The sequence below is a fragment of the Mucilaginibacter sp. OK268 genome (assembly GCF_900103125.1).
Classification (GTDB): domain Bacteria; phylum Bacteroidota; class Bacteroidia; order Sphingobacteriales; family Sphingobacteriaceae; genus Mucilaginibacter.
Genome location: NZ_FNJV01000012.1, coordinates 1 through 115343 on the forward strand (window position 1 = coordinate 1; position 115343 = coordinate 115343).

Genomic DNA, 115343 nt, shown 5'->3' on the forward strand with positions numbered 1-115343 from the left:
AAGGTGTCTGTATATGCCGATAAAGCGATTAAAAGCGTATTGCATCTGGCTGCTATGAGTGCAATACGCTTAAAAAATGATCTGGGAGAATACTTCCTGAGAAAAGTTGCCCAAGGAAAAAATAAGATGAGTGTTTTAAATGCTGTTAGAAACAAAATCATTCATCGAATCTTTGCCGTCATCAAAAACGAAAGGCCTTACCAAAACTATTTGACTTCTTCATAGAAATCGCAATGATGCGTTTTTATATTATTATAGAGAATGTCATCCTGAACTTGTTTCAGGAACCCTCAGGACAGTTATTCATCAGATTGTAAACCCTGCTGATGGGTTGCCGAAACGAGTTCGGCATGACTTCGAGTTCAAGTCTTCTTTGTTACCCTAAGCCGTCTACAACTCTTTCCGCATCACATAATCATTCATCCAATATGGGCCAATGGCTATATCTTCTTCAGAAGCAACGGCGAAGCCCATTTTTTCATAAAAGGTTTTGGCGTTGTTGTAGCGGTTTACATTCAATTCCAGCACTTTTTTGCCTGCATCTGTAGTTCTTTGAACCACCTCGTTGATCAGCACTTTACCATAGCCTTTGCCCTGAGTTTTGGGCAGACAGTATAGTTTATGCAGTTTATAAATATCGGCATTCTCTTCACGTGGCGAATAGGCGGCAAATGCAACCGGCTCTTCATCTTCCAATAACATGATAAAAGTTTGCGCACCGGTTTCAATCTGTTTCCTGATCTTATCTGCCGCATAGATCTCATTCAGCATAAATGTGATCTGTTCTTTTTCTAATAAAGGACCGTAAGTAACCCACCAGGTTTGGTCGGCTATCTCTCTGATAGTTTCTACATCATTTACGGTCGCTGTTCTTATAGTATACATATTCAATTTATTAGCTTCTTTCTTCCCATATTGTACACAGGTGCAATATGGTTTCTACGGCTTTTTGCATATCCTGTACCGAAACCCATTCCTGTTTACTGTGAAAAGCATGCTCACCGGCAAATATATTAGGGCAAGGCAAACCCATGAATGATAACCTGGATCCGTCGGTACCACCTCTGATACTGCAAAGCTTAGCGGTAAGGCCCGTACGATTAATGGCCTCCATGGCATACTCCACAATCTCCGGATGCTCGTCCAACACATTTTTCATATTGCGGTATTGCTCACTTACCGTTAAACTATAAGTTGATGCGGGATATTTTTTCAATACTCCATCTGCTGTTTTACGGATCACATCTGCATGATCGCTTAGCTTCTTCGCGTCAAAATCACGGATGATAAAATCAATACCCGCGGTTTCTACATGCCCTTCAATAGCTACGGGGTGTATAAACCCCTCCATCCCTTCGGTATGCTCAGGCGACAGGTCACCAGACAAAGCCGCGATGATCTCGCCGGCAATTTTAATGGCGCTTTCCATTTTCCCTTTTGCAAAACCAGGGTGGGAGCTTACTCCGTTGATAGTCAATCTTGCACCATCGGCAGAGAAAGTTTCGTTCTCCATGTTGCCCGCACTTTCACCATCCATCGTATAGCCGGCATAGGCGCCCAGTTTGGCAATATCCACATGGTCAACGCCATGACCTACCTCTTCGTCAGGGGTAAACAATATGCGGATATCCCCGTGTTTTATTTCGGGATGGTTTATCAATTGATAACAGGCATCCATGATCTCGGCAACACCGGCTTTATTATCTGCCCCTAATAAGGTGGTACCACTGGCGGTTATCACATCATTACCTAGCTGATTTTTCAGATCGGGATGCTCTGCCTGCTTTATAATTTGTAGGGCATCATCAGGTAATATAATATCCTGTCCCTGGTAATTTTGATGAACAATAGGCTTTACATTTTTTCCGCTGCAATCGGGCGCGGTATCCATATGCGAGCAAAAACAAATTACAGGTACCTGTTTGCTTGTATTTGAAGGTATAGTAGCGTATACATAGCCATATTCATCCATATGGGCATCGGCAACGCCTATGGCCAAAAGCTCATCAACCAGCAGCCGGGCCAGATCTTTTTGCTTTTCTGTTGACGGAAATGAAACAGAAGAGGGGTCTGATTGCGTATCAATGGTAACGTAACGTAAGAAGCGTTCGGTTACGGTGAAGTTTAGTAATGAATTAAAATTCATAAAGCTCTATATTAGTAAAGTTTTACCGGCAACCGATTCCGGCATGTTCCATTTGTAAATATTGATTAAAATTTAGCTTTGAAAAAATTTATTCTGTTTTTTGTTTTAGGCTTTGCCGGGTTTACCGCAAAGGCGCAGGACGGATACAACTATTACGAATGGGGTGTTGGGGGCGGTATTGGCTATGGCAGGGCTTATGCCGATACCAAAAAACAGGACTATCATCCTATTTACAACTTTAACATAGCCTATAATTTTAATCCCTACGTACCTATCGCGCTGGAGTACCAGTTTGGCACGCTTTCTGGCGGTGGCCGTACTCCTGATAAAGATGCTTCCGGCCGGATTTATAAAAACGCTTATAAAGCTTTAGTGATTCATGCCGATGTGCAGCTGGGTAGTTTTATCGACTACTCCAACAATGGCTTTTTAAATGTGATCAAGAACTTTTATGTGGGCACGGGTATTGGTGCTATCTCCAACAACATGAAAGATATACAGCGTACCAACTTACCCGCATATATTCAAAACGGCCCGGTGGGCAGTACCAATGGCTTCCAGGGGAAAGACAAAAGCACCAACGTGGTGTTGCCGCTGCGCTTTGGTTATGAGTTTAAGATTTATGATTCTTATGAACAGGTAGGTTATACCATTACTCTCGGCTACGAACATAGTTATGCTTTTGGCGAAGGATTGGATGGCTACAATGACCCGCCAGCACAGTTTAAAAACAACGCCCCCGACCAGTATGCCCACTTCACCATAGGTTTTCGGTACAATTTTGGTAACACAGTATCCTATAATAAACTGGTAAGAGATTTCGGATTTTGAATATAGAAGAACTACGTGATTATTGCCTGCAAAAGCCAGGAGTAACAGAAGGTTTTCCTTTTGGGGAAGACACCCTCGTTTTTAAAGTTAGCGGCAAATTGTTTTTACTGATCGGACTGGAAAGCGGCAACCGGTTTAATGTGAAGTGTGAGCCTGAGCTTGCCGTTGATCTGCGCGAACGCTATACCGAAGTACAACCCGGCTACCATATGAACAAAAAAATGTGGAACACCGTTTACATGGATGGTTCACTAACCCGTAAGCAACTTTGCGAAATGATAGATCATTCTTATGACCAGGTAATTCTTGGTTTACCCAAAAAAGTAAAGGCTGAACTACAAACAAGAGGTTAGATACAAGAGTCAAGACTAAATTATAAAAGTATTTGAGGCTTTCTTGGCTCTTGCATCTGATCTCTTGGCTCTCAAATATTATATTTGGGCAATAATACATCCTGATGAAGAGAATTCTATCCGCCTTGTTGATCTGTTTTGTTGCTATTACTACTGCACAAGCTCAGATAACTCCATTTGAGCAAAGCAAAGATCATAACTATACCGCTACTTATGCCGAAGTGATTGCTTATTATAAAAACCTGAATAAGCTGTACCCACAACAAATGAAGCTGATCAATTACGGCACTACCGACGTGGGCAAACCCCTTACGCTTGTTGTACTGTCGCGCGATAAGGTGTTTGATCCGGCATTGATCAAAAAACAAAACAAACGGGTATTGCTCATTAACAATGGCATACATCCTGGTGAGCCCGAAGGTATTGATGCCAGCATGATGCTGGTGCGCGATCTGTTAAAAAAGGACCAGCTACCCAAAGACGTGGTGATCTGCCTCATCGCTTTATATAATATTGATGGCAACCTGAACCGCGGTTTGAGCCGGGTGAGTCAGAACGGGCCGGTGGCTTATGGTTTTAGGGGGAATTATCGCAACCTGGATCTGAACCGCGATTTTATCAAAGCCGACAGCCGCAACGCCCTGGCATTTACGCAAATACTGACTGCCTGGAAACCGGAGATCTTCCTGGATAACCACACCAGCGATGGTGCCGACTACCAGTACGTAATGACCCTGATAGAGACTCAAAAGGATAAACAAAACCCTCTCCTGGCCAACTATACTACCAAAACGCTTACGCCTTATATGTATAATAGCATGAAAAGAGCTCGCTTTGAGATGATCCCATATGGAGCAGGCGAAGAAGGTTTACCCGACTCGGGTATTGTAAGCTTTTTGGAAACACCGCGTTTTGCGACAGGTTTTGCCGCTCAGCATAATATCATCAGCTATATAACTGAAACGCATATGCTGAAGGCTTTTGACAAACGGGTATATGCTACTTACTTGTTTATGCAATTTCTTATTCAGATCAATCAGCGCGATGCCAAACTGATAGGAGAACTCAAACAACAGGCTGATGAACAGGTGGCTCAACAAAAAACTTTCGCGCTCAACTGGACCGTCGACCGGCAAGCTATAGATACCATTACCTTTAAAGGCTATAAGGCAGATTATAAAACCAGCGAAGTAAGCGGATTAAACCGCCTGTATTATGACCGGAATAAACCCTACACTAAAACCATCAACTACTGGAACACCTATAAAGTTACAGCAACTGCTGATAAACCTTTGGCCTATGTAATACCACAAGCCTGGGGCAAGGTGATCGACCTGTTTAAACTGAACGGGGTTAAAATGCAGCAGCTGGCTCACGATACCACCCTGGGTTTACAGATGTATTATATTGAAGATTATAAAACTCCGCAAAAACCCTACGAAGGGCATTACCTGCATTCGGCCGTTAAATTAAACCCGGTGGATACGCGGGTTAAATTTTATGCCGGCGATTATGTGGTGTATACTAACCAGCCTATTAACCGTTATATTGTGGAAACATTGGAGCCGCAGGGTGTCGATTCGTTTTTTGCCTGGAACTTTTTTGATTCGATGCTGGGCGAAAAAGAATATTTTTCGGATTATGTATTTGAAGACATCGCTGCCAACTTATTGAAAAAAGACCCCGAACTAAAAAAGAAACTCGATGACGCGAAAAGTAAAGATCCTAAACTGGTCGGCAGCGCCCAGGCACAATTATTCTTTGTTTACCGCAATTCTCCCTATTTTGAAAAAACTTTTATGCGCTACCCCGTGGGCAGGCTGCTAACCGATACAAAACTCGATCTTAAATAAATGGAAAACTTGCTTACTGCTCCCGTTGCCTGCGTTATATTTGTTATTACCATCATCACTTCGTTGATGGCTTTCTCCAACGAAAACCTGTATGGCAAACTGATATTACATCCATATAACGTTTCGCGCGGCCGTTATGTTTATACCGTTATTACCAGCGGGCTTATCCATAAAGACTGGATGCACCTGTTTTTTAATATGCTGTCTTTCTACTTTTTTGCATTTCAACTGGAGCCTCTTTTGGGGCACTGGCAATTTGCAGTACTATACATAGCCAGTTTGATTTTAAGCGACATGCCATCGGTAATGAAGCACAGGGAAAATTATAATTATTACAGTCTTGGTGCGTCGGGGGCTGTGAGCGCGGTTGTTTTTAGCGCCATATTATACAATCCATTAGGCCAAATGATGATACTGCCGCTTCCCATACCCATACCTGCGGTAATATTTGGCATATTATACCTGGTTTATTGCAGCTATGCCTCCAAATACTCCCGCGACAATATTAACCACGATGCCCACTTATATGGTGCGCTTAGCGGACTGATGATCACCATTATTTTTCATCCCGGTATTTTGCCCGGCTTTTTTCAGCAAATTACCGAGCGAGTTCAATCGATGATGCACTAATGGTATTGCCATCGGCATCAAACAGAAAACTCATGGGTTCCTCCGGATTCTTGATGATCTCGAATAGCAGGAAGCCCCAGTTTTTCCAGAAGTTCTCCAACACCTGGCCGTAAACTTTGGGTACCCAGTCGTCAAACAAAGGTTTGGTGCTGGTGCCGCGCAGCGGCATGGCTTCTATGTAAATGATACCTTCAACGGGTAATATATTATACTCGGGCAAACGGTTAAACAGGTATGCCGAGTAGAAAAAACGCGCGTTAACCTCTTCAAATTGTATGGGATGCAGGGTTTGGCCTTTTATTTTGTCCAAAGCAGCTTGATGATAGCTGGCATTGGCACCATTGTCCTGCAAACAAATGATCAAGCCAAAATCTTTGATCCGCAGCGAAAATGTCAGCGTATTGATCTCATCGCGGTAGCCAAAAATATCCTCTGAGTTATCCACTTTAAACAGAACCAGGCTAAAAGGTTTAAAACCATCCAGCTCGATAGGCAGGTTGAGACTTTGCAGCATCAGGTGCAGGTGGCTGAATTTATGGATAATAGCCTGCGACATATTGAACTCTTCGCCTTGTGAATGCTGTAGCTTAATACCTGATTGTATCTCATTAAAGATAATACCATACAACAGTTTGCCGGCCCATTGAAATAGTTTCAGTTCGTCCAACTGCTTTACAGCCTCGTAACCCGAGTCAAAGGCGGCGGCTATTTCGGCTTCCAGGGGTTCCAGGAATTGTTCGTTGATGGCGGCGGTGCAGGGCAGTTTCAGGTCTTTATAAGTGGCCATGCTTTCGTCGAGCAGTTTAAAAGGTTTATCTTCCAGGCTATAGCGGCTCATGAGCCATTGCGGAAAAACCTGTATCTTTTCTTCTTCAGAATTTAAGGGTTGCCCGCTCAGGAAACACTTATTATTACTGAAATTAAAACGCTCGAACGGTGAATAAATTTGTGCCGACATGGGCGCAAAGATAAGGATGAAACAGATGTGCGGATGTGCAAATATGCAGATGTGCGGATTTTTTGACATAACTTGCACATCATTTTTCATCTGCATATCTAAAATTTGCACATCCGCACATCATTTTTCATCTGCACATCTGCATATTTGCACATCCGCACATCATTTTTTATCTGCACATCTAAAATTTGCACATCCGCACATCATTTTTTATCTGCACATCTGCATATTTGCACATCCGCACATCTAAAATACATGGAACTGACATATCAACCCTTTGAACTGCAATTAAAACACGCTTTTACTATAGCTAAGTTTTCGCGCACCTCTACCCCTGTTATGCTGGTGCAAATTAAGCATGAAGGCTATACCGGTTATGGCGAAGCATCTATGGTGCCCTACATGGGCGAAAGCCATGAAAGTGCTACCGCTTTTCTGAGCAAGGTTGATATCAGCCAGATCAACTACCCGATTGATTTTGATGCGGTGATCAATTACTTCGATAGCATTGCACCAGGCAATCCCGCCATCAAAGCAGCCATTGACATTGCCCTGCATGACCTGGATGGAAAGATTAAACAACAGCCCTGCTGGCAATTGCTGGGCAGCGATCCTGCAAAAATGCCCGTGACCAGTTTTACCATAGGTATTGATACCCCCGAAATGATCATCAAAAAGGTAAAAGAGGCCGAAGGTTTTAAGGTGATCAAAGTAAAGCTGGGCAAGGATAACGACAAAGAACTCATCACTACCATTCGTTCCGTTACCGATGTGCCCCTTTATGTAGATGCCAACCAGGGCTGGACCGACCTGCAACAAAGCCTCGACATGACCTACTGGCTGCAGGAACAAGGGGTACAACTCATAGAACAACCCATGCTCAAAACCGACCCAGACAGCAATGCCTGGCTCACCGAACGCAGCCCCATCCCTATTATTGGCGATGAAGCCGTACAGCGTTTTGAGGATGTGGATAAGGCCAAAGGCGTTTACACCGGCATCAATATCAAATTGATGAAATCGGCTGGCCTTTATGAAGCAAGCCGGATGATCAAAAGAGCCCGGGAACTTGACTTAAAGATCATGATAGGCTGTATGACCGAAACCAGCTGCGCCGCCCTGGCCGGTCTGGCCCTGGCCCCACAAACCGATTGGGTGGATTTGGACGGTCCTTTTTTGGTCAGCAATAACCCCTACCAGATGCCTGATTTTGCTGATGGTAAGTATATATTGAATAATGATGCGGGTTTAGGGATAAGGTTATAAGCACGATTTTTTTCTAATTATTGCGAATTTCACGAATGGCCTGTCCTCCTGAGCTTGTCGAACCATGACAGCCTACTTAAATAACCCAAACATTACCATCGTTCTTCCTCGTCAGCAGATAAGCTTCGGCCGAAAGCGGGCAGAACGATGGTGGCCTGTCCGGCTGTAGGGGCATTAGCAAACCTTACCTGAAGCGGGGATAATGAGCGAACGAAGTGGAGGCAAGGTTTAGCAGCCCGTGGTTCTGCCTGCTTTGCAGGGTAAAGGCCCTGAGCGTAAAGAAGCATTTCTGCTGCCTTGATTTATTCGTTGTTATTTGTTTTTATTGGTACTCATTATCTCGCTACGCTCGGTCTTGGTTACTTTGTATCAAGACAAAGTAACAGCCTTAGCGGCAATTGAGCGCTCTGCGATAGGCGTATTCGCTCTGTATAGCATAGAGATTGCTTTGTTCCTCGCAATGACGTGTGGGGGAGACCGAGATTGGTAATAGCTATTTTCAACAAAAAAGCCCGGATACCTTTACAGGCATCCGGACTTTTTAATTAATAATACTGCGGATTATTTTGTTGCAGCAGCATTATTTGCTGCATCGATAATTACTTTGGCAACGGCATCAGGGTGTGAGATGAATACCACGTGGCTTGCTTTTATTTCGGTTACTTTGGCGCCGGCACGTTTGTACATGTTACGTTCAATGTCGGGGTTAATGGCTTTGTCTTCGGTAGCTACTATACCATAGCTGGGTTTGGTTTTCCAGGCGGCCTCGGTTATAGGGGCTACAAAACCTTGTACAGCTATTGGGCCTTGTGAAGCATACATAAAGTCGGCTAATTCTTTGCTCAAGTCGGCAGCAAAACCGGCGTGGAATTTTTCTTTGCTAAAATAAACAAAGCCTTTTTCGTCCGGAGGCAATATGCCGTTTTCTGGAGCTGCAGGTAATGATTGAACCAGTTTTAAAGTAGTTTCGCCATTATCGGGTGCAAAAGCTGCTATATAAACCAATGCTTTTACTTTAGGGTTTGTACCTGCTTCGGTAATTACAGTACCACCCCATGAGTGGCCTACCAAAATCACCGGTCCGTCTTGTTTGTCGATAACGCGGTTGGTGGCATCCACGTCGTCTTTAAGAGATGTTAAAGGGTTTTGGACAACGGTTACATTGTAGCCTTTTTTAGTCAGGATATCGTAAACACCTTTATAGCCAGAACCATCGGCAAAGGCGCCATGCACCAGTACTATATTTTTTACCGGTGCCTGAGCTTGTGCTTTAGGAGCTGAACCAATAATAGTTGATAAAATAATAGCAGAGGCTGCTAAGCCTGTTTTGAATGTGTTTTTCAGAGTTTGAGTTTTCATTGTCGTGTATGTTGATGTTTGTTTGAATCAACGATACAAAGGTGCAGCAACTATTGCAGCTGCGGAATGCTGATACTTCCCGACAACTTGTAATTTTTTCCCTAGGCTACCATTTTCTTATTATTTCTAAACTCAGAGGGTGATAAAGCGGTATGTTTTTTAAAGAAATTGCTGAAGTAGGCCGCGTCATCAAAACCCAGCTCATAGGTAATTTGCTTGGCCGATTTATCAGTATAAAACAACAGGCGCTTGGCCTCTATCAGGATCCTTTCCTGGATGATTTGGATGGGTGTTTTATGATTATACAGCGCAAACAGGTTGGATAAGGTCTTGGGCGATTTATTTAACCTCCCCGCATAATAGCTTACACTGTGCTGCGAGCGGAAGTTCATCTCTACCAGTAAATTAAATTTACGCAGAATGTGGAAACGGTCATCGTTCAATTTTACATCAGGGAAAGTGCCGGCCCGCGCCAGCCGGGTGATCATAATAATGAGCCGTTTCAGCAACATGATGAGCAAATCGGTCTGGATATCATCCTTAGTATTCAATTCTTCAATAAATACATCCAGCAGCACTTTCAATTTTCGTTGCGTATCCGGATCCAGATCAATGAACACATTATCATTCATCCCAAACAAAAAACCAACGCAGCTTACTTCGGTATCGTGGTCAACAATACAATAAAATTCACGGTTAAATTGCCAGGCCACCACATCGCCTGGGTACTCAAAATAAAACGACTGGTTAAACATGAGTGGCAATACGGTATTCGGCATAAAATCATAGGCCGAGCCATCAATGGTTACGGTTTGTTTGTCACCCCGGTTCCAGGCAATGGTAAAATATTTATAGTCGTAATCACGCGTGTAAAACAAACGGTCGAGCTGCGGTTCGTTATGATGCAGCAACAGATCGCCGCCGGTGTTCTGGTCTGATACTGATAATTTCATGCCCGAAGATATTATAAAATCACAGCAATATACTGAGGAAAATAACATTGAACACTTTGCGCTGAACGGTTTACATGGTTTACACTTTTCATGGTTTACACTTTTACAATTGGCTATTAATCAGTTTATTATAATTAAAAATGATCAAATATCACGGTTACAGTGTAAACCATAAATTATGTACCATGTAAACCCAATTTGCACCAAAAATGTCCCGTCTGTTCGGGTATTACTTATCACTCAGCATAATAGGATTACCCTTACCGCCAATGATGATCACCTTGGCATTGGGCGACAAGGCAATCTCTTTCTGAGCTTTAATGGCTTCATATTGCAATTGCTTGTCTGAAAGACCGGTTGAGAGGATCTTTTGATAATCGGCTATACCCTGGGCTTCTACGCGTTTCCGTTCGGCTTCCTGGCGTTCCTTTTGCAGCACGAACTGCATTTTCTGGGCATCCTGCTCGGCATTGATCTTTGATTCGATACTGGCCCTTACCGAGGCGGGCAGGGTAATATTGCGCACCAGGATCTGTTGCAGCTCCAGTCCGCGTTTAGAAAAACTGGTAGTAATGGTACGGTTTATCTTATCCTGAAATTCCTGTCGTTTGGTGGAGTACAGATCAACAGCGGTATAATTAACGGCATTATCACGTATGGCAGTGCGTGCTACCGGACGAACGATCTTATCGATATACGTTTCGCCAATATTCTGCATAATGTATGGAGCTTTCTCCGGGTTCACTTTATACAGCACCGAAAGATCGATGGTAACCTCCAATCCGTCGCTTGATAGTACCCGGATAGCGTCATCACCTTCCTTCTGGCCCTCGTTATTCACGGCGCTCATGGTGTAAGTTTGGGTTTGTATATCAAAAGTGGTAATATCAACCAATGGGTTAATGATGTGCAAACCACTCTCGAGTACATTATCCTGTACCTTACCAAAAAGGGTTTGCACACCCACTTTACCAGGGTCAATTACTTTAAATATGGATAGCAACAGGCCAACGGCTACTATGACTAATCCAACAACGGTTGCCGTACCGCTGAAGCGGCCGGCAGGTTCAGGTGAGCGTTTGAGCACTATACCCACAACGAGCACAATAACTCCTAAAATTGCTATAAACATGCAATGAAGTTACAGCTTTTTTTGCGAGTTCCTTACGTCTTTTAACAGTCTTATTTTTAATACAATAACTACCCCGGCAACCAGTATGGCGGCACCCAAAAGGGTATAATTTTTTGCCGTATTGGCCTGGTACGCCACAAACAGGCATAATACAATACCTATAGTGTACAGTACGTTAAGCACTAACTTAAAACCCATAATTAATATACATTAAGTGAGGGGTCAATTTCTGCCGCCCAGGCCAAAATGCCACCCTGTAAATTGGTCAGGTTGCTATAGCCTAATTGCTGCAATTGCATAATGGCTGCGGCGCTGCGTTTGCCACTGCGGCACATTACCACTACGGGTTTGTCTTTACTTACTTTATCGGCTTCAATTAAAATGCCGCCAAGCGGTATTAATTGTCCGCCCAGGTTTGATGTTTCATATTCAAACTCTTCCCTTACGTCAATCAGTTGAAAATCTTCGCCTTTGTCCAGTTTTTCTTTTAGTTCCTGTACGGTTATCTCATTCATGTTAATAAAATTATAATCCAAAGGTAGCTTTTTTTCTATATCAAATAATTAAGCCCGATTTTTGTAACAATCAATGCTTAAGTGCGTTTTATGTATAATATTGCACAATATTTGTGTTTTGTTACGTTTACGTGCAATGAAAAAAAGGATGAACGCTGAAAAGGTTTACATTAACCCAACACGATCGTCCATAAAATGGATCATATAGATGAAAAAAGTTACACGCTTTTTCTGGTTTTGTTCAGGAGCGCATATTGATACCCTAAAAAAATATCCTATTGAACATAATAAATATGTGGGCATTGGTGCCACCATATTTTTTACCGCCTTATTCGCATCGCTATCGGGCGGGTATGCTATGTACTTTGTTTTTAACGGAGACGCCTTTGCAGTTGGCTTTGCCATTTTATTCGGGCTGATTTGGGGTACCGCCATTTTTAACATGGACAGGTACATTGTATCGAGCATTAATAAGGATGGCAGCACCAATCAACAGATATTACAGGCTTCGCCGCGTATTTTGCTGGCCATTATGATAGGTGTGGTTATTTCGCGCCCGCTGGAGCTTAAGATATTTGATAAGGAGATCCGTCAGAAGTTAAAAACCGCTTATCTGAAAGGTCAGCACCGCAAGATTGACACCCTCGAAAAAACCTATCAGCAAAAATACGCGATGGAAATGGGTAAAAACGGCGATCTTAAGAAGGAAAAGGATTCGCTGGAAAAGGATATTAACCGTTCCCGCTACCAGCTTAACCAGGAGGTTTTTGGCGACAAAACCAACCAAACATCGGGCATAACCGGTTATGGTACCTATGCCAAACAAAAACAGTCCGTACTGGAAGAAAAAGAGAGCCGCCTGAAGGAAGTAACCCAGAATTTAGGGCAGATGGATCAATACCTGGCTGCGCGAAAGGATTACGAAGGACTGAACAGTACCCGCCTTTTCTCTGAACACCAACTGGATAGCCTCACCAATATAGCCGGCTTTAGCGACCGCAACTGGGCCCTGGGCCAATTAACATATAACGAGAACGGCACCCGCGATCTGGATACTTATCTGGCCATATCTTTTATAGGCTACCTGTTTATCCTGTTTGAGTGTTTACCGGTGTTTGTAAAGCTGATGTCGCCAAAAGGGCCATATGACGTAGCCATAGCCAAAACGTCAGAGGCCAATATCCATTTCGCTGAACGGGATAAGGAGCGGGATATGACCGTGACCGACAATATTTACGATCACTCGGTAGGTACCGATATTGAACGGCGAAAGAAGATCATCACTTCACAATCCGATTATGATTTTGAGCGGCACAGCTATGAGTAACCTTGTATAAATATTCCCATACAGATTTTCTACAAAAAACCGTCAGTTTTTCTACAGCTTGATATTTTATACTTGTGTAAACAAAAATATCATGAAAAAGACACTATCACTGCTGATCGGTTTTGGTTTTATAGCCAATGCCACATTGGCTCAAAACCTGAAACCAAAGGATGTACCGGCTCCTGTTAAATCGGCATTAGCATCAAAGTATCCTTCGGCAAACAAAGTAAACTGGGAAAAAGAAAAAGGGAACTACGAAGCTAACTGGGGAGGCAAATCTGGCGAAGACAATTCGGCTGTTTTTACGCCAACAGGTGCTTTTGTTGAAATTGTAAATGCTATACCCCTTGCAAGTTTACCCAAAAGCGTAGCGCCTTATGTAAGTTCGCATTATAAAGGAGCAAAGATCAAAGAAGCCGGTAAAGTTACCGATGCAGCTGGAAAAACCTTCTACGAGGCCGAGATCAAAGGTGGCGATCTGATTTTTGACGAGAATGGTGTCTTCGTAAAAAAGGATTAAAAATTTACCCGATTGCCAATGAAGCGTTCACCAACCTTTAAGTTGCTTGAGATAAGCTGTTAGTTCATCCGCTATAAATTCATGCTCTTTCATATCTGGGTGTGCGCCGCAGCCCTGATAATACCGCCTGGAAAAGAAATATTTATATACTTTTTTATCGCCGCCGTTATTGACCTCGGCAGTAATAGTGGTAAGGTAATTTTGTAATGCGGCTGATAGCTTTTCGTCGGCCATGGGGCTGCTTAAGCATACAATATCAGCCGTTGGGTACTTTTGCCTTACCGTTTTAATAAACTTGGTATAGATATCACAGTAGCGGATAGAATCGCCAACGCCATCATTTTGACCCAGGCAAATGGTCACTACATCGGGCTGATAACGTTTAAAATTCCAGGCGATGGAATCATTGCGCAGAAAAACTTTATCAAACACCAGGGGCATAGTGATCTCCATATTACAGCAGCTGTGTACCATGCCAATGCCGGCAACCGAAGTAAGCTGCCATTGCGCGTTTAGGCTACGTGAGGTGCGCGGCCCATAACTCATATAAGCATTATGCTGATCGTACCATTCGCCTTTACCGCATGGAGTGGCCGACTGATCCATACCGGCCCCGCTGGTAATAGAATCGCCGATATATTCAATTTTACGTGTTGGCTGAGCGGGTGGCGATAAAAGTTTAGCGCACCTGACACCCACAAAATCAATATAGCCGATCTGCGATTCGGTGTCTTTGCAAATAACAACTGTATGCTCACCCTCCGTAAGCCCATCAGCCACGGTGATCACATTGGTTTTACCCGTAGTTTGTATGCGATAGGGTGTATTATTATCAACCGCTATTTCCAGGTAATTGTGGCTTTTGCCATACAGCACCTCATCATTGATCAGCAGTTCGCATTTTTTGCCTTCAAACCGAAGTTTGATATAAACCCCCGGCGACCACATCCTGGGTCTTAGCGGGTTTGCAAAATCAATACGCCCTACGTATTGTATGTTGGTATTATTGGCCTTGTATAGTTTCAAGACCTCTTTAGGGATAGCCGCATTAGTGTTATAGGATAGCTGCAGCAGTATGGTAAAAAATAAACCAGCTATATATTTTATCATATCAGGTTAATAGTGTAGCGTAAAATTAGCCATTCCGGATACCGGCCCAAATACTCCTATAACATTTTTACCGCGTCAGTGTTCCATGAATTTATAAAAAAAACGGGCTACCCCAATTAAGAGGTAGCCCATTATATGCTTTTTAAGGTAATTATATTCCTTATTGCTGATTCTGATCTGCAGGATCATCAGATGGTGTACCTACAATTTTATAAGCTTTATTGCCATTATTGTCGGTAGTTTCCTGGTAGTAATAACCATCGGGAGATACGTACAATTTTTCACCATTGATCTTTATCTTCCTGCTGTCTTGTGGCAACTGCCCAACTAAATCACCTATTTGGGGTGCTTGCTGAACATCACCATTACCACCACCCTGATCAGTATTCAATTCACCGTCTTTACCTGCAATTACATAAGTGGCGGTTCCGTCATCTTTAGTAATTGGTTGATAGTAAACACCGTTTGACTCATAATACTGTTCACCATTGATCATGATTGACTGAGCGTCTTTAGGGAGATTCTTGATCTCAGCACCCACAGGTGGCTCAACTACAGTATATTGATCATTAACCTGCTGATAGTACAAACCATCACTGTAATAGTATTGGTAATCGCCCCAGAAAAATGGATAGTAACCATAAGGTAAAAATCCTATGCTAAAGCCTAATCTTGGCAAATAGTATGAGTTGTAGTAGTTACGGTATGGATACCAGTAATGGTTGCCGAAGTAACCGCCACGACCGCCGTAACGATAGTTGGAATATACACGGCTTCCGTAGCCATTGCCACTGCTTCTGTAATAAGTACCACGACCACCACTATAAGCATTCCTGTTCACACTGGCATATCCGCGGGTTCCGTAACCATAATTACGTGTAGCTGTTCCAACACTACGTGTGCCACCAGGAGCTACAGCGATATTGCCATTAGTACGCGTTCCTGTACCATAAGTACGTTGCGGGGCTGCGGTAACATTAGTACGCGAAGCAAAACCGCTGCTTCCGTATGTACGCTGAGGTGCAGCTACTGCCGAACGTTGCGCACCACCATTACTGAACGACGGACGTGAAAAGCTGGCATTCCCTCCAGATGAACGGGAAACACTTCCTCCTCCACCGCCGCCACCACCGGATGATCTTGAGCCACCGCCGCCACCACCACCACCGCCAGTTCTGTGTTGTGCATTGGCGGTAAAAGCTAAAGGCAAACTCAACAGAGTTCCTAAAGCAAGTGTGAATAAATTTTTATATGTGCGTTTCATGATGAAAATTTTTTAACCAATCAGCCAGATATTCTTTGCTGATATAAGGGTATAGACTAATAAATGATTAAACGGTTTAACGCGTATTTAATTATATTTAACAAAAAGTACACCAATATAGTAATTTGCTGTAAAAACAGCCCAATTATACACTTTTCTGACTAATCCAGCCCTTCTGCAAGCCATAAAAAGGCTTGTTCAAAGCTCAGGGTAAAAAAACCATCATGCGTGGTTTTAAAACTGTCGGGGTCTGTTTGTTCCAGGCCCGTATAATTTAACCCTTTTGTACTGTTTAGTACCCGTATTTCATCTCCTGCCGGTTTCCATTTGCTAAAACCAGAACTTACGGCATAAATTTTTTGATGCCCCTGAAATATCACCAGGTCAATTTTACCAGTGTAGTTTAACAGATCATCAAATGCAGGTTCATCTGTTATTACGTTTACAGCCGGATAATGGTTGGCTATCAGGTAATTTAATGCCGTTGCTGCCCATGTATTATCGCCAGGAGGCATCAGTTTTACATCCGATTGTACGATGCCCTCTTCGCCCTTGCTAATCACCCAATCTACCTTGATACCCCGCATATTGAGCTTTTCGGCGGTATGCGGGGTGGTTATAACCGTTGGGCTCCATTCAAGCAACTGCCCCAGTAACTCTTCCGGGAAATGATCAAGCCCCAACACCAGTAATGCCGGTTCCTGTTTTTCCCTTACAATATGGTGAGAAGACATCGATTAAAAGTAGATAGAATAAATGAATATTTAATGAATGTGCTGAGCTGATCAGTGTAAAATTTACAACACATACCCACTCGTTGTACAAAAACTTTTTAACCCTTTAATTTTAACAAATTTCAGGTCGAAAACAGGTCAAAACTGTTCAAAAACTGCCCGAAAAACATCCATTTTAACACTTTTTAACAAATTTCAATCCGCTTTTGATGCATTCTGAAAGGTTTAAAAAGAATTAATTTATTTATAATCAAACAACTACATGCTAAACTATCGTTTTTTGGGGTCCTTTTATCCCTTAACAAAACAGCCCGGCTTTCTATAAAAAGAAGGCCGGGCCGTGGTTTATATAAAGATACGAAATATCGGGCATATTCTAGTCCGAAGTTTTAAGTAGGGTATTGCTTCAGTTCGAATTGAGAAAAAATTAGTAATAGCTAACGTTCTCGCATTATAAACCCTTTCTCATTATCAATCTAATGGCTGTCTTAATTAAATTTATAATGAGTTACTTCGATTTGATTTATATTTTGAGTTTCAGAAATCGAACAACAAACACTTAGTATATGATCAATAACATATGTCGTGGCAGTTTTTTGAGAATTATTAAGTTTATTCCTATTAAGCTCCTTTTCGTCGATATCTGTTAATGCTATTTCCGCGTGCCAGTAATTAAGATTTGTAGGGCAGTGCTTCAAAAATAATTGCCCATTGTCTTTGTATTTGTCACCTACCGTTGTTGGATCAATGTTCAAGGACACGTATAATCTTTTTGAATCCCTATTAATTTCACGAGTAAATGGAATATCTAATTTATGTAAATCTTCGCTTTGAAAATATATATTCGTAAAGGAATGTTCTATAATTTCATAATCCTTAATGTACTCGCATAGCCAAACATATTGGCTTGTCCAATATTCAGAACCTTTGGCTTTTGTCTTAAATTTATTATATTCTGGAATAAACTTACCACCCAGCATGTTTAGTGACATTCCAGGAACGTCACTGTTGTTAAACGTCGAAGATCTTAGCAAATCCATTTCCTGATCATAAATGTCATGAATTGGCTTATCAACTCGCCTGGTCAGAATAAAGTTATTCTCACGCACAAGAGTGTCTAAATTAATGGGGTTTATAAACTTGGGTTTAGGTATAATTGTATCTGGATATGATAGTTTACCCGTGAGGGTATAATACTTACACAGCAAGAAATTTTTGAAACCCTTCAACAAATGAATCAACTTCAAAGACATCCGATACTATTCTTTTTTTATTTTTAAATAGACTTATAACGATTTCATTTTCTTTTAAATCATCGACACTTTTAAGCGATTTTGTGACAAGTAGAAGCTGCTCGTTATTAAATTTCATCGATACTTTTACTGCATCATCAGGTAATAATTCTACCAGTGACTTTTTAAAATTGAGATCAGCCAGCTTGAATGCGAGTTCATAGAACCCGTTATATAACTGATCATAATTGACAGAAATGCTATTTTGAGTCTTACCTAAATCGTGATCAAATGAATCAATAAGGCTACTCAAATTACTCATATAAGTATCGTCATTATAATTACTATCAATCCCATGCAACCCTTTAACTGCACTTATCGTTGATTCCGTATCGGTATGGTTCGGCTTGGCATATTCAATTACATGCATTACGATTCGGCTTTCTTTTCTCCTAATAAATGCTGGCTCAAACAAAGTTGCGGTGGTCGCAGGTGTAAATGCGACTGCATAGGGTGAAGTAGTACTTGGGTTGGATAAAGACCCAATTGCAAATGCTACTGTTGTTAATGTATTTATTGCCGGGTTCATTTAATTATTGGTTAAATATGGTATAACCTGCGTTTTCATTTTACCAATTGATTTATCAATATAGGATTTTAATTGATCAATCGTAAAAATATTCTCACTTGGAGAAATACCATAATGATCATTACTCAATATATACAATTCATTTGTTCGCCCCGCTAAGGGCTGTATTTTAATTTGCATCAACTTGTCATTTCCAGGTTCTATCAATTGAATGTTGACCTCCTGAAATGCAGTATCAATAAATCCAAATGCTTCCAACGAGCTGTCATTATTACACAGAAATCTCTCTTTAAAGAATTTCTGAGTGCTTTCCCCATCAACAAGTTTTATAAAGTATTCGATATTTATGCCTATTTTCCCAGATAGCATGCTCATGTAAAATGCATTGTATTTGTTCTTCAGCTCGTTTACCAATCCCTCGTATGCAGAAAATAGCTTATTTACATCTAAATGAAAAAATGTCATCTGTTGATATCCAATTAATAGCGTAGGGGCTGGCCGTATTTGAAAAATTGTCTCATTTGGAGCATCTCCTTGATAGTGTAAAGTATTTGGTTGAGGCAAAACCACAGTGAGACCTTGCTGAGAAAATCCATACTCAAGTTCTTCGACCTGAAAAAGTCTTTTAAAAAAATCGGTACTTAATGGGGGAATAGTTGTCAATGGTTTCTTCCAAATAACAACGTAAGTGCAGCTTTGAATACTGTAATTATTATCTGGGACTGTTAAAATCATACGCAGAGGAAAAGATTTAGTGAAACAAATCTATAAAAATTATTTATTATCAATGTATAACAGGACTTTAATGTCGAATAGGGGTGTTAATTGTTGTTAATCCGGTTAAATATTGGCAACATTATTGACTTCTCGACCTATAGGATACTTATCCATTCTTGCTTCTGGAAATGGATAACAAAGATCCATAAAATCTTTAATAGGAACGTCATTTGACAGCCATATATTACGCTAATCAAAACTTAAGATAAATCAAACGTTAATCTGCTATCGTGCATCCAGTCCGCGGTAACCATGGCTTCGGCTTTCAGCTGAATTAAAGCTGTAAGCTTTAACTATGACACCACAAGACTTCGGGCTCAAGACTCTGAACTTAATAAACCTTCCTGTAAAACTCTTTTAGCGCCGCCCCGGGGTTGGGCGCGAGGTTGACGGCTCCGGACACGGCTATGCCATAAATACCTGTTTGCAGCAGGTGCTCTACGTCGTTTAGTTGTACACCGCCTACGGCTATCACCGGGATATCGATAGGTAATTTTTCTAATTGACGATAGCCATCAAAACCCAGCAGCGGGTAATCATTATGTTTGGTATGGGTATGCGCGAAGGGGCCATAGCCACAATAATCTGCAACGCCCAGGTTTTGTATTTTTAACAGAGCATCCGGGTTGCTGGCCGATGCGCCTAATGTTTTTTCTTCTGTTACTACCGCCCTTATGGCAGCCAGGTCGGCCAGGGGATCTTCGATGTGCACGCCCTGAGCATCTACCTTATCCAGCAAATGATAATGATTGGTGATAATGAGGGTTGCGCCCCAATCGTCGCAGATGCCAGCTATTTCGTTGAGTTCATCAATCAGCTCATCCTCGGCCTTGGTCATGCAGCGGTATTGTACCCAGTTGGCGCCCGCTTCGCAGGCTATTTGTACCTGCTGTACATGACTGCGGCCTGGCAGGTCTTGTGTGAGGTAATGAAATTTGGAGATGTATTTTTTCATGGTTTATTAGTCCGAAAATCGGTAAAGTCCGGAAGAATGTTGGTAAAGATACCTGTTCCAAACTTCCGGGCTTTCCGACTCATTACAATTTCTCCTGTGTCAGGGCCTCGCTGATGGTTTTGCCAATATTGCCGCTTGGCGCCTGTATGTGTAATAACGAAGCTACGGTAGGTGCAATATCCGTCATGTGTGTTTGGCGGGTAAGGCTGCCATGCTTAATACCCCAGCCCATAAATACCAGCGGAATGTGGGTATCATAAGGGTTCCAGGAACCGTGTGTGGTACCTGTACTACCGTGCCCTGTAAAATATCCAGGCTTCAGGATAATTTGTATCACACCGCTATGCTCCACATTGTACCCGTTGATGATGCGGCTGCGCAGATCCTCAGGAATGTTAGCTGTTTGCGCCCTTTGCATATCAACGGCAAATGCAATGGCCGGTTGTGTTTGCAGGTAATCGATACAGATTTGTTTCAGTGCGTCGATATTTAAACCTTCTTTTTTAATGATGCTATTGTTAAAAGTTACCTGGTAATTGGCCATACTGCGGATGAGGTTTTTCACCTTGAATTTATCTTCCATCAGCTTTTCCATATCTACAACGGCTTTTCCGTCATCCCAGAAACCGGCCGGTATATTATGATCGGTTAAAAAAGTAGGGTTATGCGCGGCGCCATGATCGGCAGTTAAAAAAACGGAGTAATTGCCTTTGCCCACCGTGGCATCCAGGTAGCTGAAAAAGGAAGCCAGATCTTTATCCAATCTTAAATAGGTATCCTCCGCTTCAACAGAGTTCGGCCCGAATTGGTGACCAACATAATCTGTAGAAGATAAACTTACCGCTAAAAAGTCGGTCACGATGTTTTTTCCTAATTGCTCACCCTCAACCGCGGCGCGGGCAAGGTCGAGCGTTAGGGTATTTCCAAACGGCGTTGAACGAATCAAACCCACTTTACCTTTATATAATTCGGATGTTTTAATGGGGAAGGTTGGTGTTTCTGCTCCGCCAAATTTGCCTTCATAACGGGGGCTGTTATCAGGCGCGCTTTGTAAGTAAGTGTTGACAGGGTACAGTGTGTTCCAATCCTGTTTCAGGTACTTTTCGGCTATTTTCTGATCATTGAATTTTTTAACCCAGGCAGGCAGGTCGGTCATATAATAGGTACTGCTTATCCAGCTGCCATTGGCATCATCAAACCAATAAGCGGCATTGGCGGTATGTCCGGCAGGCAGGATACCGCCCCTGTCTTTCAGCGCTATGCCGATAACTTTGGAGCGGAAGTTGGTAGCTAATCTTAATTCGTCGGTTACGGTGGTCACCAGTAAATTGCGGGGTGACATCTCACCGGCTTTTGAGGTACTGCCAACTGCCCGTACGGTGCTGTCATCTGTACAGTACATGGATTTACCGGTAGCCTGTATAATAAAATCATTGCCCGCTATGCCATGCAGGGCCGGTACCGAACCGGTGTAAATACAAGTATGACCAGCTGCGGTAACGGTTGGTATATAGTCGATGTTGGTATTTTCGCAAGTGAAACCTTCGTTGAGTAAACGCTTAAAACCTCCTGCCTGATAGCGGTCGTAATACCGGTACAGGTAATCCCAGCGCATCTGGTCAACCACCAAACCTACAACCAATTTTGGGCGGGGTAACGAGCTGGCAGCCGGGGTCGCGCTGATTTTCTTTTTTTGTGCTGATACCGAAATGGCAGCAATGCATAAAGGAACAAGGACTAGATGTTTAAGCTTCATTTTTCATTGTTTTGGAGAAGCCCAAATATCAACAATGCTTTTAAAATGCGCTATAGTTTTTTTATTAATTATAACTTTCTGTTATAAACTAACTAACCTGGCTACCTCACATGTCATCACGAGCGATAGCGTGGCAATCTCGTTGTAATACAGGGCGGTTTTGCATATCGCATACCCGCTCTTGGCCGCGGGAGGGCCAGTCACTTTTCCTTGATGAAAAGTAACCAAAAATCAAGTCACCAGAAATGCTTCTTTGCCACACTATGCCTTTACCCCGCAAATCAGGCAGAACCACGGGCTGCTAAACCTCACCGCCACTTCGTTCGCTCATTCCCTATGCTTCGGCGAGGTTTGCTAATGCCCCTGCAACCGCACAGGCCACTATGTTCTGCCCGCTTTCGCCTGAAGCTTATCTGCTGACAGGGAAGAATATTGGGTAGTGGTGCGGTGATAACACCGACCACAGGCTAAGAAAAACTGGGCAGTGATGTGCGCTTATTATTTTTAGTTCCCTCCCCACGGGAGGGGCGCGGTGGTTTGTGTTGTGGCTGGGAGGGGTTTATACGACGTGCGTCACGAATAAACCCCTCCCTCCCCCCTCCCGTTGGGAGGGAATCGCTCCGGGCCGGCGCTTTAAATTTTAATTGAGGATAGGCTATTGAATCACCCTTCAAAAACCAGCAACGAATGCTGACTGGCGGTATGCAGATCGCGCCATACCTGGTTGATCTCGATATCCGGGTTGGCAGCTTGCAGACCACAGTAGGGATATAGCTCGTCTACACATTCCCGGGCGGTACGGGCCAGTCTGCGGCTGCTTTTGCCAATTTGCTCCAGTTGGGTGGCTTTACCCATCAGCGCACCTTGCCATGAGGCATCAACAGCTCCGTAAAACTCCAGGCGTACCGCATTTAACCGGCTGGTAAGTTTTTCGTGCAGTTGTTTGATGACCGTCCGCCTGTTGGCAGTCAGATGTTTATTTTCGGGCCTTTCATCAAAAATAGTAGCGCACAGATCTATAAAATGAACCGCCATGCCCGATATATTGGCTGCCAACGTAGCCTCGGCCAGTTGTATAAAAGGGTATTGATATAAAGGTCCGTCAATTACTGCATTGTCAGGGTCAATTTTAAAGCAGCGGTTGCTTTCCACAAAAAGATCGCGCACTTCATAGGCATCGCTGCCGGTACCCATCATACCCATAAATTTCCAGGCTGATATCAGGGTGACATCTTTACGGTCGAAAATAAATGGCAATATCAGTGACGTGCCGTCATCGTTCAGCACGGTTTCTCCGTTTTGTTTGATCACACAATTGGCAGTTAAATGCGTGGCATGATGTACTCCGCTGGCATATTTCCAACGACCGTTGATCAGGTAACCGCCATCGGTTATGGTCGCCGTACCTGTTGCGGCACCACTACCAGCCAGGCATAATTGAGGATCTGCAAAGATCACAGGGGCCACATCCGGCGATAAAAATCCGCCAAACCAGCCAGCCCCGGCGCAAAGCGTAACTACCCAGCCCAGGCTACCATTGGCCCAGGCCAGACTCTCTTCCAGTCGCACCATATCGGGCAGCGGCAATTGTAAACCGCCATAAACCTGAGGCACCAAAAACTTAAACCAGCCCTGCTCATGTACCAGCTCCAATTGCGCGTGCTGCAGTACGCCTGCCTTTTCGGCCGCGGGTACTGCTTCTCTGATGATATTCACCCATTCGGGTTTGAGGTGGGTTGATGGATGACTCATTAGATATGAGATTTTAGATGTGAGATGTGAGACAAAAAAATAATAGTTTGATAATTAAAAGATGCGGCCTGGAAATCGATCGGCCGATCTCAAATCTCATGTCTCAAATCTCATATCTTTTTTCACTGCTTTCTTTCTCCAGTCAAAATAGCCAAAACAGGCCACTATAAATAAAAATATGGTGAGCACGGCAAACATGGGTAGTTTTTTATAAAATAACAACGGAACAGCAAACAGGTTGGATACATTTAAAAATATCCAGTTCTCTATTTTTCTTCGGGCCAGCAGCCACATGCCTGCCCAGGCGGTTGACGATACAAAGGCATCCCATAGCGGCACGTTTGACGGGGTAAAGTAACGGAGCAAAAAATACAGCACTGCCCAGCCACCTAATGATATAGATAAGCTGATGATCCACTCTGTTTTTGTGGAGTATGTGACCCTGACCGGCGGCTGATCGCGTTTTTTCACCCAGTATATCCAGCCGTAAACACTCATTACAATGTAATACACATTGAGCATCGATTCGGCGTACAGCTGCGCTTCCATCAATAATAGTATGGATAAGGCGGTGCCCAGTATCCCCGCGGGGTAAAGCCAGATGTTATTAACCCGCGCCAGCAGTACTTCGGCAACACCCAGGGCCACGGCAAGCCATTGCACCCAGGTGGTTTCTTTGATCTGCTCTACGAATAGATTAATGAGGCTATGCATTGTCAATTTTTCTTAATTCATCAAATCCCCTCTTGAACCCTTAACAAAAAGGGTGTCATGCTGAGCTCCGTCGAAGCATGGTGGGCGGGCCTCTGCGCTCTACCCTTCGACGGAGCTCAGGGTGACACCCTTATGCTTTTTTATTCGTGAAATTCGTGTCCATCAAAAACTCAAACTTACCGAGGCCATAAAATTACGCGGTGCCTGCGGAAAAAAGTAGTTATAATTCAGGATATTATTTCCTTTAACATCGGCATACGTGGCGCCATTGGCCTCATATTTTTCGCTGAAAATATTGTTCACCTGTAGACCCAATCCGATGCTTTTAATGCCCTTCACCTTAAAGTTATACCTTATTCTTACATCGTTCACAAAATAACTTTTCAGCAGGCGATTAGCCGCATAGGTATTATCCAGGTTTTCCGGCGCTATGGTATAGCCCTGCGGATTTTGGTTGGAGGTATTATCAATATACTGCTGACTTACATATTTGCTGATAAAAGCAATTTCGCCGCCTTTTACCGGGCTGTAGCTGATCACACTTGAACCCGTTAACGATGGAGAGAAAGCGATATCTGTTTTCTTAAAACTTTCGCCCACTAAAGGGCCGCCATCTTCATCGGCAAAAAACTGTTGATAATTTTTGATCTTGTTAGCGCTCCAGGTAGCGGTTAGTCCCCAATTGAGCTGATTGGTAATTTTCACTTTGCCATCAAATTCCAAACCGGCACGGTAGCTGTCCTTAACGTTGGTACGCACCGGGCTGCCTACATCATTCAGTGCCCCGGTTAATACCAGCTGATTTTTGTACAGCATATAAAAGCCGTTGATACCGCCTGTAAACACCGGGCCACTGATGCGGTAGCCGGCTTCAAAATCTTTCAGGTTCTCTGATTTAGGTCGGTTTTGCGGCGGTGAGTCGACATAATCATCGCGGTTGGGTTCATGGTTACCTACCGCGAACGAGGCGTATACGTTGCTATGCTCGCTGAACTGGTAAGTGATACCTGCCTTGGGATTAAAAAAGTTGAGTTCAGCGGTTTGCTGGGCGTTGTTCAGGTTTTTGTCGATCCCGTAAAAGGAGTAATAAATATGGCGGTACTGCATATCGGCATACAGCAATATTTTATCCAAATGCCACTCAGCACGGGCAAATATGTTAAAATCGTTCTTCTTGGCGTTGTCGCGATAGTACTCATAGTTGGATGGCAGACCGATAGGCGAAAAGACATCGATCACATCGCCGTAGTGTGCGCCCTTATACTGGTTATAAGCGCCGCCCAGGGTCATATTCAGATTGGTTTGGGGCTGATATTTGAGGGCATAGGTTACGCCATAAAAATCGTTATTAAGCCAAAGCCTGCGCACCAGATCGGTAGCGCTGATGGTATTAGGACCAACCACAACGGGAGCTATCCCATAATTTTTCAACGAATCGGCATTGCGGTACTCTTCATAATAGCCCTTGCCTTTGGTATAATGCAGGGCCCCGCTGAAGGATAACTTGTCTGATATTTTTTTATCGTACAGTAACTGGTAATGATTTTGGGTGTAATGGTCTACCTGGTTTTTGTAGAACGAGTTGGTCGCGTCTATATATCCCAGTTCGTTATAGGTACGATTATCAGAGCGGGTATTATCGCCGATCACATAATCGGCAATACCGTTCCAGGCCTGGTAAGTAGTTTCGTAACCCGAAAATACATTGGCCCTTAAAGTACTGTTTTTACCATACCAGGCACCGCTTACAAAAAACGATTTAAGGTTTGATGATGCTCTGTCGATATAACCATCGGAATGGATGCGCGATACACGGCCATCCAGGCTAAAATGCCCGCCCAACAAACCCGTACCGGCGCTAACCGTGGTTTTAATGGATCCATAAGAGCCCGCCGAGGCGTTGATATCGGCATAAGCGGTATCGCGGCGGGTGGTGGTTTGTATGTTGATACTGCCGCCAAAAGCACCCGCGCCGTTGGTTGAAGTACCCACCCCACGCTGGATCTGGATGTTATCGATAGATGAAGTAATATCCGGCAGATCGACAAAGTATGATCCCTGGCTTTCCGAATCGTTATACGGGATACCATTGATGGTAACATTGATACGGGTAGCATCCGACCCACGGATGCGGATACCCGTGTAACCAATACCAGCCCCGGCATCAGAGCTAACCACTACCGATGGGGTTTGGTTAAGCATATACGGCAAGTCTTGCCCGAAATTGTTTTTGGCCAGATCTCTTTTACTCAGGTTGGTATATGCTGTTGGCGAATTTTTACTGGCCCGGGTTGAGCTTACAGTCACCTCTTCGGCGGTAAGCGTGCCCTTGTTTAGGCTGATGTTGACAATTTCATTAGCCCCTAAAGCCACGTTTTTAGTAACCTGCAGATAACCGATGTAGCTTACTTTCAGGGTATAGTTACCCGGTTTCAGATCATTAAAATGATAGTTACCGGAAGCATTGGCAACGGTGCTCAATGCAGGATTGTTAATGGCGATGGTAGCGCCGGGCAAAACCTCGCCGGATGCATTGGTGACCTTCCCGCTGATGGAAAGCTGGGCCGATGCCAGGACAGGCAGCAGCAAAGCAGCGATAGCTGCAAACAAATTTTTCAAAATAACTAATAAACTAAAAATAGTTAAACCATCTGCCCATCAGGGTAAATACGCAGTACACTTAACTTGTTACCTATCCCTACGCCGGCATTATCCGGATCAGGTGCATGTTTCTTAAGTTTTCAGTTCTAAGTATTGAGTCTTAAGTCGCTTGACAGTTTTTGACTTTTTACTTTTGAATTTTGACTTCCAAAACAATGGGTTTGATCTCAGCCTGTCTTTCAGTTTGATTGCTCAAAGCAAGGCACCCCCTTGAGAAAATTATAAGGCAAAGATATCATTTTGATTTCGGATTTGGGATTTTCGATTTCGGATTTCCTGATTATCTCGGAACGAGTAGATCAATATAAAGTTAAAAGTGGAGAGATTCGAACCCTCGAACTCTTTTACAAGTATACCGCTTATTCAGCAATAGCCTTCTCCACTCAGCCACACCCTTAACCAATTTAAAGTTACTTCTAAAATTCAAATTCCGAAATCCAACATTCGAAATCCGAAATCAAAAACTTACTTTTGCAGACTTTTATAAAACTATTGCTATTATGCTTAGAACTCATACCTGCGGCGAATTAAATATCAGCAACTTAGGCCAATCGGTTACTTTATGCGGATGGGTACAAAAATCGCGCGACTTGGGCGGCACCACATTTATTGATGTGCGCGACCGTTATGGTTTAACCCAATTGGTATTCAATACCGATTCTGATGCTACCTTGCGTGAAAAAAGCCGGGAGCTGGGGAGGGAGTTTGTAATAAAAGTAACCGGCAAGGTGCTTGAGCGTTCTAATAAGAATACCAAAATACCTACAGGCGAAATTGAGATCACCGTTGAGGATATTGAAATACTGAACGCGGCCAAATTACCTCCGTTTTTAATTGAGGATGAAACCGACGGCGGCGAAGAGCTTCGTGCCAAATACCGTTACCTGGATCTGCGCCGTGCACCTATCCGTAATAACCTGGTTTTGCGCCACAAAATGGCACAGGAGATCCGCAAATATCTTGACAAGCTGGACTTTATCGAGGTGGAAACCCCGGTATTGATCAAATCAACCCCCGAAGGTGCGCGTGATTTTGTGGTGCCAAGTCGCATGAACCCGGGCGAGTTTTACGCCCTGCCGCAATCGCCGCAAACATTTAAGCAATTATTGATGGTGAGCGGTTTCGACCGTTATTTCCAGATCGTGAAATGTTTCCGTGATGAGGATCTGCGTGCCGACCGTCAGCCGGAATTTACACAGATTGATTGTGAGCTTTCGTTCATCACCCAGGAAGATATATTAAACATTTTTGAGGGATTAACCCGTCACTTGTTCACTACCGTAAAAGGTATTGACCTGGGCGACTTTCCGCGTATGCAATATGCTGATGCCATGCGTTTGTATGGATCAGACAAGCCCGATGTTCGTTTCGGGATGGAATTTGTGGAGTTGAATGATATTGTAAAGGGTAAAGGCTTTGGCATTTTTGATAATGCCGAACTGGTAGTAGGCATCAACGCCAAAGGTTGCGCCAGCTACACCCGTAAACAAATTGACGAGCTTACCGAATGGTTAAAACGCCCGCAAATTGGTGTTACCGGCATGATCTATTGCCGTTATAACGAAGATAGCACACTGAAATCATCGGTTGATAAATTTTACAGCGAAGACGAGCTCACCAACTGGGCGGCCGCTTTCAACGCCGAAAAAGGTGACTTGATGCTGGTACTGGCCGGCAATACCGATAAAGTACGCAAGCAACTGAACGAGCTTCGTTTAGAGATGGGCAGCCGTTTAGGTCTGCGCGATAAAAATAAATTCGCACCGCTATGGGTACTGGATTTCCCGCTATTGGAGTGGGACGAAGAAACCAGTCGTTACCATGCTATGCACCACCCCTTCACCTCACCAAAACCAGAGGATATTGCCCTGCTGGATACCGATCCCGGAGCGGTACGCGCCAACGCATATGACCTGGTGATCAACGGGACCGAAGTTGGTGGCGGTTCTATCCGGATCCACGACCGCGGTATGCAATCGCTGATGTTCAAACACCTTGGTTTTTCGCCGGAAGAAGCGCAAAAACAATTTGGCTTTTTGATGGACGCCTTTGAATATGGCGCGCCTCCGCATGGTGGCTTAGCGCTTGGGTTTGACCGTTTGGTATCTATATTTGCCGGTCTGGATTCTATCCGCGACGTGATCGCTTTCCCAAAAAACAACTCGGGCCGCGACGTGATGATCGACTCACCATCAACCATCGCCGATGCGCAGATGACCGAACTCAAGATCAAAACAACAGTTTAAATAAAAACAATAAAATACCCAAAGCTCTCTTCAAATTCTGCTCTTTAGCTGATATTTGGAGGGAGCTTTTTTGATTAAAGCCTCCCCGGCTAGTGTTCCGACTTTCCCTCAGTCCTCCGCTACGTTATGCTATAGCTTATAAATTCCGTGTTTTCACCTATTGCGACGATAAAATATTCACTACATATTAGGCTCATTAATCAAAATACAGGAATCGTTTTTCTATACCTAAACCTATGCTTAAAAAACTACTGGGATCAACCGACCCTTACTTTTTCAAGAAGCTTTTACCGGAGCTTTCGAAAATGAATTATTTTACCAGAGTAGAACTTTGTTAGCAAGCCTTTATGTCAACATTAATCGGTCAATTATGAAAGTTCTTTTCATCGTAGTCTTATTTTGCTGTGCAGTAAGTTTCAAAGCAGCTGCACAGGATACAACCATATCGGATAAAGAACTACCTGCTTATATTAACAGGAAGGTAACATTGCTTATGCCGGTACTTGATTTTGATGTGAGAAGGGACTATATCTATCTTTATATGGGTGGCTGGTACCCTGAGCAGAAATTCACAGTTATAGTTAAAAGGAATAATGGCAAACACCATATAAGGCTTGATAACGACATTATACTTGGCAGAGTTATACCATCCATAACCGGTTTTATCACAACTTACGATGACGAACCGGATACCACCAAAAACTACAATGACGCCGCTATAAAAAAAGAATTTGAAAAGGGTAGACCAATGGAAGTTTACGCGCTGCATCTACACGGAATGATGTATCGTAAGTATGAGCCCAGAACAACGCCTATTGATTTGAGGGGTAAATTAGTGATGCTTGTCACCCTGCAAAAACAAATAGGTACCACGACCTATGAAATACCACAGGAATCCCCTGCTGATTTTTCCCCAATGGTATTCGACAATTCAAATTAATTGCGCCAAGACTATATGGCTGCTATTAAATCAATAAAAACAATAAAATACCAGAAGCTCTCTTCAAATTCCGCTCTTTAGCTGATATTTGGAGGGAGCTTTTTTGATTAAAAACACTATGACCAAATACATTTTACTGTTAAGCGCTTTTGTGATCTTTCTGACCTCATGCGGTGGTTCCATGTCGGGCCAGATGGCGCAGCAGGCTAAAGTTGATGATTCCCTGATCCGGGTATACTTGAAAGCCAATCCGCAGATCAAAGCGGTGAAAGACCCATCGGGCATATATTACCAGATCATAAAACCGGGTACAGGTGTTGCCCCTACCGAGGGTTCAACCGTAACCGTTAATTATACCTGTTCCCTCATGGGTGGGCAGCTGTATGATAAAGGCAGCAATTTCTCGAGACCCTTATCGAGCCTGGTTAAGGCCTGGCAAATAGCGGTACCATACCTAAAACCCGGAGGCAACATCGTTATGTACGTGCCATCGCACCTGGCCTATGGCGCAGGCGGTGCCGGCCCCATCCCCGAAAACGCAGTACTGACATTTGATATCGATCTTATCAGTGTTCAATAAAAAATCGGGCCAAAATATCAAACACTCAATTGTATCGTTTAAGAGATCAATACGTATGGCTTTATACGTAAACAGAAATTTATATACATGAAAAAAATTCTCCTATTATTATTCGCTCCCCTTTTAATTTTATCGGCCTGTTCAAAGAAAGATGATGCCAATGTTGATCCGGCTAAACAAGCCGCGGCAGATGATGTAACCATCAAAGCCTATCTTACCGCCCACCCCGAAATTACAGCCACCAAAGACGCATCTGGTTTATACTACCAGATCATAACCCCTGGTACTGGTGCCAATCCAACAGCAACTTCAACTGTTACCGTGAATTATACCGGTAAATTACTTAACGGAACCACATTTGATACAGGCACCGCGTTTACAAGCTCATTAAGCAGTCTTATTACCGGCTGGAAAATTGGGATCCCCTTAGTTAAAGCAGGGGGTCGAATTTTATTGATCATACCATCGGGCTTAGCTTATGGCAGTCAGGCCACTGGTAGTATCCCTGCTAATTCGGTATTGTTGTTCACTATTGATTTAACCGGTTTCAGATAGTGTTGCCTATAAACTCGATTTTAAAGATTTATCTGTCAAAACCTCTTTTCAATAATTAGTCCCGATCCTGTTTCGAAATTGTATTTTATTCATTACTATTTCACTTTAATCAAGAGTTAAATTTATATTAGATGCACTCAAATCATTAGCGATTATGAACATGAAAAGATACTTTTTACTACTGAGCCTGGCGATCATCACCTTATCATCCTGCTTAAAAACAGAGCAACAGAAACCACCCGTTGTGGTTGACCCGGTGGTGCAGGCCGCCACGGATGATGCCGCTATAAAAACATACCTGGCCGGGCATACAGATATTGTTGCTACCAAAGATACTTCGGGTATATATTATCAGATCGTAACTCCAGGAACAGGCCCAAACCCAACACCGGCTTCCACCGTTACTGTTGCCTATACCGGCAAACTGCTTAATGACATCCCGTTTGATACCAGCGCCGGCTTTACCGCACAACTATCCACGCTTATACCAGGCTGGATAATTGGTGTGCCCTGGGTAAAAGCAGGTGGTCGTATTATACTGCTTATACCATCCAGGTATGGTTATGGCAGCCAGGATTACGGTCAGGTTCCGGCAAATTCTGTGTTGGTTTTCACCATCGACCTGAAGAGTTTTCAATGATCATCGTTACCAATAATTTTATCAACAGGCCCGGAAAATTCCGGGCCTGCTTTGTTTATCATCATCTTTCCCGTCGATAAAATAGCTTATCCCCCGGTGCCATTATCATTTTTAAAGTATTGTTCTTATATTAACTCGTTCAAAACTATTAGCGCACTCAACATCCCAGTATGAAAAAAGGTTACATTTTAATCTTCTCGTTATTCTCCTTTTCTGCATTCGCTCAAAATAACGACGCGGTAACTGCACAGGTAAGTACAAAAGCCGATGCTTTGCAAAGCAAGATAGTTGCCTGGCGAAGAGATTTTCATGAGCACCCGGAATTAGGAAACCATGAAGTACGTACATCGGGCATTATTGCTAAACACCTGCAGTCGTTAGGTATACAGGTGCAAACCGGTATTGCTACCACCGGTGTTGTAGGTATTATAAAAGGTGATAAACCAGGCCCGGTTGTGGCCTTACGGGCAGATATGGATGGATTGCCGGTAATTGAACGTACCCCAGTACCTTTTGCATCAAAAGTAAAAACCACTTATAACGGGCAGGAAGTTGGCGTAATGCATGCCTGTGGGCATGATTCGCACATGGCTATTTTGATGGCCGTGGCGCAAATACTATCAACCATGAAAAGCGAGCTCCATGGTACCGTAAAATTCATTTTTCAACCCGCGGAAGAAGGGGTTGAACCCGGTCAGAAAGGCGGCGCCGAAGAAATGGTGAAAGAAGGCGTACTGGAAAACCCAAAGGTCGACGCTATATTTGGCCTGCATATCAACTCACAAACTGAGGTGGGCAAGATCACCTATCGCCCGGGCGGAACCATGGCTGGGGTAAATGACATGCAGATCATCGTAAAAGGGCGATCTGCACACGGAGCCTATCCATGGTCGAGCATTGACCCGATCGTGGTTTCAGCCGAGATCATCAACAACCTGCAAACCATTGTAAGCCGCAATATCGATGTAACGCAAAACCCCGCGGTAGTTACCATTGGCGCTATCAAAGCGGGTAATCGCTCCAACATTATCCCCGAATCGGCGGAGATGCTGGGTACCTTGCGGTCCTTTACTCTTGCTGATGAGAAATTGCTGATAGAGCGGGTTAAACAAATAGCCACCAAAACCGCCGAGGCACAAGGCGCCACTGCCGAAGTGAAGATTCCATACAGCAACCATTACCCGGTTACTTTTAATGATGTTAAGCTAACCGAAAAAATGCTGCCGAGTTTGCAGCATACCGCCGGAACTGAAAATGTGTTGCTGCGCCCACCCGTTACCGGTGCCGAAGACTTTAGCTTTTACCAGGAAAAAGTACCCGGACTTTTCTTCTTTTTAGGCGGGATGCCCAAAGGCCAGGATCCGCTCAAAGCACCATCACACCACACACCTGATTTTTTTATTGACGAAAGCGGATTTACATTAGGAGTTAAAGCCCTTTGTAACTTAACTTTGGATTATATGAATAGCTATGGTAAATAGTACAGATCATATTAACGTCTTCTCAAAATGAAAAACATATTCACTATAGCATGTGCCACTTTGCTCTTAACCTTTTCGGTTACGTACAAAACATATGCTGCAGACATCAACGGTGTGGATACTGCAAAAATCATAAAAACAATAAAGCCCGAGGTTTTGGAAATTGTGAATACGGTTTTAAAAGCTTCTTATACTTTTAATATCGAAAAAGTATCTGAATTTTATACCCCTAATGCTGTAATAAGCGATGAGCAGCCGCCCTATTCCTGGGCCGGGCCACTGGCGGGTGTACAATGGATAAACTCGGTTCAGAAGGCGGTAAAAGATTTTAAAATAAAAGATTTTAAGGTTAATGTAAAACGGATTAAGGTTTTTCAGCAGACCGAAGAAATAGCTTACCTGGTAGTTCCCGTTGAATATACCGGTACCATCAGTGGTGATCCGTTTGACGAGGAGGGTGCCTTTTCATTTGTGCTCCGTCTTGTCAGCGACAAATGGCTCATCAAAAGCCAGGCCTGGGTACCCAAAAGCGGACTTTGATCTATAATTCCTTAGCTCCACCAATATGCAACCTGATCTTATTACCTTTCAAACCTTTAATGACCCGGCTTTAGCCAGTGAACTTACCGCGCTGCTGGAACAACATCATATTCCGCATGAAGTAGAAGAAAGTCAGCTCTCCTTTAATCCGGCATTTGTTAACAGTGAGCTATCCAAAGATTACGCAGTAAAAATACGGGCCGTGGATTTTGAACTGGTAAACCGCTTACTGAATGACAGCGAGCGTACCAATATTGATCAGGCAGCCCCGGATCATTATCTGTTTGGTTTCAGTAACGACGAACTCATAGATGTTTTGGCCAAAGCCGATGAATGGAGCCCTTTCGATTACCAGCTGGCCCGTAAGATACTCACCGAACGGGGAGTTGAAATCAATGATCAGGAATTGTCTGGCTTGCACAAAAGCCGGATAGAAGCCCTTAAAGAACCGGAACCACCACAAACTATCTGGATTGTTATAGGATATATATTTGCTCTTGCAGGTGGCTTATTGGGCCTTTTTATTGGCTGGCACCTATCGTCATTCAAAAAAACCCTACCCGATGGCGAGCGGGTATACGGCTATAATGAAAATGACCGAAAACAGGGCAAACGAATATTTTATTTCGGACTGGTGATGTTGGCGCTAGCCATTGGGTATAAGATTTTCCCGGCTTTTTCTTGAATTGATATAAAAATAACAGCCATTGTCTACCCTCCTTTTCATCTGTAGTAAAAATCAATGGCGAAGCCCAACAGCCGAGCTTTTATTTAAGAACCATCCGGTGCACCAGGCATACTCTGCTGGCACAAGTGATAAGGCGCGTATCCGCATCAGTCAGAAAATGATTGACCGAGCCGATGTTATTTTTGTGATGGAGCGTAAACATCAGCAATTGTTAAAGCAACGTTTTGATATCACCGATAAGCTGTTGATTGTATTGGATATTGAAGATAATTATCAATTTAATGATCCCGAGCTGGTAGAGATTTTAGAAGATGTTTTGAGGGAGTATTTGTAAAAGTAATCATTAAAACAACACACGCGTCATTGCTTCGTACCTCGCAATGACGCGTGTAGAGGGAAGATTATCCCAAAATCTCCCTGATATCATCCGCGGTAAGCGATTTGATAAAGCTTTCTTCGGTGGTGATAAGCGCGCGGCTCAGACTTAGTTTGCGTTGCTGCAGGGCCAGGATCTTTTCTTCCACCGTATCCTTGGTGATGAACTTGTAGATGAACACATTTTTGGTTTGGCCGATGCGGTGTGTGCGGTCAATGGCCTGTTGCTCCACCGCCGGGTTCCACCAGGGGTCGAGTATAAACACATAATCGGCCTCGGTAAGGTTTAGTCCAACCCCACCTGCTTTTATAGAGATCAGGAACACGCGTGTTTTCTGATCTTCCTGAAATTGTTTTACTACATCGCCGCGGTTTTGGGTACTGCCATCCAGGTACACATAAGGTATACCCTCGCGCTCAAAATGTTCGCGATAAATACTCAGTTGTTTTACAAACTGCGAAAATATGAGCACCTTATGCCCGCCATCCAATACATTGGTGAGGGTATGTACCACGTTTTCAAATTTACCACTGTCGCCTTCATAATCACTATCTATCATAACCGGGTGATTGGCTATCTGCCGCAGTTTGATAAGACCTTGCAATACCTGTATCTGGGTTTTGGCAAAGGTGCCGTCCTCCAGGCTCTTGAGCAGTTCGTTACGGTATTCTGATTTTACTTTTTCATATACCGATGCCTGTTCTTCGCTCATTTGGCAGTAGAAAAGGTTTTCGGTTTTTGGCGGCAGCTCGGTAGCTACCTGCTCCTTGGTACGCCGTAAAACAAAGGGTTTTATTAATGCCTGCAGCTTGCGGGCTTTGTCTTCGTCTTTCTTTTTCTCGATAGGTGTTACAAACTCGTTCTGGAAAAACTGCTGACCACCCAGCAGGCCCGGGTTAATGAAGGACATCTGCGTCCACAGGTCGTTCACCGAGTTTTCAACCGGCGTACCGCTCAATATCAACTTAAATCGCGATTTAAGCTGCTTAACCGCCTGGAATGATTTAGACGACGGGTTTTTTATATTCTGGCTTTCGTCCAGTATCACATAATCAAAAAAGTACTCTTTGAACATGCCGATATCAATCCGGCTGATGCCATAAGTGGTGATCACCACATCGTAATTGGCAAACACATCGGCCGATCGGTAACGCATGGTGCCGGTATGTACCATCAATTTAAGCTGCGGTGCAAACTTTTTAGCCTCGTTAAGCCAGTTATAAATGAGCGAGGTAGGCATGATCACCAGTGATGTAGCTTTGCTATCAGCCGCCTCGGTATCTTCTTTATGTTTTTGCAGCAGGGCCAGGGTCTGTATGGTTTTACCCAAACCCATATCATCAGCCAGGCAGCCGCCAAAATGATAGTTCTTTAAAAAGTGGAACCAGTTATACCCGGCTTTTTGATAGGGCCTTAAATTACCTGCAAAGTGTTGCGGCATCTCCACCTCTTCCAGCTCTTCAAAGTCGGTTAGTTTTTGCAGCTTACGGGTCATGGTCACATTGGCCATTTCGCCTTCGGCCAGGTCATTTACCAGGCCTATGTGATGGCGGCGCAGTTTCAGGTCATTACCCCCCTCAGAAAAATGAAGCAGATTACCGTATTGCGAAAACCATTTTTCGGGGATCACCGCTATCTCGCCCGATGGCAGTATAAATTCCTTTTTACGGTTAAGAATATGATTTTTAAGCTGGATGAAGGGTATGCTGTAAGGGCCAAACCATACAATGGCGTGAATATCAAACCAGTCGTTATTTTCTTTTACCTCCAGGTCAATTTTGCTGTTGCCAAACACATAGCGTTTCTGGCCCTCGGGCTGCTCCAGTTCAAAACCCTGTTCAATCAACTCGTCATGATGCTGGTTAAGCCATTCAAAAACCGAGAAAGAATGATCGGCATCCTCGTCATGATTATCCACTTCCAGGTTCTGGAACAAGCTCGACGCTGTTTTAAGTCCCATTTGCTCCAGCTGCTGCATCTTATTTTTTTCCCAGGTGATGGAACGTTTGATGCGGTGGAAGATATACTCGTCGCCATTTTTCTCCATCCGTACCGATACATGCCTGCCATCCCCGTAAGGGAAAATATAGCCGGCATATTTAAAATACAATTGCAACTGCGAGGTGCCGCCTTCTATATAAATAGGTTTCAACGCCGCCTGGGCATCGTACTTTTCGGTATTGATGACAAAACCTTCGGCGTAAACATTATGCTTTTCGATCAACGGAGCCACAAACTTTTCAAAGTAAGATTGCTCTGACGACCGCGGGATGGCGATATATCGTTTACTGAGGAATGGTTGCAGTTTTTTACCCTCTATCTCCTTATCAAAATAATACAGGGTATCGTCCAGCAGCATCCAGGCCGGGTGATTGCAAATGATCTCGGCGTTTTTGAACATGAACTCAATGCGCATGCCCTGGTATTTGATGGTCGGGAAATACCTGATCTCCTCCTCATTACGCCTGAAGTGGAACAGTACCGACGCAGCTTCGGTGGCTAACTGCAGCTTGCGCTCGGCAGGATAACCCTCTTTGCTCATTTGGTATACCTGTTTACTGCATAGCAAAGCCAATGCTTCGGCCATACGCTTTTCCATTTTGGGGCGGATGGTATCAAAAAGCTGCTCGTTAAATACCTTGGAGAAAAACTCAAAAGGGCGGATCGGCTTTTTATAATAACGTTTAATCACGTTACCCTGTTCCATTTCCTCCAATATCCTGATCAATTTGATATCGGTATCGTCCAGGCAATGGATAAATTCTTTGGCCGTATTGGAGAATAAACGCTGGTGGGTTAGTGAAAATTCGCCGTTGGGATTAAGCTGAACGATGTGTGGCTCAATAACGTACGACAAATACTCATGCCGGGCAATGGCATAAATGATCTGGCATGGTTTGGTACTGTCGACGCGTAACATTAACTTTTAATAAAAAATTAATAGAAGCTACATCAACAAAAAATTCAAACGTAATGAGAATTTACTTTATTTGAAAGTGTTTTCTGTTAAATAATTGTTAACACGGGTTTCTATTTGATTAAAAGTTGATTTTAGTTCCCCCTTTAGGGGGTAGGGGCTAAAATTCCAGTGCCAGCTGATCGCCCGGACCGGCTTCTTTTTCCTGTTTGGATTTAATCACTACGTCACCAAAGTTTGATAGAGATATACCCAACAGCCTCACTTTGGCATCCTCTGTATAATTAGCAGCCATGATCTGTTTAGCCGTTTGGCTGATGGTTTCCAGGTCATTAAATGCCTCCGGGAACGATTGGTTACGGGTGATCTGCTTAAAATCGCTGTATTTTACTTTGAGGGTGAGTGTACGGCCTTTCAGATCATATTTAAGCAGGCGGTTATAAACCGTGAGCGCTATCTTGTCGAGCTCGGCATCCATTTCTTCCAGCGTGGTGAGATCGTACGCGAAAGTATCCTCGGCACCTAATGATTTGGTTTCGCGATGGGGCTGCACCTCCCGGTTATCCACACCCCTTACTATCTGGTAGTAAAACCTGCCGGTTTTTCCAAAATGCCTCACCAACTCATCTTCTGTCAGCTTTTTCAGATCGGCACCGGTGTGCAGACCCATTTGTTTCATTTTTTGAGCCGTCACCTTACCCACACCAAAAAACTTTTCAACGGGTAATTGCTCCATAAAATCTTCGATGCTGGAAGGACCGATGAACTTTAAGCCATCGGGTTTATTGATATCCGATGCTATTTTGGCTACAAACTTATTGATGGATACACCTGCCGAAGCGGTGAGCTGCAATTCGTCTTTAATGGCCTGCTTGATCTGCTGGGCTATTTCAATGGCCGACCCTATGCCCAGTTTATCATGGGTAACATCCAGGTAAGCTTCATCTAACGACAGTGGCTCAATCAGGTCGGTGTATCGGCTAAATATTTCCCTGATCTTTTGTGATACTTCGCCATACTCCGCGAACCGTGGTCGTACAAATATAGCATCAGGGCAAAGTTGTATCGCCCTTTTTGATGACATAGCCGAGCGAACGCCGAATTTTCGTGCTTCATAACTGGCGGTGGCTACTACGCCACCCCTGCCTTGCGGCGAACCACCCACCACCAGCGCTTTGCCCCGGTACTCCGGAAAGTCGCGCTGTTCAACAGACGCGTAAAAAGCATCCATATCAATATGGATAATTTTACGAATGATCTGAGTGGGTTCGTTTGGCATTAGGACAAAGATACGGAGAGGCTTTGCTAAAATGAATAGCTAAAATGCAGCCTTTAATTAGCGTCAACTAAAAACGTGCGTCATTGCGAGGCACGAAGCAATCTCTACGGAGGCAGGTTAACCATTCAAGTTAATGACCTGGTTATTTGCTCTGTACAGCATAGAGATTGCTTCGTACCTCGCAATGACGCGTTGGTTGGGTTTATCGGCCATCCCTGCTTTCCACCGGCATAAACTGTAATTGTTTTTGAAAATACACATCCCAGCTATGCTGTTGCACGCGGTCGGTCATGTGCTGGGTGTCATCGTCATAGTCGGTATTCATCTGCTTGTATTTGTTATCGATACGATTAAACAGGTTCATGGCCTCGTATTGATAATTGCGACTGAAACGGGTTTTACCAATTTCGCGCAGTAATTCCTGTTGTTCGAGATAGGCAATGGTATAATGCCCTTGTTCGTGCTTTAATATTTCGGACAGCGCCTGGTTGGATGTTATCCGGCTCCTGTCGAGCCAGGATCTTTCGGTATTCAGTACCAGCTTTACAAACGCATTGAGCATAAAGCCGCCATTTACACGGTTGGCCTGATACTTAAAATCAATGGTGCAGTTGGTATACGCAACAACGCCACGTGCGTTTGCACGCGGCGCGCCGCCAAAATCGTTAATGGCTAGTTGATGGAATTGTTGTTGGGCCTGTGCCCCGGTTATCGTTATTAAAAACAGGGCTGTTATGAGCGCCTCTTTAAGCCATCTTACATTCATGAAATACGCAGGTTAAACTTTTACTTTTTGACTTTGTCATTCTGTAAAAGGTTTAAGCCCATCATTTCTTTTAAAGTATGCTGCATCTGATCGGTTGATCCATCCAGGAATATCACGTTGCCTTGCGAGTTTTCGGCGAAGTGCTTGATTGATTCTGTCCACATGGTAAACATGATCACCGAGGTGTCCATATTAGCCTCGGCCATTTCTTTAGCAGCTACAGTCATACCACGGGCCACTTCCTCACGGAACAGGGCAATACCCTGGCCACGTAGCTGAGCGGCCTCACGTTCGGCCTGTGCGGAGATCTTGATGGCGTTACCTTCAGCCTCAGCCGCTTTTGTTTTGGTGATCAGCAATGCCTGGCCTTCATTTTCGGCGGCTGCTTTCAGGTTGTTGGAAGCTACTACCTGGCTCATGGATTTCATGATCACATCGTCAAACGTAATATCGTTCAATTGCAGATCTTGTAAATGGTATCCCCAGCTCTCCAGTATCTGATCAAGCTGTTCTTTTACGTGCTCTACAATATCACGTCTTAATATCAGCACCTCGCTCTGGCGCTTGGTGGCTACAAAAGCGCGGATAGAGCCTTCAACCGTACGAATAAGCGCCTGCATCAGGTTACGCTCATCAACAAATTTAAAGGCCACATTTTTAATGGTTTCTTCCTGCTGATCAAGCACCGAGTACAGCAGCATGGCCTTAAAATAAACATTGGCCTGGTCAAACGTTACTGCCTGGAACTCCAGCTCAACCGAACGGTTCTGAATAGAGATCTTGGAGTATACGTTTTCGATAAATGGCAGTTTAAAATTTAGGCCCGGTGTAAGTATCCGCCGGTATTTTCCGAATATCGTAATTACCACTATAGTGCCCTGTTTTACAGACACAAACGAGGTTGATAAAATAATAAGAAGAATGAGTACAATTATTCCAAAAGTAATTTCGGCTGTCATGGTTGATAATATTTAGTAAATAAATGTAGTATTAATTATTGGTGTGTTATTTGTTTTTATAAAAATGCTTTATAAAACAGCAATAAAACCATGAACCTAAAACGAACTTTTGGAGCCATATTAACCGTACTCGGTATCATTGGCTTAATTTATACCGGGCTGGGTGTCATCAACCACAGCAGCCAGACCACAACATTGATTGTTGTAGGTATTATAACCCTGCTATTTTTCTTTACGGGGATCAGTTTGGTACGTAATACAAAAGACGAAGCTTGATGCTTCGTCTTTAAATTCTGCTTTTTTTAGTTTAGAAAAAACCGAGTGTCATTTCGAACGAGGTACGAGGAGAAATCTTCTGCTATACACAGGCGGGAGCATTGCAGATCGTAAAAGATTTCTCCTCGCTCCCCTCACTTGCCCCCTACGGGCTCGTTCGAAATGACAAGTTTTTTATAGAAGTTTAGCCTTCCAATTCACTTTATAGCCTTGAAAGATATTCGTCCAGTTTTTCAACGTTTTGTTTTAGTCCTTCATCCGCTTTGTGTACTTTAACTACGGTTTCACGTATTTCCGCGGTATCGAATACCATCGTCCAGTTCATTTCTGTTTCTTCGCCTTTGGATTCAAAAAGAACCGTGGTAAAAAAATGTGGATTGAAGTGTTCAAACACGATTTTCTTGAATGGGATAATTTCCTTGTAAATGCTTTTGTTTGGATAATCGGTACCATCGGGCCCGTGCAAAGTCAGATTCCATTCCCCCTCTTCTTTGAAGTCCATTTTATGGATGGTAGAAGTAAATCCGTTTGGTCCCCACCAGTTTATAATATGTTCAGGATCGGTCCATACTTCCCACAGCAGTTCAATGGGGGCCTTAAATGTTCTGGTTATCCGCATCTCGCGGTTCGCTGTTTTTTCCATGGTTTCTATCGTTTTTAATTTTTGTTACATATTGATCAAGGCTGTCAAAGCGGTCCTCCCAGATCAGGCGGATTTGATCCAGCCAAAGATCAATCTCCGTCATTTTATCCATCTTGATCTGGTAATAGATCTCCCGGCCCTTTTGGTTTGATTCTACAAGACCACATTCTGTTAGGATTTGAATATGCTTGGAAATGGTGGACCTGGCGCCATCAAAATTATCGGCTATCGCGCCGGCAGTAATGGTTTGTGAAGCCAAAAGTGCCAGGATGGCCCTTCTGGTAGGATCGGCTATTGCCTGAAAAATGTCTCGTCGTAATATCATCTTGTCGCCATTTGACGACAAATATATGTAACGCCAAATGACGACGCAAATTTTATTTCATTTTTTTTTTAGAAAGTCACTTTTTATTCCCTAACCACGGGAGGGATGTGTTGGGCAGGTGTAATGGCAGGGAGGGGTTTCTACGCGCGGGGATTAGCCCATTCCATAAACCCCTTCCTCCCCTTCCGGAGGGAAGGAATCGCACCGGGCCTTGGCTCTTTTGATGGGTGTCATGCTGAGCTCCGTCGAAGCATAGGAGGAAGGCCTCTGCGCTCAACCCTTCGACGGAGCTCAGGGTGACAGCCATATTTTGTAATATTATTAATACACTATGCCTAATCATGGATTATTACTCAACGTTTCTTGCGGAGGCCCTAAAACATGGTTTACAGTTTAAACCCATAAAATGACATAAGTAATTATTAATTACTTGATTATCAATTAAATATAAAAATACTAACCCCAAAAAGTGTAAACCATGTAAACCCACTTTTTAGATATAGCCAACAAAAAAGGCGGATCAATTGATCCGCCTTTTTTGTTAAGAAATAGGACTTAAATGGCTGTCATGCTGAGCTCGTCGAAGCATGGTGGAATGGGGCATCTACGCACGCCCCTTCGACAAGCTCAGGGTGACACCCTCCCCTTTGCTATCTTGGCCTCCTTACTGCGCACTATTACGCGGATCGGTCTTGCTTTTTAATATATATTCCTTTGGTGTTTCGGCACCTGCCAGGTTCTTTACAAAATAATCCCAGCGGCGGCGCATCATGTAGTATGAGTTTTGACCATAACCGTGAGCGTTGTTCGGGAATACCACCAGGTCATAATCTTTGTTGGCTTTTTCTAAAGCTTCAATTACCAGCAAGGTATTGTATGGAGGCACGTTATCGTCCATCAAACCATGGGCAAGCATGAGCTTACCTTTCAGGTTTTTAGCATAGTTTTGGTTGGCCTGGGCTTCGTAGTTGGATACACCATCAGCCTGTGGGATTAACAAACCAATATAACGTTCGCCCCAATCGTCCTCATAGTTACGGTTATCATGGTTGCCCGACTCGGATATACCCACCTTGAAAAAGTCAGGAAAACGGAACATGGCCGCGGCAGTCGCGAAACCACCACCCGAGTGTCCCCAGATACCTGCTTTATTGATATCGATATAAGGATATTTCTGTGCCAATTGCTGCATGGCGGTAACCTGATCGGGCAGGGTATTTTCAGACATGTGGCCATAGTTCATATCATGATAGCTTTTTGAACGCAGCGGGTTACTGGTGCCTTCTATCTGTACTACTACAAAGCCCAGCTCGGCCAGCGCCTGGCAATCGCCATGGGCCGACGCAAATGACCAGCTACCCACGCTACCACCTTGCGGACCTGGATAGATATTATTGATAATCGGATATTTCTTATTAGGATCAAGCTGTGTTGGCACATACATTAAACCGTAAATATCGGTTTGGCCGTCATGCGCCTTAAGTGTTACCGGGATCGGAGCTTTCCAACCCGAAGCCTGCAATCTGCTGATATCTGTTTTTTCCAGCGTGCTGATCAGCTTGCCGTTCAGATCACGCAGCACAGTTACCGGCGGCACATCGGCTTTTGAATAGCTATCTATAAAATAATTCTCTCCCGGCGACAGGGTAATTTGGTGGTTGCCTTCTCCCGGGCTTAACAAGGTAAGTCCCTTTCCATTAAAGCCTACTTTGTACAGATGGCTAAAATAGGGGTTGCCCGGCTCACGGCCATCGGCCAGGAAATAGATCAGACGGTTTTTCTCGTCTACTTTCAGCAGTTCGGTCACCGCCCAATCACCTTTGGTGATCTGGTTTTTAACCTTGCCTGTGAGGGCGTCATATAAATACAAATGTCCCCAGTTATCACGTTCCGAAAACCAGATGATCTCATTGGTTTTAGCCAGGTATCGCCAATTAATAGTCCCCTGGCCCGACTCATATTGCGTAGCTACGGTTTCTTCAAAAACCTCTTTTACGGTACCCGTAGCAGCATCGGCAATACGGAATTTCTCTTGTTTGTGATCGCGTGAGGTAGATACAAAAGCCAGTTTAGAGGCATCGGTAGTCCAGTCCACATCGTCAAAAGTACCGCTGCTGGCAATATCATCGCTCAGGGTAGCGCGGTGCGGATCGGGAGCGACCTGTATATTGATCACTTTGGGTTCATCTACATTAATGATCACCCGGGTTATCATTGCGATTTCCTTATCGCCCGGCAGCGGGTATTTCCAGGATTTTAGTGTAGGATGACCAACATTGGTACTCACCAAATACATATCACCTACATTACGCTGATCCTGCTTAAAGGTGGCTATCTTTTTAGAGTCGGGCGACCACCGTACGATAGGCCCGTCTGATGATTTCCAGCCAGCATTATCGGTAGCGTAACCGAAATCTTTTATCCCATCAGCTGTTAATTGGGTTTCCTTCCCGGTTTTAATATTACGCACCCAAAGATTGTAATCCTTGATGTAAGCCACCAGGCTGCCATCCGGCGAAGCCACTTCATCACCGCCGCCTCGTCTGCGGGAATGCGCGGCGCTTTGGCCAACCATAGCATTATCCGGTGTGCACTGATAGCTTTGCAGATCACATTTCCATGATTTCCCATCGGCGCTAATGGAGATCGATCTCAGATCGTCCGAAAAACTGAAGGTACGAAACGGTAACTTGTTAGCTTCGTAGGTTTTGCCGGTGGCCGTTGATATAGCGACTGCCAGTTTCTGCTGGTCAAAGGCTTGACCACGTGTTTTTTTAACAGGATCAACCAAAATAAATTCACTCCCCTGGGGTGTTAATACCCGGTACCAGAACTTATCGCCAGGTAGCCAGTTGGGGCTTACCCTGCCGTGATCAACCAATTGCTCGGTATTATAGCTCAGGAAACTTTCGGCATGGGCATAATCCTTATCGGTTAAAGTGTTGCTTTGCTGTGCATTTGCTGTCCAAACAAATGCCATAGCGGTTACTGATAATAAATATTTATTCATACGCTGTTGAACAGGATTAATTTTAAATCAGGATGCAAATTAATGCTTTTTACTGAAGCTATTGGTTTGGCGCTGTAACTTTTGTGAGTGAATTATCAAACCGGGAAACAGCGGTTATCTCCCCGCTATCCGCAATACTCAAACCGGCATCAGGGAAGTCGGTTTCCGTCAGCATCCGAATACGGCGCATGGCCTGGTTCAAGGTATCCCTCACTAAACCTTTATCATGCGCCTGTTTAAATGAAATAATGCGACCGCTTAAAAATTCGCCTTTTTTATTTACGTAAACTTTAAGCAGGGGGGCCATACCACAAATACCACTTACACTTACACATTTATAGGTACAAAAATTTCCAAGACTGTAGGCTATCAAACGGTTCTTATACATTTCCATAGCCCGGCTCACGTGGGGGCCGTTACCAAATATCAGGTCGGCGCCGGCGTCAATGGCATTGTGGGCAAAGGCATGTACATCGCCACGTTTTTCGCCGATGAAAGATTCTACCGCGAAAGGCACGTGTTCAAAATCAACACCCTCACCGCCACCATGAAATGATACGATAACAATATCACTGCGCTGCTTTAAGTCGCTGATAATGCGCGCAGCTCCTTTCAGGTCATGTATGGACACTGTATTGGCATTAGGGGCAAAGGAGCAAAAACCATAGCGTACACCATTCACTTCAAACACTGTTGAAGGTTTAATCAGCAAACCGGCATAGTTTATACCAAGGCTGTCCAATGTTTTTGTAGTGCTTTTACGCCCGTGAGCGTCAAAATCATTGATGTGGTTATTGGCCAGGCTCAATAAATTAAAACCGGCATTTTTTAAAACCGATGCATACTGTGTAGGCATCCGGAACAAATAAGCTTTGCTTTTTTGATGAAGTTTGAAATGCGCGGGGCCGCCGGTATCAACCAGTGCGCCCTCCAGGTTACCAAATACCACATCTGTATTTTTTAATTCGGCGACAGCGGCTCTAAAACTGTTGCGGCCGCTATCAGGAGGCAAGGTGGTACTATCCGGGTATGAGGTTCCCAGCATGATATCGCCTACGGCGGCAATACAAAGGGAGTCGCGCTGTACGGGTGTTATCTGGGGTGGTAAAACTTTGGCGGGATGATGTTTTTTGTGCTTAACAACCGGCTGCCTGTTTTGGGCCGGGCTTTCGCAGGCCTGCAAAAACAATAATAAGCAAGCTGTTAAAAGCAAGATCTGTAACCTTATAGCAAAAAAAAATCCCATCATGTTCATGAAGGGACTAAATTAGTTATTTAATTAAATTTCTTTAATTATTCTTATCGTCGTCGGTTTCGGTAGCCGATCCGGTAAATTCATTTTTGAACGAAGCCAGCAAACGACCGCCTTTGTAAAAATAACGGCTGTAATAATTGTCATCCAGGCTGCTGATGGCTACCCCTCTTGACGAAGCATGAGCAAATTTGTTGTTACCCAAATAAATACCTACATGTGATATACGGCGGCTGTGGATCTTAAAAAACACCAGGTCGCCCTCTTTCAGATCATCGCGGCCAACAGGGTTTACCATGCTGAAAATATCGCGTGAGCTTCTTTTAATATCCAGGTTAAAAACCTCGCTGTATAATTCTTTAGTGAATGCGGAGCAATCGATCCCTCTTCTTGATTCACCTCCGAAATGGTAAGGGGTACCTATCCAATCGTAAACAAAGTGAAAAAGTTTCATGTTTGAGGTGGCGGATAACGCGACACCCATGATCTGTGATAAATAAGTTTTAGCTAAACTTTCCTGCTCATCAGGAGCCTTGTCGGCAGTGGTGTTCGGAGTACTTGCGGTTTGAGCTTGTGAAGCCAAAACGCTGAAAAGTAGTACTATAGCAAGAGTAATTTTCTTCATTTAACGCGTTAGTTTGTTGTTAGGGTCAACAAATTGTTTATTAAATCAGACACTTATGTCCACCAGTGGCTACAAAACTATCTATATTTTTTAAAATTGCAAATAAATGGCACTTTTTTTTCAAAAAATATAAATAAATTATCTATACTAAAAGTCTTATCAACCAAAGCCCATCAGTATTACGCTTATGATACTTTTAAGGTTATCTTTTTTGCGCGTTTTTTTTCTTTTTTGTAAAAATTATATACCACAAACAACCTAAAAATGCTTAAAAACACTGTTAAACCGCATTATCGTGTCAAAAAGGCTTCGGCAATATCACCATATCGCCATATAATGTTTGGTTAAACTCATAAAACGCGGTCAAGGCTGCTCATTTATAGCCCTTTCTTAAAATAAAAGATAAAACATCACAACAAATTCATTGCAGTTTCGATATTTTCACGGATATATTTAGATTTGCGCTTTACTCCAAGATTATTGATTGTTTTAATTACATGAGTTCAATCGAAATTAATAAAGACACTTACCTGATGTGGTACGAACAAATGCTGTTAATGCGTAAGTTCGAAGAAAAAGCAGGACAGTTATACGGACAACAGAAAATCAGGGGCTTTTGCCACCTGTATATTGGGCAGGAGGCTGTATTAGCCGGAGCTATGTCTGTAATTAAACAGGAAGACAGCATGATCACCGCTTACCGCGACCACGCACATGCGCTTGCCAAAGGTGTAACCCCTAATGCGGTAATGGCCGAGTTATATGGCAAAGCTACCGGATGCTCAAAAGGCAAAGGTGGTTCTATGCACATGTTTGACAAGGAAAAGCACTTTTATGGCGGCCACGGTATCGTAGGCGGCCAGGTACCTCTGGGTGCGGGCATTGCTTTCGCCGAAAAATATAAAGGTACCGAGTTTGTGAACATTGCCTATATGGGCGATGGTGCTGTACGCCAGGGTGCATTAACCGAAACCTTTAACATGGCTGCTTTATGGCAATTACCGGTAATTTTTGTTTGCGAAAACAACGGTTACGCCATGGGTACTTCTGTTGAACGTACTACTATCCAAACAGATATTTATAAATTAGGCTTACCTTACGGTATACCATCATCAGCTGTTGACGGCATGGACCCAGCTGCGGTACACGTAGCTATGGACGAAGCCGTTCAGCGTGCCCGTCGTGGTGAAGGACCAACCTTTTTGGAAATGCGTACCTATCGCTATAAAGGTCACTCCATGTCTGATCCTCAAAAATACCGTACTAAAGAAGAATTGGAAAGCTACAAGGCCAAAGACCCTATCGAAACAACTAAACAAATTATAGTTGAGAAAGGTTATGCTGATGAGAAATGGTTTGAAGAGATCGATGCCAAGATAAAAGACCTGGTTGACGAATCAGTTAAGTTTTCTGAAGAATCACCATGGCCGGAAGCTTCTGAGCTATACACCGATGTTTATGTTCAGGCTGATTATCCATACATCAGAGACTAATCCTATATTTATATTAAACTTATTCTATTAAATAGTATATGGCCGAAGTAGTTAAAATGCCTAAAATGAGCGATACCATGACCGAAGGGGTATTGGCGAAATGGCATAAAAAAGTTGGCGATAAGGTAAAATCCGGCGATGTATTGGCCGAGATTGAAACCGATAAAGCTACCATGGATTTTGAATCGTACCAGGACGGCACCCTTTTATATATAGGTGTTGAGGAAGGCAGCGCTGTTCCGGTTGATGCTGTTATTGCCGTTTTAGGTAAAGAAGGCGAAGATTACAAAGCCGTACTTGCTCAGGATGGTGGTGCTGAAAAGAAAGAAGAAAAACCCGCTGAAGCTGCTGCCCCCGCAAAAGCTGAAGACAAACAACCAGCACCGGTTGCAGCTGCTGCACCAAAGGTTGATCTGTCGAGCATACCGGCTACAGTAATACGTATGCCTGCCCTTAGTGATACCATGACCGAGGGTGTTATTGAAAAATGGAACTTTAAAGTTGGCGATAAAGTAAAATCTGACGACTCACTGGCCGACGTAGCAACCGATAAGGCTACTATGGAAGTTGTGGGTTATGAAGCAGGTACGCTTTTATATATAGGCCCTAAAGAAGGCGAAGCCGCACCGGTTAATGGCATTATAGCCATTGTTGGTAAAGAAGGCACCGATATTACACCTTTATTACAGGATGCTGCAAGCGCACCCGCTGCTGCACCAGCCGCAGAAGCTGCTGCTCCTGAAGCTCAAACTTCAGCACCTGCCGCGCAGGAAGCTGCCGTTGCTTCATCTGCTGATGACAGCCGCGTTAAAGCATCACCACTTGCCCGTAAAATAGCAAAAGATAAAGGCATCAACCTGAATGATGTAAAAGGCAGCGCAGAAGGCGGCCGCATTATCAGGAAAGATGTGGAAGGATTTGTAGCTCCGGCTAAAACAGCCGCCCCAGCTCTAGCCAGCACCGAAGCCGCTGCTTCTGCTGCTCCGGCCAAAGCGCCTATCACTTTGCCAACTTATACCGGCGAAGAGAAATTTACCGAAAGGGCAGTTACACAAATGCGTAAAGCTATCAGCCGCCGCTTAAGCGAAAGCCTGTTTACCGCTCCGCATTTTTATGTAACCATGAGCATTGATATGGATCAGGCGATTGCCGCCCGTACCCGCATCAATGATATTGCCCCGGTTAAAATATCCTTTAATGATTTTGTAGTTAAAGCTGTTGCTGTTGCCTTAAAACAACACCCTGCTATTAACTCTTCATTCCTGGGCGATAAGATCCGTACCAATGAGCACGTACACATCGGTGTAGCCGTTGCGGTTGACGAAGGTTTGCTGGTACCGGTGGTTAAATTTGCCGATGGTAAATCATTAAGCCACATCTCTGTTGAAGTAAAAGAGTTTGCCGGTAAAGCAAAAGCTAAAAAACTACAACCTGCAGAAATGGAAGGCTCAACCTTCACCATATCAAACTTAGGTATGTTTGGTGTTGACGAGTTTACTGCCATTATTAATACACCAAATGCTTGTATCCTTGCTGTTAGCGGCATTCAACAGGTTCCGGTTGTTAAAAACGGCGCGGTAGTACCAGGCAACGTAATGAAAGTTACCTTAAGCTGTGACCACCGCGTGGTTGATGGCGCAACAGGTGCCGCGTTCCTGCAAACCCTAAAATCATTACTAGAAGAACCAGTAAGATTGTTAATATAATTCGGATTTCGGAATTTAGCATAAGAACAAAAAAAGCGCTGGGTTAACCCGGCGCTTTTTTTGTTTTACAAGAAAGCGCGTCATTGCGAGGTATGAAGACAACCGACCGAAGGGAGCTCATTAATACCTACTAAAACAAACACAGCATTAATAATTTCTATGCTGTACAGAGAGATTGCAAAAGTCAACAAGAACATAGGAGCATCTTTTCAAAATGACGCGTGTTCCTGACCTTTTTTTAAATCCCCAGATGCCCTATAATATTCCGAAGTTGTTGCGTATGCCTTTGCGCATGATAAACGGCCTGGTAAGCCCACTCCAGGCGGGTTAAGTAACCAATGGTAGGAAACTCCCAGAGTAAACAAGTATCTGTCAGGTCTTTTGTTTCCACCAGGTAGATCAGGCTGTTATATACTGTTCTGAGTTTTTTGATCAATATATCCCTGTCATAAAGTTTAGTCGCCGGCGTGATCGAAGGTGCCGATTTAAACTTAAGGTCGAAATCTAAAAACATGTCTTTCACATTTTGCACATATCTATCAGGCACCCTGTCGGTATCGCGGACAGGGCCACTCAATACCTCTACACTGCTCGAGATGGATAATATCATATGCTCTATCAATTCAGCGGCTGTCCAGCTACCCTCAAAAGGGATGCGGTTAACTTCACTTTGTTTAACGGGTTCAAATAAATTCAACTGCGCCTGTGCTACAGATCCTATCAGGACCGGCAAGGGTTGTACCAAAGCATTTTTTTGTTGTTCCATGATTTTTTCTTTCCTGATGATGTTCTTTGATAGTTCAAAGTTCGACACATTAGCCCGGATACGTAGGTGGCAATAAAGACAAATTCAGGGTGATTTGCGACAATAGTTCCTTCCAAAAGTGGGTTTACATGGTTTACACTTTTTACAGTATACATTTATTTAATGAATTGATAATCAATTCATTACTTTTTATTTTGTCATAAAAAACGGTTTACAGTGTAAGCCATATTTTTAGGATAAAAAAGTGTCACTTTTAATTCCCTCCCCACGGGAGGGTGATTGCCCATCATTAGACATTTGTTCAAAAGGGTGTCATGCTGAGCCCGTCGAAGCATGGTGGGCAAGCCTCTACGCTCGACCCTTCGACGGAGCTCAGGGTGACAGCCCCGCTTTTTGTGATGTTATCGACTTACAATGTCTAATCATGGGCTATTAGGGGCGCGATGGGCGGGTGTAATGGCAGGGAGGGGTTTCTACGCGCGATGATTAGTCTGTTCCATAAACTCCTTCCTCCCCTTCCCGAGCCCGTCGAAGCATGGTGGACAGGCATCTGCGCTCTACCCTTCGACAGAGCTCAGGGCGACACCCCTCCCTCGGCTTGCTATTTATTTTTACCCCGCAATCACGGGCGAATAACAATAAATCCGTTAACCTATTGTCAAATAACCACCTTCCTTTTACACTTTTTGCTTTTATTGTATATTCACACAAAAATTTACGTTATGACGCTTTATAGCTTTCTTCAGCATCTTCATTCCGGGTTCAGGTACATTGTAGTAGTGCTTGTTATTGTGGCAGCCTTGTTGGCACTTCTTGGCCTTACCGGTAAAAAACCTTATACCGAAGGGAACCGCAAGCTTAACCTGTTTGCCCTGATCTCGGTGCATACGCAGTTGCTCATCGGTATTGTGCTGTATTTTGTAAGCCCGTTTGTACAGTTTACTAAAGATACCATGAAAAACCCGGCTACCCGTTATTTTACTGTTGAGCACTGGGTTATGATGATTATTGCTATTGTACTGATCACTATAGGTCATAGCAAATCAAAAAAAGCAACTACTCCCGAAGAAAAGCACAAAGCCATTTTTGTATTCTATATACTCGGTTTGATCATTATTTCGAGCGGTATTCTATTAATTCCACGTGGCTAATAGGATTTAGCAAATAAATAATTTCAGAAAAAATTTGACAATTCAAATTTCTTTCTAAATTTGTGACCACGATGATTAAAAGCACTCATAAAAACAGCTGGTGGCACCAATTAAATTTGGCAGCCGGTTGCGTTTTTAGTCAGAGATAACTAATCAATTGTAAACCTAAATAGGAAACCCGGCGACCCCAATTCGCCGGGTTTTTTTGTTTAATACACTTTTTGAAAATAACATGAACAAATTTAAAATAACCACTACCCATAAAAAGCTACTTGCCGATACCACCACGCCTGTAAGCATTTACCTGCGCCTGCGCGATGTTTTCCCCAATTCGCTGCTGTTGGAGAGCTCCGATTATCACAGCCGCGAAAACAGCTTAAGCTATATTTGCTGTGAGCCTATTGCCGGCCTGGTATTAAACAACGGCATCCTCAAAAAAACATATCCCGATGGCAGCCAGGAAACCCAGGAAGCAGGGTCTTTTGACCTCATCGATCAGATCAACCAGTTTATAGCCAGTTTTGATACTGATGCCAATCCGGGTAAGATCATATCAAACGGCTTATTTGGTTATTTTACCCACGAGGCGGTGGAACATTTTGAAACCATCAAGCTTAAACAAAGCAACGATACCGCCCGGCAGATCCCGGTGATGCAGTACCATGTGTACCGCTACATCATCGCGATTGACCATTTTAAGAACGAACTCTACATTTTCCATAACCAGGCCGAAGGTGGCCCTACCAACGGCGGTATCGAAAAACTGGAATACCTCATCAAAAACAAAAACTTCCCCGAGTATAACTTCAAGAGCACAGATGCCGAGCAATCAAACCTCACCAACGAGGAATTTATTGCCATTGTGGAGAAGATGAAGCAGCATATTTACCGGGGCGATGTTTTCCAGATCGTACCATCAAGAGCTTTTTCCCGCACTTTCCAGGGCGATGAGTTTAATGTTTACCGTGCTCTGCGCTCTATCAATCCCTCACCTTACCTGTTTTATTTTGACTTTGGCGACTTCCGCATTTTTGGTTCATCGCCCGAGGCGCAGATCACCATCAAGGACAATGTGGCCAGTATATTCCCTATCGCGGGTACCTTTAAACGCAGCGGCGATGATATAAAAGATGCCGAAATAGCCCGCAACCTCGAGAACGACCCCAAAGAGTCGGCCGAGCATGTGATGCTGGTTGATTTGGCCCGTAACGATCTGAGTCGCCATTGCGAACAGGTACATGTTAAAGCTTTCAAGGAGGTGCAATACTATTCGCACCTGATCCACCTGGTATCGCACGTAAGCGGCAAATTGCTGCCGGGCGTGTCATCGTTTAAGATTGTGGGCGATACCTACCCTGCCGGAACACTGAGCGGCGCGCCAAAATACCGGGCCATGAAAATCATCGACGAGAACGAAAAAGCCAAACGCAGCTTTTACAGCGGCGCCATCGGCTACCTGGGTTTCAACGGCGATTTTAATCATGCCATTATGATCCGTTCGTTCCTCAGCAAAAACAATACGCTGCATTACCAGGCCGGCGCGGGCATTGTAGCAGGATCAATAGCCGAAAGTGAGCTGAGGGAAGTAGATACCAAAATATCGGCACTAAGAAGGGCTGTAGAACTGGCGGAGGAACTGTAACTCATTTCGGAATTCGGACTTTCGATTTTTCACATTTGTTTATATTCAATAGTGTTCAAGAGAGCTTCGCAGTTTCGGATTTCGTGTTTAGAATTTAGAATTTAAGAAAATGAACAAGATATTAATAATTGACAATTACGATTCCTTTACCTATAACCTGGTGCATTTGGTTAATGAACTTGGCCTGCAATGCGAGGTTTGGAGGAACGATAAATTTGCCATTGGCGATGTGGACGCTTTTGATAAGATCATCCTTTCGCCGGGACCGGGGATACCATCAGAAGCCGGCTTGCTGCTGGAGGTGATCGAAAAATACGCCCCTACCAAAAGCATCTTCGGCGTTTGCCTGGGCCAACAGGCCATTGCCGAGGTATTTGGCGGCAGCTTATACAACCTGAGTCAGCCGATGCACGGGATAGCCACACCTATTAAGGTAACCGACAGGCAGGAGGAGCTTTTTAAAGGCCTGCCAGACAGCTTTAAGGTTGGGCGCTATCATTCATGGGTGGTGAGCAACAAAGATCTGCCACAGACGCTGCAAATAACCGCTATTGACGAGGAGGATAACTCCATTATGGCACTGGCCCACCGCGAATATGATGTACGGGGAGTACAATTTCACCCGGAATCCATACTCACCGAGTACGGCAAGGAAATGATGCATAACTGGTTGAGTTAATACAACCGGCAAAAATGATAACTTTGCGTTAACACAAATAAAAAGGATGTCATCCTGAGCTTGTCGAAGGAGCGCGCGTAGGGCCAACCCACCATGCTTCGACAGGCTCAGCATGACAGCCATTGCTTTTACCTCATGAACATACTTGATAAAATAGTTGCCAATAAAAAAAAGGAAGTAGCATCTGCTAAAAAACGCGTTTCCTATGTTGAACTGGAAGAGTCGGAATATTTTCATCGCGATACTTACTCCTTCAAAGAGTTTTTACTGGATCCGGAACGCAGCGGTATTATTGCCGAATTTAAGCGCAAATCGCCCTCTAAAGGTATTATTAATGATAAGGTAAGAGTTAGCGCCGTTACCAATGGTTATGCTAGCGCGGGCGCCTCGGCCCTGTCTGTTTTAACCGACCGCAACTTTTTTATGGGCCGCAAAGCCGACCTGGTAAAGGCCCGTTCGGTCAACAATATCCCTATCCTGCGTAAGGATTTTATGATAGACGAGTACCAGGTGATCGAGGCTAAATCATTAGGCGCCGATATTATTTTGCTGATAGCCGCCATACTGACCCCTGCCGAAATTGATACTATGGCCACACTGGCCAAAAGCATAGGTTTAAACGTACTGCTGGAGGTACATAACCTGGAAGAACTGGAACGCAGCATCCACCCCAAACTGGATGCTATTGGCGTAAATAACCGCAATCTGGCCGATTTTACCGTATCCGTAGAAACTTCATACCAACTGGCCAAACATATCCCGGCAGAGTTTATGAAAATATCCGAGAGCGCCATCAGCGATCCGGAAACTATCCGTCATTTGAAACTGGCTGGCTTCAATGGGTTCCTGATCGGTGAAACTTTTATGAAACAGGCCGACCCGGCCCAGGCCATGCGCGATTTTGTAGCTCAGTTATAACAGGTCCGGAAAGACTTTTTAAACCTTAAATTTTAACAATTTTCCGCTTAAAATCGGGAGAAAATGGGTCGAAAATCAATTGAAAAACATTCAGTTTAGCACTTTTAACAAATTCCAACGCGGTTTTGATGCGTTTTGAATGCTTTAAAAAGTATTTATCAACTTAAGTCATGCCGAACTTGTTTTGGCACCCCATCAGCAAGGCGTGGAACATGATGGTAACCTCTCTTGAGAGATCCTGATCCGCCAAACGGCGGACAGGATGACTTATCAAATTATATCAGCCTAGCCAATCATGTCATTGCGAGCGATAGCGCGGCAATCTCTTCGCTTGCATATTGAACGCGAGGAGATTGCTTCGTCGTTCCTCCTCGCAATGACATGTGGTTTTATTTTATCTTTAAGAAATCAACAGATAGGTTTCAGCAGGCTTATAATTAGCTTCAAAAACCATTTTTAGTTAAAAAATCATGCCTTTTACATTTGCACACCCAGCCCTGGTTTTGCCATTGAAGTATCTCCCGAAGAGGTGGATATCCATGACCGGCCTGGTGATCGGAAGCATGACGCCCGATTTTGAATACTTTTTCAGGATGCGGGTACGAAGTATTTATAGCCATACCCCGCCCGGTTTGTTTTGGTTTGATTTGCCTGTCGGGATATTACTGGTTTTGATCTACAATAAAATAGTAAAAGACAAGCTGATCGATCATCTGCCTGTTCAGCTTAACCAACGGCTTTCTCAATTTAAAGGCAACCCGGAAAGCTTATCTTCCCCGGCATATATCGCAATAACTGTGCTTTCGATCTTCGCTGGCAGTGCCTCTCATTTATTATGGGATGGCTTTACCCATCCTACTGGCTATTTTGTTACCACCATCCCGACTCTAACACATATGACCCATATCGGGGGGCACCAGTTTTACGTATATAAGTTAGCGCAGCATGCCAGCACGTTATTGGGTGGGATAGCTATTTTATGGGCATTAATGAGTATATCAAAAGGCATAAACACGCAGGTTACAAACATTTCTGCTTACTGGGCGAAGGTGGCTGCAATCGCCCTTGTTGTAACGGCCATTAGGTTAGTATGCGGATTAAACTATCATGAGTTCGGCAACCTGGTGGTTACCGGCATCGCGGGTATGTTTATTGGATTGATGGTTATATCGGTGAGCTGATCCATCCTCCCGATGTAAGTAATAGCCCGCCATCGACTCACCCCGTCTGCGCTTCGCTGGACCACCCTCCGGCTGCGCTGCAAAGAGGGTAAAAACTTTCAATCGATATTTCTTCTTTGTCAGCAGAACAGCTTCGGATGAAAGCAGGCAGAACATGGTGGATTGTGTACTGGCAGGGGCATTAGCAAACCTTGCCGAAGTATGGAATTGAGCGAACGGAGTTGGGATAAGGTTTAGCAGCCCGTGGTTCTGACTGTTTTGCAGGGTAAAGGCCTTGTGCGCAAAGAAGCATTTCTGGTGACTTGATCTTTTGGTTACTTTTGTATCAAGACAAAAGTAACAGCCTTAGCGGCAATTGAGCGCTCTACGATAGGCTTATTCTCCCTGTATAGCATGCGATTGCTTCGTCGTTCCTCCTCGCAATGACATAATAATTAACGCAGCAATCCCCCCTGTCGGTTTTGTTCTATTTTCCCATTCCATGACCTTATAATTTTGATAAAAAATTAAACACCATGAAAAATCAGGGAAACACTAAAAAACAAATATTGGTACTGGGTGGTACCGGAAAAACCGGCAGCCGCGTTGTGAGCAAACTGCAGCAAATGGACTGGCCTGTACGTATTGGCAGCCGTAATGCAACCATACCTTTCGATTGGAACGATCAAGGCACCTGGCCAGCCGCATTGCAGGGCATCGATTCCGTTTATATCTCTTACCAACCCGATCTGGCCGTTCCCGGGGCAACAGACACTATCCGCGAGCTGGCCAACTTAGCTATAGCAAAAGGGGTTACCCACCTGGTGCTGCTATCGGGCCGGGGCGAGGAAGAAGCGCAGGCCTGCGAAAAGATCGTGATGAATGCCGGCACCAACTGGACCATTTTACGCGCCAGCTGGTTTAACCAGAATTTTAACGAGGGCTACTTGCTTGACCCGATTCTGTATGGACAGGTTGACTTACCCGTGGGCGATGTACCCGAGCCTTTTGTTGATGTGGATGATATTGCCGATGTAGCCGTGGCGGCATTAACCCAGGATGGCCATGCCGGGCAATTGTATGAGTTAACCGGTCCTCGCCTGCTGACATTCCGCGAGGCCATACAGGAGATAGCGGCAGCCCTTAACCGTCCGGTTCAATATCAACAAATTTCGATGGATGATTATAAGGCCATGATGCAGGAGTACCAGATACCTGATGATTATATATGGCTGATCAGCTACCTGTTCACGGAGGTACTGGATGGTCGTAATGCCAGCCTCACCGATGGTGTGCAGCGAGCCCTGGGCCGTAAGCCCACAGATTTTTCGGAATATATCCGCAAGGCCATTGCCGCCGGAGCATGGCAAGTAACCGCGTAACTCTATTCAAAACAGGGTGTCACCCTGAGCTTGTCGAAGGGGCGAGCGCAGAGGCCTACCCGCCATGCTTCGACGGGGCTCAGCATGACATGTCCCCTCATGTCATTGCGAGGAGGAACGACGAGGCAATCTCGTAGCTATTCCTATCCATGAGAACACGAGGAGATTGCTTCGTACCTCGCAATGACATATCTTATAATTTAAAAACTTACGAAATTTTAAAAACTTCGTAAGTTTCATATCCGCTGCATGGGTACTATTTTTTTACCGGGTAAAGCGATTCGATAGCCACCACATCACTTGCTGTAAACGGCCGATCGGTGCCATCGCTGCAGGCCAGCATCCATGATCCGGGTTCGCCTCCTATGGGGGTTCCTGGGATATAAAAAGCAAGGCCGCCTTCGTCAATTGGCGCTTTAAAGAATGCCTGCAATATCCCTATCCATGAAGAAGTATCATAACCACAGCTAAATGCCCTGTTTTGGTAATCGGTATGCCTGAAACCAATAGCGTGCCCAATTTCATGAGCAATAACGGTAGTCAGCTCGCCTTTATCCTGAAAACTCTTCGTGTATCTGGAACTGTTAAGCGCAATAGGCGTTGCCGGTCTGCCATCCATCCCCGGAAAGCCTGACGACTGGCCCAGGATATTCGGATCGCCAAACTGCTGCCCGGTGATCAATATATCCTCCTGAGTGGTTGAGGCCGAATCCAATAGCGTAAACGTCAATGTTAAACCCAGATCGTTATACCGTTTTATGGCGTTCTTAGCCGCCGTGGTAAATACCTGCTGCGACGCGCCCGCGCTCACCTTCACCTTAATGGCATTGGTTAAGCCGGTAACAATAAACAAGGTGCGGTATTGCTCCGTTACAGGTTTCTTGAATACGATCTCGCTCACATGCTGGCTCTGAAAATCGAGATCGGCCTGTTTCAGTAAAATGTCGCCTTCCACAATAAAGCCATCTTTAACCCGCACCGCATTAACCGGCGAAAATCCGGCTTTAGCAATACTTAACTGCTCGTCCTGGGTAAGTGCTGTGTTGGCAACCTGTGGCTCGACGGGGGTACTACTCTTTTTACAGCCAAGGGCCACCGTGATCGTTAATAAGAGCGCAAGGATGATCGTTTTTTGATTTAGTAATGATTTGTTTTTCATTTTTAGTCGGTAAATAATAATTCGTTATGGTAAATGAACAATTGCTTATAGAGCAATAAACATAACCATTTTTATTACACGTATTTAAAAATGCACAAATTGAATAAACATTAGTAACTAATAGTTAATTATGCCATCCGGGAGAATCAGTTATGTTGCGCGGTTTATAAACAAACCATGATCGCTATCCTCAATTTATCAAACACAATTATTTATATATTTATATCAACACTACACCTATGGAAACAACAAAAGTAATTGGACAAACCAAGGACGCCGGCTTTGAGGTCGGTGTCAGAAAAACGTTCCCGGTTTCTGTTGAACAGGCCTGGGATTTTCTGTTTTCGGACCAGGGATTTTCTATCTGGCTCGGTGGGATAAAGCCCGATGCGTTTGACATCAACCAAAACTACAAAACGGAGGAAGGCACAGAAGGAAAACTAACCATTTTTAAACCGTACTCGCACACCCGGTTAACCTGGCGAAAAAGGAATTGGGACAATACATCAACTCTCCAGCTCCGGGTGATCAATGCCAAAGGCAAGGCAACCGTAAGCTTTCACCAGGAAAAACTCCAGGGCAGCAAGCAACGCGATGAAATGAAAGCCCATTGGGATAAGGTGATAGCGCAAATAGGTACCTATCTGAATTAAGCGACGGAAGTCAGACGAGTATCGACTCACTCCGACGTCGCTGCGCTCGTCACCCCTCTATCCGCTTCGCGCATAGAGGGGCTTTCTTTCTTTTTCTTTACCCTCTTTCCGCCGCAAGCGAAGAGAGGGTGGTCCAGCGAAGCGCAGACCGGGTGAGTCTACTCTGCGATTGCTCTTACGCGCAACGTTAGAATTGCTTTCAAAGAATAAATTCAAACAGGTTAAACTATCTTCGCGATTTATTATCATATGTGATATAATGGATGTGTTACTGGCATCCATTCTTTATATACCCAGATCCTGCACTATGAAACTTAAACCCCTGTTTTTGTTACTTCTCTTACTAAGTACTACCCTGTTTTGCAAAGCCCAGATATTTAGCGGCGGCCGGGAATTGAGTGTAAAACCTATCGACATTAATAACGAGCAGATCATCCTGTTCCTTTTACTCAACGGCAATATTTCTGTTGAGAATAATTTAAACGGCAAAGCGCTCTACCGCGATCAGTTTGACGGCTTTGACAATACCGGTAAATTAAAATCCATCGGCAATACTGTTTTTACGTATTACGACCGCTTTGACTGGGAGGAGAATTTTGGTAAGATCAAATCTATCGGTAAAACACAGATCACTTATTATGACCGCTTTGACTGGGAAGAGAATAAAGGCAAGCTTAAAACCGTGGGTGGTGTTAAAATAACCTGGTACGACAGGTTTGACCGCACAGAACTTTTGGGTAAACTTAAATCGGTAGGCGATATGCCGGTAACTTATTATGACGCACCGGATGGTCGCAGCAAAGCCGGTAAGATCAAATCCATTGGCAATACCCTGTTTACCTATTACGACAGGTTTGACGGTGATGATAACCGGGGTAAACTTAAATCCATCGACAGCACCCGCATTACCTGGTATGGGCATCTTGATGCCGACCAGGAGATGGGCAAATTACGCTCAATAGGTCGCGCCAGGATCATCTATTTTGACAACTTTGATCCGGACGAAAGCAAAGGTAAGATTAAAGCCATTGCCGGTCCTTTTATTGATCCGGAGCACGAATTTTAAAGCGCAGGTTCATGGCGGCAATGGCCATAATAATAAGCGCTACGCCAGCCCATTGTATAGGTAGTACGCTTTCGTTAAGGATAAAGTGAGCAAATAAGATAGATACCGGGATCTCGACCGAGGAAACAATACTACCCAGCCCTATGCCGGTTTTGGGCAAACCTTTGGTAAACAGCAGCGGAGGTAGTATGGTACCAAACAGGGCCAGAAAAGCCCCCCATTTCCAGATCACCGAAAAGTTAAAGTGCTGTATCAGCTCCACGTTCCAGAAAATGGCGATGGCTATCAATCCGCCCAGCACCAGGTACATGCTCCGCTTTACACCCGGTAAATGCAGCGCTACTTTATTTGACGAATACATGGCCACCGTATAGCTCATGGCCGATAAAAGACCGAATATCAGGCCCCGCACATTAAACGCTACCCGGGTATCAAAAATATTGGTTGCCAGTAAAGTTCCGGCTATCACAATAAGCGCGGCGATGATCTTTCTACCTTCGGGTGCCTGCCGGGTAAGCACCCACTCCAGGATAATGCCCATCCAAACAGTTTGCATCAATAAAATAATACAAACAGATACCGGCAGGTACTGTACCGACAAATAATAAAAAGTGCTGGTGAGCCCCAGCGATGTACCGGCCAGCAGCATTTTCAGTTGCGGATTTTTGTCGCCCGCCGGTGTTGCTTCCTTTTGTTTTTTGCCAAACAGGCCCATGATCAGCAAAACCACAAAGCCAATAAAAAATTGCGAAAAGGTGATCTCACCGGTATGGTAACCCTCGCCGTGCGCCACTTTTACAAAGGTGGCCAATACCCCATAACTTGCCGCGCCCAGCGCCACCAATAATATCCCCCTTAGCTTTTCCATAGTGTTTTGTCGTGGGCGCAAAGGTCAGCCAAAGGCACGACAAAAAACGTTTACAAATGTTGATATTTCAGGAATATTGCTTTTTAATGAAATGGGGATGCTGATTAAAAACGCGTCATTGCGAGGTACGAAGCAATCCCTACAGAGGCAGGTCGGTCATTCAAGGTTTAAACTGTTCTATTTGCTCTGTGTAGTATAGAGATTGCTTCGTACCTCGCAATGACGTTCGGAAAAACCTTTCCACAATCTATTACCCCCCTTTTCCTTAATCTGTATCAGTATTACCCGGTTCTGTATAAATTATCCCGGGCGGGCCCCAATACCTTTGTTGTATAAATTAATTCAAAAAACAAAAGCAATGTCAAAGACAATTTTTATAACCGGAGCTTCCCGTGGATTTGGAAAACTTTGGGCCGAAGCATTTTTAAAACGTGGCGATAAAGTAGTAGCCACCGCACGTAACCTGGACACCCTTGCCGACCTGGTAAGCACTTATGGCGACGCCATATTACCTATACAATTGGATGTAAATAACCGCGAAGCCGACTTTGCAGCCATTAAACAGGCTAAACAACATTTTGGCACTATCGATGTGCTGATCAACAATGCCGGTTACGGCCTGTTTGGCGCCATTGAAGAAACCAGCGAGCAGGAAGCCCGCGAACAGATAGAAACCAACGTATTCGGCTTATTATGGCTTACCCAGGCTGCTATACCAGTAATGCGTGCACAAGGCCATGGCCATATTATACAGGTATCAAGCTTTTTGGGTCAAGTTACATTCCCTGTTTTAGGACTGTATAACGCATCCAAATTCGCAGTTGAGGGTCTAAGCGAAACCCTGGCTACCGAAGTAAAAGGATTTGGTATCAACGTGTCGTTAATTGAGCCAAACGGTTTTACAACAGACTGGAGCAGCGCCTCGGCCATACATACCCAATCAATGCCAGAGTATGATGCCCTCAAAGCAGCTTTTGCCGAAGGCTCGTCTGCTCCCGGCTTTTTTGGTGATCCCGAAGCAACATCAGCAGCAGTGCTTAAACTGGTTGATGCCGAAAACCCGCCATTGCGCCTTTTCCTGGGCAAAATAGCTTTACCTTATGTTAAACAGGTTTATGCAGATCGTATAGCAACCTGGGAAGCATGGCAGGATGTAGCCGTAGCAGCACACGGTAACTAAGCGTTGCTAATTTTACTTTTATCATACTAAATACCCCGGCATAATTCATACTTTTATTAGTGTGAATTATGCTTTAATTATTTCTGATCATGAAACATTATAAAAGCCTGGCCCAATTAAGCTATGATAACGGCTTTCCGCAGCCAGAAAATCCGCTACTTAACCTCATACACTGCAATAAAACCTGCAATATGGAGGAACAGGAATTTACCAGCGATTTTTACCAGATAGGATTTAAAAGATTGCTGTCGGGTACATTTGCCTACGGCCGAACCAAATATGATCATGATAATGGCACGCTCTCATTTGTAAAGCCCCGTCAGATCATCGAGTTTAAACACCTGAAGTTTGAGGAAGATGGTTTCCTAATATTGATACATGAAGACTACCTGAACGGGCATCCACTCCATAACGAAATCAAAAAGTATAATTATTTTGAATATGAAACCAATGAGGCCCTGTACCTTTCGCCAAAGGAAGAACAGATCATCTGGGGCTTGTTCAATGAAATTGAAACTGAATACAACAACAACCAGGACGAGTACAGTCGCGATATTATCCTTGGGCATATAGAATCTATCCTGAAATATTCACAGCGTTTTTATAAAAGGCAATTCATCAACCGCATCGAGGTAACCGGCAAAATGGCTTCCAGGTTCAATGACGCGCTTTCTGTATATTTTGAAAAAGGTTATTTGCTGGAAAAAGGCTTGCCTACTGTTAAATCAATGGCTGCCGAACTTAACCTTTCGCCAAGCTACCTGAGCGATCTCCTGAAACAGGAAACCGGCAAAACGGCTATGGAGCTGATTCACATTTACCTCATATCCGAAGCCAAAAACCTGCTCAAAGGATCAGATCATAATATTGCCGAAACGGCTTATACCCTGGGCTTTGATAACCTGCCCTATTTTTCGCGTTTATTTAAAAAAGAAGTGGGCATCAGTCCTGTTCAATTCAGGAAACAGATCATGAATTAATCTGCGGGTTGATTCAACAGTAAACGCTCTGGCCTGATGATTTTTCATGAAAACATGAGATAAGTTTTTTATTTTCACTCATGAATAAAATCCTTTTCTGTTTCCTGCTGCTCTTTTGTTCGGGCCTATCCATATCATTTGCGCAAACCAGCCAGGATAGCATTATATATATTGTTGACGGCAATCCGGTTATTGAAACCCCAAGTGACGATGATCAAATGCTTAACAGTGATGTTGATAAACTTGAGGTGGTTACCGATATATCAAAAATAAAAACAGCTGGTTATGCAGGTAAAGCAAACAAGATCATTTATGTGACTACCAAAGCATATCTCACGCGTACACCCCAGGAAAAATTGATTGTATCAACCAAAGCAATGGTCAGAAAAAATGGGGCGTGGCACTTAAAAGATGCCGCAACCCCATATTCAGGCCCTTTTATTGATTATTTTATGAATGGCCGTAAACAAGGCGAGGGTACCCTGAAAGATGGCCTTGTTGAAGGGGTAAGAACCGTTTATTATCCTAATGGCAACAAACGATATTTTTATACCTATACAAAGGGACACGAAAATGGCGACTCGGAGGAATATTTTATAACTGGCAAACTCAAGCAAAAAGGCACCTTTGTCAATGAAAAAGAAATTGGCCTGTGGCAGGATTTTTATTCAACCGGCAAATTAAAAAGACAATCAACTTTTGTAAATAACAAACAGGAAGTACCCAAAGAAGATACAAAATTTTATGTCCTTTTAGATAAAGCTTTAGTCTTAATGAAAGAGGAGGATTATGCTGGCGCGATTAAAAAGCTGGATGACGCGGCAAAATTAAATCCGGGTTATGCCGATCTGTATTTTTACCGGGGAACGGCCAAATTAGACAACTTTGATTTTGATAACTCCATAGCCGATTTAGATAAGGCCATTGAAATTGAACCCCTATACATGGAAGCCATCAGTAACCGGGCCTTTGCCAGGTTGCGGAAATATGAATTCAAAGACAGCCGCACAATCAGCAAAACAAAGGAAGTAACCATCCTTGCCGCTAAAGATAAAGTACCCATACCCAAGGAGGATCAGGATAAAATTTGTGCGGATCTGAACCTTGGTTATCAATTGGGCGACCATAAAGCCATGATCACCGATGCCATCAGCAGGTATTGCAAATAATACTATTCTAATCTATTATTGAACTGCATTTAAATTTAACCTAACATCATCAGCGTTAGCCTGATGATATCATCAAAAACAGCTTTTTCGGTAGTTGATTTTGCGGTTACCTGCATTCCCTTTACCGTGTTGGAGATGGATCGGGCAATTGCCCTGGTATCCTGCGCTTTACTGATCTCTCCATTTTCCTGCCCTTTTTTAATAACCCGGTAAAAGATATCTTCTACCTGTTGATCATTCCGGCAGATCATTTGTTTCACTACCTCATCATGCGGGGCAACCTCCACTTCGGCATTCACCATGAAACAGCCTTTTCGGCTATAGTCGCCCAGAAGTTCATCAGCAATAAATTCCAATATCTGTTTGATGATTTCTTTGGCAGGCAGGTCGCTGCCTGCAATCTGGGATATTTTAGCAGATGCTGTGCATTGATAACATTCCAGGGCTTTAATAAACAGGGTGTGCTTGTCGCCATAAGTATCATACAGGCTCGACCGGCTGATACCGAGCCCGTCAACAAGATCCTGCATAGACGTACCATTGTACCCCTTTAACCAGAAAAGGTCAACAGCCTTGTTCAGCACCTCATTTTCATCAAACTCTTTAGTCCTTGCCATAATCGCGAATAGCTTTGCCTAATAATTAAGCAAAGCTATTAAAAAGCTATTAACTTGAACGTCAGGAATCAAGAAACAAGAGACAAGAACCGAGAAAAAACTTGCTTTACCTTGAAAAAGCCCTTCAGAAAATGATTCTTGACTCTTGATTCTAATATCTTGACTCTAAGCCTTACCGTACACCGCCACCGGCCAGCAGGGTTTCGCCGGTTAACCAGCGAGACTCTTCCGAAGCCAGGAATACGGCTACCAGCGCTATATCTTCTGGTTGACCAATACGGCCCAGGGGTGCTGTGCGTTCTGTTTCGGCCTGAAAATCACTACCGATGAAGCCCGCGGTATGTGTGCCTTCGGTTTCTACCATACCTGGATTAATGGAGTTAACACGGATCTTTTTAGGACCTAATTCTTTTGACAATACATGGGTAATGGCATCAACCGCGCCTTTGGTAGCTGTATAAATAGAGCTGCCTATCGGAGCTATGCTGCTCACTACCGAACCAATATTGATGATGCTGCCACCGTCTGCATTAAAGCTTTTCAATGCGCCTTGTGTGGTAAGCAATAAGCCCAGTACGTTAGTGTCAAACTGATTGTGAAAATCTTCGGCACTAATTTCTTCAATAGCACCGAATTTATAAACGCCTGCATTGTTTACCAGGATATCAACCGCGCCAAAAGCTTTGGTAGTTTCCTCAAACAAACGGCTGATATCAGCTGCTTTTGAAACATCGCCCTGAACAGCTATAGCTTTACCGCCGTTACTCACAATTTCTTCTACCACTTTATCGGCACCAGCTTTTGCCGAAGCATAATTAACTACAACAGATGCTCCTGCTGCTGCCAGACTTTTGGCTATACCTGCACCAATACCTTTTGATGCCCCTGTTATAACCGCTACTTTATTTTCTAATTTTTTCATTTTAGGAATGATTAATTTTCTTATTTGGAATAATCGTTCCGCAAATATATATCATATCGGAACAAACGTTCCGTTTTGATCGCAATATTATGCTGGCATGACAAATGGCGTTTTTCCCTTAAGTTTTTGATGGAATAATATCACTGTAAGGGCCTAAGCGTTCGTGGGAAACACCGTTAGGCGGGGTAATTCAGCTTAGTCCATAAACAATAAAGCAGATGCTGATTTGAAGTATTCCAAATCAGCATCTGCTTTATTTTAAAACTGACAATAAATAAGTTGGCTATCCGGATTGATCAACCGATGATCATAATTTATTTACCTCTTTGATCGCGTTATTCAATACGGTAGATATAAAGGTGCCCCGCCGCCGATCTAAACTGGCAGTAACCAGGGTGTGAGGCGCGATAGGCGATGATAGCTTTTCAGCTGTTATTACGGGCAGCTGGTAATAGGCATTTTTTTCATTTTCCAGGTCGATTGTCCATTTCGCTTTTAAGTTTTTGCGGAATGTGTCACCTACATAGCGCGTAACCAGATCTAATAAGTCTTTATTTTCCTGTTTAAGAATGTCATCAGTCGATTCAAATTTTGTGAGCAGCCAGGCTTCTATCTCATTAATGGATTGCACAGAATAATCAAGATCTTTCCCGGTTTCCTTTTTAAAGAACGCCTCAAAAACATCTAATTTATCCGACATTAAAAACAACCACTCCTCAAAATCATTTGTAGTTGGCATTTTCAATATCATCATCAAAACTGAAAGAATGACTACCTAACTATTTTTTCCCTACCAGAAGTTCAGTAGATAGATCCCAGCCATAGTCATCCTCTATTAATACCTCAAATTCCGCATTATCTTTTTTAATAAAGTTAAAACGATAATATACTTCCTCTTTATCTGTATCAACCTCTTCTGGAGTGCCCACACAAACCTGAAAATGGAGCACATAACTCCCGGACTCAACTTTAAAAGTATGATCTGTGTTTAGCGGATAATATTTGCCTTTCTTTTGTTCTTCTTCTAAGTTAACCTCTGGGTTTTCATACAAAAAGATGGATTCTGCCACAGTACTTATGCAAAATTCATTTACATCGGTTATCTCAAAAGGAATTAAAGCAGAACGTTGAGCATTCTCATCCTGAACCACCGTTGTAGAACTGTCAATTAAAAAGTAGCTCCCGAAGCTACCATCAACCAAAGGGTCGAGTACGATGTAGTTTTTAGTCCATAGCATTCCAAACTCTACATTTTCATCGCCCCATTGTTCCAATTCCAAATCTTTCTTTATCGATCTAACTACTATTTGATTGTTAGATACTAAGGTGTTAATGTTAATCATATTAGGTTTTAATCTGTTATAATAATCTTCACAACTGTACCGTCAGGATAGTCAGACAATGCATTACCTATTGCGCTTCCTGCCCCCCTGTTATCACCAGGATTGATGTGCCTTACACTTGCTCCTTTTCCGCCTTCTTTAAACATAGCCATTGGCCATTCATCCCTATCTAAATTGGGCTTTGTTTTAACGCCTCTCAATGAGGTAGCTCTATTTGCCTTAGCCCCGTCCCTTTCAATTGTAACAACATTTGGCTTTCCTGAAGCTATTGCATCTTCAATGTGTTTGGCCGTTTCAGGATAATCGCTTTTGCTAATAGATACTTCAACAGTATGGGCTTCTCCCGTAACGTTTTTAACCTGCGCTTTGTTTGTATACCCATTATGTACCAGTACCCCATCCTCAGTAACAAAGTAATTCTCGTTATCTGCTACGTCAAAGTTATAAACTGTAGACACTTTACTGATAAGACCGATGTTTTTTATGGTTACTTTTCTACCGTCTATGAGCTCCAGTTCTTCGGCCGCGCTGATGTTTTGTATTTCGCGCCATTCGCCATTAACTAAAAACCGATGCTCTGGTGTAACCTGAAATATGGTGCCGTTGTCCAGCTCCAGCACAATCATGCTGAGAGTGGTACGGCGGTGTATCTGGGTAACCGGTTTCAATTCGCGTTGCCCGGTAGCTTCATTCATTGTCCATACCACCGAGCCAATGGCAATGGTTTCGATACCGACCAGGCCGTTACTGGTATGCACCTGTGTTCCTGCGGGGAAACAAACCAGCGAAGCTCCCTTGGCGGCAAAAATAGCCAGTACCAATTCCTGCCCACTGGCCAGCAGCTTATCGGTAGTGCTCATTTCTGGATTAGTCCAGATATCATATTGCCCTTTATAAGCGCCAAACATGCCCAAACCACGTAAACCCCGGCAAAGCCAGCTCATTTTGCCAAATAAAGTGGCCGGGTTAAACATATTCCCCATTTCGGCTTTGGCGACATTTAAAAACTCCGCACCGGCAGCCCGGAGGCCACTTGTTGCCGCGGTACCAGCCATGCTACCCATGCCGCGCCCAGCCAGGAAACCAAAAGCGAAATTGGCGATATGCCCCACATCATGCATGGTAGTGCTCATCATGGCCTCCCAAAAGGTTTCTTTAATGTCGATCATCACATTTTCGGCAGTACAACAAAGCTGACTTTGTTTTACTACCAAACCTTCATGACCATCAACGATCAAATTGGGTGATGGGTTTACCCATTGCCTGGAGCCGGCATTGCTTTTGCATTTCATGTAACCTATGCCAATGGCCAGCAGTAAAGCCCCTCCTATAATCGCGGCCAGTGCCCAGCCAGCAACAGGCACAGCCATTAATGCCAACGCAGCCACCAACAAACCGGCAATAGCGCCGGCCATAAAGGCCATGCTTCCTAAACATACGAAAACATTATCCTTCATGGTATCCCTGGTATTGGCTACCAAATTACCGCTGAAAATGGCAGTTCTACTTTTGTCCACTTTCATCTGCTTAAACATGGCGCCTTTAGGGCATACCAGGTAATGCTTTTCTGTTAACCACTGTAGATCCTCAGCCATAACTTTAAACGCTTTCAAGATTTAAGTATAAATCTGATTTATAATCATTATTCAGTTGCTCAAAAACCTTCATCTCGGCAGTTAGCAGGTTGTTATCATTATCCCTGGTGAAACTGGCTTGGGTGTAATGCTTAATATCGAATTCGGTTTGTCCGGTTACCTTAGAGAGCATATTTTTATCAATGCGGCCTTTATCATCTAAAGATGATTCTGTATTAACCACATAACCGCTATCCAGCTTCTCGGTAGTATAAGTTTGCTTCAACGGAACCATAAAACCAATGCCCATACGGTCGCGTTCCTGCCGTTGCTGTTCGTAGGTTACGTTATCTGGCCGGGCATTAAAAGCATATAAAAAAAGATGCATGAAATGGGTATTGGACAAATTTTCGATCAATTCCGGAGGGTTTGATAGTTCGCGATCCTTATTCCGGATAATTTCAAACGCCGCGATGGGATTGATTTGCATCAGCTCCTTTTTCAATTTATCCCATTTCGACCTGATCTCGGGCAAATTAAGCAAGCCCTTAATTGCTCCGCCGCTATTAATACACAGGTGCTGCCTGCTATATATATAAGCCAGTTTATTTACGTATTCAATCAACTGATAGGTGTTCGGATCGTAATATTCCGTTAGTTTAACATCATGCTCTTCCAGCACGTATTCCTGTAGTTCGGGCTTGGGTGCATGCTGGCCATAGCCCGAAAGAACATAGGTTCCGACGGTAGTGAAACTATCCATCATACTGAGCATTTTTACATTACCACGAACCGTGAGCTGATATTTATTTTCAAATACTTTTTCCATGAATTAAGAATTAACCCGAACAGGCTTGCCGTTAATCTCGGTCGTTGCACCGGTTATGTTTACATCTTTCCCATTGAACTTAGCCGATGTTTCGCCAACGATAGACATTTCATTTTTTGAAGAGATGGATAATTTGGTTTCAAATTCCATGCTCCCATTTTTACTTGGAGCACCATCGCCGGTTAATTTAAAATCCTCAGCGGCTCGGATCTCAATGTTCTTGGCTTGTATAATGATCTGATCCTTCGCCTTATCCATAATGATCATCACATTACCGGTTTGCAGCTTTACGTTATTGTCGGCAGTGGCTGTTATAGCGTTATTACCATCAATGAATACGTGGTTTAGCCCGGTTTTATCTTTCACGAGGATACCTCCGCCGTCATCCAACGAAATAGTATGCCCGCTTTTGGAGGTAAGACTTTTACTGTTATTGCTGGCGCTACCCCCACTGCTGTTTTTACCATGAAAAACACTACCCATCACAAACGGGCGGGCGATGTTTCCTTCTTCAAAGGCCACCACTACCTGGTCGCCTTTTTCGGGTATAAATACAAATCCGCGGTTTTTGCTAACCTGACCAGAGCTTCCGGCATCAGGTGTCATCACCCGCAGCCATTCGGTCACATCGTTGGATTGGCATTGCCATTTAAACTGAACTTTAATGCGACCTGTACCGTCGGGATCGGCATTGTCAATTACATTAGCCAATTGCATATCCGGGTTGGGTTTGACGGCCTCATTCACCGGTAGGCGTTCTGTATCGGCAGTTACACCTTCAAATGTATTCTGGTAATGGCCCACACCATCTACCTGGTGATAAACTGCCGTAACCAGGAACTTGCCAAAATCCTGCAGCTCAAAACTAGTGGCTCCGCGCATGCTGGTGCTTACATTCAATATCTTGCCTAAGCCTACCTGCGGGTTATCGCCATTGCCTACAATATTCACCAGTTCGGCTATTTGTGCCTTTTGCTCATTGTTCACAAAATCACTGATCTCCTTTTGGGAGTTTACCCGTACTTCCATCGGTCCATTGAAAACTTTGCTGAACACTTTGTTCGAGGCATCTATCGCATGCGATACGTCCGGGTTGCCTCCTGCACCACCTTGTGGTTCGGCTTTAAGTAGCTCATCCTGTTTGGGGTTATAGGCAAACTTGTTTTGTTTAAGCGGGGCTATCTGCATGGAGTATTGCAGACTGTGCAAATCGCGGCCGTAGATCAGCTTTACTTCTTCCAGTTTATCCGGTTTGCCGAAATTCAGTTTTTGACCGTCGTAATAAAACCACTCATAATACTCCGCCGAAAGCCGGTTGATAAAATCGTAATCGCTTTCGCGGTATTGGATGATATAATCAACTGGTGCCGTATTGGTGGGCTTGATGTTAAATTTCAGGTCGTTTTGGGGTGCATCCTGCGTGGCCAGTTGAATGATCGTTTTCAGATCTTTGTTCAGGTACGATCCCAGGTCGGGCCCGCGGTCTATCAGTATCCCCGGACTAAAACCGCTGATCAGGATATCGCCATGAAAACCGTGGCTTTGCGATAGCTCTACCTTAGTTATGATGCCGCTAAATATGTTTTCGCTCCCGCTGGCTACACCAAATTGTACTGTTATGTTTTTCCCGATAAAGTCTTTGGAGTTTTGCAGCGTTACCTGGTTATACTCCTCAACCTGGTCGTGGTTAAATCGTAACTGAAAGGTGTGGTGCTCGTTAAAACGCTGATCAAGGTTAAATGTTGAAAAGTGCGTTATCGCAGTGCCTTCTATGTTGATATCAACTATTAATTTCTTTTCCATAAATTCAGGTATGTAAGCCCAAGACTTATAATTTAATTAGCCAAAGGCGGAAATAATGTATGATTGCTTTTTGTTTTTTTAAAGCAAGTTTGTTTAAGATTTAGTTATCATTTTTTATTTGTTTTACAATGTTTTGATCAAAGTTGTTCTATTCATTTTTCACGTCATAAATTAGGATGCTTTAGCCCCGCGAAAACCACACATCGCCTATCTTACCTATCGAGCGGCTTTTATTAGTTGTTAAAGGTTTAAAATTCAGTTCCTGTTCGCTGGCCTTTAAAAAACTGACCAGTATCTCATGTTTTGCCGGATCGAACTTTCCGGAATCGAAGTTATAATTCGACAGATCCATCTTCTTGCCGTCCCGGAAATGAAAACTCATAGACACGGTACAATTTTTTGTTTGCAAATAATTAAAGCTATAAAAGCCCTCCAGATCTGTTTTCAGATAATGGTATAGCTTATCATTTACCTTAAAATCTATATGATCGTTGCTAAATGATATAACAACCCGTTTACTTAATCTTGAAAATATAAAAAGCATCAAACCAAAGCCTACCACAAGCCCAATAAGCTTACCACCGGCTATGCCCAGCTGTGTAAATACCGTAGCTATTCCAATAATAACCGGTCCGACTATTAAAAGGCCTATTATTATAAAAACGTAGGGTTTAATTAAAACAACTTTTTCAAATACAAACTCGTTATTCATGTAAATTTTATTGCGTTGCAGCCATAACACTTATTCCTTTACCCGGATCTTCCATTGCTTTGGCCAGTTCCTTTCTTGAATCTTCTGAAAAATAGGTTGCTATAAATGGGAAAAAGAAAACAATAAAACTTCCTGTTTTTACCGAACCAGAAATTGCTTCGTTAACGCTTTCTGTTTTAACCTCCTGCACATCTTCAACCATTTTCCCCAGATCACGCGGGCGTACCACTTTATTTCCGTCAACCGATCCTTTGATCATGCTATCGGGATATTTTCCATCACGTATATTTGATACAATTTCAATTGCCTTGGGATTTTTCCAAAGATCGCGCTGGTTAACGCCCTTCAGTGATTCCAGATCGCCGGATAAACTTTTGCTTAATTGATAGTTGTTGTAATTGTCTTTTATACCGGTAACATATCCTGAGGGACTGTACGTTAAAAGGTCGCCTAAATTGGCCGGATCATCTGGTAATGTATTTTGCGGATGTTTGACAAACTCAGGAATCAGTTCATTTTCGTCAGTTTCATTGACGGATTTGTACGATTCATTATCCTTCATGGAGTTATTCCGGATCACCGCTCTTTCACCATAAGTACCCCCTACAACGGCGGCGGTGCCGCCAACCATCCACGCGGCCATTTTTAAAAACCCAAGCTCCGTAAAGCCGTAAACGCTGCCAAGGCCTGCAAAAAATGAAACAGCAGCATCCAGATAAACCTCTTTATTGTTGTTTGATGATATTTCTCCGGCAATTTTTTGTGCTGTCGCGAGATCAAATACGGGTGTTAGCATTCCCCCTTTTTCGCATTTCAATATCGATTTTTGGGTAATAGCCTGAGCCCCGTCTATTTTCACGGTTGGGTGGCCGATATGCCAATCGCCTGCGCTTAAACCAGGTGTACATTTATTTTTCATTTGGGTGGCGTGGTATATCCCTATCCCAATAGCAATAGCACCTGCCGCCATAACCGCCCAGCCAATCGGCCCCGACAATATTAAGGCCGCGCCTAAAATTAACCCGGCACCCAAAGCAACGAAACTAAAAAAAGAGTGTTTCTCGGCCTTACAGGTAAACTGAACTTGAACGTTCTTGTCCTCTATGGTCATTAATGGGCGGGCATTACCGCTTTTATCGTATATGGTAGTTACCTTTGAACGCGTAATAATAAGCATTGATGGTCCGCTGCTTGTTTGAAAAGTGCAAACAGTATTAACCATATTTGGTATAAACGACTTGCTCATAACTTAACTTGTTTTAAACTACATTCGGTAGTTGTTTCGTAGTTATTTTTAACCCCTTCCGTTAACAGCGCCTTAGCTTCAGTTATCGCACCCGTTTGTTTGTCTATTTTCCTGGTAATATCATAGGCATAGAAATATTGGGTATAGCCATATTTAACAAAGGGTTTGTAATAGAAATCGTACTGATTTTCCATTTCATTTTCATCCAAACCATCCTTCACCAATTCGCCATGTGTATGAATGATGATCTGATTATCATCTTCAGACACCAGGTTATGTGTAAGCTCCACGGTAACCGGTATTTTTACAAAAATTTGCGAATTAAATTGGAGTATCTGACTGGGATCATCACTAACGTTCCGAAAATCATTGAATAAAATATGATAGAACATGACTTTATCATAGGTTTGCTTCAAATTCTCCTGATCCTTAAATTCAATATTGCCTGCATTGATCAGGTCGGATGCGCCCTTCTCGCTTTTTGCTTTTATATCGTTATAAAATTGGGTACGCGTTAGTTTGTCTTTAAAAACCTCCCATTTGTTATGAATTTCTTCTACGTTAAGTACTTCTGCTATTTCATTCCTGTTATTAAGTCTGAATTGCACATCTTCCTTAATGTATTCCAGATCCTTCATGGCATCAAGGGCAACCGTAAACTCAGCAGGCTGCATTTCATAAAAATAATCGGTTAAAGTAACCCCAACTATCGCAGGCTGATCGGGTTTTCTTTTAAACAGATATTCTTTTTTAGTGGTAGCATGGGAAATTACCTTATCCTCCACCCGGGTCACATTCAACTGATTACACCTGTATCTTAGCTGATCGGGCTGCTGGTTTTCGTCATCCTGACCTTTCGCTGCCTGATGCTGTAAAGTTTGGGGGTTTTCACTTACCAAACTTCCATCTTTATCAAAAAAACTAAACCTGCTGTTCGTCATAATTAATTAATATCTACCTCGCCGCCATGTATGGTATGCAAGCCTTTGGTAACCGATGAAATACTACTTTTTGCATCAATAGCAACAGTTTCAGTTGCCGATGTGGTGATGGCTTTACTGGTAGTACCAACACTTGTTGTTCCGTTTATGTTTATAACAACTCCTTTTAGGTCAATGGTGCCATCCTTATTCAATGTGAGCGAACTTTGGCCGGTTTTTATAGTAACCGTTTTATCAGATAGTAACGTAATCGACCCGTCATCATTTTTTACTTCAATAAAATTGGTGCCTGTTTTTTGAGTGATCACTTTGGCCGCCTGGGTTTGTACCGCACCTTGCTGTTCATGCACATGAAACATGTTGGCTTCAGAAGTAGCCAGGGCAAGTGAATGCACGCCATCATCAAAAGTTAAGTTACTACCACGCCTTGATGTCATTCCCTTAATATTGCTGTTGGTAAAGCCGCCGCTGTTTACATTATTGCTATGATAAACGCTTCCCATCACTACAGGCCGGGCAATGTTTCCTTCTTCAAAAGCTACAATAACCTGATCGCCTTTTTCGGGGACCACTAAAAAACCCCTATTTTTGCCGGTATCGCCGCTACCTGCGTTCGGGCTAACTACCCTCAGCCATTCGGTATCATCGTTCGACTGGCATTGCCATTTAAACTTTACTTTGATACGCCCCTGTTTATCCGGATCGTCATTATCAATTACATCGGCCAATTGCATATCCGGGTTAGGCTTGATGGCTTCATTCACCGACAGACGTTCGCTATTGGCAGTTACACCTTCAAATGTATTCTGGTAATGGCCTACCCCATCTACCTGGTGATAAACTGCCGTAACCAGGAACTTGCCAAAATCCTGCAGCTCAAAGCTAGTGGCTCCGCGCATGCTTGTGCTCACATTTAATATTTTGCCTAAGCCCACCTGCGGATTATCGCCATTGCCTACAATATTCACCAGTTCGGCTATCTGTGCCTTTTGCTCATTGTTTACAAAATCACTGATCTCTTTCTGCGAGTTTACCCGCACTTCCATCGGTCCATTGAAAACCTTACTGAACACTTTGTTCGAGGCATCTATCGCATGTGATACATCCGGGTTGCCTCCTGCACCACCTTGTGGTTCGGCTTTAAGTAGCTCATCCTGTTTGGGGTTATAGGCAAACTTGTTTTGTTTAAGCGGGGCTATCTGCATGGAGTATTGCAGACTGTGCAAATCGCGGCCATAAATCAGCTTTACTTCGTCCAGTTTATCCGGTTTGCCGAAATTCAGTTTTTGACCGTCGTAATAAAACCACTCATAATACTCCGCCGAAAGCCGGTTGATAAAATCGTAATCGCTTTCGCGGTATTGGATGATATAATCAACTGGTGCCGTATTGGTGGGCTTGATGTTAAATTTCAGATCGTTTTGGGGGGCATCCTGCGTGGCCAGTTGAATGATCGTTTTCAGATCCTTGTTCAGGTATGAGCCCAGGTCGGGTCCGCGGTCTATCAGTATCCCCGGACTAAAACCGCTGATCAGGATATCGCCATGAAAACCGTGGCTTTGCGATAGCTCTACCTTAGTTATGATACCGCTAAATATGTTTTCGCTCCCGCTGGCTACACCAAATTGTACTGTTATGTTTTTCCCGATAAAGTCTTTGGAGTTTTGCAGGGTTACCTGGTTATACTCTTCCACCTGATCGTGGTTAAATCGTAACTGAAAGGTGTGGTGCTCGTTAAAACGCTGATCAAGGTTAAATGTTGAAAAGTGCGTTATCGCTGTTCCTTCTATGTTGATATCAACTATTAATTTCTTTTCCATAATTCGGTAAATGATCCCTTAGTCTTTAAGCGGCCAAGGGCAGAAGTAGCTTATAACTTTATACTGGCCCTTTATCTTCCCAAACACAAAACCGTATGAAGTTTCTTTACCATTTTTTTGTTCGTACTGCTGTTGCAGCTCATATAAGGTACTGCCTTTGTCAGTGGCCTTTTTTAAGGTGTTGTAGTAATTTTCTGTTATCGCTTTATCAATTTCAGACAAATCCTCCTCCCTGCTTTGGGGTATCAGCCGCAAGGCATCTTTACTAAAAATAGTTCCTTCGTATTTCGGATACTCAGCAACACTCACCAGTCCTTCTGCGGGATTTATGGTTGTCGCCTTCAAATCCTCGGCCGTCCATTGCGGCAGCGTTTGCAGGGGGAAGTAAAACATTGTTTTTAGTTGTGTTTTATCACCTTTTTTTACCGCGGCTTTAAACTTTTTAAGAAATTCCCTAAACTGTTGTTCGTCATTATTTTTAGCGGAAATACTGGTTTTAACAATCTTATCAGCCTGCTGTATGTTAGCCGCACTATCCGTTATTTGGTTTTGTACAGGTGTATTACCCTTGCAACCCATGGTTGTACAAGCCAATAAGATAAACTGGCAAGCTAAAATATATGTGATCTTTTTTATCATGATCAACTTCTTGGTATGCTGATAATGGCCCTATCTTCCATTCTTTTTAATATGACCGCGGCACCCAGTTGCTGCGATACCGCGTTGGCATCAAAAACACGATCCTTAACATATTTACCTTTGGTATAATGGTTACAGAAACTCCAGAGATATGGACTGTGTAATCCTTTGCCGGCATAACCAAAACCATTGTAACCCTCCAGTTTTTGTAATATGAAAGGCAGGCTCCAGTTGTTCACCTTATCGTATTTCATGAGTTTAAGCGCATCGACAGCGCTCTCTTCAAAAGTAAATGGCGGACCATGCCCAACCTTCGGCCGGTGCGCAGGTACCTGTACTGTGTAACCAGTTAAAGGATCGCCGTTATGTAAATGTTTTTTAAAACTGAAAGAACATTCCAGGTAATGTACGCAGGCTATAAAATACCAGGGGATAGAAGAGCCGCCACCAAAAAAATTAACCGGTGAATAAACATCGCCACCCAACAAACTGGTACTGTTAAAAAAGTTATTGCCAAAAATAGTATTGGTTTGCGGTTGCGCACCCACATTCAACAGGCTGTTGGGTTGTGCCGCGCCAATTGTTGGCAAACTGAGCGAACCCGCGCTAAACCTGTCAAAATAAGAAGTATAGCTGGAAGCAAACAGGTTTCTGTTTGTCGGCGGAAACAACATGCCATTGCCTAAACGAACCAGGCTTGATATGTTTTCGTACCGGTTACGGTTTACGGTTACATTTTCATCAATCACTTTATCAACCTGGGCAATTTTTTCTTTGGCAATTACACAGGTATTAAAAAGCAACAGGTATTCCATAGCCGTTGGGATGGATGACTTTTTTACCTTTTTTTTTGTGGTAGGTACAGGGGCACGCGTTATTCTTTTCTTCTTTTTCATAGGTGTATCAAAGAAATAAATAAGAACAAACTAAAAAAATACGGAGAAAATACTTTTACTTACTTTCTCCGTATTTTCAGTTCATATAAAACAACGGCTTATTTAGGCCAATCGTTTTCGTGCTGGGCATTGCCCATTTTTAGTTTGCGTGCCGATATAACAAAGCTTAATGACATTGGATTGTTTCCAATGATAGATATACCTTCGTTATACTGGATAATGTAACCTTCTTCAAAGTTCAACTCCTTCATTTTGGCGTCTTCGTCTGATTTTTTAAAGGTAATAGTTCCGTTAATCGGTTTGTATTGATTATTAACCATTGATTCGATAACCGATGTATCCTCAGTTGATTCAACCTCAACTTGTATGGTACCACCGTAAACACCAGATGACGGACGGCCTTTTGCGTCCACATCCCTGTTTAATGAAAAGCTGCACTGCAGCACATCAAATTCCTTTGATCCGAGATTAATTCTTGCTTTGAAAGCCATGGTTCTAAAAATTTTAAATTAAAAAAATAACAGGGTGCCTAAAGCACCAGCACAATTTGGTCAAAAAAATTAATTAGTTTAATTTTTGCCCGGCCAGTCATTTACATGCTCGGCACTACCTAATTTAAGCTTGCGTGCAGAGATCACAAACTTTAGGCTCATTGGAGTGGATCCAGTAATGTCAATCCCCTCAGAATACTTCACGATGTAACCATCCTCAAAAGAAAGCTCTTTCATTTTAGCATCTTCTTCAGATTTTTTGATCAGCAAAGTACCTGCAATAGGTTTGTACTGGTTGTTTACCATCGACTCGATGATGGAAGTGTCTTCGGTTGATTCGATCTCGATATCGATCGTACCACCATAAACGCCAGAGGAAGGGCGTCCTTTTGAATCAACATCGCGGTTAAGCGCATACGAGCAAGTAAGTACATCGTAATCCTTGCCCGAAAAATTTAATCTTGCTTTGAAAGCCATAACGATAAATTTTAAAGGTTAATAATTTAAAAGAATACAGTTTTTCTGTATTCTTAATAACTACAAATAAGAATTATTATTGTTTCGGGAAATATTATTTTTTTATCAAATAAGCTTTAACCCAAACGAATATAATTTTTGCAGCCATTTTTTGCTGTATTCGTTTTGCAGGGAGTATAAATGCCCTATGGTGCTGGTATGTACAGGCTTTATCTGGCGTTTTTCGAGGATGCCTTTTTTTATAGCCAGATAGGTAGGATGTTGATTTTTTTGCCAGTCGTCCCAGGCGGCTTCATCCAGTATAGATATTATTCTGGCAGTTTTTCCACTAAAGTTAATATCCATACGCCCGGCAGAACTTATAAATACCTGATCGGGCATAAATATGCGGTCAAAAAAGCCTTTGATGCGGGTATTGATGGAGTCTTTATAAACAGGGCAAAAAATAGCGATATGCGTGGCCCATTTTAACATGTTGATAGATTGCAGCAGATCGGGCTCCGTATCGGTATTGGGCAGGGCAAACTGTTTATTGGGATTAAACTTCAGATCGGCAATAACCAACTCTTTTACGACACACTGGGCGGCTTCTGCCCCATCTTTATAAGCGCCGATTAATGCGGCCGTGTTCTCGCCTTTATTAATGTCTGCATTAATGATCAATAGCTGCCTCATTGGCTACAAACATAGCCAGTATTTAACAATAAATAAAGCTGAGGGCGAACTTAAATTAACATAAAACAAATGAGCCATTTAACGGGTGTTAAATGGCTCATTTGCGTTTGTTATTGTTGCTTATATTCGGTATCCCAGGTTGTGCTGGCATCCTCACCCTTCTGGCCGTCTAACTTCACTACGAAGCTTTTGGCCGGGAAGTATGGAGTAATATTAATATCCAGATGGATGCGGTCTTTCTGCTGCTCATCGCGTTCAAAACGTACTATCTTAAAACGTTCAATCAACCTGTCAGGACCCTGAATATTATCCAGGAATTTTACGATCTGCGAACGAAGATCCTGCTCAGTTTTGGAGTTCCAGTTTTCAAAAGCGCGACGGTTCAAAAAGTCGAACAATACTTTAGTGATATAATCAAATACGCGAACTACAGAGTAGGTTTGTAAACCTATATTATCGCCATTGAATAATGTTTTGGCCGAAAATGCCATTACCTTACCGTACTCATTAACCATAGGCACCAGTCCTACGCGCTCCAGGTGTGATATTTCGCTTTTCTTCAAATCAAACCGTACACCGTCAACCTCATTTACAGCACCGTGTTTTTTACCGGCGGTAACCTGCGACATTAATGTATAGTACATTTTACCGGCTAATGCCGCCGAGCCTGGTATATACAGATCATCCACTTCTCCGGCTTCCGATACCTTACCACGGCCTACCAGCCAATTACAAGTCATGATGGTGTTTGATTTAAAGGCATCGCCGCCTGTTAAATTAGCCGCGGTAAATAAGTCTACCACATCATCGGGTTGTTCCAGATCGGCAAAATCGGTAACTAACATCACCTTGTTATCATAAGCTATTTTTGACCAGCGCTCCACTACTTTATTGGAACCCAGGTAACCCGGGATAACCAGTATGGAATAGTTTTGACGCAGATCCAAACGATCGTAATTTTGTTTTAACTCGTTGGCGGTAAATTCAATGAACCTTGGATTGTCCAGCTCTTTCAACTGATCAAGCGAGGCATTCATCACCACCACATTTTTCAATTTATCAGCCTCGGTATTTTTATAAAACAAATGAACCGAGCGATAAGCCTGCTCAAGCTCACGTGTGGCTTGCAGGGTATTTAGTAAATTGTGATTTAAATTCTCTTCGGTGCTTTTGAGGTTTTCGGTACTTTTTTCGACGATACTACTTACCGAATCTCCGTTTTCTAAAGCATCAATCCACTGGTTAAGCTTTAATTTTAACTCTTCGCGCTCTGTTTTCTTTTCATCGTCGGTTAAAAATATCTGTTTGCGGGCTTTGCGTTCGGGATTAAGGTTCTGTAAACCTTCAATTGTAGCTTCCAGCAGGTCGAAACCACCTACACGTGAAAGTTTATCAAGACTTGATGATAGCGATAGCTCCTCTTTTTCTTTTGGTTTATAAGCCTGACCAGATGACTGATCATTAAGTATCTGCTCGTTGGGTGTTGCCATGATCGTGTTTTTATTTGTTTAGGTATTATTGCTCCAACTCTTTAACTATACCCTTCAGCGCGTCAATAAAAGCCTGTTTGGTTTCGGCATTATCAAGAGTTGTTTTTAATGTTTTGTTTGTTTTTAACTGCTTAATGATATTCTGATACATTTCGCGCTGAATATTGAGCTTACGCAGATAATTACTTTGCTGAACCAGTCTTTTCGGAGCAAAATCGCCCAGGTTGTCAAAATGAAAGGTTTCGTTGATGTTTGATCCGTCTATTTTATCAAACGCTACATTAACTTTGGGTTTGTAGTGTCCAAATACCTCTTCCACATTTTTCAACCCTTCAACCTTTTCGGGTCTAAGCGGTTCATTATCTGTTAGTTTTTGGATAAATAATGTTTTATTAGGGGCTATATCATTAAATGCTTCTGAGGTATCGACTTTCTTCTCGTTTCCTCCTATTTCGTAGTTAAACATAGTTTCTTAATTAAATGATAAGTATAGAATTGTAAATATTAATAATGTAATTATTTGTAAATTGTTTTCGCTGTGCCTTAATTCTTTCAAAAAGAGTTACTTAATATCCCATAACAGCTCATCGGTGCCTGTATTTTTGCTTATGATCACGCTATTTCCCTTTTTTAACTCTCCGGAAATAATATATCGCGATATAGGCCTCCGGAGCTGATTACGGATTACGCCCGATAATTGCCTTGCGCCATATTTAGGTGTAAAACCTTTCAAAGCCAACATGCTCTTGGCTTCGTCACTGATCTGCATACCAATGCCCATTTTTTCGAGTGCCTGAACCAGGCTTTTAAGTTGAATGTCGAATATCCGCACTACATTTTCTTCGGATATTGGCGCAAATGGTACAATTTCAGATAGGCGGGCCAGAAACTCCGGACGGAAATTTTTACCCATCACTTCCATTAATTGTGATGATGTGGGCATATTTCCTTTTTGTATCTCACCTGCAACCCATTCGCTGCCAATGTTAGAAGTAAACAGGATCAGCGCGTTTGAAAAATCACCTTCTTTTCCCAACCTGTCATGCATATGACCTTCGTCCAGTATCTGTAAAAAAATGTCGAACACTGAGGGGTGCGCTTTCTCGATCTCATCAAATAATACTACCGAGTAAGGCTGCTGGCGGATCTTATTCACCAGAAGGCCACCTTCTTCGTACCCTACGTATCCCGGGGGCGCTCCGTATAATAGTGCTGCAGAATGCTCTTCCTTAAACTCCGACATATCAAACCGGATCATGGCTTTTTCATCATTGAACAGGAACTCCGCAATTGATTTAGCCAGTTCGGTTTTACCCGTACCGGTTGGGCCCAATAAAAAGAACGAACCGATGGGTTGCCCCTTTTTATTTAAACCACTCCGCGATTCCAGGATAGCATCCGATACTGCTTTCAACGCCTGATCCTGCCCTACTACGCGTTTCTTTAAAAAGCCTTCCATGTTTAAAAGCCTTTCTTTTTCCTGCGCTTGTATCTTACCTAAAGGGATCCCTGTTTTATAGGATATAATGGCCGCGATATCCTGCTTATCCACAATTTCGGTTTTATTGCCGGCCAAAGTTTCCAGCTGACCTATATTCCGTTCGAAATAAGCATTGTATTCTTCTGGGGTTTCCAGGCTTTCCACCTGTGTTTCGTCTTCCAGTTGCCCCAGTAACACGGCGCTGATCTTATTACGAAGCAAGGAGTATAACCATTTGTAGGACGCTATCAGCTCGGGATCATCCTGGCTGTTTTTAAGCTCCCCAAAACGGGTACGCAGCTCGGCCAGGGAGGTAACCGAAGTATCGTTCATTAAGCGGATGGCGGCCATGGTACGGTCAAGCAGATCAAAAGCGGCATCGGGCAAGCGCCTGTCTTTCAGATAACGCTGTGCCAGGCGCACACATTCTTCAGCAGCATTATCATCAACTTTCAGGTTATGATGCGCCTCATAACGGGGCACCAGTTTTTTCAGCATTTTTATAGCTGTGGCCGTATCCGGCTCATTTACCTGCAACACCTCAAACCGGCGACTAAAAGCTTGTTCGGGCTCAATAACCTTCCGGTACTCGTCAATGGTAGTAGCGCCTATTACGGTTATTTCGCCACGGGCCAATTCAGGCTTCAGCAAATTGCCTACGCCTCCACCTATCGGCCCTTTATTGTCTAATAGTGTATGTATCTCGTCAATAAACAGGATAGCTTTGTCCAACTGCTTTAACTCCCGCAGAATATTTTTGAGCCTATCCTCGATCTCGCCTTTATAAGAGGCCCCGGCTATTAATGAGCCCAGATCCAACTCATACAACTGTACATTCTTTAATGAATCGGGTACCTGGTTATTTACAATATCCAAAGCAAAACCATCCACCAGGGCCGTTTTACCCACCCCGGCATCACCGGTTATCATCACATTGGGTTTTGTACGGCGGCTTAATATTTCCATTACCATACGGGTTTCCCGCTCTCGGCCAATAATGGGGTCAATCTTATCACGACGGGCCAGCTCGGTACGGTCGATACAATATTTCAGCAAAGCACTGTTTGACTTTTTTGGCGTATGCCCGCCGCTGTCATCATTCCCGCTTGTTTGCACCGCTTGCTGTATTTCCTCATTGCTCAGGTAAATATCCAACAGTTCCTTTTCTTTTACCGGGAACGATTTAAGCTGATTTACATCAAAACCCACATTTGGTTTAACCAATGCAATAAGCACACAAACCGGGGTTATCAGATCAACCCCAAGCTTAATACGCACGTTATCGGCCTCTTCAAATACCTGCCTAACGGCATTATTTCCCAGCATTTCGTCGGGTACAGTAATAGCCGGCGCATATTCTTCTATCCGCACATCGGCCCAATCCTGCACGTAAGCAGCATCTTTACCCAAAGATTGCAGCATTCCGCGCAAGCCCACCTCCTGGTGCATTATACCTTTTAACAGGTGTGCCGGGCCAAACTCCTTATGATGATACTCTTTCGCAAGAGATTGCGCCACCCTAATGGCTGTTTTTACTGATTCGCTGAGATTAACTACATTCATCCTATTGCAGGTTGGCCTGGGTTATATAAAAATAAGTTTTGCCGTTTGACGTAAAATGCTGGTTAACCAACACCGAACGCTTAACCTGTTCGCTGCTATGCACTAAAAATTTAATGTATCCCTCAAACTGTGCCTGAGGCATGTCACCTCTTAAATCGCCCACTTTGGTATTCTGGAAAGCATTTTTACCCGGCAAAGGCAAACCGGTAACCGTTTTAAAGTAGGTACCCAATGACATACTTTTAACGTCACCTCTTGATATCTTTTGATTTAATCGTTTCCGGAGGATATCAACGTAGTTTCTGAACAATTTTTTACGATAATCAGAAGCATCCTGCTGCAGGTTTTCACCTATCATTAATGACAGAATATCGGTTAGCTGGTTATACTCCTGTTCGTTTAATATCAACAGGTATTGCAATTGCCCCGGATGTTGGCTCACCACATTTGCCGGTAGCTGCGCATTAATAAAATACTTAAAGGCATTATGAGGCATGTTATTGCCCAGATCATTAGCTACCGGGCTTACCTGTGCAATTACCCCTGGTTGCACATAACGATTTTCTCGCCCGGTGAGCCTGAAAGCACTATCCAACGCATGCACCTGGGTATTAATGTCATAATCTGTCTCCCGCATCAAACGGTCGACTGATAAGCGCATGGCCTGGTTGGTTTTTACAACACCCTTTGGCGGGAAAACCACAGCGCCCTGTATCATACTGTTTTTGGGGTAATCCAGATAAAACGAAATCGAATCTGAAAGTGAAGTATTGAACTGCTGTATGTTGCTCAAACCTTCGCCCGTGATCATGCGTTGTTTTTTAAGATCGGCCAGTTTTACAGCTGATTGCGAAACAATTCGCCTTGCCTGTATCACAAAGTCATTATAGATAGGATTATAATCACTGAATACCTGTATGGCCAGTAAGCGGGCATCAGCAGCAGCTACCTGGTCAGCTTCATTGGCTATATCATCAGCATTATAATCGGCCGATCCGGTGGTGCCTATCAGTACTATCAGGTTAGTTTCGTTGGTATGGCCTTTAAATAGCGTCAGGGCCGTATTTATTCCTTCAAATACGGGCTGATTTTGCAGGGTAGTTCCACAAGCATTTGTTACAGATGCCTGTTTATCAAAATATTTTACAAGCTCCCGATAATCTGCCGAAAAGTTCATTTTATTGATACCACCGGATGGGCAATCCTGCGCGTTCCGGTATACTACGCCTCCGTACATCATTTGATTGCCTTTTGCATGGGCATTAAATATGTTTTCAAATGATTGTATAGTGCTGGTTATTCCCGAGAAGTAACTACGCATAGTGCTGCCACCATCAACCACAAAAACAACATTAATGTGATGGATGTTTTTACGTATGCTCAGATAATCCAGGTATTTAAGATGACCGCCTTTAACATTTAGAATACTATTGTTTGATTTATCATACACATCCGTTGCCAGCCCTATTCCTAACTTATCATTAGCGCTTAGTGCATTCCCTGTAATTACCGGTATGCTTCGCAATACAGGCTCATCCTGGCTTATCAGCGGATCAAATTTAAAGTAGGTGCTTGTGGCTGGCGGAGCTGATACCAATATGGCCTGATTAATAGCTGTCGCGGCTGAATCGTCGCCATCCATAGTATTTTTAGCTGAGCCAATGTATAAACGGTTACCCCAGTTGTGTAAGGCATCGGCTGCTACCCATCCATAAACACTACGGGCAGCGCTGTCAGCTACCAATTGTCCTTCAGACCCCACTAGCATTTTTTTACCATCATCCGATTTTTTAAATACATATACGATGTTATTTAACGCAAGCTTTGTTTTTTTACGCTCCAGCTCTGGTGAGGTGAATACATATAATGAATCTGTTTTATCATAATAAAAGTCGGGCATCAACATTGGGTTCTTACCGCTGATAACCGCTATGTATTTACTTGGATAGCTACCCTGATTAATGAATGCCGACTGCCACAGTAAAACTTTTGATTTACTGATCCAGCCATAGCTCTGGCTCGATTTTTTATTGGTGAGCTTGCGGCCCTGTACCATTCCTGGCTGATATTTGATCAATTTTATATAACCGTTCCGTTCTTCGCTTACATAAAAAGGATCCATGAACTTTAATTTTTTCATGACCAGGGTACCTCCTGGCGAGGTATAGGTATAATTCTCGTCTCGATCAGAGAAAACTATCCATGGTAAACTGGTTTTATCATCACTGTTATAGACATTGGTATTTTCATTCGGTTTTTCAAATGCAGCGGGCAGCGTCACTACTTTCTTACTGATGGAAACCGGCGACTGCGCGTTCACTGAAAAACAGGAAAACAGCAGTAACATTATTAGAATATTTTTCATTTTGGTATGTGCATATATTAGGTTCATTGATAATGGTTAATTATTTGGCCCGTCTTGGAGCTGCATTCGAGGTAGATGAATGCTGTTTGACAGTAAGCATGCTGGAGCAGCTTGATTTGGCTTTCAAGGTTACCTGGGCTTCGTCAATATTGATACCTCCGCCAAAAGTAAGGCGCATGCAATACGAGTAAAAGTCGGTTTGTTTACTATCGCCATTGGTTTCCAGGTTAACGGTCACCTTTTCATCGCCGCAGAAATATTTGTTGACGAGGTAATAGTAATTGGTATTAAAATCGGCGCCGTTGGCTATGGCTTGTAAATGAGCCCTGATATCGTCAACCACTTTGCGTTCGCCCTCGCCGGGTGTTACAATAGCATTAACTGTTGAATCGGGGTTTGATATCAGCATGCGGTGATAAATAGGGTGCTTGCTTTTATCGGTACTGAGTTTTATAAAATAGGTTCCGGGGTTATGATAGGTGTATAAAGCGGTAGCTCCCTTAACGTCAACCCTGCCGGTTTCGCCGAATGACCATTCGTATATCCGGGCATTGCCTTGTGCTTCCAGCCTGATCTGCTCATTAACTATACCTTGGGTAGGGCCATTAATAGTCATCAGGGTATCAACAGCTTGCGCGATGGTATCTTTAACACTTACCGGAAACTGCTGCTTTAAGGCTCCATCAACAGTAATCCGCACAATGTAATCGCCCGGGCGTTTAAATTTATAGCTCCCGTTTTGAACGTTTGATTTATCGCCATTACCGAACTCCCATACCCAACTTTTGGCATTAGTGGTATTATCAGAATACACCAGGTTTTCGTTCAAAAATATCTCGTCTTTTAACAACTTGGCATTAACGGTTCTTTTATCAAATAATGAACTTTTAAATAAAAAGATCAGTGCGGCAATAATGAGTATACCAACCATAATATACAAAAAGGCATAGGTTTGCCTGTTGGTATCCACGGGTCTGCCGCTGTTGTAATCGTCTTTCATTGGTTTAGAGGTTTATGTTTTTTATAGTGATGTGATGTTTTGCATTTATCGGCTGGAGCCAAGGCTTTGCTGCAATTGCCGGGTTGATAGTTTACAATCATCCAACAGTTTACTGAGCCGGTTTATGTCGCTGTAATTGCCGGTGAGTTCGCGCTTATCATAAAACAGGTTTTCGAACAGTTTTGACGCATGAATAAAACATTTATACCGGCTGTCATAAGGGCGGCGGTTATAATACGAACGTATAGCACCGATGGAATTTCTGATATCGTTCTCCAGAAAAAGTGCCTGTACATTAGGGTTAAACTTTACAATATGAGTGTAGGTGGTATCAACAGTGGGTATAGCCTGTGTAACCAGAGTTTCAAACTCCTCCTCGTCAGCTATCCGTTTGGAGAACTCATCTTTGGATATGGTTGCACCATCGTCATAATTATAAAATATGGCGGTACACAGTATGGATGATGTTATCAGAAACATTCCTAAAAACAAAAGGAACTTTTCTCTTCGCTCTTTTAAATTGAACTTTAGCATATCATTTAGTAATGTGAAAACCGGCCACTAAGCTTGCTGACGGCTGATTTATTTACTTTATTACACGACTCCAATTGCGTACGAAGACTTTCTATCTGGAAACGGGTGGTAAATAATGAATCTTTAACATTGGCTATAGTGGCAATATGGTTGCTTAATTTTTTGTACAAATCGAAACTTTTTAGCGGATAAGGATTGCTCTGGAGCTTATCAAGAATATGTTGATTACCCTCCTGAATATCATTAAGCAGGATATTTTGATTGTTCAGCTCCTCAGAATTCATTTTTGAATATTGCGATAGTTGTTGCATCCGCATCAGGATGAGCTCGAAACTATTGTTGATATCATTACGAATAGCTACTAACTGATCTGTTTCTTTCACTTTGGCATTCAACAGTACCATTTCGCGGCTTGAGGTTAAAAAAAAGAAATAAACCGTTACAACAGAAAATGCCAGAAGCCCGGCCAGGTATATGATAAAAATCCTGTAGGCGCGATTTAGGTCGTTTATATTTACGGGCTTCATTAAATATTTGTAATATTATTGTTAAGCGGCTATAATAATTTAAAATTAAAATGATTAATTATCAATATAAATTACTCAAAATAAAGGGCGTAATGAATATATTGTTAACCTTTAAAACATTTCTACAACTATTTTACAAAAGAAATGTTTATGAAAAAATGACTTTTTTTACCGCTTACTTATAAATTAAATATTTAATATGCCCAATCCTCTATATTTCAAGCCGTTAAGATTCGAAGACATTGGTCTGGGACGAGATATGCAAACGCAGGATCTGGGAGGTTCCATTTCACAATATATAGAGTTGATCATCTTTACCAGATATGGCGAACATCGTTATAATCCCGAGTTTGGCTGCGAGATATGGGATATGGATTTTGAGCTTATTCAGAGTGAAACTATCTGGGAAGAAAAACTCCGGCAATCGCTCCTCCGATCCATCAAAAAGTTCGAAAAAAGGATCTATGATATTGATATAGATGTGCACATCAGCGAGATCAATAAATTTTATCCCCTAAGAAATGTAAGTGAAATAAAGAAACGGGTGGAGATCATTATAAAAGGGAAGCTCAATAAAACCGGCGAGCATTACACTTTTACCACATCATTGTTTTTGAGTCCTTTATCCGCATAAAAACCTAAACATGAGCAAATTATTTTTCACATCGAAAGAAGAAATAAAGGGCAGGATGCTCCGGAACGCGATGGATTTCTGGAACACTACGAATGTTAATGACATTGATCCGCTGGTTAAATTACTGATCGAAGCCCTCAGCTCCGAATTGTTCAATCTTTCCAATGATGTTAAAAACCTGGAAAACCGGGTATTAAATAAAATATCCCGGATACTCGCTTCTGATTATCTCACGGCTCCGCTCCCGGCCCATGCCCTGCTCAAAGGTATCCCGGTTGAAACCAGGGAGACCTTGAGTATCAAAAATCATTTTTTTTATAAAAAAGCGGCTTCGCCCGACGTTGGCAAAACAGCGCCGGAGCCTTTAGATATTTTTTTTACGCCTATTGGCGAGAACAAAGTTTTTAAAGCTGAAATTAAATATTCGTTTAATGGCAGGCAGCTTTGGGAGCACACTGCAGACATGCAAAAAAACCTAATTTCCAGCATATTGCCACAAACTTTTATCGAAAACAATACCTTGTGGGTGGGCATTGAAACTGACCCTAAGCTTAACACGCTCCAGGATGCCGGGCTGTATTTTGAATGGCCAGGCTATACTACCAATAACGATTTTTATAATCTATTGTCTGTTACCCGTTTCTATACTGATGAGCAGGAGCTGCATACAACAAGTGGATTAATATATGAAGAGGAAGAAGCGAATGAAAACAAACCGGTATTTTATGATCAAAACATTATCAACTTAATTACCCGGGATGTAAAGTCATACTACCAAAATCGTTTTATATCGCTTACAGATGATAGCTTAAATGATCTTGACCCACTTAAGAAAAGCTACCCTTTATCGTTTGAAACCTGGTTTGAGCCTACCGATTTGAAACGGCTTAAGCCTTGTGTATGGATAAAAATGGTTTTCCCGGCAGTGATCAGGCCCGATGTGATCAGCGAGCTACAACTACACCTCAACTGTTTCCCGGTGATGAGCCGTAAGCTGCATGAACAGAAATTCAGGATAAAGGAGATGAATAACATTATCCCCATCAAGCCTTCAGCCTATGATCATTTTTTATCTGTTCAAGACCTGCATGACGATCTGGACATTCACTATAATGAGATCCCTTACAGCCAGGCTGATCAAAATTTCGAAGGAAGCTACTCTGTCAGGAACGGTGGAGCCGAACGTTTTGACTCCCGGAATGCGCAGCAGATCATCGAGTATCTTTTTGAGCTGCTCAGGGATGAAAAGGCTGCCTTTGCCGCCTACGGAAACGACTTTTTAAACTCAACATTAAAAACACTCGAGCAAAATATTTCGCTCATTGAAAAAAAATCTAACCAGGCAAAAGACAATCACGAGTTGATCAATTACCTTATTTTAAAACCGGCTAATAAGGCCAGTATGCTATATCTCCAGTTTTGGACCACCCTTGCAGATACCGCCAATAATATCAGAAAGGGCTCCCGATTACAGCAGTTTGAAACGACGAAGCTAAAAGCAGATAATTTACGCCTGATGACCACCTCTATAGGTGGCCGGAATAGCCTCGGCGCTGCCGAACGCATTCAGGCTTACAAATACGGCCTTACCACCAAGGACAGAATTGTTACCCAGGCCGATTTGACCAGTTTTTGCCAATATGAACTGGGCGCCAAATTAAAAAGTATCCGCATCAGTAAAGGCGTGAGTATTTCTCCTAATCCAAAAGAAGGCTTTAAGAAAACCATGGATATTTACCTTAAACCCCATGAAGAAAGTAAGCTATCAACAAACGAATGGGATACCTTGCTTAGTCTGCTTCAGTCAAAACTGGAATCGCGGAGTATCATCAATTATAATTACCGGCTTTTTATTGAAAATTAGGATCAGCGCTAATTACCCAGATAAGTGGTGTAACCAAGCCTCGCATTATCCTGTTGTATTCCGATTATTATTTTTTTGGAAGCAGGCGCAGCCAGCAAATTAATCTTCACCCCGGTTTGCATCGGTATAAAGTATGATAATAACACATCAATACAAATGGCGGATCGTTCCCCGGGTAAAAAATCAATCATTTTTGAAGCATTCAGCGGCCCAATGGCAACATGGAGTTCTTCCTCGGGCTCAATTAATTGCCCCGCTATAAAATCTATTCCCAGAGCTGCGGCGCCTAGTGAAGTCTGCATACCTGCCAGATCCTTTTTGCCTGGCCTGCCAGTAAGTTTATAACTGAGCGACATGGGCGTTTTAAACAGCATGGTTAATATTTTGCCTATAAAAGCAAGGTTATTGCGCTGCTCATGTATAACTGGTAAAACATGTATTAAAATAAGCATTTGCTTATTGGTGAAGCAACTAAACTCTTTCCATTCCTTTAAAAATATGTTGATCAGATCGTCATATTCATTTTTCTTGTCGAGGCGGTTCTCATAAAGCTCCAGGATCATTTTCAGGTGATTGACCTCCGCTTCAAATGGCGCGAAAAAGCGACGTGTTTGTTTCTCCTCGTCCCTCCTGTCAACAATATCCTTAATCATCTCCTCCTCGGTGATCATCAAACTCGAAGCCGGGGGTTTATGAAACAACCCTTCGGGCAACATGTCATACAAGCCATCGCGGTTTACCTGAACCTGGAGTATCTTTTTGTTAGTGATATCGGTTTGACTCTCGGCAATGCCGGCAATTTCTTTTGCAAATGCGCGCTGCTGAGGGCCTACCGGCAATATCACAATATCATCGGCGGCAACCAATTCATTCTCAACAATTTCTGCAGCAATAACCGTTGCTTTGAAATCTGTATCAATAAGATTAGGGTTTTTGATCTTCATTTTCAATATTTTTACCAATAATATTTAAAACAATAACCACAATTATTGGTAATTGATTAGACTTATATCAAATTTATTTTTTGAGTCTGTTACTGACCTGAACATACAATTATATCATGGACGTTAAATCATTTTTTATACGTTATCTTATCTTCCCGCTCATTTTCGTGATTGCTGCGGCAATCATGACAATAATCAACAAAAAGAATAAGCTCTTAAGCAACAAACGCCTTATTGTTATTATTCTGCTAACTGCTGTGATTTTAGGGATACCTGGCTTGCTGGGCTTTCTCGATCTGCAGTTTATGCCCTGGGGTTACCTGTTTTGCCAGCTCACTTACTTAGCCTTGGGCTCTGTTTATGTATGGCTAGCGGGTAAATATCACGAAAATGAGCTATTGCACAAAAAGGGCTTCTTTATTTTTTGCACGCTGATATCCTGCTTGTTAGGTATATACCTTTTTAAACTGGGTTTTGATTGGCTAAACGACCTGCAATATGGTTTGTGGGCTGCCACCAGTGTGTTCATATTTTTGCTGCCACCTATTTTCTGGTGGGCATATATTGCGTTTATGAGCATCCCACTGGAGATATACAAAGTATGGCAGTATCCCCGTACTCCCGAGGATATCAGTATGGAGCATCTCAATTTTGATAAACTGATGGTGCTGGAGCTTGATCTGTACAAAAATACGGATGATCCCGAACCCTTGAAGGTTAAGGCCAAGGCGCCACCAAATATGAACTTTGGTCAATGGTTCCAGAAATTTATTGATGATTATAATTTAAAATTCCCGAATGCGCCTGTGGGCTACAAAAGCAATAAAACCGACAGCTATAAATGGATATTTTATGTTAAACCATCCTTTTGGAAACAGCGGCGATTTATTGATCCCGACCTCAATATTGTGGAGAATAAGATCACTGAAGCAAACACAATATATGCTAAACGTGTTTCTGAAATTGTAAGCGAGCCCGAACGCACCGGCGATCAGGCGGTTTACTTGTAATATTATAATAACATCTACATACTAAAAACATGATATGCTTAGTCCGTTAAAAAACAAGCCCGTGAACTGGATAGATGGAATGAAAATTTCCAGCGATCATTTTATCAGTACAGATAATTTTATACATGATATAGTGAGGGATTCTAATTCCCTGCGTCTCAATAATCATAACTTTGGTTTATTGCCCCCTGTTGTCAACGAATCTGTAGCACTGGACATACAGATCACAGAAAGGGCTTCGAACCAGGTACAGATCAAAATAAATCATTGCAATGCGGTTACAGCCGAAGGTCATCGCATTGATATATCCCGAACTGGTCCTGAGCTATTGTTTACCCATTACTTTGGCCAGGATAACGCAACAGAAAATTCAGAAACATACTATGTGCTGCTTACCGTTAATCCGTTTGAGCGCGTGGCTATTGGCAATCCTGACCCGGAGGAGATCCCTTTAAGATATCCCGAGGTTGATAAACAATACAATATCACTATAATACCAGCATCGCAGATAAACACCCGAAGCTCCCATTTTCTGGAGGTAGGCAAATTCATTAAAAATGGTAATAACCTGCAAACAGATATCAGTTTCATACCTCCCTGCACCTCGGTACTGAGCCACCCGGAACTGGTTAAATATTATGAAGGCTTCAGTAATCAGCTGAATAATCTGCAACTGCTCTCGTTCCGTATCCTGGATAAGATAACTTCTAAGGAATCTGTTTCAACCATTGGTAAAAACGTAAAAATATTGTGCGAAAAGATGCTGGAGTATATTGCCCGTATCTATTTCTCTTACCGTAACATGGTGCACCAGCAGCCACCGATATACATGGTGTCTTGCTTTTCGGAAATGGCGCATATATTTTTCAGTACCGTAAAAAGCATACCTGGCGCCGAACGCGAAGAGCTGCTTAAATATTTTTATGAATGGAAGGATGTTACTCCCGGCAACTTTGAGGAGCTGCTTGCCCGCCTCATAGAGATTGTTTACAATCATCATGATATCAGTTCATCTATGGTAACTGTTGATGAGTTCCTGCGCGTAATAGTGGCCTTATGGAATAAATTAAGCTCCCTGGAATACATTGGGCAGCGTAAAGAGAACATTGTAGTAGCCGAACAGCAAGTGATACAAACGGTACAGTCCAAACGCACCTGGACTCTATTGGATTAAGCGGGCGAATGATCAACTAATATCAATAGCCCCCCAGAACAGGCGGGCTATTTTGTTATAAAAGTGGGTTTACATGGTTTACACTTTTCATGGTTAACATTGTCCTATTTAATTGATATTCAGATAATTATATTAAATTACCGTAAAATAATGTAAACCCACTATTTTGTCAAGTTTAGGCCCCCTCCATGTCATTTTAAACGAACAGCAAGGGACAAAGTGGAAGTGTGAGAAGAAACTCTGAATAATGATTTCGATGTTGGAAATTCAAAATTCATTATTCGATATTATTCCTCTTAATGTTATTTGCCTTTTATTTTCTTCAAAAACTGATCCTGCAGATCGTTGATTTGCGCGTCGTATCCTTTCTTGTCTATAAAGGCGTCGGGGTTATAACCAGATCCGGGCTTGTGTTTGCGCTGGAGCTCAAACTGACTGGCATGTGATGTCAGCCAAATATCAAAAGATAATTTTTTCATGGCAGCTAACGTATAAGCGTAATCCCGGGCAATATTAGGATAGGCTGGGATATCCGAGAAGCTTTTATCTGTAACTATGGTAGGCATGTTAGCTATCAATACCCGGTAAGATCGTTTTTGATCTTTTACATCAAATAAAAAGCTGCAAGAGCCTTTAGTATGCCCCGGGTGATGAAGCATAGTCAAGCGCATGCCACCTAACTTTATGATATCGCCGTTGTGTAATATCCGGTCAATTTGTACCGGTGCATAAGTACTTGTGTTGCCCCCTACTGAGTAATCCGAACGGCCGCCATCTGTTACTACTCCTACATCGCCAGCATCCACCATCATTTTAGCGCCGGTCATTTTTTTTATTGCTGCCATTGCCCCCATATGATCAAAATGTGCCTGGGTGGTTAAAAGGATCTTGATATCCTTAAACTTAAAACCCAATGTTTCCATATTGGTTTTGATGAGGGGTGCCGACTCTGCCAATCCTGTATTGATGAGTATATTGCCTTGGGGCGTGGCAATAAAGTAGCAAGCCAGATCATAAGTACCCACATAATAAAGATTACCTGCGATTTGAAACGGAGGATAGGGCCTTGACCAGTCGGGATTGGTGTTTGCAGGCTGAATTACTTTTTGAGCAAACACCCCAAAACTCAGGCATACCAAGCCGGTTAATAATGCTACTATCTTACGTTTTTGTACAGGCATATACGGGTAAATGAGCGCTAAATATACACGTTGTCATAAATACAGAGATATTCAGATCCGTATAAATTCCATCAAATGACTTAAACCAATTCGTCCACTAAATACTGAAAGCCCGGGCGGGCAGATACAAGCTGACTTGTACAGCGGTCTCTTAAGGCTGCTAATTTCAATAAAGCCTCATCTGTATTGGCCTCTTTACATAAACGTAGCAGGTCATCCAGTAAATGGCCATAGGCGCTTACTTCAATCCGTTCCAGTGCATCGGCCACTCCGGTATCAGACTTGTCATAAAAACCGGCCGCGCCAAAATCACCAAACAGAGTGTTTCCCTCCTCATCTATTAATGTATTATGAGCATACAGGTCGCCATGCATAACCCCATTACTATGCAATTGCGCTGCTACAGATGCTATGGTTGAGGCAATTTTTATTACCTGTTGTGCAGAAAGGCTCATGCCCCCTTTAAAAACATCACGGGTACAACTAGCCAGGCTGGGCGGGTTACCCAAATTAACAAAACGTTCCGGTATCAGCTCCATCACTAAACCCTCTTTTCCTTCGGGATGTGCCAATATCTGTCCGAGTAGTTTTACAAGTCCGTAGTGACCGCCTGCGGCAATATAAGTGAGCATTTCGTCTTCAGGGAGCCCATCACTGGTAACCGCGCCTTTAAATATCTTGACAGCCACTTCCCTTTCTTCATCATTGCTCCGCCACCTGGCTTTGGATATAATGCCCGATGCGCCTTCGCCAAGCCGGTGACTCACCTCCAATTCCCGATGATCAATAAAGGGGATGGCGGCTATCGCGGGCTTTATGTTAAATAAATTGCCGGAAAATGCCAGCCAGGAAAGTTTAGGCATGCTTAACAGCCATTGCGGAAGCCAACTTAACCGATTGGCAGAGATACGTAAAAGCGATAAATGGCTGCAATTGCCCAACTCGACAGGCAACTCCTTTAACCTGTTACCGGCAAGCATCAGCTTTTGCATACGCGCGCAATTACCTATTTGAGCGGGTAGTTCTGCTACCCTGTTGTTTGTCAGTATCAGCCAGCGAATGTGAGGATTAAGCGCTTTAGCGGGTATTTTTTCTATCCTGTTTGATTTAAAACCTACAATATCCAGCAAGGGGCAATCAGCCAATACTTCGGGCAAAACGGTAAACAAATTTTCTGAGCAAAATAAGATCCTCAGCTTTTTTAACCGACCAAAATCCGCGGGTAATTCACTTAAGTTATTACCCGAAAGATCAAGTTTCTCCAGTGTATCTGCCAGTTCAAATATCTCCTGCGGGAAGTGCGAAAGTCCTTCGGCAAGCTTTAATGAAACCGTGCCTTTAAGTTCTCCGTTTTGTAGTTGTTCAAGTGTTTGCATCATGTATACAAGGGTCAGGTACCCGGCAGCAATCATTAATTTCCTGCCGAAATCCATCTATACCGCAAAAGTAACTGTTTCGACCGCTTTCTGTTAGCTAAAATTTTTTAGTTAAAACAGAGACGGGAGATGGTGCGGTGATAACACCGGCCATAGGCTGAATTTTCTGGGGTAATTGGGATTGTGCGATCAGTTTAGAGAATAATTTATAGTTTTAAGTGTATTTAGAAATCCCATAAGCCATCGAACATATACGATGAAAGACATCACCAATATTTTAAACTACTCGATTCATTGGATAGCTAAATCCAATTCGGAATTCATTGGAGAGTTGTTTTTCGTTGTCAGGAATAATTCCGGGGGAAGTATAAGTACACCCGTTGGATACTTAGTTGGCTTTATGGACCCGGGAGCGGACTATTATGGCTCTCACTGGAAAATACGAATGATAGTTAGAGATGCAATAAGATATGATATGCAGACTAACAGTACGCACATATTTGTTAAAAGCGCTTATGCCAATAAACTCAGATACTATGTTCATAAATTGAAAGAGTTTAACCGGGATATCATCAGGATAGACCCAGGGTTGCCTGTAGCAATACGAGAAACGTTAACCCAATCGGGAATTTGTAGTTATCCTCTTGAAATGCAAATGATAACCGGAAAATATAAAGGCATCTTTTCAAATGTTGAGTATGATTTTGATTAATAAATAGAAACCCATTTTATTAACTATACTTAATATTCAGTTTGTGGTCGGTGTTATCACCGCATCATTACTTAATTAGAAAGAACCCAAACTAAAAATGATTCAGCACGCGGTCGGTGTTTTCACCGCAGCACTTAAAAAGATATCCAATAAAAAAGCCTCCTGCTTTCCGTCAAAAGCTTTTTTGGTAATTCTTACTCGATCAACTCCGGGCTCTTTTTCGCATTAAAACCTGCGCGACAGAACCCGATTGAAACAGTGCAATTTGTTAAATATGTTAAAGCATAAGGCTAAATACAGATTAAAACCCTAAATTAGAGCTAAAATTTAAACGCCCTAACATCATTGAATGACTGTATAAATACCCATTTTATTTTTTATTAATAAATTATTTATTCAGTTGGCATTTGTTTTTTGGAACCCACGTACACGATTGGCTTCGGCCATTTGGGCGATAATCCCGTCGCAAAGCGTTTACAAATTTAAGAGACTAAGTTTTTTATACTTTATTTTCATTTCGCTAAGCGTAGCAGCACAGCAACCCAATAATACCGGGGTGACACAGGTAAGCGGGCGTATTACCGATGCATTATCCGGGGCTCCACTTCCATTTATCCGTATCAGTTTTACCGGCAGTTCTTACGGCACAAGCTCCGATAATCAGGGTAATTACTTATTAAGCGCTCCCGGCTCTTTTAACCAGGTATCCTTTTCATCTATGGGGTATATGCCGGAAAGCAGGAAAATTAATCCAGGGCAGATCAATAACGTATCTGTTAAACTCAGGTACGCCGAAAACCAGCTAAAAGAAGTCAAAATAACATCGGGCAAAAAAAGCCGATACCGTAATAAAGGCAATCCAGCGGTTGAACTTATTCAACAGGTTATTGATCACAAAGAAAGGAACCGGATGCAAAGCTCAACCTACCTGCAGTACGATCTGTATGAGCGTATCGGGCTTTCCGTTTTCAACCTTTCCAATAAATTCCTGAACGGGCGCTTTTTCAGCAAGTACAAGTTTATGCTGGATACAAGCTCCAAAATAAACGGACGTACGCAAACTTCGCTACCTGTTTTTTTTAGCGAAAAAATGTTTCAGAACTATTATCGCAAAGACCCATCAAAGTCTATCCAGGTCCTTAACGCTCAAAAACAAACCAACATCCTTAAATTTATCGACACTGCGGGGCTCGATATTTATCTTAATCGTCTTTACGGTAATAATATCGATATCTATTCCAATAACATCTTTATTGTCAATCACCAGTTCCTGAGCCCGATCTCCAATCACGCACCAGATTTCTATAAGTTTTTTATCACCGATACCGTTAAAACAAGCACCGAAAAATTAATAGAGATCAGTTTTACCCCACGCAACAAGGGCGACCTTTTGTTTGAAGGCAAGTTATATGTTACGATGGATGGGAATTATGCCGTTAAATCCTGCGAACTGAATGTAAATAAAGAGATCAATGTCAATTTTATGCGCAGCCTCAGGGTCCAGCAGGATTTTAAGCAGGACTCGGGTCGTTATTTCCTGATAAAAAGTAATGTTAAGGCTGATTTTGGCATTTTGAAGGATAAAGGGATGGCGGTATTGGGTGAACGCACCGCCGTATTTTCTAATTATAAATTAAATACACCGCAGCCTGATACCTTTTATGATGGGAAAAGTGAGCAGGTTGCTGCAAATTCCAACCAAACCGACACCGGTTATTGGGCCAGGCATCGCCCGGATACATTGACCCGTCAGCAGGCTACGGTATACGCGCATGTTACCCGGCTGGAGAATATGCCCTCGTTTAAAAGAACCACCTGGATAGCTTCGGTACTTACCGGCGGCTATGGCAATTTCGGGCCGGTGCAGTTGGGGCCCCTTGGATCTACTTTCTCTTATGACTCACAGGAAGGCCCCCGGCTCCAGGTAGGCGGAAGAACAACACCCCAGTTTAACAAGACCATTTATCTGGAAGATCATATCGCTTATGGCTTTAGGGATAAACAGGTAAAATATAACCTTAACACCTATTTTTCTTTAAACAAGGTATCTCCATTCCGGTACCCCAGCAACTATTTTAAGGTAAGCTACCGCTACGATGCCGACCTTCCGGGGCAAAGCCAAACCGTTATTCCGGAGCAGGCCGCGCTTACATCCTTTAGTACAGGAAAAACAGACTACTGGTTATATAACAAAACTTATACGGTTGCTTACGTAAGGGATTTTGAAAATCATTTTTCCTTTAACATTGCGCTCAGAAACTGGAACCAGCAACCGGCAGGCACCCTGGAGTTCAGGTCAAATAACGCTGATAATCATCTTATACATGACTTAACTACCAGCGAGGTTGAGCTGAACCTGAGATATGCGCCGCATGAGCAAATAATACAGGGTACGCAGGTACGGCATACCATTCATAGCCGGTACCCCATCCTGAACCTGCAGCTGAGTCACGCGTTTAAAGATGTACTTAACGGCTCCTATACCTATAACAATATTACCGCCAATATTTACAAACGCTTTTACCTTTCGCAGTTAGGCTACTCGGATATTACCTTATTAGGGAGTGTTACAACAGGAAAAGTGCCATTTCCGTTATTGAGCATTTTGCGGGCCAACCAATCCATCGCCTATGACCCCGATGCGTACAACAGGATGAACTACCTGGAATTTGTTAGCGATCACTATGCTGGCCTTAACATTACACACAGCTTTAATGGATTTATCCTTAACAAGATACCGTTGATCCGGCATTTGAAATGGAGAGAATATCTATCCTTTAAAGTATTATATGGTGGTTTACGGAACGAAAACAACCCCTTATTTTCAAAAGACCTGTATCAATTCCCGGTAGCTTCAAACGGATCAAACGGCACCTTTCCGTTAGGCGATACACCGTATATGGAAGGAGGTGCCGGTATCGGAAATATTTTCAAATTTATAAGAATAGATGTGATCAAAAGGTTCAATTACCTTGATCATCCAGCGGTTTCGCCATACGGTGTTAAACTTAGCTTTAGTCCCCATCTTTAAACTCTTTCATCTCGTGGTCGGTATTATCACCGTACCGTTTAATCAGAAAATCAATCCAGCAAAAAGCCTTCTGACTTTCATCCGAAGGCTTTTGACTTAAAGCGAAGTTCTTAGACTAACGCGATTTTATTTGTATGCTATTGCCGCGCTTGATGGCCCTGCTAAGGGAAGGAGTGAGGTTGACTTAAACCCGACAATATTTGCCCACCTATTAAAGTCGGCAAATGTGTAATCAAATCCTGTTCCTGTTTCAATAAGCATATTCAAACTCATCATCATACCAAAAACGTTTTGTTTTCTCTCATCATCTATTATGCCTTCAATAGCTACAAATGCCCCACCCACAGGGATTGCGTCATAGGCTTTTCGCATTAATGATATTTTATTTTCTTCGTTCCAATCATGCAGGATATTTCCCATTACAACAATATCCGCATGGGGTATTGGCATAGTAAAGAAGTCGCCACTAGCCGCTTTTACCCGATCTGTTAGCCCGAATTGCTGTATGGTAGCATTTGCAATAGGCTCAACCGGCGGCAGGTCAAAACTTGTACAATGCATATGAGGATTGTGCTTTGCAACCATCAATGAAAGCAACCCTGCCGAACCGCCTACATCAATCAGCGTTTTATGCTTTGTAAAATCAAATTTTTGGGCAAAAGCCATAAAATTACCCATTTGGATACCACTCATTGCATTGGTAAATTCTTTTAATTTTTCAGGGTCCTGGTATATCAAACCGAAAAAATCCTCGCTCCTTTTCGCTTCGTTTTGCGGAAGCCCGGTAAGCAGTCCCTCGCCCAGGTTACCCCAAAATCCATATAAACGATTGTTCATCATTTCAAGGATCCCTCCAATATATGATGGTTTGTTTTTATCTAAGAATGTATCTGTATCCACGGTGTTTGAATAAATAGCTGTATCCAAAATGCCCTCCCGCTTTAAAAAACCAAACACGGTTAAGGCATCTAAAAAATCATAAACATTTCTGTCTGTGCATTTAAGCTCAAACATGTCTTTGACATCTTTGGCCTTCATCGTTTTCTTTTCGGCAAGCCTGGTGAATAATTGAAAATTCACTGCAGTTAAAAGAATTTTTGAGGCCCAAAAGCCGGTGCCAATTTTCATAATGTTTTCGGGTGATGGTTGGTTAGGTTGTTGTTCCATTTTTTTAATAATTATCAGTTTTAATAAATTGGTTTGCCTTCCGGAAAGCTTTACCAGAGGCTAGTAAAAATTAGGTTATCTAAAAATACAGCGATTTAATTTGATATAAGAATAAAAGAGTTTTTGATAAACGGCTGATTCACCCTACATTACTTCGAATCACCCCTCTATAGTTTCCTTCTGACGCAAAAAGGCTAATAATTAATCATGGTCATTACTGGTGTCTTCCTGAACTTCAAAGCAACCTTTTGCTCTGCGGTTACGAATACAACTAATGTCACCCATTAGTAAAAGATGAGCCTAAAAACCGACCTACATTTAAAGCTGAACGCCTTTGCCCAAAAGGGAAAGTGGAACAATACCCTGGTAAAAATTATTACTGCCCCATTGTTTTTGATTTTACTTGTCAGTGGTATTGTGCGGGCAATTTATTATTCGGTTTTATTAACCACTCCTGCAGTTGATACAGCAACTTATATTAACTACCCCATTAATATTTTAAAAGGCGAAACGGATGGTCTGCGTACGCCGGTGTACCCGTATTTTATTAAACTGCTGAAGCTGTTTGGTGAGCAAAATTTGATGGATCATGTGGTTGTGGCACAAATCATTATTTCATATCTCGCAATCATCTTGTTTTATAATGTGGTGAAGATTTGTTTCAAGCAAAGCGGTGTAGCATTTGCTGCAACATTATTATATGGGGTACTGCTACCCGTCATCAATTTTGATAAGCTGGTACTCACCGAGTCTCTTTCAATCAACTGTAGCCTGCTGGTTATCTATATGGGGGTTAAATACCTGCAACGGCCAGGCAGCAGCAGGGCATGGGCGTTCACCTTGTTTGCTTTTGTTTGCATCATGCTGCGGCCATCATTTGTTTATTTATTACCCTTGATCGTTGTGTTTTGGATTTCGAGGTTACTTTTCTTCCGCAAAGACTGGAAAATGTGCCTTTCCGGGCTGGCTGCTTCGGTAGTTGTTATATTGTTAATAATAGGTTATGCTCATCTAAACCAAAAGAACCACAATTTTAACGGTATTTCTGTTGTAAGTAATAACAACGAAATGGCGGTCATCGTCATCGCTAATATTTATCAATATGGTAATGACCCCGAAATTACCGCAGCCATAAAAGCGAATCTTGACCTGCAGCAAAAAACCACAGGGAAGCCCGCGAAGGGCGAGAATGTGATGCTGAAATTTGAACCCGAGCGGGTGCATCAGTTCATCGTGACGTGTATAAAAAATCAGCCTGCTGCTTTTGCTCTTTCTATCGGTGGCAAACTAATCGATTTACAAACACTCAATATATTCACCGATTACGCCGAACATAAATTCAGTTATCTGGCCTTTCGGGTGAATAATATCGAGTACCTATTATTTTGTGTGACGTTTAATCTCCTCTATATTTTTATCGTGGTTACCTTAGTGATGATGATTACCGGATGGTTCAAAAAGAAACAAATACCCTGGTTTAGCCTGTTACTGTGGCTGCTAATTTTTGCACAGGTGGCAGTAGCTATTATCGGCGGATATTCCGAATATCCCCGCCTAATTTTACCCGCTATGCCGGCGCTGGTCATTCTTTTGTTTTCGTATATCGATAAAATTAGCTTCGCAATAGATAGGGATAAATTAAAAAGCTACCCGGTAACGATCTAAGTCCGGTTTACGAAAAAACGCTCTTTTCTTACTTGAAAAGAGCGTTCTAAGTGGTCTTTAGAAACAAAACTCGAATTCTTTTATGGGCGATTGGGATTGTGCGGTGGGTTTGGAGGGACAATATGGTACGGTGATAACACCGACCATAGGCTGAATGATTTTTTGCGTTTTGGTGAAACCACCCTCAACCAATAGTTCCGTCCCTTTATCTTTCATTTTTTCGATTTTATGAATTTAAAAACCATACATACCACCCGAAACGGAAATTTGCTCTCCCGTGATCCATGCTGCATCATCGGAAGCAAGAAATACTACAGCTTTCGCAATATCTGCTGGCTGGCCTCTGCGGCCAAGCGGTGTTTTCTCCACAAACATTTTTTCATACTCACTTCCGGCAGTGACGCCTGCACTGGTTGCACCTTCTGTTTCTGTAGCGCCCGGCAAAATGGAATTGATACGAACGTTTTTTACACCCAACTCCTTAGATAAAGCAATTGTGAAAGCATCTAGTGCCGCTTTTGTTGCGGAGTACAACGAGGCATTTTGAAGAGGATATTTGCTTGCACCTGAACTGATATTGATAATGTTCCCGCCCTTATTGCCGAAAAGTTTCAGAGCTGACTGGATAGTCAATATAGATCCTAACACATTGACGTTGAAACTCTGGTGGAAATCTTCTATCGAAATCTGTTCAATAGGCGCATATCCTTGAGATACTGCATTATTTACTAAAATGTCCAACGTTCCGAAAGCATTCTCAGTTTCTTTAAACAACCTGATCACATCGGCTTCGTTCGATACATCGGCCTGTACTGCAATGGCTGTGCCGCCATTATCGGTTATGGCTTTCACCACTTTGTCTGCGCCTTCTTTGCTAGAAGCATAATTTATTACAACCTTTACGCCTTCTGCAGCAAAGTGTTTGGCGATAGATGCACCTATTCCTTTTGATGCACCGGTTACTACCGCTACTTTGTTTTCTAATTTTTTCATATACAAAGATGCGTTGCTGTAATAAACTGGCTTTTGACCTGAATCATTAAATAGGCTTGACATAGGTCAACTCAAGGTAATGACCTAAATCATTATATTGGTTAGCACTATTTAAAAGAGTTTTTCTTTAGCCTGCTCAAAGTTTCCGGAGATAAACCCAGATATGAAGCGATCATGTTTTGCGGGAACCGCTGTAGAAATTGTGGATAGTTATTGACCAGATCCTCGTAACGCTCCTCCGCCGAATAGCTCATTGCGGCCTGCATTCTTTTCTGGTTTGCAATGGTGTAATTTTGACTGATCACGTTTGCCATCGCTGAAAAGGCAGGTATAAGCTTAAGAAATTCCTCAATTTGAGCATTTGTTGATTGCAGTATCTCCAGGTCCTCCAGCGCTTCAATATTAAAGCGGCTTGGCGTTAAGAGGTAAAAGCTTTCAAAATCGGCCAGCCACCAGTTTTCCAAAGATAATTTCAGAATATGTTCATGCCCTTTTTCATCTACTGTAAACGTCCTGGCGGACCCTTTTACTATAAACCCGATATATTTGCATACATCTCCTTCCTGTAAAAAATATTGCCGTTTCCGAAGTTTTTTGGGTTTGAAATGTGCTGTCAATAAATGCTTATCATCCTCTGAAAGCACTTTGCCGGATATTTTTTGAATGTAATCGAAAAACGCTTCAAAATTGGACATTGTACAAATATATAATCATTCACAATTTAATCAAGCTGCCCGATAAAAGACTAATCTCTTTAGTAGGTTATTTGAAGTAATAAAAATCTCTGCTCTTGAAGAAACAGGAATTTGATAGAAACGTATAATTAAACTGTGATTTTTGTCTAGGAGAAAAAATATCGAACTACAAGACTGAACGAATCCGCTTGTCTAATAAGTCACATTAACAATGAGTTACGGGAAATATAAACGGGAAAGATGCGAGGTTGTCGCTCCTTTCCCGTGAAGTGGTCCCGACGAGAATCGAACTCATATCTAGAGTTTAGGAAACTCCTATTCTATCCGTTGAACTACGGGACCGTTATAGTTTATCGGATGCAAATCCGTAAACAGTTTGCAAAGGTGCAATTTTTCATTGAAAAATCACACCCCTATACACAAAATTTGCTTATAGCTTATTTATGCATCTGTACATTTGAAACTTGTACATCTGCACATCTATCTACCTGATAACAGATCCGTTATGAAAATCATCTGCAGGCAATACAAAGCTGAGCTTGCCTTCACTATCCTCGGCCATCAGGATCATGCCCTGCGAAAAGATACCTTTTATTTCGCGTGGCTCCAGGTTTACCAGTATACTCACCCTTTGGCCAATAATAGCTTCGGGTTCATAATATTCGGCAATGCCCGACACTACGGTACGCACATCAATGCCAGTATCAATGGTCAGCTTGAGCAGCTTTTTGGTTTTAGCTATCTTTTCAGCTGCCTGTATGGTACCTGTGCGGATATCCATGGTGGCAAATGTTTCGTAACTAACGCTTTCTTTAGCCGGCTGTACCTCTACCGATTTTGGCGGCGCGGCGGCATCCTTTTTTGCCTGTAGTTTGTCCAGTTGATATGTTATTACCTCATCCTCTATCTTTTCAAATAACAAGGCCGGAGGGTTTAACTGGTGCCCGTTGTTAAAATAGACCTCCTGATCATAATGGATCACCTCATTTGGCCAGTTCAGCATACCGAGGATCTTTTTAGCGGTGGTTGGCAAAAATGGCTGCGCGCAGGTTGCCAGATGCCCTATCAGCAGCAAGCAATTGTGCAGGGCCTGCTTAGCCCCTTCAGGATCTGTTTTAATGGTTTTCCAGGGCTCTTTTTCGGTCAGGTAACGGTTACCCAGGCGTGCTATATCCATCACGGCCTGCAGGGCCTGGCGATAGCGGTAAGCCTCCAGGTTCTTCTCTATCTCGTCATAATATCCACCCAACTCGGCATTCAGCACAGTGTCGGTTAGTTCAATGCGGTCGGTTGTGGCTTCTACCTTACCCTCGTAAAACTTGTGCATCAGTATCATTACCCGGTTCACAAAGTTGCCTAATATGGCCACCAGTTCGTTATTGATACGTGCCTGGTAATCTTTCCAGGTAAACTCACTGTCGCTGGTTTCGGGTAATATCGAGGTTAGCACGTAGCGCAATTCGTCCTGCTTGTTTGGCAGCTCTTCCAGGTATTCGTGCAGCCAAACGGCATGGTTGCGCGAGGTGGATAGCTTATCCCCTTCCAGGTTCAGGAACTCGTTGGCAGGCACATTTTGCGGTAAAATATATTCGCCGTGCGCATGCAGTATGGATGGGAAGGTGATACAATGGAACACAATATTATCCTTACCTATAAAATGGATCAAACAGGCATTATCCTGCTCATCAGCCTGCTTTTTCCAGTATAATTTCCAGTCTTTGTTGTTATCAATAGCCCATTGTTTGGTAGCCGATATGTAGCCGATAGGCGCATCCATCCAAACGTAAAGCTTTTTGCCTTTGGCATCTGCCAGCGGCACGTCGATACCCCAGTCCAGATCTCGGGTCATGGAGCGCGGTTGCAGACCCTGTTTAAGCCATGATTTGCATTGGCCAAATACATTTACCTTCCAGCTACCCTCTTTAGTATCTATCCACTGCTCCAGCCAGGGCTGATATTTATCCAGTGGCAGGTACCAGTGTTTGGTTGGTTTTAAAACCGGCGGTTTTCCGCTCAGGGTTGATACCGGGTTGATCAGGTCGGTTGGACTTAGTGAGGTACCGCATTTTTCGCACTGATCGCCGTAGGCATTCTCATTATGGCAATTAGGGCAGGTACCTATAATATATCTATCGGCCAAAAACTGGTCAAAATCCTCGTCGTAATACTGCTCGCTTACTTTTTCAATAAACTCATCTTTTTCATACAGGTTCAGGAAAAACTCCTGCGACAGCTCATGATGTATAGGCGATGAGGTACGATGATAAATGTCAAAAGCTATCCCAAACTGCTCAAAACTATCTTTTATCTGCTGATGGTATTTATCTATAATAGCCTGTGGCGTAGTGCCTTCCTTTTTAGCCTTGATGGTAATGGCGGCGCCATGCTCGTCAGACCCGCAAACGTATACTACATCCTTTTTTTTGAGCCTTAAATGGCGTACAAAAATATCGCCCGGGATATATGCCCCGGCCAGGTGACCAATATGCAGCGGACCATTAGCATAAGGCAAGGCGGATGTTATAGTGAATCGTTTGTATTTGTTGAGTTGTGACATGAAATATGCGGCAATGTAAATAAGCGGCAAAGATAATTCATTTAAGTCGGAAAGTCCGGAGCTGCGGATTTCTTTGTCCTAAAATCTTTTATCAAACTTTGAGGATTACCTCATCGGCCCGATTATGAAATTCAAACAACCCAAAACTTTTTAAACCTTAATTTTAACACTTTTCGGCTCAAAATCGGGGCAAAAACACATCAAAAACTGCTTAAAACTTATTCAAAACCACCCATTTTAACACTTTTTAACAATTTTTTGATGAGTTTTTAAAAGTTTAAAAAGTATTAAATATCTGAAATTCAAATAACTATATACAAAAAGATCAGATTTTTATCCTTTTTGTCCCTTTATGCAAACGGCCCCGATTGCACTTTTCAAGCAATCAGGGCCGTTGGGTTGGTTTACTTAAAGATACGAAAAATGATTGGCTTGTGCAAGAGGGATGCGGGTTGGATTGCGCAGAACCAACTCATCCTGGCGTTGCTTCGCTCGCCATCCTCTTCGCCTGTGGCGCAAAGAGGGGGTGAAATTGCAAATAAAACCATGTCATTGCGAGCGCAGCGTGGCAATCTCCTCGCTTGTATATTGAACTCGACGAGATTGCTTCGTCGTTCCTTCTCGCAATGACATATAGGAAACTGTACTTGGTGAGGGTAGGATGAGTCGGCTCCGCGGCTTTGATTTCTACCAGCCCCGCAACAAGCAAAGAAAACTTTTACTATAATTGCTTATGGATAAACCAGCCAATACCGCTTCTTCCGGCCTCCTTCCACCCTATTTAAAAAAGGGTGATAAGATAGCGATCACCTGCCCGGCTAAAAAGCTGCCCAGGCCTATGGATGATGCCGTAGCCTTATTACTATCATGGGGATTGGAAGTAGTTTTGGGCGATACTGTGACCGCCTCCTACCACCAGTTTGCGGGGGATGACGACCTGCGCGCCCATGACTTGCAGCGCTTTATTGACGATGATACCATCAAAGCCATTATAGCGGCGCGTGGCGGCTATGGCACCATCCGGATGATTGATAAGGTTGATTTTAGCCGTTTTGCTCAAAACCCCAAATGGCTCATCGGCTTCAGCGATATTACCGTGTTGCATACCCATCTTTTTGCCAACTACGGGGCTCAAACCATCCACGGGCAAATGCCGGTTAATATTCCCGATGCGTCCAAACATTCCCTGGATACACTCCGCATGGCCCTGTTTGGCGAAGCTTTAAGTTATAACTACCACGCCCACGCTTTAAACCGCAGCGGCGAAGGCTCAGGAATATTGGTGGGCGGTAATTTATCCCTACTGCTAGCCGTATCCGGCTCGGTATCTGATATCGACTATGGCGGCAAAATATTATTTATAGAAGATGTGGGCGAATATCTTTATTCTGTCGATCGTATGCTGCGCAGCCTGAAACGGGCGGGCAAATTTGCCCAACTCGCGGGCCTGGTAGTAGGCGGCTTTACGGACATGAAGGATAACGATATCCCCTTTGGCCAAACCGTACCGGAAATTATCATGGACATTGTACAGGAGTATGATTATCCCGTATGTTTTGATTTCCCGGCCGGGCACATCCCCGATAATTGCAGTTTAATATTCGGCAAAGAAGCGCAGCTATCTGTACAAGGGCAAGAAGTAAGTTTGCGGTTTAGTTGAATCAGGAGAACGTTTTTTTAATATCGAACACCGGATTTCCAATATCGAATGATGAATATAGATTGGTTTTGGATATTTACAAGTATTGAAAACTCCATAACACAAAAAGCACCAGGGTACATAAAAAATTACAGGAATGGAAATAACACTTTGGCTATTAATAGCGATTGGTGGCCCTTATCTATTATTGCTCTACAAAAAACTAGGTGTATCATTTCGCCTTGTTTTTATATCAATGATGCAGTTGTTAATCATCATGTTATTGCTTGTACTGGTGTTTATTACCGGGAGCGATAAATTAATGGCCCTTTTATTCCCCCTTAGTGTTATTGCGATGGTTGCTATATCGATTAATATAGTGTGGATCATACTGATTTGGATTGCAAAGAAATCTTAAAAATCAGCATTTTAGAATAATTAACACACTCCGGCATTTGTTGGTGAGGTGCTGAAACACGCCCAGCATGACTTTTCTTTTTTCTATAATATACATCTCCCACAAACCTACATTGATGCAGAAACCCCTTCCTCCCCTTCCCGAGGGAAGGAATCGCACGGGGCCAGGGCTTTTAATGGTGGTCAGGCCTCTGCTCAACCCTTCGACGGAGCTCAGGGTGACAGCCCTCCTTGGGTACATTATTTATTCGTCATGTTTGATTTTTCCTTTCTGAAAGGAATTTTTATATATTAAAACCAAAATTCAACCATATTAACACTTTCACCATTATAAATTATGGCAGTACTGAGCAACTTAAGCAATTACAAAAATTTGGGCCTTCTGGTCATCCGCCTGGGTCTGGGCATTACCTTTATTTTTTATGGCTATCCTATGCTGATGGGCGGCGTAAGCGGCTGGAGAGAGCTTGGCCATTCTACCAGGCACATCGGCATACATTTTTGGCCGGTAGTATGGGGATTCCTGGCAGCGGCCACCGAGGCTTTTGGCGGCTTTCTGCTCCTGATAGGCTTTGCCTTTCGCCCGGTATGTATATTGATGATATTGACGCTTATTGTAGCCGCAGCCACTCATTTAGGCGAGGGCGAGGGATTTAAGGGAGCTATTCATGCCATTGAAGATGCCCTGATATTTGCAGGCCTTTTATTTGTTGGTCCGGGCAAATACAGTGTGGATAAGAAATAAGTCGTTCGATTTTGATCTGCAATAAAAAAGGGATTTGCCATAATAGCAAATCCCTTTTTTATTATTTAAGTGTTACGGCTAATTATTTAGGCATAACATTTTTATCAAAAAACAGCCTGGTTGTTACCACATCGCCGCCAATTGCCGCTGATGCTGCTTTATAATTAGCAGGGTTTACGTTAGCCTCATCAACCGGATATTTGAAACGAACCGGGAAGTCGCTAAAGGCACCCGTTGCAGGTTTATAAAGTACCGGAAAATCCAGCCTGCGGGTTTCAATCCATGCATCCCAGCCACGGTTATAATTAGCAACCCATTTTTGGATAGCCAGGTTATTGGTACTGTACGGGTTAGCAGCAATAAAAGCAGTAGCATCTCCGGCAGTCCAATAATCAAATGAAGCCTGAACACCTTTTGCATAATAAGTACTTGCATCACCGGCAATAAAGCCTTTTGCAACGGCTTCGGCCTGATAAAATGCAATCTCTGCGTAATCAAGCAGCAAACCAGGGGCTGTAGCTGCAATCATAATATCACCAGCATGCGAAAAGCTATCATAATTTGCTTTTACACCAGGATCGGCTCCCAAAACCTTGCCACCTGCATCCAATGCTTTAAAATATTTTGATGCACGGGGGTCAATAAGACCATTATTATTATTCAACTGATTGGCTAAAGTGCTGCAGGCCACAAAATCAAACCTGCCGCTTTGTACCAGGTCAACCCAAATAGGATTCGTGTTTGGTGTTGCTGCCTGGTATACTAATGTAGCATTATCTGTATTTGCGGTAAATACCCCCCCTGTTACTGCATCCTGAACTGTTGTTTTAGCCAAAGCTGCGTCGTAATCAGCAATGGTCATACCCATTTTCAATTTCAGTGAGTAGGCAAACTTTTTCCATTTAGCCACACTTCCTCCATAAATGATGTCGGCAGTACCATAACTTGCGCTTGCAACTGTTAGCGCTGCTATATCAGCGTCTACACGCTTCAGCAGGTCTTTATAAATTGTTGCTGCATCATCGTATTTTGGAAAGTTGTTTGCAGAATCAAAAGCCTGTGAATAAGGGACATCACCAAAGGTGCTAACCAGGTAATAAAAACCATATACCTGTAACAGATCTGCAATAGCTAAATCATTCTTTTTTACAGCGTCGCCTACTATAGTGGGGTCGTTTGGAATGATGTCTTTAGCTAACTTTAAATTGTTTAAAACATCACGAAACAGGAAATTCCACATCTGTCTATTGATGTTACGCGTGTCAAAATTATACAAACTTTCGTCATTATAAGTAGTCTCCTGCCATTGCTGTTCCACCAATCTGAAAACGTTATTGTTTACGTTGGCTGATGTAACGGTATTTGAAAGCACCCGCTCGGCCTGTGTAATTAAGGTTGGCGCAGGTACCGTAGGGAAAAGTTTAGGGTTAGTATTGAGGTTTTCAAAATCTTTTTTGCACGCTCCCAGCATAACAAGCGGAAGCAATGCCCATATATATTTTTTCATATTGGTTAAAATCTTACTTTTAAGTTTAGGGTAAACATTCTTACAGTTGGGAAAGCACCGCTTTGATAACCCTGCAGGTTACCGGCACCTAAGGTTTCTTCGGGATCAGAATATGGAACATTCTTGTGGATGATCCATAAGTTCCTGCCGCTTACTGCCAGATCAACACCCTTAATGGCCCCCCATTTTGACACTAAAGTTTGCGGGAATGCGTAAGACAATGCCGCTTCGCGCAGTTTCACATAGCCTGCATCATAAACAAAATTAGCTGCAGGGTTATGCTCATAACCATACAAACCGGTAGCATCATTACGAACCCGAACAGTGTTCTTAGCGCCACTTGCAGTAATACCCGGTACAATTACACCACCGCCGGCAGCAAGTGTGTTTCTTGATGGATTACCCAGATCGTTGTTACCAACTGTTTCGGGATATAAACCCGTATCCATGCCATAATAAGTATCTAACGAGAATACACTGCCGCCTTTACGTATATCGATCAGGAAGGTTAAAGTAAAATCTTTAACACGCACAGAGTTGGTAATACCACCTATCCAGTCGGGATTAATATTACCTATTGTGCTGGTGCTTGGCGATTGTTTGTAGTATCCGGTAGCGTCAACAACACGGCCATCGTCCTTCTTGGTATAAGGATTTCCGTTGATATCTGTAAAAGCAGTACCACGTATATCACCATATGGACGACCCAATGCGGCATTAAGCGATACCCCACCCTGGAAAGATGACAGCAAAAGATTTGTTGATTGCTGACCTGATGGATCGGTATATAGCGCCAAAACCTTATTGCTGTTCTTGGTAAAGTTAACCCCTAACTTCCAGGTTACCAGCTTACTGCTTACAGGCGTACCGTTTAATACAACTTCAACACCCCGGTTGCGTAAAGTGCCGGAGTTAATGTATGTTGCGTTATAACCGGTAGCTGTTGATAAGGCAACAGGTAACAACCCATCAACTGTTTTGGCATCATAATAAGTAAAATCAAAACCTAAACGGCTGTTAAAAAACTGCATCTCTAAACCAGCTTCTTTTGATTTTGTACGCTCTGGCTTTAAAGCCGCATTATTTTGAGTAAGCCCAATAAAAGATTGAGGGTTTGAACCAAACGGCGTACCAAATGAATAGAAGTTTTTGGTGTTTTGAGGTTGCCCGCCATTACCTACTTCGGCATAGTTAACCCTTACTTTACCATATGATAACCAGCTGTATTGTTTAAGCAGTTCAGAGAAAGTAAAGCCTAAGTTAACCGATGGATAGTAATACTTATTGCTGTATGATGGCAAAGCTGAGTTAACGTCACGACGTAATGTTGCGTCTAAAACCAGCATTTTTTTCCAGGTAAATGTAGCACCTGCAAATAAACCATCTACCTCTTGCCTGATATCGTTTTCGGTAGGGGCAGCCGGCGCGTTTTTAGAATTCGCTAAAGCATAAACATTAGGAATGATTAAACCGCCGTTAGTTACTGCTGAAATTAACTCATACTGGTTTTTGCGAATGTTAACACCAGCCAAACCTTTAAAATTCAAATCGTTGTTGATGTTTTTATCAACCGTTGCCAGGAAATCTAAATTGGTTTCGTTGAAATTGATATTCCTCCTGGTATAAGAAGATACACCTACTGAACCAAAAGCACGTCTTTCTTCCTGTAACATGGTGTAATTATCAACCGTTACACGACCCAATAAATTCAACCAGTCGTTAACCCTGTAATTCAAATTCACATTACCAAAATAGTGGTGACGCCTGTCTGTTTCATAATTTTGATAACGGGTCCAATATGGGTTATCCTGGTAAATAGGAACCAGATTGGTTGGGCTTGCCCAGTTCCAGGTTACGTTTTTACCGCCCGATGCAAAGTACTGGTCCTTTAATTCCTTGACATCAGTATTCATTTGCCACCATTGCCTAAAGTTGCGCACAACGTTTTCGGCCTGGTAACCGCTGCCATAACGGCCAATACCATCGGTCCTGGTGTAATTAACGCTTGCGCCTGCGGTTAATTTGCTGGTAATTTTATAAGTACTTGCAAAATCAACGCTATTACGCAATTCATTACTATTTGGCAAAAAGCCGGTTTGGTTATTACGGGTATAACCTAATTTAAAAGTACCGTTTTCGCCGCCATTGGTAATAAATAAACTTTGGTTATTGGTTACCGGGTGAACAAAGAAAGAAAGCGGATCATTTGCTCCTGCCACCCATGGTGTTGCTTTTCCATAGTTTGGAGAAGACGGGGCAAAAGCATCCCATTGATAAACCATCAGGTTTGGATCAAATTTATGACCATAAGATGCATCTTCCTGTAAAGGAGTAACCAGGTCATTCTTGCCGTCGCCATTAATATCCCTTATCAGGAAATAGCCGCTTGGGTCAATGCCGGTTTTATCATTATAAATAGGGCCATAACCAGCACCATACTCATGCTGATAAGTTGGCAGTGTTGATTTATCAACCGAGCCAATACCAACACTGCTATTAAAGGTAATACCCAAACCCTTGCCTGGTTTTTTTGTAGTGATCATGATTACACCATTGGCGCCGATGGAACCATACAATGCGCTACCTGCAGCACCTTTAAGTGTGGTAATAGACTCAATATCATCGGGGTTA

General features: G+C 43.0%; 103 protein-coding genes, 2 tRNA genes and 1 pseudogene (1 of these 106 running past the window's edge). 41 read left to right on the top strand and 65 right to left on the bottom strand.

Going from position 1 to position 115343, the window contains the following annotated elements:
* Positions 1 to 225, top strand: a pseudogene (locus tag BLR84_RS30310) (IS110 family transposase); the annotation flags it as partial.
* A 165-nt stretch (positions 226 to 390) separates the two neighbouring features.
* On the opposite strand, the gene BLR84_RS26585 reads toward BLR84_RS30310, so the two are convergent.
* A complete protein-coding gene (locus BLR84_RS26585; protein ID WP_218128504.1) occupies positions 391 to 885 on the bottom strand; it encodes a GNAT family N-acetyltransferase in 495 nt (164 codons plus the stop codon).
* A gap of 10 nt (positions 886 to 895) precedes the next feature.
* Positions 896 to 2146: a peptidase T gene (gene pepT, locus BLR84_RS26590; protein WP_090473299.1), complete on the bottom strand. Its 1251-nt coding sequence runs from the start codon at positions 2144 to 2146 to the stop codon at positions 896 to 898.
* Positions 2147 to 2224: 78 nt separating this feature from the next.
* Between pepT and BLR84_RS26595 the strand changes: the two genes are divergently transcribed.
* From BLR84_RS26595 to BLR84_RS26610, 4 genes are all read left to right on the top strand, one after another.
* Entirely contained in the window at positions 2225 to 2977 is a 753-nt protein-coding gene (locus BLR84_RS26595) for an outer membrane beta-barrel protein (RefSeq protein WP_090473300.1), read from the top strand.
* Complete coding sequence (locus BLR84_RS26600) at positions 2974 to 3330, top strand: MmcQ/YjbR family DNA-binding protein (protein ID WP_090473301.1); 357 nt, start codon at positions 2974 to 2976, stop codon at positions 3328 to 3330. Before BLR84_RS26595 ends, BLR84_RS26600 begins: the two co-directional genes overlap by 4 nt.
* A gap of 104 nt (positions 3331 to 3434) precedes the next feature.
* On the top strand, positions 3435 to 5183 hold the full coding sequence (locus BLR84_RS26605) for a M14 family zinc carboxypeptidase (protein WP_090473302.1): 1749 nt from the start codon (positions 3435 to 3437) through the stop codon (positions 5181 to 5183).
* A complete protein-coding gene (locus BLR84_RS26610) occupies positions 5184 to 5813 on the top strand; it encodes a rhomboid family intramembrane serine protease (RefSeq protein ID WP_090473303.1) in 630 nt (209 codons plus the stop codon).
* Here the strand turns inward: BLR84_RS26610 and BLR84_RS26615 are convergent.
* Complete coding sequence (locus tag BLR84_RS26615; protein ID WP_090473471.1) at positions 5782 to 6771, bottom strand: hypothetical protein; 990 nt, start codon at positions 6769 to 6771, stop codon at positions 5782 to 5784. The genes BLR84_RS26610 and BLR84_RS26615 overlap by 32 nt on opposite strands.
* Before the next feature lie 255 nt (positions 6772 to 7026).
* On the opposite strand from BLR84_RS26615, the gene BLR84_RS26620 reads away from it, so the two are divergent.
* Positions 7027 to 8037, top strand: coding sequence for a dipeptide epimerase (locus BLR84_RS26620; protein ID WP_090473304.1), 1011 nt, complete (start codon positions 7027 to 7029; stop codon positions 8035 to 8037).
* A gap of 561 nt (positions 8038 to 8598) precedes the next feature.
* Here the strand turns inward: BLR84_RS26620 and BLR84_RS26625 are convergent.
* The 5 genes from BLR84_RS26625 to BLR84_RS26645 form a co-directional block, all read right to left on the bottom strand.
* Positions 8599 to 9396 carry an alpha/beta hydrolase gene (locus tag BLR84_RS26625; protein ID WP_090473305.1) on the bottom strand — a complete coding sequence of 266 codons (798 nt, stop codon included), beginning with the start codon at positions 9394 to 9396 and terminating at the stop codon, positions 8599 to 8601.
* Positions 9397 to 9497: 101 nt separating this feature from the next.
* Entirely contained in the window at positions 9498 to 10349 is an 852-nt protein-coding gene (locus tag BLR84_RS26630) for a helix-turn-helix domain-containing protein (protein WP_090473306.1), read from the bottom strand.
* A gap of 229 nt (positions 10350 to 10578) precedes the next feature.
* Positions 10579 to 11481, bottom strand: coding sequence for a prohibitin family protein (locus BLR84_RS26635; protein ID WP_090473307.1), 903 nt, complete (start codon positions 11479 to 11481; stop codon positions 10579 to 10581).
* A gap of 9 nt (positions 11482 to 11490) precedes the next feature.
* A complete protein-coding gene (locus tag BLR84_RS26640; RefSeq protein ID WP_090473308.1) occupies positions 11491 to 11679 on the bottom strand; it encodes a DUF6358 family protein in 189 nt (62 codons plus the stop codon).
* A gap of 2 nt (positions 11680 to 11681) precedes the next feature.
* Positions 11682 to 11996 (bottom strand): rhodanese-like domain-containing protein, encoded by a 315-nt coding sequence (locus BLR84_RS26645; protein ID WP_090473309.1) that lies wholly within the window; start codon positions 11994 to 11996, stop codon positions 11682 to 11684.
* Positions 11997 to 12204: 208 nt separating this feature from the next.
* Here BLR84_RS26645 and BLR84_RS26650 point away from each other — a divergent pair, with 208 nt between their 5' ends.
* Positions 12205 to 13323: a DUF4407 domain-containing protein gene (locus BLR84_RS26650; protein WP_090473310.1), complete on the top strand. Its 1119-nt coding sequence runs from the start codon at positions 12205 to 12207 to the stop codon at positions 13321 to 13323.
* 91 nt (positions 13324 to 13414) lie between these two features.
* Positions 13415 to 13843: a PepSY-like domain-containing protein gene (locus BLR84_RS26655; protein ID WP_090473311.1), complete on the top strand. Its 429-nt coding sequence runs from the start codon at positions 13415 to 13417 to the stop codon at positions 13841 to 13843.
* Positions 13844 to 13870: 27 nt separating this feature from the next.
* Here the strand turns inward: BLR84_RS26655 and BLR84_RS26660 are convergent, their stop codons facing one another.
* From BLR84_RS26660 to BLR84_RS30160, 12 genes are all read right to left on the bottom strand, one after another.
* Positions 13871 to 14953, bottom strand: a complete 1083-nt coding sequence (locus BLR84_RS26660; RefSeq protein ID WP_090473312.1) for an SGNH/GDSL hydrolase family protein — start codon at positions 14951 to 14953, stop codon at positions 13871 to 13873.
* A 160-nt stretch (positions 14954 to 15113) separates the two neighbouring features.
* A complete protein-coding gene (locus BLR84_RS26665) occupies positions 15114 to 16217 on the bottom strand; it encodes a DUF6515 family protein (RefSeq protein ID WP_090473313.1) in 1104 nt (367 codons plus the stop codon).
* A gap of 161 nt (positions 16218 to 16378) precedes the next feature.
* Complete coding sequence (locus BLR84_RS26670; protein ID WP_090473314.1) at positions 16379 to 16951, bottom strand: hypothetical protein; 573 nt, start codon at positions 16949 to 16951, stop codon at positions 16379 to 16381.
* A 488-nt stretch (positions 16952 to 17439) separates the two neighbouring features.
* Positions 17440 to 18060 (bottom strand): hypothetical protein, encoded by a 621-nt coding sequence (locus tag BLR84_RS26675; protein ID WP_143014006.1) that lies wholly within the window; start codon positions 18058 to 18060, stop codon positions 17440 to 17442.
* Positions 18061 to 18148: 88 nt separating this feature from the next.
* Positions 18149 to 18772 (bottom strand): hypothetical protein, encoded by a 624-nt coding sequence (locus tag BLR84_RS26680; protein WP_090473316.1) that lies wholly within the window; start codon positions 18770 to 18772, stop codon positions 18149 to 18151.
* The gene (locus BLR84_RS26685) at positions 18773 to 19507 is read right to left on the bottom strand and encodes a hypothetical protein (RefSeq protein ID WP_090473317.1); all 735 of its coding nucleotides are present in this window, start codon (positions 19505 to 19507) and stop codon (positions 18773 to 18775) included.
* 373 nt (positions 19508 to 19880) lie between these two features.
* Complete coding sequence (locus BLR84_RS26690; protein ID WP_090473318.1) at positions 19881 to 20504, bottom strand: thiamine phosphate synthase; 624 nt, start codon at positions 20502 to 20504, stop codon at positions 19881 to 19883.
* Between the two features lie 82 nt (positions 20505 to 20586).
* Positions 20587 to 22260, bottom strand: coding sequence for an alkaline phosphatase PafA (gene pafA, locus BLR84_RS26695; protein WP_090473319.1), 1674 nt, complete (start codon positions 22258 to 22260; stop codon positions 20587 to 20589).
* A 663-nt stretch (positions 22261 to 22923) separates the two neighbouring features.
* Entirely contained in the window at positions 22924 to 24012 is a 1089-nt protein-coding gene (locus BLR84_RS26700; protein ID WP_090473320.1) for an acyl-CoA dehydrogenase family protein, read from the bottom strand.
* Positions 24013 to 24108: 96 nt separating this feature from the next.
* Positions 24109 to 24726 (bottom strand): nicotinamide riboside transporter PnuC, encoded by a 618-nt coding sequence (pnuC, locus tag BLR84_RS26705; RefSeq protein ID WP_090473321.1) that lies wholly within the window; start codon positions 24724 to 24726, stop codon positions 24109 to 24111.
* Between the two features lie 162 nt (positions 24727 to 24888).
* Positions 24889 to 27345 (bottom strand): TonB-dependent receptor, encoded by a 2457-nt coding sequence (locus BLR84_RS26710; protein WP_255367053.1) that lies wholly within the window; start codon positions 27343 to 27345, stop codon positions 24889 to 24891.
* Between the two features lie 353 nt (positions 27346 to 27698).
* A tRNA-Ile gene (locus tag BLR84_RS30160) sits at positions 27699 to 27784 on the bottom strand.
* A gap of 103 nt (positions 27785 to 27887) precedes the next feature.
* Between BLR84_RS30160 and aspS the strand changes: the two genes are divergently transcribed.
* The 9 genes from aspS (at position 27888) to BLR84_RS26755 (ending at position 35391) form a co-directional block, all read left to right on the top strand.
* Entirely contained in the window at positions 27888 to 29633 is a 1746-nt protein-coding gene (gene aspS / locus BLR84_RS26715) for an aspartate--tRNA ligase (protein WP_090473322.1), read from the top strand.
* A gap of 370 nt (positions 29634 to 30003) precedes the next feature.
* Positions 30004 to 30573 carry a hypothetical protein gene (locus tag BLR84_RS26720; RefSeq protein WP_090473323.1) on the top strand — a complete coding sequence of 190 codons (570 nt, stop codon included), beginning with the start codon at positions 30004 to 30006 and terminating at the stop codon, positions 30571 to 30573.
* A 118-nt stretch (positions 30574 to 30691) separates the two neighbouring features.
* Entirely contained in the window at positions 30692 to 31153 is a 462-nt protein-coding gene (locus BLR84_RS26725; RefSeq protein WP_090473324.1) for an FKBP-type peptidyl-prolyl cis-trans isomerase, read from the top strand.
* Between the two features lie 87 nt (positions 31154 to 31240).
* Positions 31241 to 31708, top strand: coding sequence for an FKBP-type peptidyl-prolyl cis-trans isomerase (locus tag BLR84_RS26730; RefSeq protein ID WP_090473325.1), 468 nt, complete (start codon positions 31241 to 31243; stop codon positions 31706 to 31708).
* A 160-nt stretch (positions 31709 to 31868) separates the two neighbouring features.
* Complete coding sequence (locus BLR84_RS26735; protein ID WP_176852166.1) at positions 31869 to 32348, top strand: FKBP-type peptidyl-prolyl cis-trans isomerase; 480 nt, start codon at positions 31869 to 31871, stop codon at positions 32346 to 32348.
* A 170-nt stretch (positions 32349 to 32518) separates the two neighbouring features.
* Entirely contained in the window at positions 32519 to 33829 is a 1311-nt protein-coding gene (locus tag BLR84_RS26740; RefSeq protein WP_090473327.1) for an amidohydrolase, read from the top strand.
* A gap of 27 nt (positions 33830 to 33856) precedes the next feature.
* Positions 33857 to 34369 carry a nuclear transport factor 2 family protein gene (locus tag BLR84_RS26745; protein ID WP_090473328.1) on the top strand — a complete coding sequence of 171 codons (513 nt, stop codon included), beginning with the start codon at positions 33857 to 33859 and terminating at the stop codon, positions 34367 to 34369.
* Between the two features lie 25 nt (positions 34370 to 34394).
* Entirely contained in the window at positions 34395 to 35054 is a 660-nt protein-coding gene (locus BLR84_RS26750; protein ID WP_090473329.1) for a hypothetical protein, read from the top strand.
* A 22-nt stretch (positions 35055 to 35076) separates the two neighbouring features.
* Entirely contained in the window at positions 35077 to 35391 is a 315-nt protein-coding gene (locus tag BLR84_RS26755) for a low molecular weight protein tyrosine phosphatase family protein (protein ID WP_090473330.1), read from the top strand.
* A 67-nt stretch (positions 35392 to 35458) separates the two neighbouring features.
* Here the strand turns inward: BLR84_RS26755 and BLR84_RS26760 are convergent, their stop codons facing one another.
* The 4 genes from BLR84_RS26760 to BLR84_RS26775 all read right to left on the bottom strand — a co-directional run bounded on the left by BLR84_RS26760 (position 35459) and on the right by BLR84_RS26775 (position 41354).
* Positions 35459 to 38353 (bottom strand): DEAD/DEAH box helicase, encoded by a 2895-nt coding sequence (locus BLR84_RS26760; protein WP_090473331.1) that lies wholly within the window; start codon positions 38351 to 38353, stop codon positions 35459 to 35461.
* 157 nt (positions 38354 to 38510) lie between these two features.
* Positions 38511 to 39629: a DNA polymerase IV gene (gene dinB, locus BLR84_RS26765; RefSeq protein ID WP_090473332.1), complete on the bottom strand. Its 1119-nt coding sequence runs from the start codon at positions 39627 to 39629 to the stop codon at positions 38511 to 38513.
* A gap of 202 nt (positions 39630 to 39831) precedes the next feature.
* Complete coding sequence (locus BLR84_RS26770; RefSeq protein WP_090473333.1) at positions 39832 to 40395, bottom strand: DUF922 domain-containing protein; 564 nt, start codon at positions 40393 to 40395, stop codon at positions 39832 to 39834.
* A gap of 20 nt (positions 40396 to 40415) precedes the next feature.
* Positions 40416 to 41354 (bottom strand): SPFH domain-containing protein, encoded by a 939-nt coding sequence (locus BLR84_RS26775; protein WP_090473334.1) that lies wholly within the window; start codon positions 41352 to 41354, stop codon positions 40416 to 40418.
* Positions 41355 to 41444: 90 nt separating this feature from the next.
* On the opposite strand from BLR84_RS26775, the gene BLR84_RS26780 reads away from it, so the two are divergent.
* Positions 41445 to 41630 carry a hypothetical protein gene (locus BLR84_RS26780; RefSeq protein ID WP_090473335.1) on the top strand — a complete coding sequence of 62 codons (186 nt, stop codon included), beginning with the start codon at positions 41445 to 41447 and terminating at the stop codon, positions 41628 to 41630.
* A gap of 202 nt (positions 41631 to 41832) precedes the next feature.
* Here BLR84_RS26780 and BLR84_RS26785 read toward each other — a convergent pair whose 3' ends face one another.
* The 5 genes from BLR84_RS26785 to BLR84_RS26805 all read right to left on the bottom strand — a co-directional run bounded on the left by BLR84_RS26785 (position 41833) and on the right by BLR84_RS26805 (position 47485).
* Entirely contained in the window at positions 41833 to 42273 is a 441-nt protein-coding gene (locus tag BLR84_RS26785) for an SRPBCC family protein (protein WP_090473336.1), read from the bottom strand.
* Positions 42227 to 42598, bottom strand: a complete 372-nt coding sequence (locus BLR84_RS26790) for an ArsR/SmtB family transcription factor (protein WP_090473337.1) — start codon at positions 42596 to 42598, stop codon at positions 42227 to 42229. Before BLR84_RS26790 ends, BLR84_RS26785 begins: the two co-directional genes overlap by 47 nt.
* A gap of 664 nt (positions 42599 to 43262) precedes the next feature.
* Positions 43263 to 45608, bottom strand: coding sequence for a S9 family peptidase (locus BLR84_RS26795; protein WP_090473338.1), 2346 nt, complete (start codon positions 45606 to 45608; stop codon positions 43263 to 43265).
* Positions 45609 to 45666: 58 nt separating this feature from the next.
* Positions 45667 to 46857, bottom strand: coding sequence for a CapA family protein (locus BLR84_RS26800; protein WP_255367054.1), 1191 nt, complete (start codon positions 46855 to 46857; stop codon positions 45667 to 45669).
* 40 nt (positions 46858 to 46897) lie between these two features.
* Positions 46898 to 47485 carry a C40 family peptidase gene (locus BLR84_RS26805; RefSeq protein WP_090473339.1) on the bottom strand — a complete coding sequence of 196 codons (588 nt, stop codon included), beginning with the start codon at positions 47483 to 47485 and terminating at the stop codon, positions 46898 to 46900.
* Positions 47486 to 47982: 497 nt separating this feature from the next.
* Here BLR84_RS26805 and pdhA point away from each other — a divergent pair, with 497 nt between their 5' ends.
* Entirely contained in the window at positions 47983 to 48978 is a 996-nt protein-coding gene (gene pdhA / locus BLR84_RS26815) for a pyruvate dehydrogenase (acetyl-transferring) E1 component subunit alpha (protein ID WP_090473341.1), read from the top strand.
* A gap of 38 nt (positions 48979 to 49016) precedes the next feature.
* Positions 49017 to 50684, top strand: coding sequence for a dihydrolipoamide acetyltransferase family protein (locus BLR84_RS26820; RefSeq protein WP_090473342.1), 1668 nt, complete (start codon positions 49017 to 49019; stop codon positions 50682 to 50684).
* Positions 50685 to 50922: 238 nt separating this feature from the next.
* Here BLR84_RS26820 and BLR84_RS26825 read toward each other — a convergent pair whose 3' ends face one another.
* Positions 50923 to 51450 carry a DinB family protein gene (locus BLR84_RS26825; protein WP_090473343.1) on the bottom strand — a complete coding sequence of 176 codons (528 nt, stop codon included), beginning with the start codon at positions 51448 to 51450 and terminating at the stop codon, positions 50923 to 50925.
* A 722-nt stretch (positions 51451 to 52172) separates the two neighbouring features.
* Between BLR84_RS26825 and BLR84_RS26830 the strand changes: the two genes are divergently transcribed.
* From BLR84_RS26830 to BLR84_RS26855, 6 genes are all read left to right on the top strand, one after another.
* Entirely contained in the window at positions 52173 to 52601 is a 429-nt protein-coding gene (locus BLR84_RS26830) for a cytochrome B (RefSeq protein ID WP_090473344.1), read from the top strand.
* Between the two features lie 232 nt (positions 52602 to 52833).
* The gene (locus BLR84_RS26835; protein ID WP_090473345.1) at positions 52834 to 54243 is read left to right on the top strand and encodes an anthranilate synthase component I family protein; all 1410 of its coding nucleotides are present in this window, start codon (positions 52834 to 52836) and stop codon (positions 54241 to 54243) included.
* A gap of 109 nt (positions 54244 to 54352) precedes the next feature.
* On the top strand, positions 54353 to 54922 hold the full coding sequence (locus BLR84_RS26840) for an anthranilate synthase component II (RefSeq protein WP_090473346.1): 570 nt from the start codon (positions 54353 to 54355) through the stop codon (positions 54920 to 54922).
* A 135-nt stretch (positions 54923 to 55057) separates the two neighbouring features.
* A complete protein-coding gene (trpC, locus tag BLR84_RS26845; protein ID WP_090473347.1) occupies positions 55058 to 55840 on the top strand; it encodes an indole-3-glycerol phosphate synthase TrpC in 783 nt (260 codons plus the stop codon).
* Between the two features lie 470 nt (positions 55841 to 56310).
* Entirely contained in the window at positions 56311 to 57021 is a 711-nt protein-coding gene (locus BLR84_RS26850) for a DUF4184 family protein (protein WP_090473348.1), read from the top strand.
* A 515-nt stretch (positions 57022 to 57536) separates the two neighbouring features.
* Positions 57537 to 58382, top strand: coding sequence for an NmrA family NAD(P)-binding protein (locus BLR84_RS26855; RefSeq protein ID WP_090473349.1), 846 nt, complete (start codon positions 57537 to 57539; stop codon positions 58380 to 58382).
* A 256-nt stretch (positions 58383 to 58638) separates the two neighbouring features.
* On the opposite strand, the gene BLR84_RS26860 is transcribed toward BLR84_RS26855, so the two are convergent.
* Positions 58639 to 59541: a M57 family metalloprotease gene (locus BLR84_RS26860; protein WP_090473350.1), complete on the bottom strand. Its 903-nt coding sequence runs from the start codon at positions 59539 to 59541 to the stop codon at positions 58639 to 58641.
* 239 nt (positions 59542 to 59780) lie between these two features.
* On the opposite strand from BLR84_RS26860, the gene BLR84_RS26865 reads away from it, so the two are divergent.
* Positions 59781 to 60194 carry an ATPase gene (locus BLR84_RS26865; protein ID WP_090473351.1) on the top strand — a complete coding sequence of 138 codons (414 nt, stop codon included), beginning with the start codon at positions 59781 to 59783 and terminating at the stop codon, positions 60192 to 60194.
* A gap of 307 nt (positions 60195 to 60501) precedes the next feature.
* Positions 60502 to 61260 (top strand): hypothetical protein, encoded by a 759-nt coding sequence (locus tag BLR84_RS26870; protein ID WP_090473352.1) that lies wholly within the window; start codon positions 60502 to 60504, stop codon positions 61258 to 61260.
* On the opposite strand, the gene BLR84_RS26875 is transcribed toward BLR84_RS26870, so the two are convergent.
* The gene (locus BLR84_RS26875; RefSeq protein ID WP_090473353.1) at positions 61235 to 62128 is read right to left on the bottom strand and encodes a DMT family transporter; all 894 of its coding nucleotides are present in this window, start codon (positions 62126 to 62128) and stop codon (positions 61235 to 61237) included. The genes BLR84_RS26870 and BLR84_RS26875 overlap by 26 nt on opposite strands.
* A gap of 358 nt (positions 62129 to 62486) precedes the next feature.
* On the opposite strand from BLR84_RS26875, the gene BLR84_RS26880 reads away from it, so the two are divergent.
* From BLR84_RS26880 to BLR84_RS26890, 3 genes are all read left to right on the top strand, one after another.
* Positions 62487 to 63308: an SDR family oxidoreductase gene (locus tag BLR84_RS26880; protein ID WP_090473354.1), complete on the top strand. Its 822-nt coding sequence runs from the start codon at positions 62487 to 62489 to the stop codon at positions 63306 to 63308.
* Positions 63309 to 63397: 89 nt separating this feature from the next.
* Positions 63398 to 64288, top strand: coding sequence for a helix-turn-helix domain-containing protein (locus tag BLR84_RS26885; RefSeq protein WP_090473355.1), 891 nt, complete (start codon positions 63398 to 63400; stop codon positions 64286 to 64288).
* A gap of 80 nt (positions 64289 to 64368) precedes the next feature.
* The gene (locus tag BLR84_RS26890; RefSeq protein WP_090473356.1) at positions 64369 to 65457 is read left to right on the top strand and encodes a hypothetical protein; all 1089 of its coding nucleotides are present in this window, start codon (positions 64369 to 64371) and stop codon (positions 65455 to 65457) included.
* A 35-nt stretch (positions 65458 to 65492) separates the two neighbouring features.
* Here BLR84_RS26890 and BLR84_RS26895 read toward each other — a convergent pair whose 3' ends face one another.
* The 23 genes from BLR84_RS26895 to BLR84_RS27005 all read right to left on the bottom strand — a co-directional run bounded on the left by BLR84_RS26895 (position 65493) and on the right by BLR84_RS27005 (position 89401).
* Positions 65493 to 66074: a TetR/AcrR family transcriptional regulator gene (locus BLR84_RS26895; protein ID WP_090473357.1), complete on the bottom strand. Its 582-nt coding sequence runs from the start codon at positions 66072 to 66074 to the stop codon at positions 65493 to 65495.
* Positions 66075 to 66246: 172 nt separating this feature from the next.
* A complete protein-coding gene (locus BLR84_RS26900; RefSeq protein ID WP_090473358.1) occupies positions 66247 to 66996 on the bottom strand; it encodes an SDR family NAD(P)-dependent oxidoreductase in 750 nt (249 codons plus the stop codon).
* Positions 66997 to 67303: 307 nt separating this feature from the next.
* On the bottom strand, positions 67304 to 67735 hold the full coding sequence (locus BLR84_RS26905) for a hypothetical protein (protein WP_143014007.1): 432 nt from the start codon (positions 67733 to 67735) through the stop codon (positions 67304 to 67306).
* 40 nt (positions 67736 to 67775) lie between these two features.
* The gene (gene comJ, locus BLR84_RS26910) at positions 67776 to 68339 is read right to left on the bottom strand and encodes a competence protein ComJ (protein ID WP_090473360.1); all 564 of its coding nucleotides are present in this window, start codon (positions 68337 to 68339) and stop codon (positions 67776 to 67778) included.
* Between the two features lie 8 nt (positions 68340 to 68347).
* Positions 68348 to 69934 carry a polymorphic toxin-type HINT domain-containing protein gene (locus tag BLR84_RS30505; protein ID WP_218128506.1) on the bottom strand — a complete coding sequence of 529 codons (1587 nt, stop codon included), beginning with the start codon at positions 69932 to 69934 and terminating at the stop codon, positions 68348 to 68350.
* A gap of 4 nt (positions 69935 to 69938) precedes the next feature.
* Positions 69939 to 70742: a hypothetical protein gene (locus BLR84_RS26920; protein ID WP_090473361.1), complete on the bottom strand. Its 804-nt coding sequence runs from the start codon at positions 70740 to 70742 to the stop codon at positions 69939 to 69941.
* A 3-nt stretch (positions 70743 to 70745) separates the two neighbouring features.
* Positions 70746 to 72545, bottom strand: a complete 1800-nt coding sequence (locus BLR84_RS26925; protein WP_090473362.1) for a type VI secretion system Vgr family protein — start codon at positions 72543 to 72545, stop codon at positions 70746 to 70748.
* A gap of 181 nt (positions 72546 to 72726) precedes the next feature.
* A complete protein-coding gene (locus tag BLR84_RS26930; RefSeq protein WP_090473363.1) occupies positions 72727 to 73257 on the bottom strand; it encodes a hypothetical protein in 531 nt (176 codons plus the stop codon).
* Between the two features lie 7 nt (positions 73258 to 73264).
* Entirely contained in the window at positions 73265 to 74503 is a 1239-nt protein-coding gene (locus tag BLR84_RS26935; RefSeq protein WP_090473364.1) for a PAAR-like protein, read from the bottom strand.
* Positions 74500 to 75444: a hypothetical protein gene (locus BLR84_RS26940; RefSeq protein WP_090473365.1), complete on the bottom strand. Its 945-nt coding sequence runs from the start codon at positions 75442 to 75444 to the stop codon at positions 74500 to 74502. The genes BLR84_RS26935 and BLR84_RS26940 overlap by 4 nt, the downstream gene beginning before the upstream one ends.
* Before the next feature lie 2 nt (positions 75445 to 75446).
* Positions 75447 to 77264 carry a type VI secretion system Vgr family protein gene (locus BLR84_RS26945; protein ID WP_090473366.1) on the bottom strand — a complete coding sequence of 606 codons (1818 nt, stop codon included), beginning with the start codon at positions 77262 to 77264 and terminating at the stop codon, positions 75447 to 75449.
* 18 nt (positions 77265 to 77282) lie between these two features.
* Positions 77283 to 77903, bottom strand: coding sequence for a hypothetical protein (locus tag BLR84_RS26950; protein WP_090473367.1), 621 nt, complete (start codon positions 77901 to 77903; stop codon positions 77283 to 77285).
* 2 nt (positions 77904 to 77905) lie between these two features.
* Positions 77906 to 78799, bottom strand: a complete 894-nt coding sequence (locus BLR84_RS26955) for a hypothetical protein (RefSeq protein WP_090473368.1) — start codon at positions 78797 to 78799, stop codon at positions 77906 to 77908.
* Positions 78800 to 78897: 98 nt separating this feature from the next.
* Entirely contained in the window at positions 78898 to 79290 is a 393-nt protein-coding gene (tssD, locus tag BLR84_RS26960) for a type VI secretion system tube protein TssD (protein WP_090473369.1), read from the bottom strand.
* Positions 79291 to 79368: 78 nt separating this feature from the next.
* Entirely contained in the window at positions 79369 to 79767 is a 399-nt protein-coding gene (gene tssD, locus BLR84_RS26965; protein WP_076376521.1) for a type VI secretion system tube protein TssD, read from the bottom strand.
* A gap of 105 nt (positions 79768 to 79872) precedes the next feature.
* On the bottom strand, positions 79873 to 80442 hold the full coding sequence (locus BLR84_RS26970; protein ID WP_090473370.1) for an NAD(P)H-dependent oxidoreductase: 570 nt from the start codon (positions 80440 to 80442) through the stop codon (positions 79873 to 79875).
* A 110-nt stretch (positions 80443 to 80552) separates the two neighbouring features.
* Positions 80553 to 81932 carry a DUF5458 family protein gene (locus tag BLR84_RS26975; RefSeq protein ID WP_090473371.1) on the bottom strand — a complete coding sequence of 460 codons (1380 nt, stop codon included), beginning with the start codon at positions 81930 to 81932 and terminating at the stop codon, positions 80553 to 80555.
* Positions 81933 to 81957: 25 nt separating this feature from the next.
* Positions 81958 to 82398 (bottom strand): type VI secretion system contractile sheath small subunit, encoded by a 441-nt coding sequence (locus BLR84_RS26980; protein WP_090473372.1) that lies wholly within the window; start codon positions 82396 to 82398, stop codon positions 81958 to 81960.
* 96 nt (positions 82399 to 82494) lie between these two features.
* Positions 82495 to 84975 carry an ATP-dependent Clp protease ATP-binding subunit gene (locus BLR84_RS26985; RefSeq protein WP_090473373.1) on the bottom strand — a complete coding sequence of 827 codons (2481 nt, stop codon included), beginning with the start codon at positions 84973 to 84975 and terminating at the stop codon, positions 82495 to 82497.
* Position 84976: 1 nt separating this feature from the next.
* Positions 84977 to 87367 carry a type VI secretion system protein TssR domain-containing protein gene (gene tssR / locus BLR84_RS26990; protein WP_255367055.1) on the bottom strand — a complete coding sequence of 797 codons (2391 nt, stop codon included), beginning with the start codon at positions 87365 to 87367 and terminating at the stop codon, positions 84977 to 84979.
* Positions 87368 to 87380: 13 nt separating this feature from the next.
* Positions 87381 to 88340: a PKD domain-containing protein gene (locus tag BLR84_RS26995; RefSeq protein WP_090473374.1), complete on the bottom strand. Its 960-nt coding sequence runs from the start codon at positions 88338 to 88340 to the stop codon at positions 87381 to 87383.
* A 45-nt stretch (positions 88341 to 88385) separates the two neighbouring features.
* Complete coding sequence (locus tag BLR84_RS27000; RefSeq protein ID WP_176852167.1) at positions 88386 to 88874, bottom strand: type VI secretion system transmembrane protein TssO; 489 nt, start codon at positions 88872 to 88874, stop codon at positions 88386 to 88388.
* Positions 88875 to 88879: 5 nt separating this feature from the next.
* Positions 88880 to 89401 carry a hypothetical protein gene (locus BLR84_RS27005; RefSeq protein WP_090473376.1) on the bottom strand — a complete coding sequence of 174 codons (522 nt, stop codon included), beginning with the start codon at positions 89399 to 89401 and terminating at the stop codon, positions 88880 to 88882.
* Positions 89402 to 89600: 199 nt separating this feature from the next.
* Between BLR84_RS27005 and BLR84_RS27010 the strand changes: the two genes are divergently transcribed.
* Together BLR84_RS27010 and BLR84_RS27015 are read left to right on the top strand one after the other, a co-directional pair.
* On the top strand, positions 89601 to 90035 hold the full coding sequence (locus BLR84_RS27010; protein ID WP_090473377.1) for a GPW/gp25 family protein: 435 nt from the start codon (positions 89601 to 89603) through the stop codon (positions 90033 to 90035).
* Positions 90036 to 90045: 10 nt separating this feature from the next.
* Positions 90046 to 91899: a type VI secretion system baseplate subunit TssF gene (locus BLR84_RS27015; protein WP_090473378.1), complete on the top strand. Its 1854-nt coding sequence runs from the start codon at positions 90046 to 90048 to the stop codon at positions 91897 to 91899.
* Between the two features lie 8 nt (positions 91900 to 91907).
* On the opposite strand, the gene BLR84_RS27020 is transcribed toward BLR84_RS27015, so the two are convergent.
* Complete coding sequence (locus BLR84_RS27020) at positions 91908 to 92843, bottom strand: type VI secretion system baseplate subunit TssG (protein WP_090473379.1); 936 nt, start codon at positions 92841 to 92843, stop codon at positions 91908 to 91910.
* A gap of 116 nt (positions 92844 to 92959) precedes the next feature.
* Here BLR84_RS27020 and BLR84_RS27025 point away from each other — a divergent pair, with 116 nt between their 5' ends.
* The gene (locus tag BLR84_RS27025; RefSeq protein WP_090473380.1) at positions 92960 to 93853 is read left to right on the top strand and encodes a TssN family type VI secretion system protein; all 894 of its coding nucleotides are present in this window, start codon (positions 92960 to 92962) and stop codon (positions 93851 to 93853) included.
* 34 nt (positions 93854 to 93887) lie between these two features.
* A complete protein-coding gene (locus BLR84_RS27030; protein ID WP_090473381.1) occupies positions 93888 to 95027 on the top strand; it encodes a hypothetical protein in 1140 nt (379 codons plus the stop codon).
* A 302-nt stretch (positions 95028 to 95329) separates the two neighbouring features.
* Here the strand turns inward: BLR84_RS27030 and bla are convergent, their stop codons facing one another.
* Positions 95330 to 96208: a subclass B3 metallo-beta-lactamase gene (gene bla / locus BLR84_RS27035; RefSeq protein ID WP_090473382.1), complete on the bottom strand. Its 879-nt coding sequence runs from the start codon at positions 96206 to 96208 to the stop codon at positions 95330 to 95332.
* A gap of 80 nt (positions 96209 to 96288) precedes the next feature.
* Positions 96289 to 97587 carry a leucine-rich repeat-containing protein kinase family protein gene (locus BLR84_RS27040; protein WP_090473475.1) on the bottom strand — a complete coding sequence of 433 codons (1299 nt, stop codon included), beginning with the start codon at positions 97585 to 97587 and terminating at the stop codon, positions 96289 to 96291.
* Between the two features lie 253 nt (positions 97588 to 97840).
* Between BLR84_RS27040 and BLR84_RS27045 the strand changes: the two genes are divergently transcribed.
* Both BLR84_RS27045 and BLR84_RS27050 read left to right on the top strand, forming a co-directional pair.
* Complete coding sequence (locus BLR84_RS27045; protein ID WP_090473383.1) at positions 97841 to 98296, top strand: hypothetical protein; 456 nt, start codon at positions 97841 to 97843, stop codon at positions 98294 to 98296.
* Between the two features lie 400 nt (positions 98297 to 98696).
* Positions 98697 to 101327: a DUF5686 family protein gene (locus BLR84_RS27050; protein ID WP_176852168.1), complete on the top strand. Its 2631-nt coding sequence runs from the start codon at positions 98697 to 98699 to the stop codon at positions 101325 to 101327.
* Between the two features lie 126 nt (positions 101328 to 101453).
* Here the strand turns inward: BLR84_RS27050 and BLR84_RS27055 are convergent, their stop codons facing one another.
* The gene (locus BLR84_RS27055; protein WP_090473385.1) at positions 101454 to 102494 is read right to left on the bottom strand and encodes a methyltransferase; all 1041 of its coding nucleotides are present in this window, start codon (positions 102492 to 102494) and stop codon (positions 101454 to 101456) included.
* 294 nt (positions 102495 to 102788) lie between these two features.
* Between BLR84_RS27055 and BLR84_RS27060 the strand changes: the two genes are divergently transcribed.
* The gene (locus BLR84_RS27060; protein ID WP_090473386.1) at positions 102789 to 104159 is read left to right on the top strand and encodes a glycosyltransferase family 39 protein; all 1371 of its coding nucleotides are present in this window, start codon (positions 102789 to 102791) and stop codon (positions 104157 to 104159) included.
* Positions 104160 to 104393: 234 nt separating this feature from the next.
* Here the strand turns inward: BLR84_RS27060 and BLR84_RS27065 are convergent, their stop codons facing one another.
* From BLR84_RS27065 to metG, 4 genes are all read right to left on the bottom strand, one after another.
* Positions 104394 to 105152, bottom strand: coding sequence for an SDR family NAD(P)-dependent oxidoreductase (locus tag BLR84_RS27065; RefSeq protein WP_090473476.1), 759 nt, complete (start codon positions 105150 to 105152; stop codon positions 104394 to 104396).
* A 107-nt stretch (positions 105153 to 105259) separates the two neighbouring features.
* Positions 105260 to 105847, bottom strand: a complete 588-nt coding sequence (locus tag BLR84_RS27070) for a Crp/Fnr family transcriptional regulator (RefSeq protein WP_090473387.1) — start codon at positions 105845 to 105847, stop codon at positions 105260 to 105262.
* 270 nt (positions 105848 to 106117) lie between these two features.
* A tRNA-Arg gene (locus BLR84_RS27075) sits at positions 106118 to 106189 on the bottom strand.
* Positions 106190 to 106331: 142 nt separating this feature from the next.
* Positions 106332 to 108404: a methionine--tRNA ligase gene (gene metG / locus BLR84_RS27080; RefSeq protein ID WP_090473388.1), complete on the bottom strand. Its 2073-nt coding sequence runs from the start codon at positions 108402 to 108404 to the stop codon at positions 106332 to 106334.
* Positions 108405 to 109137: 733 nt separating this feature from the next.
* On the opposite strand from metG, the gene BLR84_RS27090 reads away from it, so the two are divergent.
* From BLR84_RS27090 to BLR84_RS27100, 3 genes are all read left to right on the top strand, one after another.
* Positions 109138 to 110064 (top strand): S66 peptidase family protein, encoded by a 927-nt coding sequence (locus BLR84_RS27090; RefSeq protein ID WP_090473390.1) that lies wholly within the window; start codon positions 109138 to 109140, stop codon positions 110062 to 110064.
* Between the two features lie 136 nt (positions 110065 to 110200).
* Complete coding sequence (locus BLR84_RS27095; RefSeq protein WP_090473391.1) at positions 110201 to 110461, top strand: hypothetical protein; 261 nt, start codon at positions 110201 to 110203, stop codon at positions 110459 to 110461.
* Positions 110462 to 110797: 336 nt separating this feature from the next.
* Positions 110798 to 111205 (top strand): DoxX family protein, encoded by a 408-nt coding sequence (locus tag BLR84_RS27100; RefSeq protein ID WP_090473392.1) that lies wholly within the window; start codon positions 110798 to 110800, stop codon positions 111203 to 111205.
* 82 nt (positions 111206 to 111287) lie between these two features.
* Here BLR84_RS27100 and BLR84_RS27105 read toward each other — a convergent pair whose 3' ends face one another.
* Together BLR84_RS27105 and BLR84_RS27110 are read right to left on the bottom strand one after the other, a co-directional pair.
* Positions 111288 to 112712: a SusD/RagB family nutrient-binding outer membrane lipoprotein gene (locus BLR84_RS27105; protein ID WP_090473393.1), complete on the bottom strand. Its 1425-nt coding sequence runs from the start codon at positions 112710 to 112712 to the stop codon at positions 111288 to 111290.
* Positions 112713 to 112717: 5 nt separating this feature from the next.
* A protein-coding gene (locus tag BLR84_RS27110) for a SusC/RagA family TonB-linked outer membrane protein (protein WP_090473394.1) crosses the window boundary here: on the bottom strand, positions 112718 to 115343 show its 3' portion. It continues 686 nt past the right edge of the window; the window shows 2626 of its 3312 coding nt (coding positions 687–3312); the start codon falls outside the window, past its right edge; its stop codon occupies positions 112718 to 112720.

What these genes read in the sequence shown, in the direction of transcription:
- BLR84_RS26585 (WP_218128504.1), bottom strand. Translation starts at nt 885, where the DNA reads ATGTATACTATAAGAACAGCGACCGTAAATGATGTAGAAACTATCAGA.
- pepT (WP_090473299.1), bottom strand. Translation starts at nt 2,146, where the DNA reads ATGAATTTTAATTCATTACTAAACTTCACCGTAACCGAACGCTTCTTA.
- BLR84_RS26605 (WP_090473302.1), top strand. Translation starts at nt 3,435, where the DNA reads ATGAAGAGAATTCTATCCGCCTTGTTGATCTGTTTTGTTGCTATTACT.
- BLR84_RS26610 (WP_090473303.1), top strand. Translation starts at nt 5,184, where the DNA reads ATGGAAAACTTGCTTACTGCTCCCGTTGCCTGCGTTATATTTGTTATT.
- BLR84_RS26615 (WP_090473471.1), bottom strand. Translation starts at nt 6,771, where the DNA reads ATGTCGGCACAAATTTATTCACCGTTCGAGCGTTTTAATTTCAGTAAT.
- BLR84_RS26620 (WP_090473304.1), top strand. Translation starts at nt 7,027, where the DNA reads ATGGAACTGACATATCAACCCTTTGAACTGCAATTAAAACACGCTTTT.
- BLR84_RS26625 (WP_090473305.1), bottom strand. Translation starts at nt 9,396, where the DNA reads ATGAAAACTCAAACTCTGAAAAACACATTCAAAACAGGCTTAGCAGCC.
- BLR84_RS26630 (WP_090473306.1), bottom strand. Translation starts at nt 10,349, where the DNA reads ATGAAATTATCAGTATCAGACCAGAACACCGGCGGCGATCTGTTGCTG.
- BLR84_RS26635 (WP_090473307.1), bottom strand. Translation starts at nt 11,481, where the DNA reads ATGTTTATAGCAATTTTAGGAGTTATTGTGCTCGTTGTGGGTATAGTG.
- BLR84_RS26640 (WP_090473308.1), bottom strand. Translation starts at nt 11,679, where the DNA reads ATGGGTTTTAAGTTAGTGCTTAACGTACTGTACACTATAGGTATTGTA.
- BLR84_RS26645 (WP_090473309.1), bottom strand. Translation starts at nt 11,996, where the DNA reads ATGAATGAGATAACCGTACAGGAACTAAAAGAAAAACTGGACAAAGGC.
- BLR84_RS26650 (WP_090473310.1), top strand. Translation starts at nt 12,205, where the DNA reads ATGAAAAAAGTTACACGCTTTTTCTGGTTTTGTTCAGGAGCGCATATT.
- BLR84_RS26655 (WP_090473311.1), top strand. Translation starts at nt 13,415, where the DNA reads ATGAAAAAGACACTATCACTGCTGATCGGTTTTGGTTTTATAGCCAAT.
- BLR84_RS26660 (WP_090473312.1), bottom strand. Translation starts at nt 14,953, where the DNA reads ATGATAAAATATATAGCTGGTTTATTTTTTACCATACTGCTGCAGCTA.
- BLR84_RS26665 (WP_090473313.1), bottom strand. Translation starts at nt 16,217, where the DNA reads ATGAAACGCACATATAAAAATTTATTCACACTTGCTTTAGGAACTCTG.
- BLR84_RS26670 (WP_090473314.1), bottom strand. Translation starts at nt 16,951, where the DNA reads ATGTCTTCTCACCATATTGTAAGGGAAAAACAGGAACCGGCATTACTG.
- BLR84_RS26680 (WP_090473316.1), bottom strand. Translation starts at nt 18,772, where the DNA reads ATGAACCCGGCAATAAATACATTAACAACAGTAGCATTTGCAATTGGG.
- BLR84_RS26685 (WP_090473317.1), bottom strand. Translation starts at nt 19,507, where the DNA reads ATGATTTTAACAGTCCCAGATAATAATTACAGTATTCAAAGCTGCACT.
- BLR84_RS26690 (WP_090473318.1), bottom strand. Translation starts at nt 20,504, where the DNA reads ATGAAAAAATACATCTCCAAATTTCATTACCTCACACAAGACCTGCCA.
- pafA (WP_090473319.1), bottom strand. Translation starts at nt 22,260, where the DNA reads ATGAAGCTTAAACATCTAGTCCTTGTTCCTTTATGCATTGCTGCCATT.
- BLR84_RS26700 (WP_090473320.1), bottom strand. Translation starts at nt 24,012, where the DNA reads ATGAGTCATCCATCAACCCACCTCAAACCCGAATGGGTGAATATCATC.
- pnuC (WP_090473321.1), bottom strand. Translation starts at nt 24,726, where the DNA reads ATGCATAGCCTCATTAATCTATTCGTAGAGCAGATCAAAGAAACCACC.
- aspS (WP_090473322.1), top strand. Translation starts at nt 27,888, where the DNA reads ATGCTTAGAACTCATACCTGCGGCGAATTAAATATCAGCAACTTAGGC.
- BLR84_RS26720 (WP_090473323.1), top strand. Translation starts at nt 30,004, where the DNA reads ATGAAAGTTCTTTTCATCGTAGTCTTATTTTGCTGTGCAGTAAGTTTC.
- BLR84_RS26725 (WP_090473324.1), top strand. Translation starts at nt 30,692, where the DNA reads ATGACCAAATACATTTTACTGTTAAGCGCTTTTGTGATCTTTCTGACC.
- BLR84_RS26730 (WP_090473325.1), top strand. Translation starts at nt 31,241, where the DNA reads ATGAAAAAAATTCTCCTATTATTATTCGCTCCCCTTTTAATTTTATCG.
- BLR84_RS26735 (WP_176852166.1), top strand. Translation starts at nt 31,869, where the DNA reads ATGAAAAGATACTTTTTACTACTGAGCCTGGCGATCATCACCTTATCA.
- BLR84_RS26740 (WP_090473327.1), top strand. Translation starts at nt 32,519, where the DNA reads ATGAAAAAAGGTTACATTTTAATCTTCTCGTTATTCTCCTTTTCTGCA.
- BLR84_RS26745 (WP_090473328.1), top strand. Translation starts at nt 33,857, where the DNA reads ATGAAAAACATATTCACTATAGCATGTGCCACTTTGCTCTTAACCTTT.
- BLR84_RS26750 (WP_090473329.1), top strand. Translation starts at nt 34,395, where the DNA reads ATGCAACCTGATCTTATTACCTTTCAAACCTTTAATGACCCGGCTTTA.
- BLR84_RS26760 (WP_090473331.1), bottom strand. Translation starts at nt 38,353, where the DNA reads ATGTTACGCGTCGACAGTACCAAACCATGCCAGATCATTTATGCCATT.
- dinB (WP_090473332.1), bottom strand. Translation starts at nt 39,629, where the DNA reads ATGCCAAACGAACCCACTCAGATCATTCGTAAAATTATCCATATTGAT.
- BLR84_RS26770 (WP_090473333.1), bottom strand. Translation starts at nt 40,395, where the DNA reads ATGAATGTAAGATGGCTTAAAGAGGCGCTCATAACAGCCCTGTTTTTA.
- BLR84_RS26775 (WP_090473334.1), bottom strand. Translation starts at nt 41,354, where the DNA reads ATGACAGCCGAAATTACTTTTGGAATAATTGTACTCATTCTTCTTATT.
- BLR84_RS26780 (WP_090473335.1), top strand. Translation starts at nt 41,445, where the DNA reads ATGAACCTAAAACGAACTTTTGGAGCCATATTAACCGTACTCGGTATC.
- BLR84_RS26785 (WP_090473336.1), bottom strand. Translation starts at nt 42,273, where the DNA reads ATGGAAAAAACAGCGAACCGCGAGATGCGGATAACCAGAACATTTAAG.
- BLR84_RS26790 (WP_090473337.1), bottom strand. Translation starts at nt 42,598, where the DNA reads ATGATATTACGACGAGACATTTTTCAGGCAATAGCCGATCCTACCAGA.
- BLR84_RS26795 (WP_090473338.1), bottom strand. Translation starts at nt 45,608, where the DNA reads ATGAATAAATATTTATTATCAGTAACCGCTATGGCATTTGTTTGGACA.
- BLR84_RS26800 (WP_255367054.1), bottom strand. Translation starts at nt 46,857, where the DNA reads ATGATGGGATTTTTTTTTGCTATAAGGTTACAGATCTTGCTTTTAACA.
- BLR84_RS26805 (WP_090473339.1), bottom strand. Translation starts at nt 47,485, where the DNA reads ATGAAGAAAATTACTCTTGCTATAGTACTACTTTTCAGCGTTTTGGCT.
- pdhA (WP_090473341.1), top strand. Translation starts at nt 47,983, where the DNA reads ATGAGTTCAATCGAAATTAATAAAGACACTTACCTGATGTGGTACGAA.
- BLR84_RS26820 (WP_090473342.1), top strand. Translation starts at nt 49,017, where the DNA reads ATGGCCGAAGTAGTTAAAATGCCTAAAATGAGCGATACCATGACCGAA.
- BLR84_RS26825 (WP_090473343.1), bottom strand. Translation starts at nt 51,450, where the DNA reads ATGGAACAACAAAAAAATGCTTTGGTACAACCCTTGCCGGTCCTGATA.
- BLR84_RS26830 (WP_090473344.1), top strand. Translation starts at nt 52,173, where the DNA reads ATGACGCTTTATAGCTTTCTTCAGCATCTTCATTCCGGGTTCAGGTAC.
- BLR84_RS26835 (WP_090473345.1), top strand. Translation starts at nt 52,834, where the DNA reads ATGAACAAATTTAAAATAACCACTACCCATAAAAAGCTACTTGCCGAT.
- BLR84_RS26840 (WP_090473346.1), top strand. Translation starts at nt 54,353, where the DNA reads ATGAACAAGATATTAATAATTGACAATTACGATTCCTTTACCTATAAC.
- trpC (WP_090473347.1), top strand. Translation starts at nt 55,058, where the DNA reads ATGAACATACTTGATAAAATAGTTGCCAATAAAAAAAAGGAAGTAGCA.
- BLR84_RS26850 (WP_090473348.1), top strand. Translation starts at nt 56,311, where the DNA reads ATGCCTTTTACATTTGCACACCCAGCCCTGGTTTTGCCATTGAAGTAT.
- BLR84_RS26855 (WP_090473349.1), top strand. Translation starts at nt 57,537, where the DNA reads ATGAAAAATCAGGGAAACACTAAAAAACAAATATTGGTACTGGGTGGT.
- BLR84_RS26860 (WP_090473350.1), bottom strand. Translation starts at nt 59,541, where the DNA reads ATGAAAAACAAATCATTACTAAATCAAAAAACGATCATCCTTGCGCTC.
- BLR84_RS26865 (WP_090473351.1), top strand. Translation starts at nt 59,781, where the DNA reads ATGGAAACAACAAAAGTAATTGGACAAACCAAGGACGCCGGCTTTGAG.
- BLR84_RS26870 (WP_090473352.1), top strand. Translation starts at nt 60,502, where the DNA reads ATGAAACTTAAACCCCTGTTTTTGTTACTTCTCTTACTAAGTACTACC.
- BLR84_RS26875 (WP_090473353.1), bottom strand. Translation starts at nt 62,128, where the DNA reads ATGGAAAAGCTAAGGGGGATATTATTGGTGGCGCTGGGCGCGGCAAGT.
- BLR84_RS26880 (WP_090473354.1), top strand. Translation starts at nt 62,487, where the DNA reads ATGTCAAAGACAATTTTTATAACCGGAGCTTCCCGTGGATTTGGAAAA.
- BLR84_RS26885 (WP_090473355.1), top strand. Translation starts at nt 63,398, where the DNA reads ATGAAACATTATAAAAGCCTGGCCCAATTAAGCTATGATAACGGCTTT.
- BLR84_RS26890 (WP_090473356.1), top strand. Translation starts at nt 64,369, where the DNA reads ATGAATAAAATCCTTTTCTGTTTCCTGCTGCTCTTTTGTTCGGGCCTA.
- BLR84_RS26895 (WP_090473357.1), bottom strand. Translation starts at nt 66,074, where the DNA reads ATGGCAAGGACTAAAGAGTTTGATGAAAATGAGGTGCTGAACAAGGCT.
- BLR84_RS26900 (WP_090473358.1), bottom strand. Translation starts at nt 66,996, where the DNA reads ATGAAAAAATTAGAAAATAAAGTAGCGGTTATAACAGGGGCATCAAAA.
- BLR84_RS26905 (WP_143014007.1), bottom strand. Translation starts at nt 67,735, where the DNA reads ATGCCAACTACAAATGATTTTGAGGAGTGGTTGTTTTTAATGTCGGAT.
- comJ (WP_090473360.1), bottom strand. Translation starts at nt 68,339, where the DNA reads ATGATTAACATTAACACCTTAGTATCTAACAATCAAATAGTAGTTAGA.
- BLR84_RS30505 (WP_218128506.1), bottom strand. Translation starts at nt 69,934, where the DNA reads ATGGCTGAGGATCTACAGTGGTTAACAGAAAAGCATTACCTGGTATGC.
- BLR84_RS26920 (WP_090473361.1), bottom strand. Translation starts at nt 70,742, where the DNA reads ATGGAAAAAGTATTTGAAAATAAATATCAGCTCACGGTTCGTGGTAAT.
- BLR84_RS26925 (WP_090473362.1), bottom strand. Translation starts at nt 72,545, where the DNA reads ATGGAAAAGAAATTAATAGTTGATATCAACATAGAAGGCACTGCGATA.
- BLR84_RS26930 (WP_090473363.1), bottom strand. Translation starts at nt 73,257, where the DNA reads ATGAATAACGAGTTTGTATTTGAAAAAGTTGTTTTAATTAAACCCTAC.
- BLR84_RS26935 (WP_090473364.1), bottom strand. Translation starts at nt 74,503, where the DNA reads ATGAGCAAGTCGTTTATACCAAATATGGTTAATACTGTTTGCACTTTT.
- BLR84_RS26940 (WP_090473365.1), bottom strand. Translation starts at nt 75,444, where the DNA reads ATGACGAACAGCAGGTTTAGTTTTTTTGATAAAGATGGAAGTTTGGTA.
- BLR84_RS26945 (WP_090473366.1), bottom strand. Translation starts at nt 77,264, where the DNA reads ATGGAAAAGAAATTAATAGTTGATATCAACATAGAAGGAACAGCGATA.
- BLR84_RS26950 (WP_090473367.1), bottom strand. Translation starts at nt 77,903, where the DNA reads ATGATAAAAAAGATCACATATATTTTAGCTTGCCAGTTTATCTTATTG.
- BLR84_RS26955 (WP_090473368.1), bottom strand. Translation starts at nt 78,799, where the DNA reads ATGAAAAAGAAGAAAAGAATAACGCGTGCCCCTGTACCTACCACAAAA.
- tssD (WP_090473369.1), bottom strand. Translation starts at nt 79,290, where the DNA reads ATGGCTTTCAAAGCAAGAATTAATCTCGGATCAAAGGAATTTGATGTG.
- tssD (WP_076376521.1), bottom strand. Translation starts at nt 79,767, where the DNA reads ATGGCTTTCAAAGCAAGATTAAATTTTTCGGGCAAGGATTACGATGTA.
- BLR84_RS26970 (WP_090473370.1), bottom strand. Translation starts at nt 80,442, where the DNA reads ATGAGGCAGCTATTGATCATTAATGCAGACATTAATAAAGGCGAGAAC.
- BLR84_RS26975 (WP_090473371.1), bottom strand. Translation starts at nt 81,932, where the DNA reads ATGGCAACACCCAACGAGCAGATACTTAATGATCAGTCATCTGGTCAG.
- BLR84_RS26980 (WP_090473372.1), bottom strand. Translation starts at nt 82,398, where the DNA reads ATGTTTAACTACGAAATAGGAGGAAACGAGAAGAAAGTCGATACCTCA.
- BLR84_RS26985 (WP_090473373.1), bottom strand. Translation starts at nt 84,975, where the DNA reads ATGAATGTAGTTAATCTCAGCGAATCAGTAAAAACAGCCATTAGGGTG.
- tssR (WP_255367055.1), bottom strand. Translation starts at nt 87,367, where the DNA reads ATGAACCTAATATATGCACATACCAAAATGAAAAATATTCTAATAATG.
- BLR84_RS26995 (WP_090473374.1), bottom strand. Translation starts at nt 88,340, where the DNA reads ATGAAAGACGATTACAACAGCGGCAGACCCGTGGATACCAACAGGCAA.
- BLR84_RS27000 (WP_176852167.1), bottom strand. Translation starts at nt 88,874, where the DNA reads ATGCTAAAGTTCAATTTAAAAGAGCGAAGAGAAAAGTTCCTTTTGTTT.
- BLR84_RS27005 (WP_090473376.1), bottom strand. Translation starts at nt 89,401, where the DNA reads ATGAAGCCCGTAAATATAAACGACCTAAATCGCGCCTACAGGATTTTT.
- BLR84_RS27010 (WP_090473377.1), top strand. Translation starts at nt 89,601, where the DNA reads ATGCCCAATCCTCTATATTTCAAGCCGTTAAGATTCGAAGACATTGGT.
- BLR84_RS27015 (WP_090473378.1), top strand. Translation starts at nt 90,046, where the DNA reads ATGAGCAAATTATTTTTCACATCGAAAGAAGAAATAAAGGGCAGGATG.
- BLR84_RS27020 (WP_090473379.1), bottom strand. Translation starts at nt 92,843, where the DNA reads ATGAAGATCAAAAACCCTAATCTTATTGATACAGATTTCAAAGCAACG.
- BLR84_RS27025 (WP_090473380.1), top strand. Translation starts at nt 92,960, where the DNA reads ATGGACGTTAAATCATTTTTTATACGTTATCTTATCTTCCCGCTCATT.
- BLR84_RS27030 (WP_090473381.1), top strand. Translation starts at nt 93,888, where the DNA reads ATGCTTAGTCCGTTAAAAAACAAGCCCGTGAACTGGATAGATGGAATG.
- bla (WP_090473382.1), bottom strand. Translation starts at nt 96,208, where the DNA reads ATGCCTGTACAAAAACGTAAGATAGTAGCATTATTAACCGGCTTGGTA.
- BLR84_RS27040 (WP_090473475.1), bottom strand. Translation starts at nt 97,587, where the DNA reads ATGATGCAAACACTTGAACAACTACAAAACGGAGAACTTAAAGGCACG.
- BLR84_RS27045 (WP_090473383.1), top strand. Translation starts at nt 97,841, where the DNA reads ATGAAAGACATCACCAATATTTTAAACTACTCGATTCATTGGATAGCT.
- BLR84_RS27055 (WP_090473385.1), bottom strand. Translation starts at nt 102,494, where the DNA reads ATGGAACAACAACCTAACCAACCATCACCCGAAAACATTATGAAAATT.
- BLR84_RS27060 (WP_090473386.1), top strand. Translation starts at nt 102,789, where the DNA reads ATGAGCCTAAAAACCGACCTACATTTAAAGCTGAACGCCTTTGCCCAA.
- BLR84_RS27065 (WP_090473476.1), bottom strand. Translation starts at nt 105,152, where the DNA reads ATGAAAAAATTAGAAAACAAAGTAGCGGTAGTAACCGGTGCATCAAAA.
- BLR84_RS27070 (WP_090473387.1), bottom strand. Translation starts at nt 105,847, where the DNA reads ATGTCCAATTTTGAAGCGTTTTTCGATTACATTCAAAAAATATCCGGC.
- metG (WP_090473388.1), bottom strand. Translation starts at nt 108,404, where the DNA reads ATGTCACAACTCAACAAATACAAACGATTCACTATAACATCCGCCTTG.
- BLR84_RS27090 (WP_090473390.1), top strand. Translation starts at nt 109,138, where the DNA reads ATGGATAAACCAGCCAATACCGCTTCTTCCGGCCTCCTTCCACCCTAT.
- BLR84_RS27095 (WP_090473391.1), top strand. Translation starts at nt 110,201, where the DNA reads ATGGAAATAACACTTTGGCTATTAATAGCGATTGGTGGCCCTTATCTA.
- BLR84_RS27100 (WP_090473392.1), top strand. Translation starts at nt 110,798, where the DNA reads ATGGCAGTACTGAGCAACTTAAGCAATTACAAAAATTTGGGCCTTCTG.
- BLR84_RS27105 (WP_090473393.1), bottom strand. Translation starts at nt 112,712, where the DNA reads ATGAAAAAATATATATGGGCATTGCTTCCGCTTGTTATGCTGGGAGCG.